Source organism: Collinsella aerofaciens, from assembly GCF_018785245.1.
GTDB classification, from domain to species: domain Bacteria; phylum Actinomycetota; class Coriobacteriia; order Coriobacteriales; family Coriobacteriaceae; genus Collinsella; species Collinsella aerofaciens_AD.
In genome coordinates, this window is record NZ_WQPL01000022.1 from 1 (window position 1) to 115,343 (window position 115,343).

General features: G+C 60.7%; 94 protein-coding genes, 2 tRNA genes and 1 pseudogene (1 of these 97 running past the window's edge). 28 read left to right on the forward strand and 69 right to left on the reverse strand.

From position 1 onward, the window contains the following. Positions 1-198, forward strand: a pseudogene (locus GPK39_RS05300) (hypothetical protein); the annotation flags it as partial. Positions 199-587: 389 nt separating this feature from the next. Here the strand turns inward: GPK39_RS05300 and GPK39_RS05305 are convergent. Then, positions 588-1,007, reverse strand: coding sequence for a PTS sugar transporter subunit IIA (locus GPK39_RS05305; RefSeq protein WP_215674197.1), 420 nt, complete (start codon positions 1,005-1,007; stop codon positions 588-590). Between the two features lie 135 nt (positions 1,008-1,142). Then, positions 1,143-1,847, reverse strand: coding sequence for a GntR family transcriptional regulator (locus GPK39_RS05310; RefSeq protein WP_215674199.1), 705 nt, complete (start codon positions 1,845-1,847; stop codon positions 1,143-1,145). Positions 1,848-2,127: 280 nt separating this feature from the next. Here GPK39_RS05310 and GPK39_RS05315 point away from each other — a divergent pair, with 280 nt between their 5' ends. The 4 genes from GPK39_RS05315 to GPK39_RS05330 all read left to right on the forward strand — a co-directional run bounded on the left by GPK39_RS05315 (position 2,128) and on the right by GPK39_RS05330 (position 6,650). Then, positions 2,128-5,166: an insulinase family protein gene (locus GPK39_RS05315; RefSeq protein WP_215674201.1), complete on the forward strand. Its 3,039-nt coding sequence runs from the start codon at positions 2,128-2,130 to the stop codon at positions 5,164-5,166. A 155-nt stretch (positions 5,167-5,321) separates the two neighbouring features. Next, complete coding sequence (locus tag GPK39_RS09810) at positions 5,322-5,585, forward strand: type II toxin-antitoxin system HicA family toxin (protein ID WP_215674203.1); 264 nt, start codon at positions 5,322-5,324, stop codon at positions 5,583-5,585. After that, the gene (locus GPK39_RS05325; protein WP_022094981.1) at positions 5,578-5,907 is read left to right on the forward strand and encodes a type II toxin-antitoxin system HicB family antitoxin; all 330 of its coding nucleotides are present in this window, start codon (positions 5,578-5,580) and stop codon (positions 5,905-5,907) included. The genes GPK39_RS09810 and GPK39_RS05325 overlap by 8 nt, the downstream gene beginning before the upstream one ends. A 146-nt stretch (positions 5,908-6,053) precedes the next feature. Further along, a complete protein-coding gene (locus GPK39_RS05330; protein ID WP_215674204.1) occupies positions 6,054-6,650 on the forward strand; it encodes a 5-formyltetrahydrofolate cyclo-ligase in 597 nt (198 codons plus the stop codon). Between the two features lie 23 nt (positions 6,651-6,673). Here the strand turns inward: GPK39_RS05330 and metA are convergent, their stop codons facing one another. Continuing rightward, positions 6,674-7,600 (reverse strand): homoserine O-acetyltransferase MetA, encoded by a 927-nt coding sequence (metA, locus tag GPK39_RS05335; RefSeq protein ID WP_006235124.1) that lies wholly within the window; start codon positions 7,598-7,600, stop codon positions 6,674-6,676. 211 nt (positions 7,601-7,811) lie between these two features. Between metA and GPK39_RS05340 the strand changes: the two genes are divergently transcribed. Then, positions 7,812-8,789: an L-lactate dehydrogenase gene (locus GPK39_RS05340; RefSeq protein ID WP_215674206.1), complete on the forward strand. Its 978-nt coding sequence runs from the start codon at positions 7,812-7,814 to the stop codon at positions 8,787-8,789. 131 nt (positions 8,790-8,920) lie between these two features. Here GPK39_RS05340 and GPK39_RS05345 read toward each other — a convergent pair whose 3' ends face one another. The 3 genes from GPK39_RS05345 to GPK39_RS05355 form a co-directional block, all read right to left on the reverse strand. Beyond that, on the reverse strand, positions 8,921-9,889 hold the full coding sequence (locus GPK39_RS05345; RefSeq protein WP_215674208.1) for an SIS domain-containing protein: 969 nt from the start codon (positions 9,887-9,889) through the stop codon (positions 8,921-8,923). Positions 9,890-10,033: 144 nt separating this feature from the next. Then, positions 10,034-10,789 (reverse strand): GntR family transcriptional regulator, encoded by a 756-nt coding sequence (locus GPK39_RS05350; protein WP_215674210.1) that lies wholly within the window; start codon positions 10,787-10,789, stop codon positions 10,034-10,036. 2 nt (positions 10,790-10,791) lie between these two features. Next, positions 10,792-12,768, reverse strand: a complete 1,977-nt coding sequence (locus tag GPK39_RS05355) for a RecQ family ATP-dependent DNA helicase (protein ID WP_215674212.1) — start codon at positions 12,766-12,768, stop codon at positions 10,792-10,794. Between the two features lie 120 nt (positions 12,769-12,888). Between GPK39_RS05355 and GPK39_RS05360 the strand changes: the two genes are divergently transcribed. After that, on the forward strand, positions 12,889-13,092 hold the full coding sequence (locus tag GPK39_RS05360) for a hypothetical protein (protein ID WP_215674214.1): 204 nt from the start codon (positions 12,889-12,891) through the stop codon (positions 13,090-13,092). Between the two features lie 16 nt (positions 13,093-13,108). Here GPK39_RS05360 and GPK39_RS05365 read toward each other — a convergent pair whose 3' ends face one another. The 9 genes from GPK39_RS05365 to GPK39_RS05405 all read right to left on the reverse strand — a co-directional run bounded on the left by GPK39_RS05365 (position 13,109) and on the right by GPK39_RS05405 (position 22,629). Further along, positions 13,109-13,828, reverse strand: a complete 720-nt coding sequence (locus GPK39_RS05365; protein WP_215674215.1) for a GntR family transcriptional regulator — start codon at positions 13,826-13,828, stop codon at positions 13,109-13,111. A 218-nt stretch (positions 13,829-14,046) separates the two neighbouring features. Next, on the reverse strand, positions 14,047-15,054 hold the full coding sequence (locus GPK39_RS05370; RefSeq protein ID WP_215674217.1) for a YitT family protein: 1,008 nt from the start codon (positions 15,052-15,054) through the stop codon (positions 14,047-14,049). A 354-nt stretch (positions 15,055-15,408) separates the two neighbouring features. Next, positions 15,409-16,038: an HAD family hydrolase gene (locus GPK39_RS05375; protein ID WP_215674219.1), complete on the reverse strand. Its 630-nt coding sequence runs from the start codon at positions 16,036-16,038 to the stop codon at positions 15,409-15,411. A 159-nt stretch (positions 16,039-16,197) separates the two neighbouring features. Then, on the reverse strand, positions 16,198-17,181 hold the full coding sequence (locus GPK39_RS05380) for an SIS domain-containing protein (protein WP_226812387.1): 984 nt from the start codon (positions 17,179-17,181) through the stop codon (positions 16,198-16,200). Between the two features lie 199 nt (positions 17,182-17,380). Further along, positions 17,381-18,214, reverse strand: a complete 834-nt coding sequence (locus GPK39_RS05385; RefSeq protein ID WP_161115155.1) for a PTS system mannose/fructose/sorbose family transporter subunit IID — start codon at positions 18,212-18,214, stop codon at positions 17,381-17,383. 13 nt (positions 18,215-18,227) lie between these two features. Continuing rightward, entirely contained in the window at positions 18,228-19,022 is a 795-nt protein-coding gene (locus tag GPK39_RS05390; protein WP_215674221.1) for a PTS mannose/fructose/sorbose/N-acetylgalactosamine transporter subunit IIC, read from the reverse strand. 36 nt (positions 19,023-19,058) lie between these two features. Further along, a complete protein-coding gene (locus GPK39_RS05395; RefSeq protein WP_215674223.1) occupies positions 19,059-19,982 on the reverse strand; it encodes a PTS sugar transporter subunit IIAB in 924 nt (307 codons plus the stop codon). Between the two features lie 183 nt (positions 19,983-20,165). Then, positions 20,166-21,248 (reverse strand): DMT family transporter, encoded by a 1,083-nt coding sequence (locus GPK39_RS05400; protein WP_215674224.1) that lies wholly within the window; start codon positions 21,246-21,248, stop codon positions 20,166-20,168. Positions 21,249-21,636: 388 nt separating this feature from the next. Continuing rightward, positions 21,637-22,629 (reverse strand): SIS domain-containing protein, encoded by a 993-nt coding sequence (locus tag GPK39_RS05405; RefSeq protein WP_215674226.1) that lies wholly within the window; start codon positions 22,627-22,629, stop codon positions 21,637-21,639. Between the two features lie 206 nt (positions 22,630-22,835). Between GPK39_RS05405 and GPK39_RS05410 the strand changes: the two genes are divergently transcribed. Further along, complete coding sequence (locus GPK39_RS05410) at positions 22,836-23,558, forward strand: GntR family transcriptional regulator (protein ID WP_215674229.1); 723 nt, start codon at positions 22,836-22,838, stop codon at positions 23,556-23,558. A gap of 21 nt (positions 23,559-23,579) precedes the next feature. Here the strand turns inward: GPK39_RS05410 and GPK39_RS05415 are convergent, their stop codons facing one another. The 22 genes from GPK39_RS05415 to GPK39_RS05520 all read right to left on the reverse strand — a co-directional run bounded on the left by GPK39_RS05415 (position 23,580) and on the right by GPK39_RS05520 (position 49,680). Beyond that, the gene (locus GPK39_RS05415) at positions 23,580-24,170 is read right to left on the reverse strand and encodes a GNAT family N-acetyltransferase (protein WP_215674231.1); all 591 of its coding nucleotides are present in this window, start codon (positions 24,168-24,170) and stop codon (positions 23,580-23,582) included. Between the two features lie 77 nt (positions 24,171-24,247). Continuing rightward, positions 24,248-25,273 carry a threonine aldolase family protein gene (locus tag GPK39_RS05420; RefSeq protein WP_215674233.1) on the reverse strand — a complete coding sequence of 342 codons (1,026 nt, stop codon included), beginning with the start codon at positions 25,271-25,273 and terminating at the stop codon, positions 24,248-24,250. Between the two features lie 45 nt (positions 25,274-25,318). Beyond that, entirely contained in the window at positions 25,319-26,182 is an 864-nt protein-coding gene (locus tag GPK39_RS05425) for a phosphatase PAP2 family protein (RefSeq protein WP_215674235.1), read from the reverse strand. Between the two features lie 211 nt (positions 26,183-26,393). Next, the gene (gene mfd / locus GPK39_RS05430) at positions 26,394-30,026 is read right to left on the reverse strand and encodes a transcription-repair coupling factor (RefSeq protein WP_215674237.1); all 3,633 of its coding nucleotides are present in this window, start codon (positions 30,024-30,026) and stop codon (positions 26,394-26,396) included. A gap of 157 nt (positions 30,027-30,183) precedes the next feature. Next, the gene (gene nth, locus GPK39_RS05435) at positions 30,184-30,849 is read right to left on the reverse strand and encodes an endonuclease III (protein ID WP_215674239.1); all 666 of its coding nucleotides are present in this window, start codon (positions 30,847-30,849) and stop codon (positions 30,184-30,186) included. A 62-nt stretch (positions 30,850-30,911) separates the two neighbouring features. Beyond that, positions 30,912-32,714 (reverse strand): ABC transporter ATP-binding protein, encoded by a 1,803-nt coding sequence (locus GPK39_RS05440; RefSeq protein WP_215674241.1) that lies wholly within the window; start codon positions 32,712-32,714, stop codon positions 30,912-30,914. A 127-nt stretch (positions 32,715-32,841) separates the two neighbouring features. Continuing rightward, positions 32,842-34,197 (reverse strand): DNA recombination protein RmuC, encoded by a 1,356-nt coding sequence (locus GPK39_RS05445; RefSeq protein WP_215674243.1) that lies wholly within the window; start codon positions 34,195-34,197, stop codon positions 32,842-32,844. A gap of 124 nt (positions 34,198-34,321) precedes the next feature. Then, positions 34,322-34,744 (reverse strand): hypothetical protein, encoded by a 423-nt coding sequence (locus GPK39_RS05450; protein WP_215674245.1) that lies wholly within the window; start codon positions 34,742-34,744, stop codon positions 34,322-34,324. 437 nt (positions 34,745-35,181) lie between these two features. Beyond that, positions 35,182-35,721 (reverse strand): rubrerythrin, encoded by a 540-nt coding sequence (gene rbr, locus GPK39_RS05455; protein WP_215674247.1) that lies wholly within the window; start codon positions 35,719-35,721, stop codon positions 35,182-35,184. 114 nt (positions 35,722-35,835) lie between these two features. Next, complete coding sequence (locus GPK39_RS05460) at positions 35,836-36,741, reverse strand: HhH-GPD family protein (protein ID WP_215674250.1); 906 nt, start codon at positions 36,739-36,741, stop codon at positions 35,836-35,838. 21 nt (positions 36,742-36,762) lie between these two features. Further along, on the reverse strand, positions 36,763-37,248 hold the full coding sequence (locus tag GPK39_RS05465) for an RrF2 family transcriptional regulator (protein ID WP_022094514.1): 486 nt from the start codon (positions 37,246-37,248) through the stop codon (positions 36,763-36,765). Between the two features lie 358 nt (positions 37,249-37,606). Further along, positions 37,607-37,684, reverse strand: a tRNA-Asp gene (locus tag GPK39_RS05470). A 408-nt stretch (positions 37,685-38,092) separates the two neighbouring features. Further along, positions 38,093-38,560: a YfcE family phosphodiesterase gene (locus GPK39_RS05475; RefSeq protein ID WP_215674252.1), complete on the reverse strand. Its 468-nt coding sequence runs from the start codon at positions 38,558-38,560 to the stop codon at positions 38,093-38,095. A gap of 96 nt (positions 38,561-38,656) precedes the next feature. Then, on the reverse strand, positions 38,657-39,373 hold the full coding sequence (locus GPK39_RS05480; protein ID WP_006235156.1) for a LytR/AlgR family response regulator transcription factor: 717 nt from the start codon (positions 39,371-39,373) through the stop codon (positions 38,657-38,659). Between the two features lie 72 nt (positions 39,374-39,445). Then, positions 39,446-40,789 carry a histidine kinase gene (locus GPK39_RS05485; RefSeq protein WP_055310084.1) on the reverse strand — a complete coding sequence of 448 codons (1,344 nt, stop codon included), beginning with the start codon at positions 40,787-40,789 and terminating at the stop codon, positions 39,446-39,448. Then, complete coding sequence (locus tag GPK39_RS05490) at positions 40,786-41,973, reverse strand: glycosyltransferase (protein WP_117803913.1); 1,188 nt, start codon at positions 41,971-41,973, stop codon at positions 40,786-40,788. Before GPK39_RS05490 ends, GPK39_RS05485 begins: the two co-directional genes overlap by 4 nt. Before the next feature lie 171 nt (positions 41,974-42,144). Further along, positions 42,145-43,404, reverse strand: a complete 1,260-nt coding sequence (locus tag GPK39_RS05495; protein ID WP_117646634.1) for an MFS transporter — start codon at positions 43,402-43,404, stop codon at positions 42,145-42,147. Between the two features lie 101 nt (positions 43,405-43,505). Further along, positions 43,506-44,450 carry a zinc dependent phospholipase C family protein gene (locus GPK39_RS05500; protein ID WP_006235160.1) on the reverse strand — a complete coding sequence of 315 codons (945 nt, stop codon included), beginning with the start codon at positions 44,448-44,450 and terminating at the stop codon, positions 43,506-43,508. Between the two features lie 92 nt (positions 44,451-44,542). Beyond that, positions 44,543-45,277, reverse strand: coding sequence for a LytR/AlgR family response regulator transcription factor (locus tag GPK39_RS05505; RefSeq protein ID WP_006235161.1), 735 nt, complete (start codon positions 45,275-45,277; stop codon positions 44,543-44,545). 38 nt (positions 45,278-45,315) lie between these two features. After that, positions 45,316-46,707 (reverse strand): sensor histidine kinase, encoded by a 1,392-nt coding sequence (locus tag GPK39_RS05510; RefSeq protein ID WP_252204702.1) that lies wholly within the window; start codon positions 46,705-46,707, stop codon positions 45,316-45,318. 112 nt (positions 46,708-46,819) lie between these two features. Then, the gene (locus tag GPK39_RS05515) at positions 46,820-48,097 is read right to left on the reverse strand and encodes a metal-dependent hydrolase family protein (protein ID WP_215674255.1); all 1,278 of its coding nucleotides are present in this window, start codon (positions 48,095-48,097) and stop codon (positions 46,820-46,822) included. A 131-nt stretch (positions 48,098-48,228) separates the two neighbouring features. After that, positions 48,229-49,680 carry an APC family permease gene (locus GPK39_RS05520; RefSeq protein ID WP_215674257.1) on the reverse strand — a complete coding sequence of 484 codons (1,452 nt, stop codon included), beginning with the start codon at positions 49,678-49,680 and terminating at the stop codon, positions 48,229-48,231. A 354-nt stretch (positions 49,681-50,034) separates the two neighbouring features. Here GPK39_RS05520 and GPK39_RS09515 point away from each other — a divergent pair, with 354 nt between their 5' ends. Beyond that, complete coding sequence (locus tag GPK39_RS09515) at positions 50,035-51,036, forward strand: C39 family peptidase (RefSeq protein ID WP_229028295.1); 1,002 nt, start codon at positions 50,035-50,037, stop codon at positions 51,034-51,036. Positions 51,037-51,224: 188 nt separating this feature from the next. On the opposite strand, the gene arcC is transcribed toward GPK39_RS09515, so the two are convergent. From arcC to GPK39_RS05560, 7 genes are all read right to left on the reverse strand, one after another. Next, entirely contained in the window at positions 51,225-52,187 is a 963-nt protein-coding gene (arcC, locus tag GPK39_RS05530; RefSeq protein ID WP_006235166.1) for a carbamate kinase, read from the reverse strand. A 684-nt stretch (positions 52,188-52,871) separates the two neighbouring features. Further along, positions 52,872-56,411 (reverse strand): pyruvate:ferredoxin (flavodoxin) oxidoreductase, encoded by a 3,540-nt coding sequence (gene nifJ, locus GPK39_RS05535; RefSeq protein WP_215674259.1) that lies wholly within the window; start codon positions 56,409-56,411, stop codon positions 52,872-52,874. Between the two features lie 479 nt (positions 56,412-56,890). Beyond that, on the reverse strand, positions 56,891-57,829 hold the full coding sequence (locus tag GPK39_RS05540) for an FHA domain-containing protein (protein ID WP_215674260.1): 939 nt from the start codon (positions 57,827-57,829) through the stop codon (positions 56,891-56,893). Between the two features lie 3 nt (positions 57,830-57,832). Continuing rightward, positions 57,833-59,674: a serine/threonine protein kinase gene (locus GPK39_RS05545; protein ID WP_215674262.1), complete on the reverse strand. Its 1,842-nt coding sequence runs from the start codon at positions 59,672-59,674 to the stop codon at positions 57,833-57,835. Next, entirely contained in the window at positions 59,671-60,576 is a 906-nt protein-coding gene (locus GPK39_RS05550; protein ID WP_215674264.1) for a hypothetical protein, read from the reverse strand. Before GPK39_RS05550 ends, GPK39_RS05545 begins: the two co-directional genes overlap by 4 nt. Positions 60,577-60,821: 245 nt before the next feature. After that, entirely contained in the window at positions 60,822-61,418 is a 597-nt protein-coding gene (gene recR / locus GPK39_RS05555; protein WP_118385154.1) for a recombination mediator RecR, read from the reverse strand. 13 nt (positions 61,419-61,431) lie between these two features. After that, the gene (locus GPK39_RS05560) at positions 61,432-61,752 is read right to left on the reverse strand and encodes a YbaB/EbfC family nucleoid-associated protein (RefSeq protein ID WP_006235174.1); all 321 of its coding nucleotides are present in this window, start codon (positions 61,750-61,752) and stop codon (positions 61,432-61,434) included. Positions 61,753-62,092: 340 nt separating this feature from the next. Here GPK39_RS05560 and GPK39_RS05565 point away from each other — a divergent pair, with 340 nt between their 5' ends. Next, a complete protein-coding gene (locus tag GPK39_RS05565; protein ID WP_006235175.1) occupies positions 62,093-62,566 on the forward strand; it encodes a hypothetical protein in 474 nt (157 codons plus the stop codon). A 21-nt stretch (positions 62,567-62,587) separates the two neighbouring features. On the opposite strand, the gene dnaX is transcribed toward GPK39_RS05565, so the two are convergent. Beyond that, positions 62,588-65,065 (reverse strand): DNA polymerase III subunit gamma/tau, encoded by a 2,478-nt coding sequence (gene dnaX, locus GPK39_RS05570; protein ID WP_215674266.1) that lies wholly within the window; start codon positions 65,063-65,065, stop codon positions 62,588-62,590. Positions 65,066-65,180: 115 nt separating this feature from the next. On the opposite strand from dnaX, the gene GPK39_RS05575 reads away from it, so the two are divergent. The 11 genes from GPK39_RS05575 (at position 65,181) to GPK39_RS05625 (ending at position 79,630) form a co-directional block, all read left to right on the forward strand. Continuing rightward, positions 65,181-65,897, forward strand: coding sequence for a hypothetical protein (locus tag GPK39_RS05575; protein WP_215674268.1), 717 nt, complete (start codon positions 65,181-65,183; stop codon positions 65,895-65,897). Positions 65,898-66,045: 148 nt separating this feature from the next. Next, entirely contained in the window at positions 66,046-67,899 is a 1,854-nt protein-coding gene (locus GPK39_RS05580; RefSeq protein ID WP_215674269.1) for a serine/threonine-protein kinase, read from the forward strand. Further along, the gene (locus GPK39_RS05585; RefSeq protein ID WP_195622457.1) at positions 67,896-68,906 is read left to right on the forward strand and encodes an FhaA domain-containing protein; all 1,011 of its coding nucleotides are present in this window, start codon (positions 67,896-67,898) and stop codon (positions 68,904-68,906) included. Before GPK39_RS05580 ends, GPK39_RS05585 begins: the two co-directional genes overlap by 4 nt. 6 nt (positions 68,907-68,912) lie before the next feature. Next, entirely contained in the window at positions 68,913-69,329 is a 417-nt protein-coding gene (locus tag GPK39_RS05590; RefSeq protein WP_006235180.1) for an FHA domain-containing protein, read from the forward strand. Then, a complete protein-coding gene (locus GPK39_RS05595) occupies positions 69,326-71,125 on the forward strand; it encodes a Stp1/IreP family PP2C-type Ser/Thr phosphatase (RefSeq protein WP_215674271.1) in 1,800 nt (599 codons plus the stop codon). The genes GPK39_RS05590 and GPK39_RS05595 overlap by 4 nt, the downstream gene beginning before the upstream one ends. A gap of 16 nt (positions 71,126-71,141) precedes the next feature. Further along, a complete protein-coding gene (locus GPK39_RS05600) occupies positions 71,142-74,012 on the forward strand; it encodes an FtsW/RodA/SpoVE family cell cycle protein (protein WP_215674273.1) in 2,871 nt (956 codons plus the stop codon). 132 nt (positions 74,013-74,144) lie between these two features. Beyond that, positions 74,145-76,106: a Stk1 family PASTA domain-containing Ser/Thr kinase gene (pknB, locus tag GPK39_RS05605; protein ID WP_215674275.1), complete on the forward strand. Its 1,962-nt coding sequence runs from the start codon at positions 74,145-74,147 to the stop codon at positions 76,104-76,106. A gap of 388 nt (positions 76,107-76,494) precedes the next feature. Next, positions 76,495-77,742, forward strand: a complete 1,248-nt coding sequence (locus GPK39_RS05610) for a site-specific integrase (protein ID WP_215674277.1) — start codon at positions 76,495-76,497, stop codon at positions 77,740-77,742. Positions 77,743-77,960: 218 nt separating this feature from the next. Continuing rightward, positions 77,961-78,206, forward strand: a complete 246-nt coding sequence (locus tag GPK39_RS05615; protein ID WP_117629696.1) for a hypothetical protein — start codon at positions 77,961-77,963, stop codon at positions 78,204-78,206. Between the two features lie 9 nt (positions 78,207-78,215). Continuing rightward, positions 78,216-78,602, forward strand: a complete 387-nt coding sequence (locus GPK39_RS05620) for a hypothetical protein (protein ID WP_215674279.1) — start codon at positions 78,216-78,218, stop codon at positions 78,600-78,602. 458 nt (positions 78,603-79,060) lie between these two features. Continuing rightward, on the forward strand, positions 79,061-79,630 hold the full coding sequence (locus GPK39_RS05625; RefSeq protein ID WP_215674281.1) for a hypothetical protein: 570 nt from the start codon (positions 79,061-79,063) through the stop codon (positions 79,628-79,630). Between the two features lie 46 nt (positions 79,631-79,676). On the opposite strand, the gene GPK39_RS05630 is transcribed toward GPK39_RS05625, so the two are convergent. From GPK39_RS05630 to GPK39_RS05650, 6 genes are all read right to left on the reverse strand, one after another. Then, the gene (locus tag GPK39_RS05630; RefSeq protein WP_215674283.1) at positions 79,677-80,414 is read right to left on the reverse strand and encodes a metallophosphoesterase family protein; all 738 of its coding nucleotides are present in this window, start codon (positions 80,412-80,414) and stop codon (positions 79,677-79,679) included. Continuing rightward, a complete protein-coding gene (locus GPK39_RS05635) occupies positions 80,414-81,211 on the reverse strand; it encodes a metallophosphoesterase (protein ID WP_338404396.1) in 798 nt (265 codons plus the stop codon). The genes GPK39_RS05630 and GPK39_RS05635 overlap by 1 nt, the downstream gene beginning before the upstream one ends. After that, entirely contained in the window at positions 81,136-81,774 is a 639-nt protein-coding gene (locus GPK39_RS05640; protein WP_215674284.1) for a hypothetical protein, read from the reverse strand. Before GPK39_RS05640 ends, GPK39_RS05635 begins: the two co-directional genes overlap by 76 nt. 265 nt (positions 81,775-82,039) lie before the next feature. Continuing rightward, entirely contained in the window at positions 82,040-82,165 is a 126-nt protein-coding gene (locus tag GPK39_RS09660; protein WP_255413117.1) for a hypothetical protein, read from the reverse strand. Positions 82,166-82,352: 187 nt separating this feature from the next. Continuing rightward, positions 82,353-83,552 (reverse strand): relaxase/mobilization nuclease domain-containing protein, encoded by a 1,200-nt coding sequence (locus tag GPK39_RS05645; RefSeq protein ID WP_215674286.1) that lies wholly within the window; start codon positions 83,550-83,552, stop codon positions 82,353-82,355. Next, positions 83,539-84,039 (reverse strand): plasmid mobilization protein, encoded by a 501-nt coding sequence (locus GPK39_RS05650; RefSeq protein ID WP_215674288.1) that lies wholly within the window; start codon positions 84,037-84,039, stop codon positions 83,539-83,541. The genes GPK39_RS05645 and GPK39_RS05650 overlap by 14 nt, the downstream gene beginning before the upstream one ends. Between GPK39_RS05650 and GPK39_RS05655 the strand changes: the two genes are divergently transcribed. After that, positions 84,020-84,268 (forward strand): hypothetical protein, encoded by a 249-nt coding sequence (locus tag GPK39_RS05655; protein ID WP_215674290.1) that lies wholly within the window; start codon positions 84,020-84,022, stop codon positions 84,266-84,268. The two genes, GPK39_RS05650 and GPK39_RS05655, sit on opposite strands and share 20 nt — an antisense overlap. Positions 84,269-84,810: 542 nt before the next feature. On the opposite strand, the gene GPK39_RS05660 is transcribed toward GPK39_RS05655, so the two are convergent. Together GPK39_RS05660 and GPK39_RS05665 are read right to left on the reverse strand one after the other, a co-directional pair. Next, positions 84,811-85,482 carry a hypothetical protein gene (locus tag GPK39_RS05660; protein WP_252204704.1) on the reverse strand — a complete coding sequence of 224 codons (672 nt, stop codon included), beginning with the start codon at positions 85,480-85,482 and terminating at the stop codon, positions 84,811-84,813. A gap of 47 nt (positions 85,483-85,529) precedes the next feature. After that, positions 85,530-88,904: a hypothetical protein gene (locus GPK39_RS05665; RefSeq protein WP_215674292.1), complete on the reverse strand. Its 3,375-nt coding sequence runs from the start codon at positions 88,902-88,904 to the stop codon at positions 85,530-85,532. Between the two features lie 139 nt (positions 88,905-89,043). Here GPK39_RS05665 and GPK39_RS05670 point away from each other — a divergent pair, with 139 nt between their 5' ends. Further along, complete coding sequence (locus tag GPK39_RS05670; protein WP_231500812.1) at positions 89,044-89,277, forward strand: helix-turn-helix domain-containing protein; 234 nt, start codon at positions 89,044-89,046, stop codon at positions 89,275-89,277. 453 nt (positions 89,278-89,730) lie between these two features. Here the strand turns inward: GPK39_RS05670 and GPK39_RS05675 are convergent. The 7 genes from GPK39_RS05675 to GPK39_RS05705 all read right to left on the reverse strand — a co-directional run bounded on the left by GPK39_RS05675 (position 89,731) and on the right by GPK39_RS05705 (position 97,129). Further along, positions 89,731-89,806: transfer RNA gene (locus tag GPK39_RS05675), tRNA-Arg, on the reverse strand. Between the two features lie 302 nt (positions 89,807-90,108). Continuing rightward, on the reverse strand, positions 90,109-90,507 hold the full coding sequence (locus tag GPK39_RS05680; RefSeq protein WP_006235193.1) for a DUF956 family protein: 399 nt from the start codon (positions 90,505-90,507) through the stop codon (positions 90,109-90,111). Between the two features lie 120 nt (positions 90,508-90,627). Then, a complete protein-coding gene (locus GPK39_RS05685) occupies positions 90,628-91,548 on the reverse strand; it encodes a PTS system mannose/fructose/sorbose family transporter subunit IID (RefSeq protein ID WP_022094170.1) in 921 nt (306 codons plus the stop codon). Positions 91,549-91,564: 16 nt separating this feature from the next. Beyond that, positions 91,565-92,383, reverse strand: a complete 819-nt coding sequence (locus GPK39_RS05690) for a PTS mannose/fructose/sorbose transporter subunit IIC (RefSeq protein ID WP_215674294.1) — start codon at positions 92,381-92,383, stop codon at positions 91,565-91,567. An 18-nt stretch (positions 92,384-92,401) separates the two neighbouring features. Further along, positions 92,402-93,391: a PTS sugar transporter subunit IIB gene (locus tag GPK39_RS05695; RefSeq protein WP_148332486.1), complete on the reverse strand. Its 990-nt coding sequence runs from the start codon at positions 93,389-93,391 to the stop codon at positions 92,402-92,404. A 337-nt stretch (positions 93,392-93,728) separates the two neighbouring features. After that, a complete protein-coding gene (locus tag GPK39_RS05700) occupies positions 93,729-94,157 on the reverse strand; it encodes a hydrogenase maturation nickel metallochaperone HypA/HybF (protein WP_215674295.1) in 429 nt (142 codons plus the stop codon). 194 nt (positions 94,158-94,351) lie between these two features. After that, positions 94,352-97,129 (reverse strand): FAD-dependent oxidoreductase, encoded by a 2,778-nt coding sequence (locus GPK39_RS05705; RefSeq protein WP_215674297.1) that lies wholly within the window; start codon positions 97,127-97,129, stop codon positions 94,352-94,354. Between the two features lie 190 nt (positions 97,130-97,319). Between GPK39_RS05705 and GPK39_RS05710 the strand changes: the two genes are divergently transcribed. From GPK39_RS05710 to GPK39_RS05720, 3 genes are all read left to right on the forward strand, one after another. Next, positions 97,320-97,982: a TetR/AcrR family transcriptional regulator gene (locus GPK39_RS05710; RefSeq protein WP_215674299.1), complete on the forward strand. Its 663-nt coding sequence runs from the start codon at positions 97,320-97,322 to the stop codon at positions 97,980-97,982. A 63-nt stretch (positions 97,983-98,045) separates the two neighbouring features. Then, entirely contained in the window at positions 98,046-99,053 is a 1,008-nt protein-coding gene (locus GPK39_RS05715; protein ID WP_118205874.1) for a DUF5692 family protein, read from the forward strand. Positions 99,054-99,286: 233 nt separating this feature from the next. Next, positions 99,287-100,789, forward strand: coding sequence for a hypothetical protein (locus GPK39_RS05720; protein WP_215674301.1), 1,503 nt, complete (start codon positions 99,287-99,289; stop codon positions 100,787-100,789). A gap of 73 nt (positions 100,790-100,862) precedes the next feature. Here the strand turns inward: GPK39_RS05720 and GPK39_RS05725 are convergent, their stop codons facing one another. The 4 genes from GPK39_RS05725 to GPK39_RS05740 form a co-directional block, all read right to left on the reverse strand. After that, positions 100,863-102,215 (reverse strand): ATP-binding protein, encoded by a 1,353-nt coding sequence (locus tag GPK39_RS05725; RefSeq protein WP_215674303.1) that lies wholly within the window; start codon positions 102,213-102,215, stop codon positions 100,863-100,865. Between the two features lie 322 nt (positions 102,216-102,537). Beyond that, positions 102,538-102,732, reverse strand: coding sequence for a hypothetical protein (locus GPK39_RS05730; RefSeq protein WP_252204707.1), 195 nt, complete (start codon positions 102,730-102,732; stop codon positions 102,538-102,540). A 134-nt stretch (positions 102,733-102,866) separates the two neighbouring features. Continuing rightward, entirely contained in the window at positions 102,867-105,494 is a 2,628-nt protein-coding gene (gene clpB / locus GPK39_RS05735) for an ATP-dependent chaperone ClpB (RefSeq protein ID WP_215674307.1), read from the reverse strand. A gap of 367 nt (positions 105,495-105,861) precedes the next feature. Continuing rightward, a complete protein-coding gene (locus tag GPK39_RS05740) occupies positions 105,862-106,533 on the reverse strand; it encodes a hypothetical protein (RefSeq protein WP_195919410.1) in 672 nt (223 codons plus the stop codon). A 234-nt stretch (positions 106,534-106,767) separates the two neighbouring features. On the opposite strand from GPK39_RS05740, the gene GPK39_RS05745 reads away from it, so the two are divergent. Then, a complete protein-coding gene (locus GPK39_RS05745; RefSeq protein WP_195232853.1) occupies positions 106,768-107,436 on the forward strand; it encodes a hypothetical protein in 669 nt (222 codons plus the stop codon). A gap of 466 nt (positions 107,437-107,902) precedes the next feature. On the opposite strand, the gene GPK39_RS05750 is transcribed toward GPK39_RS05745, so the two are convergent. From GPK39_RS05750 to dnaK, 5 genes are all read right to left on the reverse strand, one after another. Beyond that, positions 107,903-110,203 carry a hydratase gene (locus GPK39_RS05750; RefSeq protein WP_215674309.1) on the reverse strand — a complete coding sequence of 767 codons (2,301 nt, stop codon included), beginning with the start codon at positions 110,201-110,203 and terminating at the stop codon, positions 107,903-107,905. A 339-nt stretch (positions 110,204-110,542) separates the two neighbouring features. Beyond that, positions 110,543-110,959 (reverse strand): heat shock protein transcriptional repressor HspR, encoded by a 417-nt coding sequence (locus tag GPK39_RS05755; RefSeq protein ID WP_195246722.1) that lies wholly within the window; start codon positions 110,957-110,959, stop codon positions 110,543-110,545. Positions 110,960-111,031: 72 nt separating this feature from the next. After that, positions 111,032-111,997: a DnaJ C-terminal domain-containing protein gene (locus tag GPK39_RS05760; protein WP_215674311.1), complete on the reverse strand. Its 966-nt coding sequence runs from the start codon at positions 111,995-111,997 to the stop codon at positions 111,032-111,034. 108 nt (positions 111,998-112,105) lie between these two features. Further along, positions 112,106-112,948 carry a nucleotide exchange factor GrpE gene (locus tag GPK39_RS05765; RefSeq protein WP_215674313.1) on the reverse strand — a complete coding sequence of 281 codons (843 nt, stop codon included), beginning with the start codon at positions 112,946-112,948 and terminating at the stop codon, positions 112,106-112,108. A 2-nt stretch (positions 112,949-112,950) separates the two neighbouring features. Next, positions 112,951-114,843, reverse strand: coding sequence for a molecular chaperone DnaK (gene dnaK, locus GPK39_RS05770; RefSeq protein WP_117862657.1), 1,893 nt, complete (start codon positions 114,841-114,843; stop codon positions 112,951-112,953). A 477-nt stretch (positions 114,844-115,320) separates the two neighbouring features. On the opposite strand from dnaK, the gene GPK39_RS05775 reads away from it, so the two are divergent. Beyond that, positions 115,321-115,343, forward strand: the 5' end (the start) of a protein-coding gene (locus tag GPK39_RS05775) for a ferredoxin family protein (RefSeq protein WP_158564522.1). The gene runs 229 nt beyond the window's last position; 23 of the gene's 252 nt are visible here — the first part of the coding sequence; the start codon lies at positions 115,321-115,323; its stop codon lies off the right edge, out of view.

Below are 115,343 nucleotides of genomic sequence, written 5' to 3' on the forward strand. Positions count from 1 at the left end.
AAGGCCCCGGCGCCCGGCGCGGACGTCCCCGCGGCGATCCGGGCGCGCGCCGACGCCTGCACCGCCAGGCTCTGCCGCCGCCGCGAGGCGCTGGCGGCGGCGGGCAAGAGCTCGTGCAAGGCAAACGCCGCCGTCGCGCGCGAGCTCGCCTGCTGGGTCTGGGAGATCGGGCGCCGGGCGGAGGGGACCCTCGGCTGACCCCGTCGGACAACAAGCCTCCCGCCGGGAGGGCCCGCGCCTCGACGCATCGCCGGCGCGCGTTCACGAACCTTTTTTGGGCAGCCCAAGGGCCGCGCCCGTGAACAAGACTGGTTTCGGACGAGCGCGCCGGACGGAGAATCGAAATGCGGTGGGGTGCGCGGACATACCGGGCTGACCGCCGGCAGCGCGCCCGCAAGAGCCCGCGGATATTAGCTTGCCAGGCAAGCGTCGACTAAACGTGCAGCGTGCGCGGGCCCTCCCGACGGGAAACGAAAAAGCCCGGTTTAAAACCGGGCTCGAACAAACACGCCTATTGACAATGGCTTTCTCATATTATAAAGGTAATGACAGGCGTGGCCCTTAGCTAGGGCTCGAACCAGAACTAACTAGAACTCTTCTTCTTCGACATCGGCAAGCATGTCCGCCGCCTCACAAAGCATGATAAACGAACGTGATCCCTCGACCGCGGCTTTGGCCTTGTCCGCATCCAGGGAGTCCAGCTGTGTAGCCATTTCCACCAGCAGCGGCAAGTTCATTCCGGTGATCAACGTAAACGATCCGGCGGTCTGCCTCTGAATGAATTCGTTGTTTACGGAACCGCCAAAGATGTCAGTTACGACAAACCACGTGTCGGCCGGATCCTTTGACTCCATCCAAGCATCGATAAGCGCTGCGACATCCCTCGTGTCGTCATCGACATAGGCGCACAGACACTCGATTCGGTCGTTGGCGCCCATCAGAATCTCCAGAGAGCTTTTCATACCTTGGGCGAGATAACCATGACTCGCTAGCAATATCTTATTCATAGTTCTCCAATATCAATAAGACGTACTATATTGTCATAACAAAGTATATAAGCAATCTACCCTACGCGGTGTGTCTATTTTCCAAATCCGCGAACGGTAGCAATTGGTCGGTAAATCGACCAATCTATCTCTAATTTACAAGTAGAACTTCAGTCGCTCGGTGCAGTACACCTGACGGGAGATGAAAAGCGGCTCGCCGCTTGGAGCATAACGTCTATCGACAAACAGAAGCAGCGGAGAGTCCAGCTCCACGTTAAGGTATGCCGCCTCGAGCTCGCTCGCATAGCAGACCTCGAGCGTACGCGTGTTGGGACCCATCTTGATCCCCTGGCGATCGAGTACCGCCATCAGCGAATCCTCGAGGGATTCATGCTCCAAAAAAGAAAGCGCAGCGGAATAGCTATTGGTTTCCAGCATCGTGGGCTTGTCATCCACAAGGCGCAGACGACGACTACGCAATACCTTTTGGGTATCGTCTACGCCTAGGAACTTCGCGTCTCGCAGGCTTGGGAAGTCCCAGCCCATTGCGAGAACCCTGGTAGACGCCTGTTTTCCAGCAAGCTGGCACGAATGGGTAAAGCTCTCACGGTCGTCCGCGGCATACATCTGTGTGTCCGACGAAACGAACGTGCCCTTGCCGCGGGCCCTCTCAACAAGCCCAGCATCTTCCATTTCTTTAATTGCGGAGCGAACCGTTATTCGGCTCACGCCAAATTGCTCGATGAGCTCCGCCTCGGTCGGAAGCTTATCTCCCGGGCGGTACGTGCCGTTGGCGATCGAATCAGAAAGCGCACGAACAATCTGTTTGTACAGGGGGATAACGCTATTTGCTTCAACCATTTCAACCATACCTTTGCAAGGAATCAGCAGCTTATAGATAGATGACTTATATTGTATTAGAACTTTTTAGGAGTCCATATATTTCCTAAATGATTTGGTAAACGGGGTGTTATTTAACTTTAGCGGGATGCAGCGGCTACCCGCGGCATTCGTTATCAACCTAGCTAGGCTAGTCCAACCACATCGTCTCCAGTTCGCCGCAGAGCCGCGGCCCCATATGGGTATACTCTCGAGGATTCGACTCGATTCGCCCCCGCTGGGGCGTCAAAGGAGACTGCATATGCCCACCACCTCAACCGACCCGCGTGCCGCTGCCGCCGCGCTGCTAGTGCCCGGTACCACCTGCCACGGTTTTGCCGTCGAACGCTGCGAGACCGTGCCCGAGCTCGACTCGGACGCCTACGTGCTGCGCCACACTGCCTCGGGCGCTCGCCTGCTGTACCTGGCGTGCGACGACGAAAACAAGGCTTTTGCCATTGGCTTTAAGACGCCGCCGGCCGATTCCACCGGCGTGTTCCATATTCTTGAGCACTCGGTCCTGTGCGGATCGGCCAAGTTCCCCGTCAAGGAGCCGTTCGTCGACCTGATCAAGAGCTCCATGCAGACGTTCCTCAACGCCATGACCTACCCCGACAAAACCATCTACCCCGTTGCCACCACCAACGAGCAGGATCTATACAACCTGATGGACGTGTACCTGGACGCGGTGTTCAACCCGGCCATCTATACCAAGCCCACCATTTTTGAGCAGGAGGGCTGGCACTACGAGCTGGACCTGCTGGAGGGAGCCGAGGACGACGGCAGCGCCGCGAGCCTGCGCGAGGGCACGCTGCGCTATAACGGCGTGGTGTTCAACGAGATGAAGGGCGCGCTGTCCGACCCCATGAGCGTGCTGGACGACGCCGTCAACGCCGCGCTCTATCCCGACACCGCCTATGCGCACGAGAGTGGCGGCGACCCGCGCGCGATTCCCGCGCTCACCTACGAGCAGTTCCTGGACACGCACGCGCGCCACTACAATCCTTCCAACTCCTACATCACGCTCTATGGCGACCTAGACGCGGACCGCGCGCTGGCCTTTTTGGACGAGCGCTATCTGTCGCAGCCGAGCGCCGCGAGCCGGCGCATGGATGCAGCCGTTGCCGCCGACGAGGACCCGTCCACGCTGGCACCCAATCCGCTGGGCGTGCAGGCGCCCGTGACCTGCGAGTATAAGCGCGTCGAGATGGCCACCACGCCCAAGAACGCCCTGGTGGGCCTGGGCCTTGTACTGGGCAGCGCACTCGACCGCAAGCGCACAATCGCGGCGGATATCCTGTTCGAGGCGCTGCTGGGCTCCAACGAAGCACCGGTTAAGAAGGCCATTCTGGCGGCGGGTCTGGGCGGCAACGTGGTGAGCTACACCGCGGCCGAGAGCCTGCAGCCCTACGAGCTCATCATGCTGCAAAACGCGCAGCCCGGCGTGGCGCGCGAGCTGCGTCGCGTGTTCCAGGACGCCTGCCGCGACCTGTGCGAGCACAGCGTTCCGCGCGAGCGCCTGGAAGCCATCATCAGCAGCAACGAATACGACCTGCGCCAGCGCGACTACGGCATCGCTGACGGCGTGGCCATTGCGTGCGACGCGCTGAGCACCTGGCTCTACGATGACGACGCCGCGACGTTGGCGCTCAAGTACGGCCCGGTGTACGAGGAGCTGCGTGGCGAGCTGGACGGCAGCTATTTTGAGGACCTGCTGCGCGAGCTGGTGCTGGAAAACGACCACATGGCACTAGTCGAGCTGGTGCCGGTGGACGCCGCCGAGGGTTCGGAGGGTGCCGAGGCCGCCGAGCTGGCAGCCAAGCGCGATGCCATGACCGATGCCGAGCTGGCCGACGTGGTCGAGCGCACGGCCGCGCTGCGTGCCGCGCAGGAGGCGGAAGACACGCCCGAGGCCAAGGCCACGCTGCCGCGCCTGCGCGTGTCCGACATTGGCGAAGCGCGCCCCGAGCCGCCGCTGGTCGCGGACACGACCGCGCCCATCCCCTGCCTGCGCCACGGCATCCCCACCAACCGTCTGGCCTACGCCATGCAGTATTTCGACCTGAGCTGCGTCGCGTTTGAGGACTTGCCCTATGTGACACTGCTCTGCCGCCTTCTCAAACAGCTGCCCACGAGCGAGCACTCGGCCGAGGAACTCGACAACTTGCTCGCTGGCAAGCTCGGCTTTTTGAGCTTTACGACCGAAGTCATGACGCAGCCCGAAGTGGACGGCGTGCGCCCCTACCTGCTGGTGAGCGCCGGCGCCCTGTCCGAGAAGATCGATGCGCTGGCGAGCCTGCCGCGCGAGGTATGGTCGAGCACGCTTTTGGCAGACGCCGACGCCGACCGCATGCGCGACGTGCTCACGCAGATTCGCATTGGGCTTGAGCAGGGCTTTATCAACAACGGCCACTCGGCGGCGCTCGGTCGCGCGATGAGCTACAGCTCGCCTTCGGCCGTGGTTCGCGAGCAGCTTTCGGGCGTGGACTTCTACCTGTTCCTGCGCGACCTGCTCGACCACTTTGACGAGCGCGTGGACGACCTGCGCGCCAAGCTTGCCGAGCTGGCAGGCCGCATCTTTGTGGCCGATGGCTGCATGGCGAGCTTTACCGGCAGCGACGAGGACTTTAACGCATACTGGGCCGCCGCGGGCGACCTGGGGCTGGGCGCTGGCGACAGCACCGATGCCGGCCGCAACGCGCTCGTGGTGCCGACGCCGCGCGACCGCCACGAGGCCTTTGTCATCCCCAGCGACATCTGCTTTGCGGCAAGCGCGTGCGACCCGCGTCGCCTGGGCATCGACGTGACGGGCGCCTGGGCGGTTGCCGCCAACGCGCTCTCCTACGACTATCTGTGGAACGAGATCCGCGTGAAGGGCGGCGCGTACGGCTGCGGATTCCGCGCGGCAGGCGAGCGTCAGACGGCGTTCTACACCTACCGCGACCCGGCAATCGACCCCTCGATTGAGCGCGTTGCGCGCGCAGGCGAATGGCTCGGCAGCTTTGAGCCCGACGAGGCCGCCTTTGAGGGCTTTATCGTGAGCTGCGTGAGCGGCATGGACGCGCCAGTGAAGCCGTACGCGCTCACCAAACGCCGCAACACGACCTACCTGGCCGGGCTCGATCCGCATGCACGCGAGGAGCGCCGCGCCCAGATGCTCGCCGCCACGCCCGGTGAGCTTCGCTCGCTCGGCGCCGACGTGACGTGCATCGCAGCCGTCTCGCCCACCTGTGTCTTTGGCGGCCGAGACGTCATCGCCAAGAGCAACGCCGGCTTTAACGTAGTCGACCTGCTGGGCTAAGGCACGGCAAGCAAAACTACCACGAAGGGCGCAGTTCACAGGCGCCCTTCGTGGTAGTTCGAACACTTGTTCCATACGTACACATGTTCTATAGTAGGGATGCTTGCATCGGACTTAAATTGCAACTAGAATATAGTTGCAGAATGTGAGGCGGGATGACTCGGACCGATAAACTCATCGCCCAACTGCTTAGCTGCCCTTCGACGTATCGGTATACCGATTTTTTAAAAGTCATGGCTTCATATGGCTTTGAAATGGACAGCAAAGGCAAGACATCCGGATCGCGTGTTCGCTTCTACAGGCCATCAGATGGCAGGGTGTTCGTAATGCACGCACCACATCCATCTGACGAATTGACAGCGGGGACCATTCGAAACATCGTTCGATTTCTGCAAGATGTCGGAGGTAGTCATGAGTAACGTTTTGGCATACAAGGGTTATTTCGCCCCAGTCGAGTTCGATGCCGAACAGCATGTGCTAACAGGTATGGTCGCCGGCATTAGGGACGCAATCGTATTTGAAGGCTCCACAGCTGAAGAAGTGGAGCAATGCTTCCACGACGCCGTCGACGATTACCTTGAGTTTTGCGCCGAGAAGGGCAAGGAACCCGAGCGGGCTTTTAAAGGCTCGTTCAACGTAAGGACGGGCTCTGAACTCCACAAGCAAGCAGCGCTGGCAGCGGCAAAGAAGGGTGAGTCACTCAATAAGTTTGTGACTGAAGCAATCGCTGCGGCGTTATAGCATTAACGCATAGGCCCAAACAACCACAAAGGGCGCAGTTCGCAGGCTTATTTGCGGTGACTTTACTGCCCATATCGCGTTTGCCCGGATGAAACCTGCCAAAATAAACCTGTCCCTATTTGGCAGGTTTGCTAGAGGAGGCCGGAATGGACAAGGCTGAGTTGCGGCAGGTGATGATTGCTCGTCGCGATGCTCTTGATTTGGATGTGCGGGCGGCAAAGTCTGCCGCTATCTGTGCGCGGCTCGTTGAACTGCTGGATCGCTTGGGTGCCGCTGCTCCGCACACCGTTGCCGTCTATGCCGCCATGGGTTCCGAAGTCGACCCTGCCGCGTTTGCCGCTGCGGCCGCCAAACGCAGTTGGCGCGTGGCCTATCCGTGCATGCTCTCGGCAACAGACGCCATGGCTTGCGGCCAGCGCATGTGTATGCGGGCAGTCTCTGCCGGCGATGCGTCCGAGGCCCCGTTTATCGCCCACCCTACGCGGGCCTTCGCGGCCACGGACGTCGACAGCGACCACTTCCCTATCGTGCCTGCCGAAGCTCTCGACATGATTATCGTGCCGCTTGTAGCCTTCGACCGCGCCGGCGCGCGCCTGGGCTACGGCGGCGGCTGCTACGACCGCGACCTGCCCACGCTCTCGCCCGCATGTCAAATCATCGGCATCGCCTTTGACGAGCAGCGTGTCGACCATGTTCCCACCGATGCCCACGACCTGCCGCTACCCCACATCATCAGCGCCTAACGGCTGGCGCACCTCCCGACGGCCTAGTGTTCCTCGCCGGCGCGGGCCAGGTCGTAGGGCGTGGTCTGGTAGACGTAGTAGTTGAGCCAGTTGGTGTAGAACAGCTGAGCCTGGCTGCGCCAGACGTTGCGCGGCTCGGCGGTGGGGTCGTCGCCCGGGAAGTAATGTGCCGGCACCTGAGGGTTGAGCCCGCGCTTCACGTCGCGCTCGTACTCCAGGCGCAACGTGTCGGTATCGTACTCGGGGTGGCCAAATACAAAGAAGCGACGGCTGTCGGTCGACTTGACGATATACAGGCCAACCTCGTCAGACACGGCCACGACCTCAAGCTGCGGCTCGGCCTCCACGTCCTCGCGGCGCACATCGGTGTTGCGCGAATGCACGGCATAGAAGCGGTCGTCGAAGCCACGGACCAGCGGGCTTTGCGGCTTCACCAGATAATGCTCGAACACGCCGCTTGCCTTTGCCGGCAGGTCGTACTTCTGGATACCGTAATGATGGTACAGACCGGCCTGTGCGCCCCAACAAATGTGCAGCGTAGAGTGCACGTGCGTGGTGGACCAATCCATGATCTGGCAGAGCTCGGGCCAGTAGTCGACCTCCTCGAACGGCATCTGCTCCACCGGCGCGCCCGTGATGATCAGGCCGTCGTAGTGGATGTCGCGGATGTCGTCGAACGTGCGGTAAAACGTCTCCAGGTGGCCGGCGCTCACGTGCGTGGCTTCGTGCGTTTTGGTGCGCAGCAGGTCCACCTCCACCTGCAGCGGCGTGTTGGAGAGCTTGCGCATGATCTGCGTCTCGGTGGCGATCTTGGTGGGCATGAGGTTGAGGATGAGCACGCGCAGCGGACGGATGTCCTGGTGCAGCGCGCGGTACTCGGTCATGACAAAGATGTTCTCGCTCTCGAGCTGCGCGGCGGCAGGGAGGGCGTCGGGGATGCGAATGGGCATGGATGCTCCTTACGAGTCAGTTGCAGCTATGGTACAACGAGCGGCCCCGTCCGCGCGAGCACATCGCCCGGCGATGCCGTCAGCGGCCCAAATCACTCCAAAAGTAGAGATTAAGGCATGTCCCAAAAATCTACAGCGCTTTAGCCTAGCAAAGTGGCAGCAGGACGCTACAATGGTTCGACGCGAATAACTCGGCCGAAAGGATACATATATGTACCAGACGCGTAAGATCGGTGTGGTCGGCCAGGGCCACGTAGGAGCACATGTCGCCAACAGCCTGCTCATGCAGGGCATTGCCGATGAGCTGTACCTGTGCGATATCAACGAGGCCAAGGTGACGTCCGAGGTCCAGGACCTGCGCGACTCCCTTTCGTTTGTCCCGTACAACACCAAGATCGTCAACTGCTACGACCACTACGAGGAGCTTGCCTGCTGCGACGTCATCGTCAACGCCGCCGGCAAGGTCGCACTGGCCGCCGGCAACCGCGACGGCGAGCTGTTCTTTACCACCGACGCCGCCCGCACCTTTGCCAAACGCATCGTCGACGCCGGCTTTGACGGCATCTTCGTGAGCATCTCCAACCCCTGCGACGTCGTGTGCACCGAGCTGTGGCACCTGACCGGCTACGATCCCAAGAAGATCATCGGCTCGGGCTGCGGCCTGGACTCCGCCCGCCTGCGCACCGAGATCTCCAAGAAGGTCGGCGTGAGCCCCAAGTCCATCGACGCCTACATGATCGGCGAGCACGGCTTTAGCCAGCTCGCCGCCTTTAAGGCCGCAACCATCGCCGGCAAGAGCCTCAACGAACTTCAGGCCGAGAACCCCGACAAGTATGCCTTCGACCACATGGAGATCGAAGAACTCGCGCGCAAGGGCGGCTACGTAACCTACCAGGGCAAGCAGTGCACCGAGTACGCCGTCGCCAACTCCGCCGCTCGCGTCTGCGCCGCCGTGCTGCACGACGAGCACGCCGTGCTTTCGGCCTCTACGCTTATGACCGGCCAGTATGGCGAGGAGGGCATCTTCACCTCCCTGCCGTGCGTGATCGGTGCCGAGGGCGTCGAGGAGGTCTACACGCTCGACCTGTCCGAGTACGAGCTCGAGGGCTTCCATAAAAGCTGCCAGCACATTCGCGACAACATCGCCCAGCTCGACTGGTGGGACGCCGAGGCCTACGACGCGAAGTAGACCGTTGGCTGCCACAACCTCGCGAATCTAAGCGCGATACCAAGCGGGCCGCGCCGGAAATCCCCGGCGCGGCCCGCTTTTTGACTCACACGACACGCTTGCGAATCGAAGGTGAATGCTTTCCCCGTTACCTAGTACTGCTCGATGCCCATGTAGCGACGAACCTCGGGGCTGTGGTCGAAGACCTTGCCGCGCGCGGCGCGCAGCTCGCAGCTCATCGCGTAGAAGAAGATCGGCTCCAGGAACGAACGCACGCTGGCAGGCACCTCGCCCACGCCGTACTCGAGCGCGTCGAGCACCATGACCGTATCGGTGTGCGTGTTGAGGAACGCCAGCGCGCGCTCCTCCATGGGGCGGCACTCGCCCGATCCGAGCTGCACAAAGTAAAACACGCCGGGCTCGGTGGCCTCGAACGGGCCGTGGAAGTACTCGCCGGAGTGAATATAGCAGCAGTGCTGCCACTGCATCTCCATGAGCGAGCAGATGGCCATTGCGTAGGTCTGGCTAAAGTTGGGGCCGGATCCCAGGATATAGAAGAACTTGTGCTGCTGACAGAGCTCGGCAAAGCGGGCGCCCAGCTCGGCGTTGACCTTCTCGCGGGCGGCGGGCAGCAGCGCATCCATCTGCTTTAGGCCCTCGTACATGTCGGCGAGTGCCTCGTAGCCTTCCTGCTGGTCGAGCATCTCGGCGGCAATCAGAGCGCCGATGCCCTGAGGCACCTCGGCCTGCGGCACGCCCTCGCCCCAGGGGTAGACCCAGGTGGTCCACTTGCCGTTGTCGATCTTGGAGTCCTCGCAGTCGGTGAGGGCAACGACCTCGGCACCGGCCGCCAGCGCCATCTCGCAGCCGTCGACGACCTCTTGCGTGTTGCCGCTGTGGCTGCAGGCAATAACGAGCGACTTCGGCCCTAGGCTCTTGGGGGCCATCAGGCAAAACTCGCGTGCCGTGTAGACCGTCGAGGTAAACGTGGTGGCCTCGCGCTTGAGCAGCTCGTTGGCCGGCATCAGGTCGATCATCGAACCGCCGCAGGCGATCCAAAAGACGTTCTCAATTTTGCCCTTGCGCTCGATGATTTCCTGAATCAGATCGCGTGCGTTCATGGTGATGCCCCTTCTTGTGTGGCGGTTTTGAACGACTGCAGCTCGTACCTGCAGTCGTTCTATGTTGTCCTATTTATAGCACGCACGACGACGTCCGTGAAGCCATTCCACCAAACTTGTTCTATATTGTTCTATCTATGGACGTTAGATGTCGAAGACGTAGCGCGAGCCCACGATCTTTTGGCGGCCGAGCAGTAGAGGGCGCCCGCCAGCGTCGGTAAAGTAGGCCTCCATATAGAAGAGCGGCTCGCCGACCGGCACCTCCAACAGCGGGGCCGCCTGAGCATCGGCGAGCGCGATCTCCACGGTGCAAGGGTCGGACTTGAGCGGTGCACGGCCTGAATGCTCGGCAACGAGCGCAAAGATCGAGTTATCGGCGAGGTCCTTATCGGCAAGCGTCTGCAGATAGGGATGGTCGGCGAGCACAAAGGCGTTGTTCTCGAGCATGACGGGCACGCCGTCTGCCGTGCGCACGCGCTCGACAACGATGAGCTCGCAGCCGAGCTCTACGCCAAAGAACGCCGCGTCCTCGCGCGTCGCCGCAACCACCGTGCGCGATACCAGACGCGCTCCGGCCACCATGTCGTTGGCAGCGCAACCCTCGGAAAAGCTCTGAACGTCACCCTTCTGGACAATCTTGCGCTTGAGCTTGGGCGCGCACACGAACGTGCCCCTCCCCTGCTGGCGGTTGAGATACCCCGCGCGCGACAGCTCCTCGATGGCGCGGCGCACGGTGATGCGTCCCACGCCGTAGTACTTCGCGAGCTCCATCTCGGAAGGAATGCGCGAGCCGGATGCGTACACGCCACGCGCGATCTCGCCCTTTAGATCGTCCATAACCTGCTGGTACAGCGGCACAGCGGACACCTCAGTGCGCTCGGTTTTATCGTCGAATGCCATCGTTACGCTCCATCCCGTGCATGCTCGGACTCAAACTCTTCAATCGCCGCCATAAACTGCTCGCCAAAGGCGTCGGCCTTTTTCTCGCCGATGCCGTTGACCCGGATAAGCTCGTCGCGCGTCTGTGGACGCAGGCGGCACAGACCGCGCAGGGCCTTGTCGGAAAAGACCATATACGGCGCCATCTCCAGCTCCGTCGAGATCTCCTTGCGGAGGGCACGCAGGCGCTCGAACAGCTCGGCATCGTCGCCAACGCGCGGGCGCTGATCCGGCTCGGCCTCCTCGCGCAGCAGATCGACGGCACGGCGGGCGCGGGCCGAAGCTTTGCGCTTGGACGCGCGACGCTTAACGGTAAAGGCGAACGCCTCATCCTCGACCTCGACGGCACGCGGACCCAGCCCCACGACCGGGTACTGCCCTTGCGAGGTGGCCAAATAACCGCGACCGCACAGCTGGCCGATGATGTCCTTGATGCGCCCGACCGATTCGCTCGACAGCTCACCGTAGCCGCGCTCCTCGTCCAGATGCATCTGGCGAATGCGCTCGGTGTTGCCGCCGTGGAGCACGTCGGCGATCAGCGACTTGCCAAAGCGCATGGGACGCGTGGCCACATAGCGCACGGCGGCGCGGGCCATATCGGTGACGTCCTCGACCTCGAACTGCGTGAGACAGTTGCTGCAGTTGCCGCAGCCCTCGGCGTCGTCTGCCGTGCCGCCCGCGGCGGCTGCCGCATGCTCGGCCGCCGCCTCGTCGCCAAAATAGCGCAGCATGTATTCGCGCAGACAGCCAGTGGTATTGCAGTAGCCCTCCATCTGGCTGAGCAGGCGATAACGGTTCTGGAGCGCCCACGCGCGCTGCTCGTCGTCGAGCGCCTCGTCGGCCGCATCGCCGCGGTCGATCAAAAAGCGGCGCATGCGAAAATCGTTACCGTTCCACAGCAAGTGACAGCTGGCCGGATCGCCATCGCGACCAGCGCGGCCCGCCTCCTGGTAGTAGGCCTCGATGCTCTCGGGCACGTTGTTGTGGATCACGTAGCGCACGTTGGGCTTGTCGATGCCCATGCCAAAGGCGTTGGTGGCAACCATCACCTGGATGTCGTCGTCGATAAAGGCACGCTGGCTCTGGCGGCGGGCGTCGCTGCCCATGCCGGCATGGTAGCGCCCCACACGAATGCCGCTGGGGCCCAGTGCCTCGGCAAGCTCCGCGGCCAGCGCATCGACCGTCTTGCGAGTCGAGCAATACACGATGCCGCTCTCGCTCGAATGCGCGATCACATAGTCGCGCACCCACGCGGCCTTGGCCTTGTCGCCCATCTCCTCGCAGCCAAAGTAGAGGTTCTTGCGATCGAAGCCCGTCACCACGGTCGCGGGGTTTTGCAGTCCGAGCATCTGCTGAATGTCCGCGCGCACGCGCTCAGTCGCCGTGGCGGTAAAGGCCGCCACGATGGGGCGCTGCGGCAGGGAATCGATGAACTCGCGAATCTGCAGGTAGGCGGGGCGGAAATCCTGGCCCCATTGGCTCACGCAGTGGGCCTCGTCAATAGCCACGAGCGGCACGCCAATGCCGGCGGAACCCGCGGCCTCCTGGGCAAAGGCTAAAAAGCGCGGCTCGAGCAGGCGCTCGGGCGCCACGTACATAAGCTGGTAGCGGCCCTCGCGCGCCCGCTTGAGCACGGTGTTTTGCTGGGCCGGAGTAAGACTGGAGTTGAGATAGCTGGGTCGCGCACCCGCCGCGAGCAACGCGCGGGTCTGGTCCTCCATAAGCGACAGCAGCGGACTCACCACAAAGGTGATGCCGGGCAGCATGAGCGCGGGCACCTGGTAGCAAATGGACTTGCCGGCGCCCGTGGGCATAACACCCAGCGCATCGCGACCGGCAAGGATCGCATCGACCATGCGGTCCTGCCCCGGGCGAAACGAGGTGTAGCCAAAATAGGCGCCGAGCGTGTCGAGCGCCATCTGCTGCATGCTATCGGTCATGGTTTCCTAACGTCCAAGTCATCTGCCGCCGATTATACGCCGCCACGCGGACAGCAGCACACGGCCGCCGCCCAGACTAGTCGTTTAAGAACGCCCCCAACGGCTAAGGAGTGTCCCCAGGTGCCGGCAGAAAAGGAACGTCCCCAAGTGCCGCATCCGGGCCATGGCAACGCCGATGTTTTGGCAACGACAGCGAAAGCCCGCCAGAGCGAGCAAGGTGCCTTGAAACAAGGCGGCATTGATCTTCTGATCATGCCGCCGAAGTTGAAAGGCAGATTGCCGCTCTGGCGGGCTTGCAGCGTCGACCGATCCGCCGTTCGTTAGAACGGCGGAACCAACCCTACATCACCATAACGTAGCGCGATCCCACGTAGTACTGCTTACCCATCAGGACCGGCTCATCGTTGGGACCGGTAAAGCCGGCACGCAGATTGAGCAGCGGATCGTGCGGAGCAATGCCCAGCTCGGCCGCCTGCTCGGCGTTAGCTCGAACGGCCTCGACCGTACGGTAGCCAACCGAGACAATCGGGATTCCGCCAACACGCTCGACCTCGGCAAAAATCGACTTGTCCTCAAGATCGGCCGTCAACAGCTCACGGTAGGCGTCAAACGGCACAAAGATGTTCTCCTCAAAGATGGGCTCGCCGTCGGCCGTGCGCACGCGCTTGATATGCAGCAACAGCGCATCCTTCTGCAGGCCAAAGAACTCCATCTCGTTTTGGCGCGCCGGAACGATCTGGCGATCGATCACGTGCGCACCGGCCTTCATGCCGTTGCCGGCACACAGCGCGGTAAACGTCTGCAGCGTCGAGGCGTGAAACTGGCGGTTGATGTGCGGCGTGGAGACAAAGGTGCCGCGGCCCTGCTGCTTAACCAGGTAACCATCGGAGCACAGCTCCTCGACAGCGCGGCGCACCGTAATACGGCTCACCTCGTACTGCTCGGCTAGTTCAAGCTCGGACGGAATACGCTCCTTGGGTGCATAAACACCTTTTTCGATCGCATCCTTGATTTCGTCATAAATCTGCTGGTAAAGCGGTGCATTTTTGGGCGCAGGCATATCTGATCACTCTTATCAAAATAGCTAAATTTCTCATACGTATATAACGTCTAGTTTCATGTTACCTCATATTGATAAAACGATACACCCTCCCTACCAAAAAGCGACAGCTTCATTTTGGTAGGTTTTATCTGGGCAAACGAGAGCCCTCGAAAGCAACGGGGCTTTCGGGGGGCTCGTTCGGATGGGTTGCGCAGGACCGGCAAAATGCCAATACCCTACTTGCCGTCGTCCTGCTGCAGGCTGTCCTGTTCGCTGAGGCGCGCCTGCCTGCTGGCCATGCGTGCGGGCTTGTCGGGATCGGGAACGGCCGTGGGCATGGGCTCGTCGACATGACCACCCCACCAGCCGCCCACAAAGTTGAGCGTGTGGAACACGTTGATCACGGCGTCGGGATCAACGTCGCACACCAGCTTGATAATGTCCTGACTCTCGTAGGTCGAGACAACGGTGTTCAGCAGGTACATCTTTTCGCGGCTATATCCGCCGACGACCTCGGCGCAGCTAATGCCGTGCTGAAAATGGTTTACGTAGGCAGTCATGACCTCGTCTGCCTTACGCGTCGTGATCTGCAGCGTCACGCGATCGTAGCGACGATAGAAACTGTCGATAGTCTTGGTCGAAATAAACTGGAACACGATGGAATAAGCCGCCTTGTCCCAGCCAAACATAAAGCCAAAGATCGCCAGGATAAAGCAGTTGAAACCAAAGATGACGCCCCAGATGGTCTTGCCCGTGTGGTTGGAAACCCACAGCGCGATAAAGTCGGTGCCGCCGGTGGATGCGCCGGATTTAAGTGCGATGGCAGCGCCCAGGCCCGAGACCACGCCGCCAAAAATGATGAGCATGATCTTGTCGCCCAAAAATGGAGCGAAGTGAAAGACGTTGAGGAACAGCGACGAGAGCACGACCTGCATCATCGAGAAGATGACGAAGCGCTTGCTAATGCCGCTCCAGCATAGGAGCGCCACGGGGATGTTGAGCGCGAGCATACCGAGCGAAATGTCGATGCGAACGCCGCCCAGCGAGGTAACGCGATCGAGCAGGACCGCAACGCCGGTGAGGCCACTCGGAAGCAGGTCGGCGGGCTGAATGAACGCCTGGATCAGGAATGTCTGGAGAACGGCGGAAATAGTGACCGCCACGGCAGTAATGGCGCGGCGGACGATGGTGAGGCGGCCGAGCATGAGCACGCGGTCCGTGAGCTGATCGATGGCGTTCGCCACGTAGGCTCCTTTCGAAGGCAGATGTGGTTGTGGGGCATGCCCGCGATTGTAGCATGGAGCGTGCGGGGGCGCTTCAATTCAACCTCCCTCGACAACCAAAACGGGACCAGCAACACCACGACCAAAGGGCAAAATTCCAAGTGAGTAGACTTTTTACGATCTGCCGAGCACACCCAAAACCGCCATCCCTGTGACCTGCGGTTTTACAAAGGAAGATATGCATTGTGCTCGGCCTGCGCCAAAAAGTCTACTCACTTAGCCCGAATCGAAGCCAAGCGGATCAAAATCGAAACCAAATCGAGCCAGTCCACCGCAAAAAACGTTTGAACCAGTGCTTCTCGCGGCGGATTGACACTACAAAGCGGCCAAAATATCGGTCAGATTATCGATAACGGCATCGGCTCGCGATTGATCGAGGTTGACACCCTCGTGCGGACGCAGCGCCAGGACACGGGCGCCGGAGCGCTTGCCGGCCTCGATGCCCAAAGGCGAGTCCTCGATAACCAGGCACTCGGTAGGCTCCACCCCCAGCGCCTCCATGGCACGCAGGTAGATCTCGGGGTCGGGCTTAAACGCACTGCACTCGTGACCGCTGATGGTGTAATCCAGCACATCGGCAATGTCAGCGATCTCCACCAGTTCGTCAATCAACTCGCGATAGGACGAGCTCGCGATGGCACACTTCACGCCGTGCTCGCGCAGCTTGCGCATCACCGGCTCCGTCTGCTCGTTGAGCAGCTCGGCATACGGAACGGGGTGGTCCGGGCTGTAGACCTGCTTGTACTCCACGCGCAGGCGCTCGCGCAGCTCAACATCGTCGGGCACCAGCGCCTCCCAAATGGCCGGCTCGTTAGACCCCGAAAGATCGGGAATCTCGTCAAAGTGGAACCCCTTCTCTTCCATAAACGCCACGCGGCGACGGTTGTAGAACCACTCGGTATCGACCAGCACGCCGTCCATGTCAAACAGCACTGCCTTAATCATACGCATCTCCTCCCACCTGCCAAAAAGGGACAGGTTTATTTTGGTAGGTTTTATCTGGGATTTGCGACGCGACAGACACGCCCTCCCCAGAGCAAAAAAGGGGACGGGGCGCAAACCCCATCCCCTCTCAATCAACCCGTAAGGTCTACTTACTTGTGATTAGTAGGAAAGCTTCCACATGTAGCGACGCATGGTCAGCGGGTGCTGACGGGCCTCGGCGATCTGGTTGCCGTACTCGCGCATAACGGCGAGGTGCAGCAGCGGGTTGAAGTAGGTGACGACGCTCGCGGGCACGGCGTCGGCCAGGCCGTAGTCCTTGGAGTCGATCAGAGCGACCTTGGCGCCCATGCGCTCAAGGAAGGTGAGGGCGCGAGCGTCCATCGGACGGGTGGCGCCATCGGACATGAAGAAGACGTAGGGCTTACCCTCGGTGGAAACCTCGAACGGGCCGTGGAAGTACTCGCCGGTGTTGTAGGCGGCGGCGTCGATCCACTGCATCTCGGTGAACAGGAAGGCGGCGTGAGAATAAGCCATCTTCTCGGAGGCACCGGAGGCCATGAAGTAGATCATCTTGTCGTCCTTGAAGTCCTCGGCGAACTTCTTGGCGAGCTTCTTGCAGTGCTGAGCGGCGTTCTCGCAGAGATCGAAGACGTTGGTGAGGCCGGTGATCATGTCCTCGTAGTGGTCATAGCCCTCGGTCTGCTGAAGGATCTCGACAGCAAGAGCGATGGCATAGCCGGGCTTCTCGCACTTGGCAGCGTAGTTGGCGTGGAAGCCGTGAACGATGACATGGTCGGCGTCGACGGTCAGAGCGGAGCCAGCCTTGTTGGTGAGGGAGACGACCGGGCAGTTGTGCTTCTTGGCGGTCTTGTTGGCCTCGACGGTCTCGGGCGTGGAGCCACCGAGGGAGCAGGTGATCACGAAGGTGTGCTCGTTGACCCAGGAAGGCGTGTCGTAGTTGAACTCGTTAGCGGTGAAGATCTGAACGTTCAGCTTGTCCGTGTTGTTGGCCAGGAAGTACTTGGCGGGGTAAAGGTCGGACATGGAGGCACCGCAGCCGACGAAGGCGACGCTGTGGATCTCGTGGTTGGACAGGACGTCAGCGACGATCTGCTTAGGGAGGTTAAGGTCGATCTCGTACATCTGACACATTCCTTTCATTTTTTGCGGCGCCACATTGCCGGGCGCTCGCAGGGTTACCGTGGTTTGGACCGAGTCGCCGGCCCATTGAGGATGCGACAAAGGGACTGTCCCATTGTCGCATTTTGGGGATGGAAGCCTGCCTGGGGTATGGGATGCCAGGCAGGCCCCCGGGGGAAAGCGGTTAGGCGCTTAGTCGCGACTAGGCCAGGATGCCGACCGCGGAGAGGGCGATGCCGCCCACAATGGCGATCACGAGAAGCCAACCGGTGTTGACGTTCTTCTTGATGAGCCAGTACATAAGGCCGGTGAGGCCAAGTGAGATCATCTGGGGCATCATGCTGTCCAGGATGTCCTGGATAACGACGGTGCCGTCAGCGAACTGCAGCGGGGTGGTGGCGCCGATCAGCGTGGCGATCATGCCGCCCACGGACATAAGACCCACGATGCCGCAGACATACATGAGCTTCTCCATGAGGTCGCCGCCCTGAAGCTTGCTCAGGTACTCGTGGCCGCCCTGATAGCCCATCTTGGCTGCGAACCAAGTAATCAGCACGGAGGGGACGATGGAGATGAGAAGGGCCAGGATCGGGCCCATGATGGAGCCCTGCTGAGCCAGCTGAACGCCCAAGCCAAAGGCGATAACGCGGATGGTGCCCTGGAAGAAGGAGTCACCGATGCCGGAAAGCGGGCCCATAAGGGAGGTCTTGACCGCGTTAATCGAATCGGGGTTGAAGTTCTCGGGATCCTTGGCGTACTCCTCCTCCATGGAGGCGGCGAGGCCCAGGATGAAAGCGCTCGTCTGCGGGGTGCAGTTGTAGAACGCCATGTGGCGGTGGTAAGCCTCTTTCTTAGCAGCAAGCTGCTTGGGGTCGGACTCGTCCGGATAGAGGCGATCGAGCGTGGGAACCATACCGTAGAGGAAGCCCATGTTCATCTGACGCTCGTAGTTCCAAGAGGCCTGGATGGCCCAGGAGCGCCAGAAGAACTGGCTGACCTTCTTGTTCAGGGACACGTCCTTGGTTGCGGTTGCCATAGTGTGTTCCTCCTTAGTCTTCGTCGTCTTCGAGCGGATCGTAGTCGGAATCGACACCGGCGGCTGCATGGGAACCGTTGAACTTGAAGCCCATGAAGACGACAGCCAGGCACACACCGATCAGAGCGACCGCGATGACGGACAGGTTGAGGTAAGCGGCGAGCAGGAAACCGATGAACAGGAACGGAGTCATACCCTTCTTGATCATCATGGTGAGCAGCAGGGCCAAGCCGTAGGCGGTCATGATCTTGGTCGAAACGTTAAGACCAGTGGACAGCCACTCGGGAACCATGTTGACGATGGCCTGAACCAGGTCGGTGCCAACAAAGACGGCGAGGAAGATCGGCAGGAAGTACATGATGGCGTACAAACCGGAGCCGGCGCAGATGTGCATACGGTAGGCGGTCTTAAACTTTCCGTTATCAATCGCGTTATCTGCCACATGGGTGAGGGCGGCGATGATGGAACGGAACACGATGCCGAGGAGCTGACCCAGGACGGCGACCGGGATGGCGATCGTCATGGCGGTCTCGGCGGAAGCATCGGTCAGGCACGCAAAGGCAGCGGCCACGATGCCGCCCAGGACCATATCGGGCGGAACGGCGGCGCCGACCTGCACCAGGCCCATGGACACGAGCTCGACGGCGGCACCGACGGCAAGGCCGGTGGGCACATCGCCCAGCAGCAGACCGACGAGCGTAGCGCCAACGAGGGGCTGCTCGAAGTTAAGACGACCGAGCAGGCGGGAGTCCCACATGCAGAACACGCCGACGAGGCCGACGAGCACCGCACTGATGAACGTATTCATACCCTTCTCCTTTCAGTCAGGCAAAAGCCTGGTTGATTACAGCTTGGCGTCGATGTCGACGCTCTGATACGTAGGGGTCTGCTGGACGTAGAGCTTGATGCCCATGTCGAGCAGCTGGTTGACGTCGGCCTTCTGGGTGGCGTCGAAGAAGACGGAGCTATCCTTGCCGCCAATCTGATCGGCACCGTCGTGGTTGGCGGTGGCGCCCAGGTTGATGGCGTCGAGCTTGTAGCCCTGGCAGAACTGCAGCATCTCGGCAGTGTTGCCAAAAACGAACATGACGCGCTCGCCGAGGGTGTTGAGCTTGTCCATCTTGGCGAGGGCACGCTCGACGGTGAAGACGTTCAGGCGCACGCCCTGGGGCTTGGCCAGCTTAAGAGCGCCCTTCTTGATGTCATCGTTGGCGGCGGCGTTGTCGACGACGATGATGCGCTCGGCCTGAACCTTGGTGGTCCAGGTAAAGACGACCTGGCCGTGCAGCAGACGGTAGTCAAGACGTGCGAGGACGATCTTGGCGGGACCGGAGCTGTGACGGGACGCCTTGGCCTTCTTGGCGGGAGCCGCGGCAGCCTCGACCGGTGCGTTGGGGTTGGTCAGACCGGTGCGGGCCTCGTTGATGAGGGCCGCGAGCTCGGCACCCTTGATGGGGGCGGGGCTCATAGCGAGCGTGAGCGCCAGCGGGATGTTGAAACCGCTGACAACCGTGAACTTCGTGCCGTTCTTGGAAAGCTCGACCATGTTGTTGTTGACCGAGCTGCCGAGCATATCGGTCAGCACATAGACGGTGTCGTCCGCGTTGAACGTGGCGATCATGGCGTCCACCTTATTGGTGATGGGCTCCTTGTCGTCACGAGCAAGCGACACGACGTGGACGTTCGACACGTCGCCGAGAACCATCTCGAGCGTGTCTTTGGCGCCTGCGGCCAGGCCGCCATGAGATGCGAGAATGATCTGATTCATCTTGCCTCCTCCTTTTCGTTATGGTCATTATAACGTCTTATACGTTGCTTATATTGCTAATTAGTTTAAAGACCGTTCGCGGGTGAAAATCGACCGTTGACGGGTTTAACGTACTTGAAACGTTGGGGCCGAGTAGGCCGGCGCTGGCTGGATAACCCGAGGTCAGATCCTGCGCGCAATCCTCTATCGCACAAAGTACCAGGGGCTTTCCTGCACGGTGGGCTCCAGCGCGATGCCGGTGCGCTCCTTAAGCAGATCCATGTCCTGCGATTTCTCCGTCCACCACGCGTTGGGCTTAAAGGTCATGCTCTCAACAACATGACCGACAAACACACTGTTGCGCAGCTTGGAGAAGTCGGTGTTCATGATCAGGATGGACGCGAGCACCAGCACGATGCCCAGGACCTTGATCGCGCCGGCGGGCTCGGCATAGATACCAATACCCACCAGTACGGTGACGACCGTCTCGAAAGACATTACGACGGGAACTTTCGATGTCTCGAGCCCCATGGACAGACCCTGCATATACAAGATGTAAGCCACGGCTGTGGGGATGAGTCCAAAGCCAAGGAACAACAGCAGCAGCTGTGGCGACATTGCCGCGGCGACATCCGGCCACGGAGCCGCGATAGCCGCCATAACCGCACCGCCAAAAACAAGACCCCAAAACGTGACAGCCAGCGGGTGGACCGTCTTGGTTGCTATCCGGCTAAACACCGCGAGCGACGCGCCGCAAAGGCCTGCAATCACGCCCGACGTGACGCCCCAAACCGAAAAATGGAAACCGGAAAGGTCGCCATTGGTCACTGCAAGTACACAGCCACCTATGTTAAAAGCGATGGCAACGAGCTTGTTGGGGGTCACGTCCTCGCGATAAAGCACGCGGCCGAGCACGACGCCAAACACCGGCGAGGTATAGAGCAGCACCGAGGCCGTGGACATGCCGACCTCGCCCATGCACTCGTAATAGCAGGTGTTGGCGGCGGCCAGGCCGACGATACCGACAAGCGCGCAGGGAACAAGCTCTTTAGGGCTTGCCTTGAACAGTGCCAGCGGACCCTGAGCAACGGTAGACCCCTCACCCGGACGGCAGCCCATAAACATCAGGACCGGCGCCAAGATAAACGCTCCGACCAACAAGCGAAAGGCAGCCATGCTCTGGGACGAAACGCCCATGGCCGAGATGCCGTTTACAAAGATTCCGATGCTGCCCCACATAAGCGCGGCGATCAGCACCAGCACATAGCCCAGATTGCTTTTCTTCAACGCAGCCTCCTCGGTATTGTTTCCAATATGTTTCACACTACGTTATAGTCGTTATATACATTTTTCAAGACACAAATCGGCGAGCGGAAAAATCTACTCCCCACATACTCATTGGGTAGTCATTGGGGACGCACTTAAATGACTGGTCATTCAAGAACGCCCCCCAACGACTAGGACTGTCCCCAACTGCCGGCAGAAAAGGAACATTCCCAACGTCTAAGGCGCCGCTGGTTGAGCATAAGTCAGCGAGCGGGCCGCATTTGAGGCAAGGTGACGTGAAACGAAAGGGCGCTGACCTTCTGGTCGCGCCCTTGAAGTTGAACGTCAGATTGCCCAAATGCGGCCCGCGCAGCGTCGAGCCGTTACGCGGTTTGGTAAAACCGCGTAACTAATACTCAAGCTTCCACATATAGCGGCGCGTCATGTAGTCCTTGTGGGTGACGGCAGAGAGCGCGCGCATATACACGTTGTTGAGGATCGGGGCGAAGATCAGGTGGTTGAAGTACTCGCTCACGCTGTCCTTGATGTCGTTGAGGCCGAGCTCCTTGGCATCGAGCTGATAGACGCGCTCGCCACCGTACTGGTTGACGAAGCGGATGCCGCGCTCGTCGTTGCAGCGGCTGCGGCCGACGCTGATGAGCTGGAACAGCGAGGTGCGCTTGTCCATGATCTCGAAGGGGCCGTGGAAGAAGTCGCAGGTGTTGATGGTGCAGGAGTCGATCTGCAGCATCTCCTGCACGTTGCAGATGCTAAAGACGTAGGCGGCACCAAAGAGCGGACCCTGAGCCATCACGTTGATGCAGGGCTTGTCGGCGTTCTGCTCGGCCCACTTGGCAGCGAGCGGACGGGTGTACTCGACGGCCTTGCGATAGATGGGGTCGACCAAGTCGAAGGCGGCCATAGCGGTCTCGTACTCGGCATAGCCCTCGGTCTGCTGCGTGAGCTCCATGGCGATCATGGTCACGACGGCGGAGTTGGTGCGACCCATGCAGGACTCGTCGACGGCCAGGCTGTCGTACTGGATCTTGTAGTCGCAGACCTCGGTGAGGGCGGACTCGTCAACATAGATGGCGATGGTGCTGGCGCCGTGGTCCTTGGCGACCTGGGCGGCGACGATGGTCTCCTTGGTGCCGCGCATGGACACGACGACGGCCAGGGTGTTCTCGTTAACGTAGGCGGGGGTTGCGTGCACGAACTCGTTGCTGGTGTAGCTGGAGCTCACGACCTGCGTGGCCTCGTGCTCCATAAAGTACTGGGCGGGATAGTTGCCGCCGTTGGATCCGCCGGCGCCAATCCACACGACGCGCTTGATGCCGCCCTTGTCTGCCTTGTCAGCCAAAACCTGGGAGACGACATCCTTAACCTGTTCCTGAGTAGTCATCGTGCATCAGCCTTTCTTCTCGTTTGATGCTCATCACAGGCATACAAGTTACATACATGTTTTGGCTATGTCGACTAGTTGTATGCTATATTTGTCTTAGAAATTTTGCTGATGCGGTTTTTGATAACTAGCTACCAGCGGTTTTGTTGTTGTATTGAATACATGCTTGATTAGACTCGCATACAGGTTAGATATAGGTTGATCGCATGAACGCTTCGTCTAAAAAGAAACTGGCCCAATACGAGCGCTTGGCAGGCATGCTGCGTGACCGCATCGCCGCCGGCGTCTACGCGCGCGAAGACAAGCTGCCGTCCGAGATGGAACTCATGGACGAATCGGGGCTGTCGCGCAGCACCGTGCGCCACGCCCTTAAGGTGCTCGTTGATGAGGGTCTGGTTCGAACCGAGCGCGGGCGCGGCGCCTTTGTGGCCGACACGCCCGCGCTCCTCGAGAACAACCTGGTGTTTTCGAGCTATACCAAGCAGGTCGAAGGCCAGGGCATGAAGCCCACCACGCGCACCGTGGACTCGGGCTTTGCCAAGGCGGCCGGCAGCATAGCCAAATTCTTTGACGCCGCCGTGGGCAGCAAGCTCGTCAAACTTGTCCGCCTGCGCTACCTGGACGACGCGCCGCTGTGCCTGGAGACCACCTACCTGCCGCCAAGCTTCGAGACGCTCATCGACTGCGATATCAACGGTTCGCTCTACGCCACGCTGCGCCAGGAATTCCATCGCGCGCCGGCACAGGGGCATAAGACCTTTGAGGTGTGCTATGCCTCGCAAAACGAGGCGTTTTTGCTCAACGTCAAGCGCGGGCAGGCACTGATCCTAATCACCGACTACGTCTACGACACCGACGGCCGCCCGCTCCATGTCTCCAAGCGCATCCAGCGCACCGACCGCGCCAAATACACCGAGCCCATCGGCTAACCTGCCAAAATAGACCTGTCCCTAAATGGTAGGTTTGGGGAGGTCGGGGAACCAGGTTGGCTTAGGTTGGTTGGGTGTGCGCTCGGCTAGGACCAACTCCATCCAGCACATGTCGTACCAGCGGCCGAACTTTTGGGCGCAGCGATCAAAAGCGCCGACCAGGCGATACCCCATATGGGCATGGAAATCCTGACTGTTGTGCGTCAGATACTCGTCGTCCTTGTCGTGCGGCACGGCAATGAGCGCGCACATGTTGGTAATGCCCATCGCGATCAGGCATTGCTTGAGCGTATCGTGCAGCTTGCGGCCCAGCCCGCCGTGGCGCACGTCGCGCGCCAGGTAGATCGACGTCTCGACCGACCAGTCGTATGCCTCGCGGCTGTTGAGCGGACTCACATAGGCATAGCCTACCGGACGCCCGTCCAGCTCCATCACCAGATACGGATAGCGCCTGAGCGTACGCTCGATGCGCCCGGCGAACTCCTCAACGCTTGGCACCTCGTATTCGCAGGTAATCGCCGTCTGGCGCACATACGGCTCATAGATGGCAAGCAACGCCGGCGCATCATCGGGCGTCGCCAGGCGAATCGTCGGCTCGGACATCTCGGTCATACAACCCTTCCCCCTCAAAAACAGAGGCCGCCTTGCGCCAAACCCAGCGCAAGGCGGCCCCCCGTCATTACATCAGGCTACAGGACAGCCGCCAACGCGTCGATATCCCCCTGCGTCGTGGCCCAGCTGGTGCAAAAGCGCACCACCGTGTGGGTCTCGTCGTACTTTTCCCAGTACTCGATCGCCGCATGCTCGCGAATGCGCGCCATGTCCTCGTTGGGCAGAATCACAAACTGCTGGTTTGTGGGCGTCTCCAAAAAGAACTGGTAGCCGCGCTCGTGCAGCACGCGACGAAGCGTCTGAGCCGTCTCGATCGCCTGGCGACCAATCTCAAAATACAGGCCATCGGTAAAGAGCGCCTCAAACTGCACGCCCGTCAGGCGGCCCTTGGCCAACAGCGCGCCGTGCTGCTTAATACGCGGAATGGGATGCGCCGGGGCGCGCATGCCGCAGAACACCACAGCCTCGCCGCAGAGCGCGCCGCACTTGGTGCCGCCGATGTAGAACACGTCACACAGCTGCGCCAGCTCGGGCAGGGTAATGTCGCACTCATCGGCCGCCAGCGCATAGGCCAGACGAGCACCGTCCACAAACAGCGGAATCTGGCGCTTCTGGCACACCGCGTGAATCGCCGCGAGCTCGGCCTTGGAGTACAGCGTGCCGTACTCGGTCGATAGACTCACGTACACGGCACCCGGGAACACTGTGTGCTCGTAGCTCTCGTTTTCGTAGAACACCTGGATATAGTTCTCGAGGTCCTCGGCGTGCATCTTGCCCTCGTAGCCGGGGATGGTGAGCACCTTGTGGCCGCCAAACTCGATGGCGCCCGCCTCGTGACAGGCGACGTGACCAGTCTCGGCAGCAACGACGCCCTCGTAGGGCGCAAGCAGCATGTCGATCACCGTCGCGTTGGCCTGCGTGCCGCCCACCAGAAAAAACACGTCGGCATCGGGGGCCTGGCAGGCCTCGCGAATAAGTTGCTTGGCGCGCTCGGTATGCGCATCGGTACCGTAGCCGGGCTGCGGCTCCATATTGGTGTCGACGAGCGCCTGCAGCACCGCCGGATGTGCGCCGTGGGAATAATCGTTGTTGAACGCGAGCATGGCAATCCTCTCTTACCGGGTATCGGCCAGATGATTCAAACGGAGCTATTGTACGCCGTTGGGATAGGCAATACGCGCGGCAAGGCACTCAAGCGCCAGCACCAGGGCAAAGCCGCAGCTCACGTCACTCAAAAAGTGCGCTCCGATCACGATGCGGCCAAAGGCGACGAGCGCCGCGACCACAGCCGCCGTCCAAAAGACCACCCGGCGGCGCGACGGCTTTTCCTTAAAGGCCGCTGCGGGAAGCCCGGCGAGCATCAGGCCAATCGCCGCATGCGCGGTGTGTCCACTCGCGAACGACTTAAAGCCGTCCTTGATTACGCCGGCGGCGATATAGCTCCACTTGTCGGGGTTGCCAATCACCCACCACGGCTGAAAATTGAGCCCCGGCGTGACCTCGATCACGCGCATGCGCGGACGCGACCACAACGGCTTAACAATGACGTTGAGGATAATGGCCTGAGCGACCCACACGGCAAGCACCATCAACGCCCAGTGCGTGAGCCCGTCGGGCTCGGTCGTGCGCGTGAGGCGATAGACGATAAGGTTGGCGGCGATCACCAGCACAAACGTCAGCACCAACTGAACAGCGATGAGCTTGCCGCCAACTTTCAGGGACGAGACGATCTCGTAGCCGGCCAGGCCAACGTTGACGAGGATGCCGAGCACGGCGAGCCATTTGCTCCCTCTGGAATCGGGACGTACCGCGCGCACGAGCATAACGCCCGCGACGCTTGCCGTCAGCTCGAACGGCAGCTCGCCGGCGGCCTCGATAAGGCGACCGTACATACTGCCGATATTGAACAGCGCGCTCGAGATCTGATAATCAAAGAAACTGCCCACGCCCAGGCAAAGGGCAAGGATGACCGCGATAGCAGCGGCGTCTTTCTTGTAGATGTATCCAAACATGCTTTCCTTTCGGTCGGGCGAAGGGTCGACCCGCAACGTGGTGGGGCAAAGATAGCTTTGTCCCATAAATACCCTTACAGGTTGAGCATAAGTGAGCGAAAACGTTCCATTTGTGGCAAGGTGGCCCGAAGGAGGAGGGAAGCGTACTTGCGTACGCGACCGACGAGTGAGGGTCAGATTGCCCAAATGGAGCGTTTGCAGCGTCGACCTGCTAGTCGTCGTCGCTAGCACCCAACTGCTGCAGCAGCATGAGCGCCGCCGCCACCGGGCCGGTGCCGTCGTTGGCGTCGAGGCCGCGACCCAGGCCGCTGCCCGCACCGGCACCCGCCTTATAGGGCACCGACAGCTTGCGGCTCTTGGGGAAGTTCACCGCGCCATAGCGGGTCTTAAGATCAAAGGCCACCTTCTTGGGCACGTCGACGCCCAAAAACGTGATGCGGCCGCCGCTGAGCGTGACACTCTCGAGCCCCAAGCGCTCGCCGCGGATACGAATACGCGCGCGGTTGAACAGATTGAGCCCCGCCAACGGCAGCTCACCGTGCGTGGCCTCGGTCTCTTCCTGCACCTCGTCGATACTCTCCAGGTCCTCGGCCGCCGCGAGCTTGCGGTACACGAGCACGCGCTGGTCCACCGCCGGCAGGTACTCCTCGGACAAGAAATAATCGGCCGGCAGGTTAATACCCACGCTCGCCGCCTCCACGCCGGCATCGTCGTCGCCGCGCGCCTCGGCCACGGCCTGGCCCAGCATCTGCGTAAACAGGTCAAAGCCCACGCTCGACAGGTTGCCGTGCTGCTCGGCTCCCATAAGCGAGCCGGCGCCGCGAATCTCCAGGTCGCGCATGGCGATGCGCATGCCGCTGCCCAGGTCCTGGAACTCGGAAAGTGCGGTCAGGCGCGCCGTCGCCTCCTCGGTGAGCGGCAGCTCGCCCGGGAACATAAAGTACGCGTAGGCCTGCGTGGCAGAGCGGCCCACACGGCCCTTGAGCTGGTAAAGCTGTGCCAGACCCAGGCGCTGCGAGTCCTCGATGATCAGCGTGTTGGCCGTTGCGTTGTCGATGCCGCTCTCCACGATGGTCGTGGCGATGAGCACGTCGATCTTCTTGGTCGCGAACTCGATCATCACGTCCTCGACCTCGCGCGGGCTCATCTTGCCGTGCGCCACGCCCACGCGCGCCTCGGGCGCGGCCTCGTGCACGCGCGCCACGGCACCATCGATGGTCTTGACGCGGTTGGACACGTAATACACCTGACCGCCGCGGCCCACCTCCAGGCGAATCGCCGCACTCACCACGTCGGGGTCGTACTCCCCCACGTGCACGATCACGGGACGACGCCCGGTCGGCGGTGTGGTGATCAGGCTCATGTCGCGCACGCCGCTCGTGGCCATCTGCATGGTTCGCGGAATAGGCGTTGCCGAAAGCGTGAGCACGTCGATTTGCTCGCGCAGGTTCTTGAGCTGCTCCTTGTGCTGCACACCAAAGCGCTGCTCCTCGTCGATGATCACCATGCCCAGGTTCTTGGGGTTCACATCGGCCGAAAGCAGGCGGTGCGTGCCGATGAGCACATCGATCGTGCCCTCGGCAAACGCCTTGAGCGCGCGCTTCTGCTGCGCCGGCGTGCGGAAGCGGCTGAGCACCTCGACCTCGAGGCCAAACGGGGCAAAGCGCTCAAAGAAGGTCTCGTAGTGCTGCTGGGCCAGAATGGTTGTGGGGCAGAGCACCATGACCTGACGGCCGGAGTCCACACACTTGAACGCCGCACGCAGGGCGACCTCGGTCTTGCCAAAGCCCACGTCGCCGCACAGCAGTCGGTCCATGGGCTTGGGCGCCTCCATGTCGGCCTTAATATCGGCGATGGCCTCCAACTGGTCGCGTGTCTCGTCGTAGGGAAAGCTCTCCTCCATCTCGATCTGCTCGGGCGTGTCGGGCGGGCAGGCGATACCGGTAATCGACGAGCGGCGCGTATACAGGTCGACCAGGTCAAACGCCAGCTTTTTGGCGTTCTTGCGCGCCTTGTTGGTGGCACGCGTCCAGTCGGCGGTGTTGAGCCTGGTCAGGCGCGGCTTGTCGCCGTCGGGGCCAACGTATCGCGTGATGCGGTCGACCTGCTCGAGCGGCACGTAGAGTTTGTCGCCATCGGCATATTCCAGCAAAAAGTAGTCGCGCTCCTTGCCGCCCACTTCCTGGCGCGCGATCTCGCTAAAGAGCGCGATGCCGTGGGTAGCGTGCACCACGTAGTCGCCCGGCTTAAACGGGAAGGTGATCTGCGTAATGTCCACCTTGCGGCGGCTGCGCGCGCGGTTGGCGTCCATGCGGGCGTTGAGGTCGGCGATCGAGAACACGGCCAGGTTGGCATCGGGCACCACCACGCCCTGCGGCAGGGCAGCGTCCACAAAGGTCACGCGCCCGCGCGAGATGGTGGGCACGGCGGCGCCGGCGGCAGCCTGCACGGCGCCCGCCTCGAGCGAGCGGGCGTTGAGCGCGTCGGCGCGGCGCTCGCGAATTGCAGCATGAGCATCCTGACGGGCAGCACGATCGGCAGAATCCGCCGCTGCCACGCGTACGCGCTCGCCGATGACGCCGACGTTTTCGGGCGCTGCCGTCAGCGACTCCTCAAAAGTAATGCCCTCATCGCCAAAGGCGAGCTCCATCGACTCGCGCGCGCCGCGATCGGGAATGGCGAACACGCAGGCGTAGCGCTTACCCACGACTTCCTGAACGCGCGTCATAAAACGGTTGTCCGAGCCTGCGATAGCAGGCTGCTCAATCTTGAGCTCGGCCGTCACCGCACCGCCGGCACGGATGAGACTTACGTAGTTCAAGCGCTGCTGGGCACCAAAATCGAGCTGTTGAGCGCGCACGTACAAGCCGTCTAGACGGTCAATCCCCGCCTCGCCGGCACGGGCCTCGATATCCTCGTAGGCGCGCAGGCAATCGTCGAACAGCGAGCGCGGCTCGGACAAAACCACGAGCGCCTTGCCGCTCACGTGCGCCAGCGGGCTTACGGTCTGGCCGTACATCACCGGCAAAAAGCGGTCGAGCTCGGGTGTAACAATGCGTGCATCCACCATCTCGAGCAGCGCCGCCAGCTTGCTGTCGTCCTGGCTTGCGCGGTAGAGCGCCACGTGCATGTTGTGAACGGCATCGTCGGTAAGCGCCAGCTCACGGCAGGGGAAGATCTCGATACTGTCCTCGTTGCCGATGGTTTGGCCCGTGGAGCTCACCATGCGGCGGATGCGGTCAATCTCGTCGCCGAAGAACTCGATGCGCACGGGTGCCTTTTCCTGTGCGGGGAACACCTCGACGGTGTCGCCGTGAACGCGAAACAAGCCGGGCGCATCGGCGGCGCCGGCATTGGTGTAGCCCATGCCCACCAAGCGCTGCGGCACCTCGTCAAAAGGAATCTCCTCGCCCACCGCAAAAGTAGTGGACTCCCAGTAGCGGCTCTCGACCGGCGGCACGCAACGCAGCAGCGCGCGGGCCGAGGCAACCATGATGCAGTTGTCCCCGCGCACGATGCGCCCCAGAGCCTCGCAGCGCTGCGCCACCACGGCGTCGTCGGGCGCCTGTTCGCGCCACGGATAGTCCTTGCGCTCGGGAAAACGGCACACGTGCGCTAGGCCCACGTAGGCGGCAAGGCTACGCGCGGCGCGATCGGCCGCATCCTCGCCGCTCACAATGTAGACCGTGGGGCGCGGGCGGCGCGCAAACTGGGCGGCCGCCATAAGCGTGCGGCCCGACTGCGACACAGCCAGCGTCACGTCCTCGCCGGCATCGAGTCCCGCCTCGACGGTCTGCAAGGCCTCGGCAGTGTAGAGCTGCGCGGCTATACGGTGAATGAGCATGCTGTTCCTCCGGCATTGCAACGCCAAAAGCCCGCCGGGGCAAGCTCGGCGGGTATGCGGCGGATTTCATTGCCTGTCATGGTAACGCATGGAGAGGACTCCGGCTCAAGGGCAAACCCAGCCCCTCAAAAAACGCCAGACGAAGATGCGTTCCGCCCTACCCCGCTACGCGCACGCTGGGGCACAAATCTGCCAGCGGACACTCGTCACACTTGGGTTTGCGGGCGTCGCAGATTTCACGGCCAAAGGTAATCCACTGGTGGTTGACCGACTCCCAATACTCGTGCGGCAAAATCTTGAGCAGATCTTGCTCGGTCTTGAGCGGCTCTTTGGCATGCGTTTTAGGACTCAGCATCAGGCGATGCGCGATGCGGTTGACGTGTGTATCGACCGCGATGCCCTCGACAATGCCGTACCCCACGTTGAGCACGATGTTCGCCGTTTTGCGTCCCACGCCCGGCAGCTTTACAAGCTCCTTCATGTCGGCCGGTACCTCACCGCCGTAGTCGGCGACGATCATCTGCGCGGCCTCCACGGCATGCTTGGCCTTACTCTTATAAAAGCCGAGCGACTTGATGGTCTCGGCCACATCGGCCACGCTCGCGCCGGCCATGGCCTCGGGCGTGGGCCACTGGGCAAACAGTTGGGGCGTCACCTTGTTGACCTGTGCATCGGTCGTTTGAGCCGAAAGCAGTACCGCGATGAGCAGCCTAAAGGGATTCTCGTGGTCCAAAAAGCACTCAACCGGGCCATAGCGACGGTTGAGGCGCTCGCACACCTCAACGGCGCGTTCGCGTTTGGCGGCATTGGTCTCGCGTGGCATAACGACTCCTCAGCTCAGCGGCACAACAAACTACAGGCACGATTGTCCCACGCCCGGGGCGCTTACGCCTCCAAAAATGCGCCGGTCTGGCGGCCCCACAGGCTTGCGTACTCGCCACCCGCCTCGACGAGCTGCGCATGCGTGCCGTCCTCGACGATCTCGCCATCGGCCAGCACCACAATGCGGTCGAGCGCCGCCACGGTGGACAGGCGGTGCGCCACCACAATGGCGGTACGTCCACGCATCAGGTTCTCGAGCGCCTCCTGCACCAACGCCTCGGACTCGCTGTCCAGGGCAGAGGTCGCCTCGTCGAGCACCAGAATCGGCGCGTCGGTCAGGATAGCGCGGGCGATGGCCACGCGCTGGCGTTGTCCACCCGAAAGCTTAACGCCGCGCTCGCCTACCATGGTGTCAAAGCCACGGGGCAGGCGATCGATAAACTCCAGGGCATTGGCCAGGCGCGCTGCCTCGCGAATCTGTTCGTCGGTGGCGTCGGGACGCCCGTAGGCGATATTCTCGCGAATGGAGCGGTGGAACAGCAGCGCCTCCTGAGGCACGTAGGCAACCTGGCGGCGCAGGCTCTGCTGCGTGCAGCGCGAGACATCCTGACCGTCCACGAGCACGCGGCCGCCCTGAACGTCGTCCAGGCGCAGCAACAGCTTGGTGAGCGTCGTCTTGCCCGAGCCCGATTTGCCCACCAGGCCCACGCGCTGACCCGCCGCCACATGAAGCGTCAGGTCGTCGAACACGTTCTCACCCGCCGCGGCGTCACGGTATGCAAAGCTCAGGTGCTCAAAATCAATCGCGCCCTCGCCCACCTTGAGCTCGGGAGCATTCTCGTCGTCCGCCACCAGACGCGGCTCGTCCAGCACGCGTGTCATCTCGGCCGCATCGCCCAGCGCGCGGTTGATGCGTTGCATCATGGAGCTCACGTAGTTCAGGCGCATGGTGAGGTTGTACGTATAGGTAAAAATCATGACGAGCGCGCCGGCAGAGATGCCAAACCACGCGTTACCGCCCGCCACGAACACGCTCACCACGGCCATGGTGATGACGATAAGGCCCGAGGTCGTAAAGTTGCGCTGCATCATGGCGTGCATCGAAACCGTCTCGGCGTCGCGCGCGGCGCGGTCGGCGGTATCGAACAGGTCGCGCTCAAAGTCTTCGCACCCACAGGTTTTGACGGCCAGAATGTTCGTGACCGCGTCGGACAGCACGCCCGAGAGCTTGTTCTGAGCGGCAGACGTCGCGGCCGAAAGCGGCATGATGCGCTTGTACATAAGCCAAACGAACGCGATGTAGACGACCATGATACCCACCAGGATCACGGTAAATGTGGGCACCACCGGGGCGAGCGCCGCCACCGTGCAGATGACCGAGGTAATGGTGGGGATGAGCGAATATACCGTCACATCGACCAAGCCCGTGTAGCCGCTCATGAAACGGCTCGTCTGGCTCACGAGCGATCCGCCAAAACGGCTGGTATGGAACGTCATGGATTGATTGGAAAGCGTGTCAAAGCACAGACGCGCCAAGTGATAGTTGCCCGCAATCTCGAGCTTGTAGACGGTGTAGTCCTGCAGCTTGGAGAGGATTTGACCCACTAGGTTAACGAGCACGAGCGCCAGAATGTAGGGACCAAAGACCTCAAACACCCGATTGCCCGCCACGGGGCCGGCCTGGACGCGGTCGACGATAAGGGCCATCACATAGGTATTGGCAAACGTCAGCAAAAAGATGTAGCCCGCCGACGAGAACACCGAGAGAAAGACAATCAGCGGCTGCGTGCGCGTGACACCCCAAAACCGCTGCAGCGTGCGGCGCACGGTGGAGCGGCTGAGCGGGCTGGTGCTTCTCTGAGACATGGGCTTCCTTTCGCGTCTGATAGGGCGAAACGCCATTGTTGCACATTGGAGCACGCTTCAGACGAGTGCGATACGAAAAGCGGTGGGGCGCCCGCGTTTGCGCCGGTGCCCCACCGTCTTGTTGCAATTAGTCCTCGTCTTCTTGGTCCGCGAGAAGGCTCGCGGACGTGAGTCCCAAGATCTCATCGGCTTGGTCGGCGTCTTCCAGCGCGTCGATATCCTTGAGCTTGCGCTCCATGACGTTGGTGCGCGTGGTGATGATGCCCTCGACCGTTTTGCCCGCGGTCTCGATCTGCTGCTGGGCGCGGCGCAGCGCCTTTTGATAGCGCGGCAGCTCGGCCTTGACAGCGGAGAGCACGCGCAGCACATCGTCGGTGCGTTTTTGCAGCTTAAACGTTTGGTAACTCATCTGCAGGCTGTTGAGAATGGCCGCCATGGTGCTAGGTCCGGCAACGTTGACGTGATAGTCGCGGCCCAGGGTCTCGATAAGCCCGGGGCGGCTGACGACCTCGGCGTACAGTCCCTCAAACGGAACGAACATAATGCCAAAGTTGGTCGTTGCCGGCACACTCAGGTACTTTTCGCAGATGTCCTTGGCCTCGCGCTTGACCATGGTGTCGAGCGTCTTGCGCGCAGCCGCCACGGTCTCCGCATCGCCCGACTCCCGCGCGTCGAGCAAGTGCTCGTACGCGTCGCCCGGAAACTTGGAGTCGATCGGCAGCAGCACGGGATCGCCCTCGTCTACCGGCAGCTTGACGGCAAACTCAACGCGCTCCGAGGCGCCGGGCTTGGTGGCGACGTTTTCCAGATACTGGTCGGGCGTAAGGATGTCCGCCAGAATTGCACCCAGCTGCACCTCGCCCAAAATGCCACGCGCCTTCACGTTGCCCAGCACGCGCTTAAGGTCGCCCACGCCGGTGGCGATGGATTGCATGTCGCCCAACCCCTTGTACACGGCCTCGAGCTGGTCGCTCACCTGCTTAAACGATGCCGACAGGCGATCGTTGAGCGTGCGGGAAAGCTTCTCGTCCACCGTTGCGCGCATCTGATCGAGTTGCACGTTGTTGTCTTTGCGGATAGCACCCAGCTGAGCATCGACAGTCTCGCGCACCTTGTCCAGGCGATGTTCGATGCCTTCGCGATTGGCACCGAGCTGTTGAGCCGTCTCGCGGCGCAGGTCATCCATCCGGTCACCAGCTTGCGAAAACTCACGTGCGATGGTCAGGTAACGTTGCTGTTCCACGGCCGCATCTGTCGTCTGCTGCTGCGCGATGGCGTTGGCCGTGCGGCGAGTTTCGGCCAGCGCGACGTTCAGGGCATCGAGCGCGTTGTTGGCCTGCTCGAGTGCTGCCAGCGTTTCCGCGCTACTGTCGCCACGCTCCCGCAACTCGGCACGCAGGCTCTTGAGCTGGAGGGCGCAAGCCACAGCAACCCCCACCGCCACCAAGGCGATCTCAACAAGCACAATATCAATAGCAGACATAAACTCCGCCCAACAAACCCAATCGAGCACCAATCAAAACCGCGATCAATCTTACCCCGCCACACGCACGGATCACCCACTGCCTTGCAGACAAATTTCTCTTAGAGCCGCGGACGCTAAAACGCTAACTCTCCCAGCCGGCGCGAATGGTTGTTACGACATCGCCTAGGCGCTGGCCGAGAGCCGCTAGATGTTGGAGCACCTCGTTGGGCGATGCGCCGTTGAGGATGCACGTGAGGGCATACGACGCCAGAAAGATGGCCACAAGCCCTAACGGGATGAGCACGATCATCACCAAGGTGCGCAGGCGCTGGCCCACGCGGCGACGACGCGCACGACGTTTGTCGAACGCGAGCTCCTGCGCATATGAATCTTGCTGTACGGAATAGGCCTCTGGTGCCGATTCGCTCGCAGGCGAAACCGCAGGCGTGGCATTTTGCGCAGGGGGCTGGGCTGCCGCCCCTTGCATCTGCATCTCCATGAGTCGTTGCTGCTGACGCAGCATGCGCTCAGCTTGTTGCTGCGGAGTCTCAAGAAACAGGTCCATGTTGGCCTCCAAAGTCGGAGCATTCGACGCTTACGACCAGCATCCCGCACCGCCATGACCGCGACAACGCAATCGCCGGCAATAGCCACAAAGTTTCTTCTGCTCAAAAGCTGTCGAAAACCTCAACAACTCCTCTACCAGCACTTTCTCTGAGCTTTTTTTCGCCAGCAATCTTTTGGCCTTCCACCCTTACGCCAACTGACCAAAATCTAACCAAAAGCTTGACGGAAATTGTGGAGACCGGGACCCCCACAAAAAGTGCCGCCCCAAAGGGGCGGCACACAAACTTATTATCAGCTTTTCTGTAACGAGCATGCGACGACTCAACGCCGGAGCGCAGGGCGGGGAAACCTTTGCCTCGCGCGACCCTGCGAAGCCGTGAGCGAGGAGGGAAGGTAGTCCGGCCCTCCCGGCCCAGCTCACGCCAGCGCCAAGCGCTAGTAGTTCACCACCTGCTCTTCAAAGTACGCCTTGGGGTGATTACACACCGGGCACACCTCAGGCGCCTCGGCACCAACGTGCAGGTGCCCGCAGTTCAGGCACTTCCACACCTTTACGCCCTCGCGCTCAAACACCTCGCCCGATTCAATGCGCTCAACGAGCTTGTTATAGCACTCCTCGTGAGCCTTCTCCACGGCGCCGACACCACGGAACTTCTCGGCGATCTCGGCAAAGCCCTCCTCCTCGGCGGTTTTGGCGAACTCGTCGTACATCGTGGTCCACTCGTAGTTCTCGCCCGCAGCGGCATCACGCAGATTGTCCAGGGTATCGGGGACGGCGCCGTCGTGCAGATACTTAAACCACAGTTTGGCGTGCTCGGACTCGTTGCCTGCGGTCTCGGCAAAGATATTCGAAATCTGAACGTAGCCGTCCTTCTTGGCCTTGGAGGCATAGTAGCGATACTTGGTGTGTGCCTGGGACTCACCGGCAAAAGCAGTCTCGAGGTTCTTCTTGGTCTGAGAGTTCTCAAAATCCATAGGTGTACTTCCCTTCAACACGTGCCGCCCATAGGCTTTGAGCGACCTTGTCTTTAGGATGCCCTCAAGCCGCGAATTTAAACCTTACAATCCCGTTCTTCAGATTTGAGCGGGCTACACACTCAACCAACGATCGTCCTCGGCTCGGCAAAAGCCCTCGCGCTCCAGGTCAGCTAGAATGCCCGCAATCAAGTCGCACTCGACCGGCCCGCGACCGGCTGCCGCTTCCATCTCGTTAACGCCCACCACGGCATCAGCAAGCGTAATCCCCGCCGGCTGGCCATCGCGCGCTGCCAACAACATACGCACGATATGCGCGCGCTTTTGGCGACGCGAGCCCTCAAACTTGGACTGACGACTATAGCCCGCCGAGCGCCTGGACGGATTGGGCAACGTCTTTTTTAGATATGCACCGTAATCTAGCAACGCGTAATACCACGCGCGCGGCGTGTCGGCATCATCGAGCGGCACGGCAAAGGGAGCGATCTCGTCCGCCGCCGCACCGGGGGCCGCCGGACAGGCGGCTTGGATCAGCGGCACCAGTTCGCGATCGGGAACGGCCGGCACATCGGGAAAGAAGTGATGCAGAAAGACCGTGCGCACGTTGGTCTCCAGATACACGCCCGGAAGATCAAACGCAAACGACCGGATGCCCTGCGCCGTTGCCGGGCCAATACCAGGTAGAGCGACCAAGTCACGCGTCTCACGCGGAAACTCCCCGCCCCAGTCTTCCACAACGCATTGAGCGGCCCTGTGGAGCGCCAAAGCGCGTCGGTTGTAGCCCATGCCCTGCCAAGCGTCCAAAACATCGGAAGCCGCGGCTTGTGCAAGCGCCTGCACGGTCGGAAAGCGATCGAGCCATGCGGGCATGCGCGTCTCCACGCGCGGCACCTGCGTTTGCTGCAACATGACCTCAGAAAGCCAAATGATGTACGGGTCGCGTGTACGGCGCCACGGAAGGTCGCGATAACGCAGGACCCCTTCCGAACGAATCATCGAACGAAAGGGGTCCTGAATCATGGCTATGCTCCTTATGCGGCGTTATTCCTCCCGGTAAGCGCACGCGCAGGTGGCGTACTCGGGAAACGCTTCGCGGTCGGCGAACTTGGGATCGACGGCTGGGAACTGGCGGTGAGCGACGATATCGCCGAGCGAAACGGAATCGAGGTAGTCGCGCATCAACGCCTGGGCTCCGGCCCACAGGGGATGATAGCAGCACGCGCCCATGCGCGCACAGTCACCATCGGGCGCGGTGCAATCGTTCATAACCATAGGACCCTGAACGGCCTCGACGACCTGGCGGATAGTGACGTCGTCCGGACTGACCTTGAGACGCATGCCACCGTGGACGCCACGCAGGCTCTCCACAATACCGGCCTGGACCAAACCGTGCTGAATCGAGCGGGCAAACGAATACGGAACATTGACCTCTTCGGCAGCGGTGCGAACAGAAAGCAAGCACTCCGGATCCTCGGCAAGCATCGCCAGCATACGAAGGGCGTAATCAGTCTTCCTCGATATGTCCATTTTTCCCTTTCAAGGAATACAAACAGCTCGAACGAGCTCCGGGGCCGAGCTTGTGTCGAGACGCTAAATGACCGCCAGGACATCCAAATGGTAAATCGTATATCCACTGAGTGCCGCGCTTGGAGCGAAATGCATCAGATGCGGCGCACAGTGCAATTTAGTATAACCTAATCCCCTGTCTCGTAGAACAGGTGTTGCGCAACAAAGCTGTTGTTCAGACAGATATACTCATTAGATTTTACTTGCGTTCCCGAAGGCGCGGGGGTTCTGGGCGAAGATGCACCAGGGCGATCGTTCTATCAAAACAAAGTGCATCAAACGCAAAAAGCCACGTCCGAAGACGTGGCTTTAATTGCGTTGGCGGGAAGTACGGGGCTCGAACCCGCGACCTCCGACGTGACAGGCCGGCGCTCTAACCAAACTGAGCTAACTCCCCAGGCAGACGTTCGCGTTTGTTTCCGCTCGCGTGCGCTGCGGGGATTAGTATACACAGAAGTCTGTCTGGCGCGCAACAACTTTTTTGAAAAAATTTTTGGGGCCATCCGGGAGGGCTTCCGGGGCTGAGGGCGGGGGTTAAGTTTGCTGCTCTACAGTCCTGCGCAAGACGGAAAGCACATTAAGTGCTTTCCTTTGCGTGCGGAACTCGCGACAAACTTAACCCCCGCCCTCAGCCCCGGAAGCCCTCCCTGCCGTCACTTTGTTCAACCAGTTTTGCGGGCGTGCGCCGCTGCGCGGCTAGCCCGCGTGCTCCTCGGCGGGGTTGGTCTGATGGATCTTGTTGAACTTTGGCCTTTGGCTTAAAGAAAAACGGGGGACGCATCTGCATCCCCCGTTTTTGTTGTGATTACTCTAGGTCAATAAACTTAGTGCTTAGGATCTTGCCGTCTTTTACTAGCATTCTAGCCATGGTGGGGCCTCGGGTGCCTCTGGGGTAGCTGGCGCTGCCCGGGTTGAGGACTAAGCAACGGCCCACTTGGGCTTCTTTGGTTACGTGGGTGTGGCCGTTGATGGCTACGTCTACGGATCCCACCGGAAGGTCTTCGCGGTAGTGGGCTACGGCGAATTTAAGGCCTTCGTAGGTAAAGAGCGCAAGACGGTCTACATCGGGGCCGTAGTCGCGGTAGTAATCGTTGTTGCCCAGTACGGCCCGAACGGGGGCGATGGTGCATAGGTGCTCGTAGTCCATCTCTGACGTGAGGTCGCCGGCGTGGATAATCAGGTCTGCGCCCTCAAGCTCATCCAGGAGCGCAGGCGAAAGACAGCCGTGGGTGTCCGAGATGATGTCGATGCGCTTGGCACTTGCACTGTTCATGGGATCCCTTCCGCAAAAAACGATTCGGCAGATACATACAAAAAAGGCCCCACGGCTCCGCAGACGATGGGTCTACAGGGCTGCGGGGCCAGTGTGCTAGAGACTCAGAGCCTTCTTGAGCGGCACGACGCGGCGACGCGAAACCGGAACGCGTTCGTCGACGCCCGTAATGCCCAGCTGGATGGCACCCGAGGGCACCGTCTCCACATCCGTGACGCACGCCAAGTTGACGATATAGCGGCGGTGAACACGGAAGAAGCCAAAGTCGCAGAGCTTGGCCTCAAACTGCGCCAGCGAGGTCGTCGACAAAAAGCGATCATCGACGGTATAGATGCAGGAGTAATCGTCCTTGGCCATGATAAAGCGAATATCGTCCACGGGAATGAGCACCTTGCGGCCGCCCTTTTCCACCGGGATACGCTCGATGGTCACCTTGCTGTCCGTAACCGGCTTGGCGCGTTGCATGACCTTCTCGATCGCGCGATCCAAGCGAGCTTCCTCGACCGGCTTCATCAGATAATCGACGGCATCCACGTCGAATGCCTCGACCGCATGGTCACTATACGCAGTCACAAACACGATCGCCGGCGGATTTTTGAGCTTATGCAGCGCCTCAGCAAGTTGCAGGCCCGAGGCACCGGGCATCGAGATATCGAGAAACACGACATCCACGCGACTTTCCATAAGCATCTCGATGGCGGAGCGGACGCTCGACGCCTCCGTGATCGTGCCGATCTTGCCCGTTTGCTCGAGCAGGAAGCGAAGCTCCGAGCGAGCCGGCGCCTCATCATCCACAATCATCGCACGCAGCATAGGGATAAAACCTTTCGTCAACTAACTACGCCGGGCATCCGTCGCATGACGTTGAGCCCGTAGCCCTTTATTTTACTCTTGAATGTCAAAGATGCTCTCTGACAAATCAAGATGAAGGAGCACTTTGGTGCCCTTGCCCGGCGCCGATTCGACACGCGTATAGGAGTGCGGCCCATAAAAGCGATGGATGCGCTCCGAAATATTGTGCATGGCCACACCGGCGCCGCCACCCTGGGGAGAGCTGGCGTCGGGACGGGCAGAGCGCTCGTCAAACAGTCTGGCGGCGGTACCCTCATCCATGCCCACGCCATTATCGGCCACGGCAATCAAGATTGCATCCTCGCCGTCTTGGTGAACGGTCACGTCGATCCTCAGGGCGTCGTCATCGCCCATACCATGACGTACGGCGTTCTCGACAATCGGCTGGATCACGAACGCCGGCACCAGCGTATCTTCCACGTCCTCGGACACATCGAACGTCGCAAGCACGCGGTCCTCGCCAAAGCGGGCCTTCTCAAAGGTAAGGTAGCGCTTGGTCTGTGCAACCTCGCGCGAGACCGGAATAAGCGATCCCGAGTTGTCGAGCGTGGCACGATAGAACGATGAGAACTCACGAAGCAGTTCGCGGGCCCGCAGCGGGTCGGTGCGCGTAAACGATGCAATGGTGTTCAGCGTGTTGAACAGGAAGTGCGGGTTAATCTGCGCTTGCAGCGCACGCACCTCGGCGCGCGCCGTGAGTTCCTTTTGCACCTCGAGCTCGTGGATGGCGAGCTGCGTGGACAAGATCTCGGCAAAGCCCGAGGCAAGCGCGTACTGGGTACGGTCGACGGCGCGCGGGGTCTTGTAGTAGAACTTGAGCGTGCCGACGGTACGATCGCCTACCTTGATGGGGGCGATAATGCCGGCGGGGACTTGGTTGTGCGAGCCGTCCGAGCCCACGACATCCACCATACGGTTGAACGACTGCACGATGCCATGTTCGATAACGTAGCGTGTGGCAAGCGTGTGGATGGGAGAATCTGGCAGTAGTTTTTCCTCAAACTCTCCCGCGCAGGCAAGCACGTTGCCCTCGTCGGTGATGGCCACCGTCATGGCGCGCGTCTCGGGCAAAATGCGCCGGCACACCAAACGCGCCGACTCCTGCGTCAGACCGCCCTTAATGTCCTCGAGCATGGCCGAGGCCACCGAGAGCGTCTCCTCGGTGTACTGGGAGCGCACCGAATCGGGATTGAGCGTCAAAAAGATAAAGATGCACAGAAAGATGCACAACAGCGCGCAGGCAATCACCGTGGCAATCGGCTCGATACCGGTCACCAAGGCAAAAATAAAGTACACCAGCACGCAGATGGCGCAGGCAACGGCAATGATGCGAAAGATTGATATTGAACTATCGCGCTGGGCGCGGCGGTCGATCATTCGGCCCCCTCCAGGATACTGATCAGTTGTGCGTCACGCCAAAGCCCGTCCATGATCTTGGGCCAAAAGCTCTGGAAACGCAGATAGCTTGCAGCGTTTTGGCGCGCATAGGCCTTTGCCTCGCCGATACCATGGCGCCAAATGCGCAGGTAGCCCTCATGCTCGCGGGTAAACACGCTGCGGACCATAGCGGTCTTGCGCACGCGGTCGTCGAGCTCGCGCGAAATCCAAGGGCCCGGGTAGGGCATGAGCGATGCCGCCGTAACGGGAATGAGCTCCTTTTGATGCGCGGCGAATGTCAACTTGGCCCGTTCGTAGTACCAACGGTATACATCCTGCATAAAGCGCGGTGAGCGCTTTTCGGACTCCGGAGGCAGATGGCGCACGGTCCACTCGTTATCGAACCACACGTCGTAGCCAAACATGCGCATGTTAAAGAGGTAATCCAAGTCCTCGCCGCGGGTGATAAACGGGTCAAAGGCCACACGCGTAAAGGCGCGGGCGTGCAGGGCCATCAGGCCGCCGCACACGTAGTTGGAGCGCGAGATGCGGGTGCCCGAGAGCGCCTTTTTCATCCAACGGTTGAACTCGATGCGCTTGGTCCACCAACGATGGCAGATGCCCGCCTTGTCCGTGGGAGCCAGCGGCGAGCCGTCGCGATCGTAGAAATAGCCGCTCTTGACCAAGATCGGCAAGCCCTGACGCGTCTGCTGCCCCAACGCATAGGTCGCGCGCTTCATAAAGTCGGCGTCGATGACAGTCTCATCGTCATCCAAAAAGATAACCGCGTCATGCCCCAGCACAGCGGCACAGGCTAGCCCCATGTTGCGGATGGCGCCGTAGCCTCGCAGGCTCACGCACTCGCCCGAACCCTTGGGCGCGATCTGAGCAACCCGGTCTGCGATGCGCGAGGCCTGGGTGTTGGTGACAACGGTGACCTTGAGCGTGGGATGCGCGTCGACAATCTCGTGCACGCGCAGCGACACATCGGCTGTGGCAGAAACGGGACAGACCACCAAAAGGATGATGCGCGGGATGTCACGTACCTGCTCAAGCGAGGCCAGGCAGCGGTCGAGTTCGGGATTGTCGGCGTTGAGTCGCGTCGAATGGTCATAGGTGCCAGGAGCGTTTGCGCAAGCGTCATCGCCCGCCCAATACGTTGGAATCACGACCGTGGCGTTCATGCCTTACCCTCCCTGCAACACAAAAACGGGACGCCGCCAAACACAGGCGACGCCCCGCGACCTAGCTGATTCCATCATACCCACTTGGGCAAATCATTGCTCGCAAGTCGCAATGTTTATTGCGGATAACCCCAAAAGAGTACCGTGGACAGGCACAATAGCCGCTCGCTCCTATGCGGCATGCTCTGCCGCCCGAGTCATGCGGGACAGGCGAACCAGCAGCATAAAGCCAACGACCAGCAGCACACCAATGGAAAGGACGCCCAGCGACGGGTTGCCGGTCAGCGAGGTGACGACCGACACCAGGAAGGTGCCCATAACGCTTGCATAACGACCAAAGATGTCAAAGAAGCCGTAGTACTCGTTGGACTTTTCCTTGGGGATAATGCGGCCAAAGTAGCTACGGCTGAGCGCCTGCACGCCGCCCTGGAACAGGCCGACCATAATGGCAAGCACCCAGAATTCAAAGGCGGTCTTTAGGAAGAACGCGGCGAACAGCACAATGCCCATGTAGGCGGCGACCGCCACCAGGATCATGTTGAGCGTGCCCACGCGTCCGGCGAGCTTGCCGTAGATGATGGCGGACGGAAAGGCCACGAACTGCGTAACGAGCAGCGCCAGCACCAGCTGCGTCGAATCGATGCCCAAGGCCGATCCGTAACTGGTGGCCATGGAAATGACCGTGTGCACACCGTCGATATAGAAGAAGAACGCGATCATGTAGACCAGCACGGTCTTGTTGTGGGCGATCTCGCGCATGGTGTGTCCGACCTCGGAGAACACACCGCCCACGATGTGGCCGATAGTGTCCTCGGGACCGCGCTCGCGACCGTACTTTTGCTTATAGGTGCGAATGAGCGGCAGGGTAAAGATGAGCCACCAGGCACCAGTGATGATAAACGACAGACGCGTTGCCAGCATGGTGGGGACGCCAAGAGCGGGGCCACCCATGATGAGCGCCAGGCAGATGACGAACGGCACGGTGGAACCGATATAGCCCCAGGCATAGCCCGAGCTGGACACGGCGTCCATGCGCTCGTCGGTCGTAATGTCGGGCAGCATGGCGTCGTAGAACGTCATAGAAGAGTTAAGGCCGATGGTGCACAGCACGTACACGGTCAAAAATGCCATGGCGGACATTGGGATAGCCTGCGCCAGGCAAAGCACCAGGCCCGTGAGGAAGAAGCCCAAGAAGAACTTGATCTTGTTGCCTGCGTAGTCAGCAAGCGCGCCCAGAATGGGCATGAGCATGGCAATGACCAGCGAGGCGATCGTCTGCGCATTGCCCCAGGCGACCACCAGGTCGGCCGAGGAAGCGCCGGTATTGATGGCGTTAAAGTAAATGGGCACCACCGAGGTATTGAGCAGCACAAGGGCCGAATTGCCCACATCATACATAACCCAGTTACGCTCGAGCTTGGTGTATTTCATGGACAGGGACCCTTCGTATTCGCCCGATATGCAGTTAGTTCATCGTACCCCAATTGTCCAGAACCGCCGGTAAGGATTCGGCAAAGGGGCACGCACGGGCCCTATTCCTCGCGGTCGAACTCCTCATCGGCATTGAGCACGCGACCGCTGTAGTTGACGTGACTGGTCACGGCATCCATGTCACCGGTCTCGATAAAACGTGCGACCGTGCACTCGTAATCGACCAGCGCGCGATCAAAGACCTCGGGGAAACTCTCGTTCGAGACCTCGTCGGTAAAGGGATTCTTCCATGTCAGATGGCCCAGGTTACCGGTGCGCTCGGGCAGCTCCGTCGTCACGCGATGGGCAAGGCCGTCGAGCAGCGAGTAGTCGTGCACCAAGCCCTCAACCAGCGAGATCGCGCGCGTCTTTGCGGAGCCGGCCGGCTCAATCGCGCGGTAAAGTCGCTGCATATTGGCAACGGCAGCACCGTACTCCCCCGCCGGAATGTCAATGCCGTACACGCGTCCGGCAACATAGCTCATCAGCACGCCGGCCACGCGATTGATGCGATCGGTGGTGACGATCTCGCCCGCCGGCGGGTAATCGTCGACCGTAGCGCCATCGCGTTTAAGCTGCAGCATCAGTACATCCAGGTCGCTCTCGATCACGGCATGGACCTGACTGCTCGAATCCTCAAGCTCTGAATCGGACTCCACGATGCCAAACTGCTGCTCATAGACAAAGGGATGGGCGTTGCGGTCGAGCACGTAATGAGACAGTAGGCCCAGCGCAAAGGCGCGACCCAAGCTGGCGTCGCGCGGCAGCAGATGCGACACGCCGTCGCGCAGGCACGCGAACTGGCGAGACATGCGCGAGCGATGCATGACCTGCGCCAGCAGCGTGCAGTCGGAAACACGCGGTGTCAGAATGTGAAAGAAGAACGGGTCGGGGCCTTGGTTGCCCAAGATAAAGGCAATGCGCTCTTCATCGGACGTGATGACGCCCTGTGGAAGACGGTCGATGCTTTCCTCGCCAAACAGATGATGGGTGATAAGCGCGGGCATAATGATCCTTTCGATTTCATTCGATGCCACCCATTATGCCCACCGCGCGCCCATGCCAAACCTGCGATGGTAAACGACGGCACGCAGACCGTCTACGCAAGCCCCAAGTGTGCTTTAACCTCGGCAGCGCGACGGCGGGACACGGGCACCGTCGAGGTTACGCGATCGAGTCTGAGCTCCATAAGACCCGTAGAACCGATCTCGACATTGTGCACGTCTTCCAAATTGACCAGATAGCTGCGATGAACGCGAATAAAGCCCTCGGAGACCAAGCGACGCTCGAGCGAAGAGATCGACTCATTGATCAGGTACGTTCCCTCGGCGCAGATGGCGTTGCAAAAATCGGCGCGCGCCTCAAAGTAGCAGACGTCTGCGGCGGGAATGAACACCTTTTTGCCCCCGCGGTCCACCGTCAGACGCAAAGGCTGGCGCGGAGCGTGGATAACACGACGGGCACCCAAGGCTGCCTCGATCTTGTCGAGTGCCTTTGACAGGCGTGCGTCCTCGACCGGCTTGACGACATAGTCGACCGCATCGAGGTTATACGCATCGGCGGCAAACTCGGCAAACGCCGTCACAAACACAACCACCGGCGGCGTCTTTAGGTTCTGCAGCGTCTCGGCAAGCTCAATTCCCGAGCGGCCGGGCATCGTGATGTCCAAAAACAACACGTTGGGCTTGTTCGAGAGAATCGACTCCACGGCCTCGGTGACATTGCCCGCCTCGGCAATCTGGCCCACACGCGTATCCTTTTCCAACAGATAGCGTAGCTCAGCCCTAATGGGAGGTTCGTCATCAACCACCAAGATGTTCCAGCCTTCGGACATATGTGCTTCCCCTCTTTTTCTCTCAATCCAACCGCGTGCTACGCCGTCAACGGCGCCGGCTCATGCGGCTCGCCGTTCAGCTCGACGATGACCTGCGTTCCCACGCCCTCCTGGGACTTCACGCGCATGCCGGAATCTTCTCCGTAAAAGAAATGGATGCGCTGAAGCACGTTGAAGAGCGCCAGGCCGCAACCTCGCTTGACGGAGCCGTCGGCGGTAATGCTCTCGGGCTCCTCCAGGCGATGTTGCTCAAACAGATGCGCGCAGACTTCTTCGCTCATACCGATGCCGTCGTCCTCGACGATGATCTCCAAACCGTCATCGGTCTCGAAAGCCCTAACATGAATAGAAAGCGGCTCGGTCTCGCGCTGCGCGTGCTTGATGCAGTTTTCGAGCAACGGCTGCAAGATAAACGGCGGCACCATGCAATCGCGCACCTCAAAGTCGATATCGACCGAGACGCGCAGACGGCCGTCGCCATAACGAGCCTGCATAAGATTGATATAGCGAGTGCCCTGTTCCACCTCGTGCTCGAGCGTTGTGAGGCTATCGGAATCAGAAAGCGTCTGACGGTAGTAGTTGGAGAAGTCGATCAGCAGCGATCGCGCCTTGTCGGGCTCGGTTCGAACGAGCGACACGATGGTGCTGATGGTGTTAAACAGAAAATGAGGATCGACCTGCGATTGCAAGGCGCGCAGCTCCACGCGGGCCGTAAGCTCGTCCTGGCGCTCGAGCTCAAAGCTCGCAAGCTGCGTGGAAATGAGGTCGGCAAAGCCCGAGGCAAGCGCCGTCTGGCGCATATCGATGCTGCTCAGACGGGGATAATACAGCTCGAGCGTGCCCACGCAATGCCCGCGCACGGTAAGCGGTGCGACAATACCGGCGCGCAGGCGCGGAAAGTAGCCACCTGTCTCGGTCGAGGCATCGCGCGAGAACACGCTTTGCTCACCGCTGTTGATCACGTTGAGCGTAGTCCGCAGCACCACCGGGGTGCCCGCGGGGCATTTTGCCGAGTCCTCGCCCCAGCTTGCCAACACCTGCTTGCCGTCGGTAAAGCAGATGGCAGAGGCGATAGTTTCGGACAGGATGATCTTAGAGGCGCCCAGGGCAGCTTCGGGCGTAAGGCCGCGCGACGTGTAGGCGAATATTTTTGAAGCGATGGCGAGCGTGCGGTCGGTTGCGCTCGATGTGAGGTCGTCGGGAACGACAAAGACGTACGAGAAGAAGAAGCACAGCATGACCAAGCCGGCAATGACGACAACGGCCGGAACGGGATTGGGATTATCGGTTAGATCCCAGATGAGCAGCAGGATAAGCAGCGGAACGACAATACCGAGCAAGATGGCTTGAACCACATGCTGAGCGGTACGAAAGACCTTGGTAGAGTTGTAGCTCTTGCCCAGAATCAGCCTATTGAGATCCACCGTCATCTCCTTCTTACTGACGCACCCCATAGCGATAAAGAGGGCCGCAAGCGACCCTCTCCATTGCATTATGCAATCAAATACTGTGTTTTACATCAAGCCATCGATGAACGGTAGCTTAGGCGCTGTACTTGTTTGCCTCGCCGAAGGTGCCGCCCTCGACAATCCAGCCGTCCTTCATGATGACGTCCATGTTGTCGGTGTTGAGCACGTGGATGTCGGCGGCGACGTCACCGTTGACGACCAGCAGGTCGGCGCACTTGCCGGCCTCGATGGAACCGGTCTCGTCCTCGATGTGGCACATCTTGGCACCGTTGAGGGTGGCACAGGTGATGGTCTCGACCGGGGTGAAGCCGATCTTGTCGACGAACTCGTACATCTCCTCGATGGAGCAGGTGCCGTACGGGGTGACGAAGGAGAAGGAGTCGGAGCCGATCGTCATGACGACGCCGCGCTTCTTGGCCTCGCGCAGGCAGTCGTAGTTGCGCTGCAGCTCCTTCTCGACCAAGGTGCCCTCGTACTTGTCGTGCAGCTCGGGGACGTAGACGGGCGGATAGGTGGCGTACCAGGTGGGCAGGAAGGCGATCGTCGGGGTGAAGAAGGTGCCCTGCTCGGCCATGAGGTCCATGGTGCGCTCATCGATATCGAAGCCGTGAATCAGCTGCTCGCAGCCAAAGCGAACGGAATCGTAGGCAGCGGCGTGGTTGTTGTAGCAGTGGCTCCACACGGGGATGCCGACCATCTTGGCCTCTTCGACCACGGCCTGAATCTCCTCGGAGCAGTAGTGCTGGTCGCGGCCGGAGTCCCAGCGCCAGATGCCGCCACCGGTAGCCCAGATCTTGATGGCATCGGGGTTCTCGCGCAGGCGACGACGGACGGCCTTGCGCAGATCCCAAGGACCGTCGACCTGATCGCCCCAGGGGTGCGATTCCTTGTTGAGCTCCTGGCTGCAGTGGTGGGAGTCGCCGTGGCCGGCAACGCGGCAGAAGCCAAGGCCGGTGGCCAGAACGCGCGGGCCCTTGAAGACGCCCTTGTCGATGCAGTCACGGATCTGGATACCAAAGCGGCCGATCTCGCAGACGGTGGTGAGGCCGTGGGTGAGGCAGTCATAGGCCTGCTTGACAGCGATGGCCTGCTTCTCGAGGAGCGGCTGCATGACCCAGTCGGTGTCATCGTCAGTCAAGTTGCCCGAGAAGTGCAGGTGGGTGTCGATCAGGCCGGGAAGGACAGTCTTGCCGACGGCGTCGATAACCTCAACGCCCTCGGGAAGGTCCTGCATAGCACCGGCGTACTCGATCTTGCCGTTGTCGTCGACGAGAACGAGGGAGTTCTCGACCGGCTCGGCACCGGTACCGTCGATGAGCTTGCCGCCAACGATTGCATACTTAGTGGACATGGTTCCTCCTTATGGATCCATATAGTGGGCGAGGCCGTGTTGGGTTAAGGCCTCACAAAGCTACCCAAGTGGCGCCGGGTTCGGTGCGCGGAAGAGAGGGGCCCGCGCACCTGATCCGCCCCGGCTCGGCGTTACTTTTTGCGGGAATTGGTGAAGGCCATGAGAGCCAGGCCGACGACCAGCCAGCCGATTACGATGCTCCACTCCACCATGTTGAGGGAGGCGGGAGAGAACGGAATCACAAGCAGGCCGATGATGATGGCACAGGCACCGATGGCGAGGCCGATGCCAAACTTGCCGCCGGGCACCTCGTAGGGACGAGGCAGGTCGGGCTCGGTGAAGCGCATACGCAGGCATGCGAGGGCGACCATGCCGCAGGAGAAGATGAAGGCGAGAGCCGACACGTTGGTCAGAGGGATGAGCATGTTCTTGCCCAAAAACGGTCCGACGACGGTGATGACGCCCAAGACGACGCAGGCAAGCTTGGGAGCGCCGGACTTGGGGTCGACCTCGGCGAACTGCTCGGGCAGCTGGCCCTTGCGGCCCATGGCGAGCATGATGCGGCTCGTGGCGCCGTAGAAGGAGTTCATCGGGCCCATGGGTCCAAGCGTGGCGATGACGAGCATGGCCAGGTACAGAAGCATGTTGATGCCCTTGAGGCAGGCGAGCGCGGGAACCGGGCTCTTAACGAACTCATGCCAGTCGAGGATGGTGCCGAACGAGTAGATACAGACCATGTAGAAGCCGCCGGCGGCCAGCAGAGCCAGGGAGATGATCTTGCCGAACTTGTTCCAGTTGAGGCCCTCGGCCGCTTCCTCAGCCTGCTGGGGAATGGTGTCAAAACCGGCGTAGAAGAACGGGGTCAGAACCAGGACCGACACGATGCCGGCGAACAGGCTGGTGCCCTCGGTGGCGGCCTTGCCGCCGCCAGCGCCGGCGACCTGGGAGAACACAGGCATGGCGTTGTCCGGCGAGCCGGTGAACAGCGAGACGCCCATGGCGAGCAGCATGCCGCAGAGCAGGGCCTTGGTCAGGAAGGCCTGGAGCTTGGCGGCCGAGCTGGCACCGCGGAAATTGAGGAAGATGACGTAGACTGCAAAGCCGAGCGCGATCAGCGTCGGGAACAGGTAAACGTCGGCGCCCAGGATGGTGTAGAGCTTGACGGCGCGCAGCCACTCAAGACCGGGCAGGCTACCGAACATCTCGGACACGAGGGTCGAAATGGCGATGGCCTCCCACGGGCACAGGATGCCGTTGCCCAGGGCCAAAAGCCATCCGGTGATGTAGCTCAGCGTACGGCCAAAGCTACGATCGACATACTCGACGATGCCGCCCGAGATGGGGATAGCAGCCGTGAGCTCACCGAAAACAGCTCCGACGGGCACGAGGAAGATTGCACCCAAGAGGAATGCGATCATAGCGGGAACGGGACCGCCGCCCACGACCATCCAGTCGCCGACCTGCAGAACCCAACCGGTACCGATGATGGCACCGAAACCGATGGTGAAGAAGTTCCAGAGCGAAAGCGTTTTCTTCATGCCGCCGTTATCCCCGACTGCAACTTCTGCGTTCTTGTCCGCCATTGTTCCCCTCCTTTCCTTTTTGACGCCCTTGGCGTCACCCCTTGCGCGGTCCGTTTTGCCGCGCGCTTTTATTCCATGGCTTTAAGATACGGCCTTGGCGCAGCAGCGCCGCTCGCAGCTCGACCGAAGGCAGAACTGCAAAACGAGCGGCACCGTTTTTGGGACGAACGGCGGGAGACGTCATTCGTCTTGGACGCTTTCATCTTGTCTGCTTTTGAATACCTGTTGCCGTGGCGCTTGGCGCGCGGCGCGGCAACGTTCATACCATTTGTCAGGCTTTTGGCGCACATGCCCATGTGTCGTGCATCTTTTTATGTAGGATAGACAAGTTACACATGAGGCAAGGTGATTCGAATGGCATACGGATACAATGACGGCGACCAACGGCCACAAAGCGTGCGCCTTGCCGGCCGCACCACGCCAACGCCCAGAAGCACCTCCGACAACGACAACCCGCAGCGCCCCCAAGAGCAGCCCGGGGCTTCTTCGCGGCAGCAAAGCCGTACCGTGCAGCAGTCAGACCGCGTCAGTACGAGCACACGCCAACGTCAGACCGACACATCGCAGCCACGCCGCTACGATCGCCGTAAGACCGACTACTACGTCAAGCGCTCCTTTTCGCGACCTCAACGCGATCGCGGCAATTCCGCCCCTCACCCCGCGTCGCACACCACAAGCCACGCGCTTCCGGCCCGCCGCCTACGCCTTGCGCTTTGCTCCATCGCCGCCTGCCTCGTCTTTGTGTTTTTGGGATCCTGTATCTCCCACGGATCAGCCGGTCTTGAGCCCACTGCCGAGGACAAGCTGCTTAAAGCTCCCGTCGCACCCGGTTACTCCTTTGCGTTCTCGACCCCACGCTCGCAATGGCAGGCCGGCACCATGCCCCACATCTACCAAATTGACCCCGCATGGTCGGAGCTGCCCTATGCCGGTGGCACTATTCGCGAAAACGCTTGCGGTCCTACCTGCCTCACCATGGTCTATATCTTTAAGACCGGCCATACCGATAAGACGCCGGTCGATATATGCGCGCTGGCCGAAGCCGGCAACTACGCCCCCACTGGTGCCACCGAGTGGTCGTTTATGACAGGCGGTGCGTGGCAGCTGGGGCTCAACGGAACACAGCTCTATAACGATCGCGAATCGATTACCCAAGCACTTCGCTCGGGTGCGCCCGTCATCGCCGCAGTGCGCCCCGGTACATTTACCAACGTAGGCCACTACATCGTGCTCTACGGCATCGACGACGCCAACCAGATTGGCGTCTACGACCCCAACTCGGCCAGCCGCAGCGCCCGCCGCTGGGGCGTCGTAGAGGTCCTCAACGAAGTCGAAGCCATGTGGGCCTACTACTAGTCATTGGGGACAGACTTAAATGAGTGGTCATTGGGGACGCTCTTGTTTGACTAGTCATTTAAGAACGTCCCCAATGACTAGGTGAATAGCAAAAGCCCCGCAGTCGGAGCGGACTGCGGGGCTCATGAAGAGAGGCTAGTTTGTGGGCGCTTTGCCTAGCGCCCACGAGAGAGGCAACAGAGTAGAGACTACTCGTGAATGCGGGTACCGGAGAGGCCGGCCATGGTCTCGGCGGCCTTGTCCAGAGCGCCGATGATGCAGGTGCGGCCCTTGCGGGAACGGGCGAACTTGATGGCAGCGCGGACCTTGGGCTCCATGGAGCCCTTGCCGAACTGGCCCTCGTCGGCCAGGCGCTCGGCCTCGTCGGCGGTGAGGTCCTCGAGCTCCTCCTGGTTGGGCTTGCCAAAGTTGATGGCGACATGCTCAACGGCGGTCAGCAGGAACAGAACGTCGGCGTCGCAGTCCTCGGCCAGCAGCTCGCCGCCCAGGTCCTTGTCGATGACGGCGGGAACGCCCTTGTAGCAGCCCTTGTTCTCGTAGTCGCGGACGACGGGGATGCCGCCGCCACCGCAGGCGATGACGATGAACTCGTTGTCGAGCAGGTTGAGGATGGAGTCAGCCTCGACGATCTTCTTGGGATCGGGGGAAGCGACGACGCGACGCCAGCCGCGGCCGGAATCCTCGACGAAGACCTTGGAGGGATCCTCGGCCATGAACTCCTTGGCCTGCTCCTCGGTGTAGAAGGGGCCGATCGGCTTGGTCGGGTTCTTGAACGCGGGATCATCCGGATCGCACTCGATCTGGGTGACGACGGTGGCGGCGTGCCAACGCTTATAGCGCTTGTGCATCTCGCGGCCGATGCCCTGCTGCAGGTGATAACCAATGTAGCCCTGGGACATGGCGCCGCACTCGGGCAGCGGCATCTCGGGGGTACCGATGGCGTCGTGGGCAGCGGCGAAGGCGTTCTGGATCATGCCGACCTGCGGGCCGTTGCCGTGGGTGATGATGATCTCGTTGCCCTGCTCGATGAGACCGAGGAGAGCGTGGGCGGTGTTGCTCACGGCCTCGATCTGCTCGACGGGGTTGTTGCCGAGGGCGTTGCCGCCAAGGGCGACGACAATACGATCGGGCTTGCCAAGAGGCTTAGACATTGCTGGAATCCTTTCTGTAAAAGGCCTACAACCCATTAATAACCCGCGTCCGTGCGATACGCGAGTTTATTAAGGTTTATATTCTCTTTATCGCTCATTTTATTCATTTTGAAAACAGTTGAACGGTGAACGGTCATTTTTACCCGCTCAGCGTAAAGAAGCCCAGCTTAGGTATATCTACTCCATTTACGTGCGACTTTATTTTAATAGAGCAGGGATTAGACTAGATTATGCAAACTATATCTCTGCTAAACACAAAACAGGCAGCGTAATATCTTACTCACACTATACGAGATTCTATGCATTAATAAGACGAGTATGCACCCCTGCAAAAACATGGGGCTTTTCATTCAGCATAAGGAATAAAGATGAGCTCCAAAAGGCAACCAGCCCCAAAGCACGAGGATAGAAGGCGGCAACAGCCAAAACCTCCATCCATCCCCGAAGTGGCGCGAGGTTTCGCGGCAAAGCCGCGAAACAGCGAAGGGGACAAAAGGCCCCCACAACCACGTCCTTCATTCAGCCACACAATCCGAGGACGTATTCGTAGCAGGATCTGAGGGCTGACCTTCGCGGACATTCCGCAGGACGAAAGAACCCCCGCCGCACGTAGTGCGCAGCGGGGGTTCTTTCATGTCCGAGGACGTCCGCGAAGGTCAGCCCTCAGATCCTGCGGTGGGAGACCTAGGCCTCGTTGTACACCGTCTTGAGCTTCAGCAGGTGAGCGTAGCGGTCCATAGCGGCCTGCTCGTTCTCCTTGAAGAGCTCCTCGGCGCGCTCGGGGAAGGAACGCGTCAGCGAAGCGTAACGGGCCTCGTTCATCAGGAACTCCTGATAGCCGCCCGCGGGCTCCTTGGAATCGAGCGAGAACTTCTTACCGGCAGCAGCCTCGGGGTTGAAGCGGAAGAGGTTCCAGTAACCGCACTCGACAGCCTTCTTCATCTCGGCCTGGCAGTTCTGCATGCCGCCCTTCTTGATGGAGTGCATCTCGCAGGGGCTGTAACCGATGATGAGGGACGGGCCGTCGTAGGCCTCGGCCTCATGGATGGCCTTGAGGGTCTGAGCCGGGTTGGCGCCCATGGCGACCTGCGCCACGTAGACGTAGCCATAGCTCATAGCGATCTCGGCCAGGGACTTCTTCTTGGTCACCTTACCGGCAGCGGCGAACTGAGCGACCTGGCCCAGGTTCGAGGCCTTGGAGGCCTGACCGCCGGTGTTGGAGTAGACCTCGGTGTCGAAGACGAAGACGTTGACGTTGTGGCCGGAAGCCAGGACGTGGTCCAGGCCACCGAAGCCGATGTCGTAGGCCCAACCGTCGCCGCCGAAGATCCAGAAGGACTTCTTGGTGAGGTAAGCCTTGTCGGCGAGGATCGCCTTGGAGGCGTCGCAGCCGCACTTCTCGAGCTCGGCAACGTAGGCGGCGGCAGCGGTCTTAGAGGCCTCGGCGTCGTTGACGGAGTCGATCCAAGCCTGACCGGCGGCCTTGAGCTCGTCGGACGGACCGTCAGCGGCGATGATCTCCTGCGTAGCAGCGATCAGCTTCTTCTGAACGGCCTCGTAGCCAACGGCCATGCCCAGACCGTGCTCGGCATTGTCCTCGAACAGGGAGTTGTTCCACGCCGGGCCGTGACCGTCCTTGTCCTTGCAGTAAGGAGCGGTGGCAGCGGGGTTGCCCCAAATGGAGGAGCAGCCGGTGGCGTTGGAAATGAACATGCGGTCGCCGGCGACCTGGGTCACCAGACGTGCATAGGCGGTCTCGGCGCAGCCGGCGCAGGAGCCGGAGAACTCCAGGTAGGGCTGCTTAAACTGGCTGCCCTTGACGTTGGCCGCGATGAGCTCCTTCTTCTCGGAGACGTTCTCGACCATGTAGTCCCAAACGGGCTGCTGGTCCATCTCCTGCTCGGTGGGAACCATCTCGAGGGCGCCCTTGGGGCAAACCTTGACGCAGTTGGTGCAACCCATGCAGTCGAGCGGGGACACGGCCATGGTGAACTTCATGCCCTTGGCCTTGGGGCCCATGGCGTCGAGCGTGCGGGTAGCCTCGGGCGCGGCGGCAGCCTCGTCCTCGGTCATCGCGAACGGACGGATGGTGGCATGCGGGCACACATAGGCGCACTGGTTGCACTGGATGCACTTGGTCTCGTCCCAGTGAGGAACGACCACGGCGACGCCGCGCTTCTCGTATGCGGAGGCGCCCAGCTCAAACTGGCCGTCGGCACAATCGACGAAGGCGGAAACGGGCAGGCTGTCGCCATCCATGCGATCGATGGGCTCGAGCAGGTTCTTGACCTGTTGGGCGATGGCGGACTTGGTCTCCTCGGAGAGCTCGACGGGAGCGGCATCCTCGGCGGTTGCCCAGTCGGCCGGAACCTCGAACTTACGGAAGGCGGTAGCGCCGGCATCGATGGCCTTATGGTTGGCGTCGACGATGGCCTGGCCCTTCTTCATGTAGGACTTGGTAGCCGCGTCCTTCATGTACTGCAGGGCGTCCTCGGCGGGCAGGACCTTGGCCAGCGCGAAGAAGGCGGACTGGAGCACCGTGTTGGTGCGCTTGCCCATGCCGACCTTGGCGGCCAGGTCGATAGCGTCGATCAGGTAGACGTTGACGTTGTTGTTCGCGATATAGCGCTTGGCCACGGCGGGCATGTGCTCGGCGAACTCCTCGTCGCTCCACTGGCAGTTGACCAGGAAGGTGCCGCCCGGCTTGACGTCGCGGACCATCTTGAAGCCCTTGACGATGTAGCTGGGGTTGTGGCAGGCGACAAAGTCGGCCTTGGTCACGTAGTACGGCGAGCGGATCGGGGAATCACCAAAGCGCAGGTGCGAGACGGTGACTCCGCCGGTCTTCTTGGAGTCGTACTGGAAGTAGGCCTGGACGTACTTGTCGGTGTGGTCGCCGATAATCTTGATCGAGTTCTTGTTGGCGCCGACGGTACCGTCGCCACCCAGACCCCAGAACTTGCACTCGATAGTGCCGGGGGCTGCGGTGTTGGGCGCATCCTCGGCCTCGGGCAGGCTCAGGTTGGTCACGTCATCGACGATGCCGATGGTGAACTCGCGCTTGGGCTCGTCCTTCTTGAGCTCCTCGAAGACAGCGAACGCGGACGCGGGAGGCGTGTCCTTGCTGCCCAGGCCGTAACGGCCGCCGACGACCTTGATGCCCGTCTTGCCGGCCTCGTAGAGAGCGGAGACAACGTCCTGGTAGAGCGGCTCGCCGATGGAACCCGGCTCCTTGGTGCGGTCCATAACTGCAATCTTCTTGACGGTCTCGGGGAGAACGTCGACAAAGTGCTTGATGGAGAACGGACGGAACAGGCGGACCTTGACCAGGCCGACCTTCTCGCCGTGAGCGTTGAGGTAGTCGATGACTTCCTCGAGCACGTCGCAGAAGGAGCCCATGCACACGACGACACGATCGGCATCGGGAGCGCCGTAGTAGTTGAATAGGCCGTAATCGGTGCCGAGCTTCTCGTTGATCTTCTTCATGTAGCCCTCGACGACGGCGGGAAGCTCGTCGTAGACCTTGTTGCAGGCCTCGCGGTTCTGGAAGAAGATGTCACCGTTCTCGTGGCTGCCGCGGGTGTGCGGGTGCTCAGGGTTGAGCGCGTGGTCGCGGAAAGCCTGGACGGCGTCCATGTCGCACATCTCGGCAAGATCCTTGTAGTCCCACATGGCGACCTTCTGGATCTCGTGGCTAGTGCGGAAGCCGTCGAAGAAGTTAAGGAACGGGGTCTTGCCCTCGATGGCGGCAAGGTGAGCCACCGGCGAGAGATCCATGACCTCCTGGACGTTGCCCTCGGCGAGCATGGCGAAACCGGTCTGGCGACAGGCCATGACGTCGGAGTGATCACCGAAGATGTTCAGGGCGTGCGAAGCGACGCAACGCGCGGAGACGTGGAAAACGCCCGGGAGCTGCTCTCCTGCGATCTTGTACATGTTCGGGATCATCAGGAGCAGACCCTGAGAAGCCGTGTAGGTGGTGGTCAGAGCACCGGCGCCCAGCGAACCGTGAACGGTACCGGCTGCACCTGCCTCGGACTCCATCTCGACGACCTTGACCGGGGTGCCGAAGATGTTCTTGCGACCCTGGGCCGCCCACTGGTCGACATGGTCGGCCATCGGGCTGGACGGCGTAATGGGATAAATTCCCGCTACCTCGGTGTACGCATACGAAACATATGCGGCCGCCTCGTTGCCGTCCATAGACTTAAACTTACGCGCCATATACCCCTCTCCTCTCATATAGGTATACAGGCCCCGGCGATCGCCGGGATATTGGCGTGATGGGATTTTCGTTGTTGCTTCCAATCATCTGGCAGGCGGACTCAGCAGCAGGTACATGGCGTGGAGAGAAGGCATGCCAAGGCGAGGAGGGCTGCACGCGCTCCACAGGCCCAGCTACCCGTCTTGCACATGACCGAGCGCCGCAAAGGCCGCATGCCGGATGCTCCCGGGCACGCCCCGGCGATGGGAAGCGCCCGCAACGGAAATCCGCATGCGGGTTTATTGTACCCCGCCGTCAAGCCATATTTCGGCAAATATAGGTGGCCGGTAAAGGTTTACCTCGGGTGACTATTGTGCGCCCGGCACCGACGGACACAGTCCCCTGGAACCCTACAGCAGTTGCGGTGAAATAGGGACTGTTTTTGCTGTTAACGGCCTTAATCAGTCCCTATTTCACCGCAACTCATTGAGGGGATGAGTTAGAGGGCGCCGAGGAGGATGGCGTAGGTGGTGGATTCGCCGAGTTTGAGCTCGTCGCCGGGGTTGAGCTGGGCGGAGCGGCCGGGCTCTACTTGAATACACACACTCGTGGCCCCGTTTACCACCACGGTGCCGTTCGTGGACGACAGGTCCTCGACAAACCATGCGCCAGAATCGTCGCACCAGATATGGGCATGGCGGGCCGAGACGTCGTCACCGACGTCGGTGATGTCGCCCTCCCCCGTTGCCAGCGCGCCGATCTCGACACCTTCCTCACTCGGCTGAATCCAGCGCGGGGCGCTCACCACGTAGCCGTTTTGCACGCGCAGCAGTCCCAGCGGATGCGCCGGCGCGACCTCGTGCTCGCCCGCGACCGAAGATGTGCTCAGCGAGCGCGGCGTCGACGTGGCGCCGCCACAGGTCGCATGAGCGTAGTCGATGGCATAGGTCACCGACGAACGGACATCTGCCGAGCAACCCACGGCGACAAACAGCACCAGGATGGCCTCGGCGCGCTCGGCGGGCATGAGTTCAGCCACCTGCGACAGGCGCTCGAGCGCATTGCGATAGAGATTCGTGTCCTGGTGGCATTCCTCGAGTGCCCGCACCATGGGCTCGCCAGCGGGGCCGCACACCATATTGGTCACGGCCGCGGCGTCCATGGGGTTGCGACGGCGCAGGGCCAGCTGCGACATAATGCGCGCGGCCGAGGTGCCGCAATCGGCAAAATAACGTTCCTGAAGCGTGCCGACCGGCGCGCGCACGATAAAGCGCGAAACCCAGGAGCGATCGGCGGCACGGCTCTGCGGACTACGGCCGTCGGCGAGTGGGCGGCTCGAGAGCACCAGGCCGCAAAGTTCGATATGGCTCAGGTGCGCTGCGCGCTTAAAGATGTCAAACATTGCCCCGCACGGGGTGAGCTCAGCTTGAGAAGCCATGGCTTAGCCCTCCTTGGTCGCAGAGATCGTGTCGGATACTTCGGCCGGCCCGCCAAAGGCGCGGGCAGCCGCGGCTCCGCCGGCAAGCGGCGTCGCCATGGGAATTTTCGCACGTCGTGCTGACACGACGGGAAGCTCAAAGGCAAACCCCATCGCCAGCAAAAACCACGTGAGCGCATAGGTTGCAATTATGGCGGCCACCAGGCCACCCGCCACGGCATGCTGGGAAAACACGGCACATGCGAGTGCGGCCAGAGCCGGAACCTCGCAGGCGGAAAGGGCCAACACGCCCTGCAGGAATCCCGCACGGCGGTCGCGCGCCAAGGCCCCGGCAGCGATGCCCACCATGCCCGGCAGCGCCAACGCCAGCGCGGCGATAATGGCCGGGAGCTTCCCGGACCACATAAGCGGTCCCACGACGAGCGTCACATGGGCGCCCGACGCCAACAGCGCCGCTGATACCACGACCACAGCCCAAAGCACGCCGCATACCGCCGTCGCACCAACCATCGCCGCACGCCGGGCTGTGTGCCCCGATACCTCCATCGGGCACGGCATGAGCGGCTCGGCTCGAAGCGAGCGGGCGACATTTTGCGCATAGTGGTCGCAAAATGCCGAGAGCGCCGCTTCCACCGCAGCCGGCTCGGGACGATCTTCCTGATGGCAGGACAGGCAGGCCATCACCACGTCGAACAGCTGAGCGTCGACAAACGCCAGCGCATCGCGCAGGTCCTCGGAATTTGGATCGAGCCCCAGCTGCTGAGCCTGTTCGGCCGCGGCAAGTGCCACATCGGGCTCGCGTCGCAGAAGCTGCGTCAAGTCGCAGCCGGGCGCGTGGGCGCCGACGGGATAATCGGGCAGCGTATCCATCTTGAGGCGATAAGGGCTGGCGATATCGCGCGTCCTTTTGCGCGAGCCCGAAGTACCCGACGCACCCGGCGCCACTTCGTACGGCGCGACACCGGCGATGAGCTCGTAAACCGTGCTCGCCGCTGCATAGACATCAATCGCCGGCGACATGCGAAGTATGCGCAGGTCGGGGATATCGTCGGTGAGCATCTCGGGCGGGGCGTAGGCCACCGTCGCACGGCGCAACGTGGCATAGCGTTCGGTAAACGACGCCTTGCCGCCGGTGCCGGCCACCGCAGAGGCGGGCTCGAGCGCCAGCGACGAGCCAAAATCGATCAAGCACAGGTCAAAGGTGCCCTCGGCAAGCTGCCGGTCAAGCGGTAGACGCGCCGTGCGCACCATAATATTAGCGGGCGAGATATCGCGATGGACAAAGCCCTCGCCCACCAGGCTCATACGGCAGAGCAGATCGAACAGGTCGCGACCCAGACGCGCCGCCACAAGTGGCGACAGGCGTCCGGCATCGTCCACGGCAAGTCGCGAACGCAAGCGGGCAAGCGTCTCGCCCTCGACCCATTCCATGACAATTGCAGGCACACCGTCGACCTCGCCCCAGCCATAGAGGCGGGGAAAGCCCTTAAGGCCCGAAAGGGCGCGATGGCATTCGTATTCCTCGCGAAACGCCGCCTTGAACTTGGCGACCAGCGCCTCGTGAGCGGCATCGTCATCAAACTCATCGCGCGTCGGCAAGATGAGCTGCTTGAGTGCCACTGCCTCGCCTTGGGCGTTGACGGCACGCGTCACGCGGCCGATACCGCCACGGCGCATGGTGGCATCGTCGGCAAACAGCATCGTAAAACGACGCAGATAGGTAGGCAGTTCGTCCTGACCGAGCGCAATGGCCGGCTCAAACCCGTCGACACGCGCCAGGCGCAGGCCGACCATGGGATCGCGACCGAGCGATTGTGGTGTGGTAGATGCAAGATCGGTCATCATAGGGCAAGCGCCGCCACGTTATTGTTGAAGTTACCGAGCGCGACATCATCATCGCCGTAATGGCCGACCCATTGACATAGGTTGGTGTAACAGCCCCACAGATTGGCATACTGCTGATACCACTTTGACCGGGGCGAGAATGTCTGACGACCGAACTCGGCTCGAATGACAAACATCTCCCCGACCAGGCTGTCGCACGGCCTGGGATCTCCCGTAGAGTTATAGGTCGAGACCACGTCATTGGCACGAGAAACATAGCCGTCGAGCATGTTGTACTTGGTCACAAGCCAACTGTGAATGCTCTCTTCCTCAGCAGCGGAAAGGCCGCCGGAGTTTGCATCGTTGTCAGTGTTGCCGCCCGTCGAGCCGCCGTTTCCAGGCCCTCCGGTAGAGGAACCCGACCCAGAGCCACCGCCCGAACTCGATGAATCCGAGCCAGAGCCAGAAGTATCCGAGCTACCGGGCTTTCCGAACTGCTGGGCGTCCTGCTCCTTCTGCTGCTCGACCTTATTCACCGTTGCCGCCACGCTATTGTTGGACAACCGATCGATGATCTTGGTGTTGGTGAGCACGATGGTTTTGCCATTGGCAAGCGTGACTTCGTTGTCCGGGGCCTCGGCGCCGTCCGCATCGTCGGTGCCAAACACAATATGCCCGACCACACTTGCCCAAGCATATCCAGTCGTGGTGCCCAGATCGCTTTTGACCTCATGCCCCACGCGCGGTTCGCGTGCGGCATGCGCCTGCATCATGGACGGCACGGTCATGCCATAGGCAGAAACGCCAGCTATGACCAGCACCAGCGAGCACGATAGCAGTGCGTACGCCCGCGGCGCCAAGCCCAGTCGGCGTCGTATGCGCACCGCGGCGCCGCGCTTTGTCTGAGTGCCACCGGGCCGCATGCGTTCTCCTCCAACAAAAACACGCCGCTCGGGAGCGGCGCATTCATTCGAATCCATATTTGAGTGTATCAGCGAACCAAAAAGGTTGCGCAACGAATGGACAAATTAAGGATGCGAGCGGAAGCATCCATGCGATAAGCGGATACGAAGCATCTTTGTTGCACAACAAACTCACAGTCGCACGGGGAAATTATGACTACCCCGTGCGTCGCGAGGAAAACATACGGCAGGAGCAGGCTCGCCACCTAAATCGTGCGACGGGCCTCGATAGCGCGGCCAAGCGTAAGCTCGTCGGCATACTCCAAGTCGCCGCCCACGGGAAGGCCGCTTGCCAGACGCGACACCTCGACGCCCAACGGCTTGATGGTACGGGCCAGATAGCTCGCCGTGGTCTCGCCCTCAATATTGGGGTTGGTGGCGATGATGACCTCGTGGATGTCCTCGTGGCCCAAGCGTGCCAGCAGCTCTCGAATGTGCAGCTGCTCGGGGCCAATCTTGTCCATGGGACTGATCACGCCGCCCAATACGTGGTAGAGGCCGTGGTAGCTGCCCGTGCGCTCGATCGCCTGGACATCGCGCGGCTCGCCCACCACGCAAATGCGAGTGGTATCGCGCATCGGGTCCTGGCAGATGGAGCACTCGTCGGCCGTGGCGTAGTTAAAGCAACGGCTGCAAAAGTGGACCTCCTGCTTGACCTCCAGGATGGCCTCGGCCAGGCGGCGGGCCTCCTCGGCATCGGCCTCGAGCAGGTAATAGGCGATGCGCTGGGCCGACTTGGGACCAATGCCCGGCAGACGGCCCAGCTCATCGAGCAGTTTTTGCAGACTGTGATTCGCACTCATATATATGCGTGTCTTAGAACGGCATGCCCGGGATGTTGAGGCCGCCGGTGATGGCGCCCATCTGCTTGTTGGCGAGCTCGTTGACGCCGCGGACGGCCTCGTTGACGGCAGCCATGATCATATCCTGCAGCATATCGACGTCCTCGGGATCGAGGGCATCGGGATCGATGGTGAGGTTGACGAGCTCCATCTCGCCGTTAACGGTCACCTTGACCATGCCGCCGCCGGCAGAGGCGTCGACGGTCTGGGACTTGAGGTTCTCCTGCGCGGCGGCAAGCTGCTCCTGCATCTTGCGAGCCTGCTTCATCATCTGCTGCATGTTCATACCGGCCATGATGGCTCCTTTACGTGCGGCCGCACGCCGAGCTGCAAGGGCAGCCGGAGCACGGCGGGACTTTCAAACTCAAAAATCGTACCACGGCGCGAGGCCAGCGAGCGGGGCGGACGTGTTACCTCAGTCGATATACATGTCCTGGAGCGCAAGCCGCACCCATAGATTATGCAAAGTTGAATAATTCGCATCTGCATAATATTTAAAGCTAAATCTTGTAGAGCCGGAATCCGACATTTAATGCGTACCACTAAATGGCTAAATGCCGAGCCACTACTCGAGGCGGCGCACATGGCGGCAGGGTATAATTTGATTGCCATAGATAGTAATTTGGAGGTGCCCCATGAATGCCCCCAACGCGCTCCAAAATATCCGCTCAAAACACCCCGTTGCATATGTGGTTCTCTATCTCTTTGTCGGCTGGGCATTGCTGGTTGTCATCACCCATGCCATAGCTTTTGGAGCAGAACTGCTGATAGCCAGCTCGGACCAGCCCGTCGTCAAATGGGAGACGACCGATGAGTGCACCGACGGAACCCGAACCGTCTACTACAACAGCCCGTCCCTCTATCAAGAGTTCAAGGTCAAGATAAAGGACTTCAAGATTGTCGATGCCGAGCTAGGCGTTTATTTGGCAATCGGAGCAACCATTAACGCCGAGCAAGTCGAGTACACGGACAGCCATGCGACGTATCGTATCGACCTCAGCATCCTAGGCCGACCGTCACGCACCTGTCTGCTCAAATGCGACATACGCGGCACCACACTACACATGTCCGAAATACAGATGCGCCCGGACAAGGGGTCCTCTTCTTGAGCAGTATACCCGCCTGCGCAGCTACTCCACCGGCTTGAAGATGGTGGCCTGGCCAAAGACGCTGCGGATGAGGGCCTTGGCCTCGTCCTCGGTCTGCGGGATGCTCGGGGCTGCGCCCTGATGGCCGAAGGGGCTGCCAGCACCGGGATTGGATTCCCAGGGAGCGGCGGGGACGTCGTCGTTTGCAGAGGCTGCGGGTGCCACAGCAGCGGCCTTGGTCGCGGACGCCGCACCCGGCACGTCGAACGGGGGCAGATCGTCCCCGCCGGCATCGGCAGCAAAACCACCGACCATAGCATCGTCGTAGGGCACCTGCTCGGATTCCCATGGCGCAGCCTGCGCAGGCGGCTGAGTCATGGGGACGGACGCGCGCTCGGGCGCTCGGGGCGCGGGCTCGGTCGGGAGCTTGCCCGTGGCAGGAGCACCGGCAGGGTTGTCGGAGCGCAGCCAAGGGGCCTTGGCCAGGTCGGATGACTTGGGCGCAGGCGCGGCAGCGGACTTGGGCGCGGGGATCGGAGCAGCCGGTTTGGGCGCAGCGGGTTCAGGCGCCGACGGGGTCGGTGCCGCTACCGGCGCCGCTTTTGGCTGCGTCGCGCTGGCGCTCGAGGATGCAGGGGGCACCGAGGACACGGGTTGCGGGTCCGCAGATACCGCAGCCCGTGCAGATGGAGAATGCTCCTCATGTTGAGGAGCCGGCGTGCCACCCCCATCCAGGACATAGTCGACGGTACGACGACCGAAGACCGCGCAGACCGTCGGCAGGACCACCGACTGCGTATCGGCGCGACCGAGCATCTTGATGGCAAAAGTCGAACCCGCGGGGAACGAGACCGTGAGCTTGGAGCCGTCGTCGACCGTGGCGCGGGCGTTGAGCAAAAGCCCTGCGTAGGAGGCCTGACGAGCCTTGACGCGCTCGACGACCTCGGCCCATTTGCGCTGGAGCTCGCCGGCGTCCTCAACCGCGGGGGTCTCGGCAGCACCGGCGGCGGCAACCTGGGCGGCGTTGTTGGGCTTGGACACCGACACGGTCGATGCAGCAGGCGCGGAAGCCGGAGCCGCAACGGGCTGAGGTGCAGGCGTTACAGGTCTGGGCGCCGGCGCAGGAGCCGCGGACTTGGGCGCAGGCTGGGCAGCCGGAACAGCAGCGCCGCGGTCCCAAGGCATACCGCCCTGGCGCGCGGACGTAGCAGCGGGGGCAGCGGATGCCGCCGGAGCGGCAGCACGGGCGCCCGAAATGAGCGTCGGCTGTTGGGCAGCAGCGGGTACGGATGCTGCAGGCGCGGCGGCCTGAGCAGCAGCCACGCTCGCCGGCACGGCGCCGTTGGCAACCATGGCCTCCAGACGTGCCACGCGCTCGGCCAATGCCTCAATCGTTAAATCAGCCTCGGGACGCGCCAGACGCGTGCAGGCAATCTCGAGCACCAGGCGCACGTCGCTCGCGCCCCTCATCTCCAGTGCGGCATCGTCGAGCACCGTCAGCACGCGGGCCAGGCGGTCGGCAGGATGCTCGCCAAAGGCAGCGGCCTCGGCAGCAAGCGCCTCGGCCTGCTCGGAGCCGCCCTCAAACAGCTCGGCACGGGCACCGGCAACGCAGGCAACGTACACGTCACGCACATGCGCCACCAGGTCGCGCGTCAGCTCCAGCAGGTCATTGCCCTCCTCGACCTGCGCACGGATCAGTCCATAGAGCTCGGCAACATCGCGATCGGCAATGGCGCGGGAAAACTCGCCCAGAATCTGGTCCGAAACCTCGCCCAAAAGCGAGCGGGCGTCGTCCGCATGCACAGAACCGTTGCCAAAGACGCTCAGCTGCTCCAGCGTGGAAAGCGCGTCGCGCATACCGCCCTTGGCATGGCGCGCCACAATGGCGAGTGCCTCGTCGTCGTAATCGAAGCCCTCCTGCTCGCACACGTAAGACAGGCGATGCTCGATATCCTCGTTGCCGATGCGGTGGAAATCGAAGCGCTGGCAGCGTGAGAGAATGGTCTCCAGAATCTTTTGCGGGTCGGTGGTGCACAGCACAAAGATCACGTGTGCCGGCGGCTCCTCGAGCGTCTTGAGCAGCGCGTTAAACGCCGCCGTTGTGAGCATGTGGACCTCGTCGATGATATAAATCTTGTACTTGCCGCGCACCGGGGCAAAGTTGACGGAGTTGATGATTTCCTCGCGCACATTGTCCACGCCCGTGCGGGAGGCGGCATCGAGCTCGTAGACATCGGGGTGGTTACCCTCGGCAATGAGCTCGCACTCCTCGCAAGTACCGTCGGGCATGCAGCCGCTTGCACCCTCGGCGCGCGCCGCCTCCGCATTGCGGCACAGCAGCGCCTTGGCCAGGATGCGCGCCATGGTGGTCTTGCCCGTGCCGCGCGGTCCGCAGAACAGGTAGGCGTGGGACAGGCGCCCCTCGGTGATGGCGTGCTCGAGCGTCGAGACGATATGCTGCTGGCCCACCACGGAGTCGAAGGTGAGCGGGCGATACTTTCGGTACAACGATTCCATGGGTGCTCCCCCGGGTATACTGAGTCTTGTTGCCGCGGCGGCCATGCGGTCGCACGGCATACTGCATTCCATAATACCCGTACGGCGAGCCCGCCGCGATAGGAGTCCGAAGAGCATGGCAGACGCAGAGAGCAACCTCGTCCCCTCCGAAGCAGCCGACCAGGTCGAGGTCGCGCTCGAGGAGCAGGCCGCAGCCGACGACGGCATCCTGTACCTCAACGAGTACCAGTACGAAAACGACCTGGTCACCGACTTCGCCCGCCTGGTCGCCTCGCCCAGGCGTCGCGGCTCGCTGTATGTCGCCGCGGCAATTGCCGCGCTCATCGGCATCGGCATGCTGGTGGCCGGCGGCAACCGGATCAAGTTTGGCGTCGTCCTGATCGTGTTCGGCGCCTTTTTGGCCTGGTGGAGCAAAAACCTGCACCACACCCTCGCCCGCGACTTTATCGACGCCGTCGAGGCCGACGAGTCCATGGGTGGCCGCTATCGCCGCGTCGCCGCCAACGAGGACGGCCTGATGGTATGGGGCAAGAGCGGCAAGTCGCAGTTCTTCCCGTTTGAAAAGCTCGACCACGTGCTCGACGGCGAGCGCATCTTTGTGGCCATGTTCGCCGACCAGGGCGTGACGATCCCTAAGGACACCTTTGTCCGCGGCGATGCCGAGCAGTTCGGTCCCTTCCTTAAGGCGCGCATCAACAAAAAACTCCGCATCGAGACCAAGAAGAAGAAAATGAAGGCCGAGAAGGCCGCCGCCGAGGCCAAGCAGGGCGACAAGCCCCAGGAGGCCAAGGGCAAGCAGCGCAAGCAGAAGAAGAACAAGAAGAATCGCTAGGCCGGACGCAGGGTCCAGACCCCAGACGGAGCTTAAATTGAATGTCGCCCATCTGCGCGTGCTACACTAGCAGCATCTATGCCACCGCGAACGGCTCGGCCCCGCGCCCGCCGCTCGCAAACGAACTTTAAACGCACGAGGGTTGGCCATGCCGCTTTTCTCGCAACATACCGCCCGGTTCTCGCCGGACGTTCCTTTGGAGGGCACCAGCTCTCGCGAGCTGCTCAAGCGGTACCAGCCGCTCGAGACACTTGCGACCGGCGGTTTTGGCTCCATCGAGATCTGCCGCGACACGCACCTGCGCCGCCGCGTCGCCATTAAGCGCATCCCCCTTATTAACGGTGTCGGCATGCCCGCCAGCGACATCATGGATGTCCTGCGCGAGGCGCACACTGCCGCCATGCTTCAACATCCCAACATCGTGCAGGTCATCGACTTTACGCACGACACAGCCTATGCCTACCTGGTTATGGAATATGTCGATGGCATGTCGCTGGCCGAGTTTTTGCACCGCGTGGACGGTCACTCACTTACCTTTGACGAGGCCGCGGCCATTGCCGATGCCCTAGGCCAGGCGCTCACCTTCGCCCATAGTAATGGCGTACTCCACCTGGACATTAAGCCCGCCAACGTGCTCATCGACCACTCGGGCAATGTAAAGCTCACCGACTTTGGCATGGCGCGACTGTCGTCTGCCGGTGGCTTTGGCGGCTCGCGCGGCGGCACCATCGGCTACATGCCACCCGAGCAGCTCGATATCGAGACCGGCACGGTCGATGAGCGCGCCGATGTCTTTGCCCTCGCCTGTGTAATCTATGAGGGCCTGTGCGGCAGCGCTCCCTTTATGGCGGCCACGCCCGCCGACTCGCTCGACCGCATCATCGGCGGCGCCACCTATCCCAGCGAGCTGATACCGCACTTTCCCCCGGGAGCCGAGGCCGCGCTCATGAGCGCGCTCTCCCCCATGCCGCAGGACCGCCCCAGCAGCATCGAGGCATTTTGCGACCAGCTCCTTGCCGGTCTGGGCAGCGTACGCGAGGGCCGTCGCAGCCTGGAACAAATGGTTGGCGAGCTTTCGGATGACGAGCAGGAGCTCGACGATATCGAGCCGTCGCACTACGAGGACGAAGCCATCGAGGTCGACCCCGCACTTGGCTGGGCGGGCACGCGCTGGAGCCATGCGCGCGACTACACCATGCGCGCTATCTCGGCGCTGGCGTGCGGCACCTTTAGCTTTTTGCTGATGCAAACGGCCGGAGTCGCGACGCTTCCCGGCCTGGTCATTGCGGCTATCGCGATCGGAGCGGCGGCTGGCCTGGCCCCCCAGATCGGCTCGGCCATCTCGGCTGTGGGCTTTTTGGTGCTCATGGCCAACGCCACCATGCAGGCGCAGGGCATCCTGTCGATGCTGCCGGTCGCGGTGATCTTTGCCGCTGCCATGTCCGGTTGGTGGATCGCCTGGGGTCGCACCGAGGCTGCCGCGAGCGCCGCGCTCACCTGTGCACTCGCGCTTGGCTGTCTGACCGGCAATACCTTCCTGGCAGCTGGGGTCGCCGGCGGCGTCGCGTCATTTTGGCTCGGCCCGGCAAGCGCCGCCGCGGCAACGGGCATGGGCGCGCTTTTTGCCCGTCTGGCCACGGTCGCGCTTTCAGCCGGAGGCGTGCTGGGGCTCGGTAACGTTGCCGCAGCGCTGGGAGACCCGCTCCTTTGGGCTGCCTTTGGGCTGGTCGCGGCAACTGCCGCAGCGTCATCCGCGCTGCTCAATGCCCATGCCAAGCGTGCCGATCAGGGCTCAAACCTTGCCGCAATCGCCGCCATCGCTGTCACCGGCATCGGCTGCGCAGCGGCGTCCTGTCTTGCACACCATATGGAAATTGCCAGCCTTGCAGTCGCGGTCATCGCCAAGGCGGCGGTTGCGGGAATCCTATCCTCTATAATCGTTGGGATATGCCTATATTTGCTCGGATACCAAAGAACCTATACGGAGAGTGATCTTTCGTGAACTTCCTGAACATCTTCGAGGACCACGTGGCCGGCATCTTCGGTGCCACCCGTGCCCCGTTCTCCTTTAAGAAGCTTGCCAAGCAGGCCGCTCGCGACATGGAGGATCAGACTCTGGTGATCAACGGCGTCAACACGGCGCCGGCACTCTATACCATCCTTATCGCCGCCGACGACGATCCCATGCTCGCCCCGTTCTACCCCGAGCTTTCGCGCGAGGTCCGCGAGTTTGTGAAGGCGCAGGCCGAAAAGCGCCGCTATGTCTTTGTCGGCGAGCCCCTCGTGCGCTTTATGATCGATCCGCAGCTGCGCGCCGGCAAGTTCTCGGTCTTTGCCGAGAACGTCGATGCGCCCACGCTCGGCCGCCTGTACGAGGAAGAGCGCGCCTACCAAAACGGCCTGGGACAGAACAACTCGGCCGCAAGCCGTGCCGCCAGCGCCCCGCGCGCCGGCCAGCAGCAGTTTGCTGCCCCGCAGCAGCAGCGCCCCGCCGCCATGCCCCAGCAGCAGCCGACGCCTCGCGCCGCCGCTCCCGACCCGCTTGCCGTGGCAGACCCCTTCGCGCCTAGCATCCCCGACCCCGCCGCTCCCATCCCGGTGCCGCAGACCGTCTCGCGTGACGCGCTTGCCGGCATGGGCGGAGCCGCCGCGACCGGTGCCGCCGTGGGCCTAGGCGCCGCAGCCGGCATCGCCTCCAACATGGCGAGCACTCGCGCCCCGCAGCGTCCGCTCGCCCAGCTCGTCGACGTCGTGAGCGGCGAGAGCCATAGCATCACCTCCGCACAGGTGACCATCGGTCGCGAGCGCTCAGTTTCCGACATTGCCCTGCGCGACCCCAACGTGTCGCGCCGCCACGCCCAGCTCACCTTTACGGGCTCGGATTGGTCGATCGAGGATCTCAATTCCACCAACGGCACGCTCGTCAACAACCGCCGCATTACGCGCTGCCCGCTGCGCAACGGCGATCTGCTGACGTTTGGCCTGAGTACCTTTGAATTTAGGGGATAGTCGCTTATGAACATCGATATCGTCCTTTTTGCAGGCCGCATCGTCCTGGTCGCCCTGCTCTATATCTTTCTGTTCGCCGTCATGAAGACCGGCGTGGGACTTGTGCGTGGACAGCGCCGCGACTCGGCTATCTGGACGATCGATGTGGACAAGGGTCCGCGCGGTATCCGCGGCATCCACGTAGACATGCTCGGCCCCGTCATCGTCGGTCGCTCGCCATCTTCGGACATCTGCATCAACGAACCGTTCGTTTCAGCCTCGCACGCGCGCTTTTCGCTGCAGGGCCCGGCGCTCATCATCGAGGACCTCAACTCACTTAACGGCACGCTCGTCAACGGCCGCCAACTCGTGGAGCCCGCGACGCTGCGTGAGGGCGACGAAGTCCAGATTGGCGACGTGGTCATGAAGGTGAACCGTCGATGATCGACGAGGAGAACAAGTCCGCAACTATGACCGAGGCACCGGCCGCCGCCACAGCTGCGCCGGCCCACGCCGCTCCGGCGGGCTCCGCACCCGTGGAGCCCGAGGACACCGTGTTCTCCCTGCCTCTTTCGCATGTAACGCATGATATTTCGGATCTCGCCGATAACGAGGACGAAGAGGATGCCGTAGCGGCGCCCATCGGCGCACATGCTGCGGAACAGCCCACAGCGCCCGAAGCAACCCCGGCGCCGGCTCACTTTGCAGAGCCCGTCGCCGCGGCAATCAACGAGAGCGCTGCGGTGTTTGCGGCACCCGAGCCCGCCGCGCCGGCGTTTCCCATGGCCCCGGCGTCCGAGGTTGCGCCCGCGTCTACGCCGGCGCCCGAGCCTATAGACGTCAGCCCGCAAGACGACGAGTCGACCGCCCGCGTGTCCGAGGAGCCCGACTCCCCGGACACCGGTGATTCCGAATCAAACGCCGTGACCGACACCGTCTCTCCCGGTGACACCGCCGAAATCGACGTTGCCGCCGTTGAGGCCAAGCTCAAAGACCCCGGCTCGACCATGAGCTTTGAGCCCCTGACCGAGGAGCGCATCGAGACCGACTCGACCTATGATGCCGGCACCACCACGCAACTTATGTGGGGCGCCCGCTCCGACGTTGGCTGCGTGCGCCCGCACAATGAGGATTCCTACCTGGTGCAGTCGCCGCTCTTTTGCGTATGCGACGGCATGGGTGGTCACGCTGCCGGCGAGGTAGCCTCTTCCATCGCCGTCGAGACTATTGCCAAGACGGCCCCACAGTCCGCCGACGCAGCACGCCTGGCCGCAGCCGTCGAGGCAGCCAACGCCGCCGTAATCGAGGCGGCCCTGAACGGCCTGGGCAAGCCCGGCATGGGCTGCACAGCCACCTGCGCCTACATCGAAAACGACACGCTCGCCATCGCCCACGTGGGCGACTCTCGCGCCTATCTGCTCCACGAGGGCACGCTCATCCGCGTGACCCGCGACCACTCCTACGTGGAGGAGCTCGTGGACGCCGGCGAGATCACGGCAGACGAGGCTCGCGTCCACCCCAACCGTTCGGTCATCACCCGCGCACTGGGCTCGGACCCCGCCATGTATGCCGACCACTTCACTCTGCATATCGAGGAAGGCGACCGTCTGATCCTGTGCTCCGACGGCCTTTCGAGCATGATTCCCGATAGCGATATCGAGAACATCGCCACGCAGTCCTCAACCGCGCAAATCTGCGTCGACAACCTAGTGGACGCGGCGCTTGCCGCCGGCGGCCACGACAACGTGACCGTAGTAGTCGTTGACCTGGTTGACGATGGCGTTATGCGCGAGGCGCAGCGCGTGCGTCGCCGCAACATTACTATCGCCGCCATCCTGGCCCTCGTCTTTGTGCTGGCAGCCGGCATCTGGGCCTACACGGGTGTCACCGGCTCGTACTACCTGGGTACCTACCAGGGCAATGTCGCCGTCTGGCGCGGCCTGCCCGGCAAGCCGCTCGGACTCAAGCTCCACTGGCTCGAAAGCGAAACCAGCATTAAGCTGTCCGACCTGCCCGAAGACACGCAAAACCGCCTCAAGGCGGGCATTCCGCAAACAAGTGTCGACGATGCGCAGGACACGATATCCAAGTACCGCCACCAGATCGACGAGGAGCAGACCCGCCAGGTGATCGACGCGCAAACGATTCGCAACAACACCAATCAGGGATCGACCTCCGAATCAGATTCCGAGAAAACCGCCGAACAGTCCGCCGAGGCCGAAGCCTCCGATAAGAATTAGAAAGGGAGTGCCGCTTATGAGTCGCCGCAACACCGAGCTGCTCTTGCTCATCGCCTCGGCGTTCCCCGTCATCCTGCTGTATGCGATGTACGTCCTCACCGCGGGCGCTGCCATCTCCTTTGAGACGCTCGCCGTACCGATCGGCCTCTTTGCCGCCTTTGCCGCGGCCCACATTGCCGTGCGCATCTTGGCGCCCGGTGCCGACCCCGCCATCCTGCCCATCGTATTTATACTTTCGGGCATCGGCATCACGTTCGTGACGCGTCTCGCCCCCGCTCTCGCCATCTCACAGCTCATCATCCTGTTTGTCTCGGTGGCGCTCATGGTGGGAACGCTTGCATTAGTCAAAAACCTCGACGTGGTCATGCGCTACAAGTACACCTTTGGCATTATCGGCATCATCCTGCTGATGCTGCCTATCTTTATCGGCACCACGATCTCGGGCTCCAAGCTGTGGATTCGCATCGCGGGCTTTACCATCCAGCCCGGCGAGTTCGCCAAGGTCTTTATCGTGCTGTTCCTAGCTGGGTACCTGGCCGAGAACCGCGAGCTGCTCTCCATCTCCAACCGCAAGATCCTGGGCTTTAAGATCCCTCGCCTGCGACTACTGCTGCCGCTGTTTGCCGTGTGGGGTGTGTGCCTGCTCGTCGTCGTCTTCGAACGCGACCTGGGTTCGGCCGTGCTGTTCTACACCATCTTCTTGCTGATGCTCTACGTTGCCACGGGGCGCTTTTCGTATGTCGTTATCGGCCTTGCGCTCTTAGCCGTTGGAGCCGTGGGCGCCTACAAGTTCCTGTCTCACGTTCAGGTGCGTTTCCAGGTTTGGCTCGATCCGTTTAAGGACGCCCAGGGCCAGGGCTACCAGATCGTCCAGTCGCTCTTCTCGCTTGCCGATGGCGGTCTGGTCGGTGTTGGCATCGGCAACGGCATGGCCAACAACATCCCTGTCGTCGAGTCCGACTTTATCTTCTCGGCTATCGGCGAGGAGATGGGCCTTTTGGGCGGCGGCGCCGTGCTCATCCTGTTTATGCTCTTTGCCGTGCGTGGCCTCACCACGGCTGCCCGCGCTAAATCCGACCTCGCCGCCTTTAGTGCCACAGGCCTTACGGCCGCCATCAGCTTCCAGGCCTTCTTGATCGTTGGCGGCGTAACCCGCCTGATCCCGCTGACCGGCGTCACCCTGCCCTTTATGAGCCAGGGCGGCTCCTCTCTGCTGGCGAGCTTTATCATCGTCGCGCTCCTGCTGCGCGCCGGTGACGAGGCGACCGGACGCGAGGCCGAGCTTACCGGCACCGGCACCATGGCCGCCATCACCGATGATCAGGTCGCATCTGCCGCCGCCCCGACGGGCACGCGCTTTGCCACCTCGTCTTCCTACGGCAGCGGCAGCCATTCCATCGGCTCGCGTATGCGCCGTCGCCTGCTCGACACGCCTGAATCCGGTGTGCTCGGCCGCGTTGCTCTTGCCAACCGTCTAACCCGCGCGGTGCTCGCCTTTACGGCGCTGTTCGCCATCCTTATCGGCAACCTCACCTATGTCCAGGTCATCAAGGCCAAGGACTATCAGGACATGCCGACCAACAACCACACCATCGCCCGCTCCAAGTACATCCAGCGCGGTTCCATCATCACGTCCGACGGCGTGACGCTGGCCGAGTCGCTGCAGCAGGAGGACGGCACCTACGTACGCTCCTACCCCAACGGTAACCTGGCAGCGCACGTGGTTGGCTATGTGAGCCAGCAGTATGGCACCACCGCCATCGAGAGCGTCATGAACGACACGCTCACCGGCTCTAAGGATTACTCCAGCTGGAACAACGCCATCGCGTCGCTCGCGGGCCAGACCCAGCCGGGCAACACCGCCAAGCTCACCATCGACTCGCGCATCCAGACGGCTGCTGAGCAGGCGCTGAAGGGCTTTAAGGGCGCTGTAGTGGTCATCGACCCGCGTACCGGCGCGGTGCTTGCATGTGCCAGCTCGCCCACCTACGACAACACCAACATCGATGCCCTGCTGCAGACGGGCGGCGGCGAGGACGGCTCCATGTACAATCGCGCCATGGACGCGCTGTACACGCCGGGCTCAACGTTTAAGGTCGTTACGCTTTCCGCGGCACTCGAGACCGGTACCGCCAGCCTTACCAGCACCTACCAGGCGCCCGGCTCCATGGACATCGGCAACGCACCGGTCACCAACTATGCCAACGAGAGCTACGGCACCATCAGCCTGCAGCAGGCCTTTGCCGTGTCCTCCAACGTCGTCTTTGGCCAGGTGGCAAACGAAGTTGGCGCAAACACGCTCGTACAGTTTGCCAACGCCTTTGGCTACGGCCAAAAGCTCGGCCAAGACCTGACCTCCGCGGCCTCCATCATGGCCGACCCGTCGCTCATGACCGAGTGGGAGACCGCCTGGGCCGGCGCCGGCCAGCCTGTCGGCATGGACCATACGCCCGGCCCGCAGACCACCGTCATGCAAAACGCCGTGATTGCCGCCGCCATCGCTAACAGCGGCGTGGTCATGGACCCGTACTTTGTAGCCCAGGTACTCGCCCCGGACGGAACCGTGGTCAAGACCACGCAGTCCCGCTCGCTGGGTCAGGCCGTCAGCTCCGCCACGGCCGACCAGGTCAAGCAGGCCATGCTTGCCGTCGTCCAGTCCGGTACCGGCACCGATGCCCAGATCCCCGGCGTCAAGGTCGCCGGCAAGACCGGCTCGGCCGAGACTGGCGGCACCAACGTCAACTCTATGTTCGTTGGCTTTGCACCTTACGATTCACCCACGGTCGCCATCTCGGTGGCCTTGGAGGATTTCGACAAGCATGACGTCAAGGCCGCCAAGATCGCCGGTATCGTCCTGACCGCGGCGCTTGCCGCACAGGGAGCGTGATGCCCATGATCGAATCGGACACCCGAGGCGCGCCGCGGCCGAAGAGCTGGCGGCAACGCGCCACACGGCCCCAGCGGCCACATCGTAGGTACTACACACATCGTTGAGCGAATAGTTATGTTAGGAGCAAGAATGGAACAGAGGGTCCTCGGGGGAAGATACCTCCTCAAGGATAAGGTGGGGACAGGCGGCATGGCGACCGTCTACCGTGCACAGGACCAGGTCCTCGACCGCACGGTTGCCGTCAAGATCATGCTGCCGCAGTATGCCGGCGACGCAACCTTCGCCGCACGCTTTAAACAGGAGGCCCAGGCAGCAGCCGGTCTCTCCTCCCCCTATATCGTGGGCGTCTACGATTGGGGCAAGGACGGCGACACCTATTACATCGTCATGGAGTACCTGCGCGGAACCGACCTTAAGAGCGGCATCAAGAGCCACGGCGCCCTCGACCCCAAGAAGGTCGCCCAGATCGGCTCGCAGATCAGCTCCGCGCTTTCGGTCGCCCACAAGCACGAAATCATCCACCGCGACATTAAGCCGCAGAACATCATGGTGCTGCCCGACGGCAATATCAAGGTGATGGACTTTGGCATTGCGCGCGCCAAGAACAGCCACCTCACGCAAGACAACAACGTGCTGGGAACCGCCCACTACGTCAGCCCCGAGCAGACCCGCGGTCAGGACCTCGGCCCCACCTCGGATATCTACTCGCTGGGCGTCGTGATGTACGAGTGCGCCACCGGTCGCGTTCCCTTTGACGGTGACGACGCTATCTCGGTCGCACTCAAGCAGGTCAACGAGCTGCCTATTCCGCCGAGCCAGATCAACTCCGGTGTCGACGCCGACCTTGAGCGCATCATCCTCAAGTGCATGGAGAAGGACCCCGCAAACCGCTTCCAGACCGCCGACGAGCTGCGTCAGGTGCTCAACAGCTACCTGTCGGGCCGTGCCGTCAACGTCTCGGAGCCCACGCGCATCATCGGTGCCCCCGGTGAGTTGGGCGCCACCAAGACTCGCGAGCTTTCCGATCAGACGCGCGCCATGGTGCGTCCCGTCTCGGGCGTAAGCGGCCAGAATACCGCCCGTAGCTCGGTTTCGGGCTCCACCGGCTCCTACGAGATCGAAGAGCCCAAATCCAACAAGAACAAGATCATCGCCGCCGTGGTGGCAGCCGTTGCCGCCATCGGCATCGTGGTGGCCTTTGCCACAGGACTCTTTGGCGGCGAGCAGGTCACCGTGCCCGATGTGCTGGGTAAGGACCAGCAGACTGCCGTCGAGCTGATCAAGGAAGCCGGCCTCGAGGTCGGCACCATCGACCAAAGCTACAACGACGATGTCGACGAGGGCAAGGTCGCCGAGCAGACGCCCAACGGCAACACCAAGAAGGCCAAGGGCACCAAGGTGAACCTGGTAATCTCCAAGGGCCCCAAGCCCTCCGAAAAGGTTGAGGTTCCCAAACTTGTCGGCCTGACCAAGGACCAAGCAGAAGCCGCACTGGCAAGCGTTGGCCTGAAGGGCAACGCCTCCGAGGAGGCCAACGAGGCTGATGAGGGCCAGGTCTTTGAGCAGGGCACCGAAGCCGGTAAGGAAGTCGCGAAGGGCACGACCATCTCGTACAAGGTCTCGAGCGGCCCGGATACCACGTCCGTCCCCGACCTGACCGACATGACCGAGGCCCAGGCGCGCAACGCCCTCGATATGGCAGGCTTTGGCGTCGACGTGAGCTACCAGGAGAACGACTCGGTTACCGAGGGCACCGTGATCAGCTGGAACCCCAGCGGCAAGCAGAAGCCCGGCGCCACGATTACCGTCGTCATTGCCAAGAAGTCCGGCAAGGCCACCGTCCCGGGCAACCTGTACGGCAAGAGCATCTCCGCCGCCGTTACCGCGCTCAACAACGCCGGTTTCTATAACATTGGCTTCTGTGACCAGAACGGCAATCCCGTAAGCGGTAACGAGGATGCCACCGTTACGGGCGTCTCCCCCACTGGCAAGCAGTCCACCGACAGCACGATTACGCTGACGGTCGCACTTTCTGGTTCGGGCTCGGGCTCGGGCACGAGCACGGGCGACGATTCCGGTACGACCAACTAGTCGCCACCCCACCGCTCATCGCGGCTTTCGCCGCAAACATATTCGCTCACAGGCGCCCGCTTGCTCCCCCAGCAAGCGGGCGCTTCGTTTTTGACATGGCATTGAACCAGAAGAGCCCGGCACCGTAGCGGTACCGGGCTCGATATTCCTCTGGTGCCCCCGGGCGGATTCGAACCGTCGACACCCGCTTTAGGAGATATGATTTAATGCTACCCCCTACCATTCATCAAGCATCATTGAACATCATATAACCGCAGATAAACATAGCAGTTTGTGTCTTTTGCCTCCGGTAGCTGCGCCTATGCTTTTACAAACATATTACTAACGGCTTTAGCTAAACTGCACTCAATGAATTGTTGAAAACTATTCAAAGAAACGGAGTGCAAAGATGTCAGAACAGCCACTAATTAGCGGAAGAGGCACGTGTTGGAAAGACAAGAGATCACCTAACACCTATCGCTATTATTTTTCCCTTGGAGTCAAGGACCCGAAGACAGGGCGCTACAAACGATCCCCAACTTATACGGTTCGTTGCAAGACTAAAACAGAAGCTAAGGCTGCAATGCAGGCCAAGCTGGCTGAAATCAACTCCTCTGGCACGATCACTAAAACTAAAAAGCCCACTTTGCTTGCGTCCTACTGCTGGGCCTTTCATGAAAATAGGGACACCGAGCTTGCGCCAACGAGCTATGAAAGAGAAGCGTACGATTGCAGGCATATCGAAGACCTATTCGGTGCGTTTCAGACAATAGAGGGGCTAACTCCCGATCTAATCGAAGAAGCATATGCCGAAGCTCGTCGTACGGGAAAATACAAACCATCAGAGCTTGTACGAATCAATTCGAAACTGCGTCAGATTCTGTCAAATGCAGTCGCAAAGAGAATAATTGACCGAAACCCCTGCGCTACCGTTCATGTTCGCAGACCACGCAACAAAAGAGAATCACTGACAATCGACCAAGTAGCTACCCTATGCACACATCTTCAACACATTGAGCTCACCGCCGAAGCTGTTGGTACGCTAGTACTAGTGTATACGGGTATGCGGAAAGGCGAGATGCTGGGCCTCGAATGGCGCGATTGGGACCCTGCCAATAAAACCTTGAAAATTGACAGGCAGTACACCAACGACCATGAACTGAGGGCACCCAAGTCACAAGAAAGCCAACGCAAAATCCCCGTTGGAGAAACCTTGGCCGAACGTCTTCAATCATGGTCAGCCATACAAAAAGAGCTCCTGGCCTCTCTGGGGCTGTCCCAGACTGGCAGCACTCCCATCATTAGCGATATTGCTGTCAAGCAGGGGGTCCCTACTGTCTGTCACATGAAAAACTACATCTTCAACCATTGGTTTCGCGATTTCGCAGTTAGCTGCAATCTTGGAATCTATGAGCCGAACAATTCGACTGGCGGAAAACTATATAAGGGCATCTGCCCGCATCAGCTCAGGCATTGTGTAAGCACTTTTATGCTGGCGAACGGATCGGACGTTAGAAGCGTGCAAGGTGTTCTTGGCCACGCGGACCCCAATATCACGCTCAAAACGTATACAAGCCTCGTTCAACAATCAGAAATAAAAGCAGTTAAAGGCTACGAAGACTTCATCAACGCCTATATACAGAAAAGCGAGAAATAGCATGTTATTCATTCATCGTTTCATCAATAATATTACGGTACTATACTACTATTTCCGCAGGTAGACGCTTTATTTGATTGACATCTAATGAGTTTTAATAGATTCTAAAGCTGTCAGATGGCTACGCATGTAGTCATAAAAACCGGCCCCCCAAGTGCTTATGAACCTGGTAAGTCTTACAAGCACAGGGAGGGCCCTCATTGAAAGGATAGCTCATCATGGCTACTCCACAGATTAGCACTCAGGCGTCCACACCGACTTTCCCCACTGGTGCCGCTCAGTGCGATCGGTTGCTCCGCGTTAACGATATCCGCGAACTCACTGGCTGGAGCGAAAATACCGCGCGCAAGTTTATGCGCGAGTCCGGCAAGCTCATCCAAATCCATCGCTCGAATTACATGTTTGAAAGCTCGTTCTACGAACTTTTCAAGCAGCTCGAAGGTCGTACCGCCCACCTTGACTAGGCGGTAAACATGAGCGAGCTACCGTCGATTTCCGACAAATATTCCGATGATGTTACTGAGCAACGAGAGATTAGAAGGAAAATGGATAACGCGAGTTTTATTTCGGTGCCCGACTGGGCGTGTTGTGCCACCACTGTCGCTGCCGAGCGCCTCATCCTCGGCCTAGTATGGAAGCTTGGAAATCCTTCCAAAAACAAACGAGCCATGGGCTTTTACGCAAAAAGCAAATGGATTGAGGAGCGCTACCACCTGAGTAAGAACACGATCTCCCGGGCCTATACCTCTTTGAAGGATAAAGGGTTTATTCAAAAAGCGGGCGATGGCAGCTGGATGCTTAATTACGCCGCAGTCTACCCCGCCGCAATCGAAAACGGCTGGGAGCCCAAGAAATCTTAAGTCCATAGCCCGACTATCGAGGTCGTGAAGGTCGGTAATCGCCGGGCGTCTATAAGAGCATGCCGCGGATGTAAAATGAAACAGGGTCGAACCGAAACAGTTCCCGGACAATTGGCGTCCGGCCAGACACTTCGATTCGACCCTTTTTCATGCCCGCATCTAAAACAATCCCATAATCATTCTCGACATCTTTAACGCCATCACTCTCCCGCCACCAACACGTCGTAGGAGCCATTTACAACGAATCGATATGGCCGTCCATTCATGGTCTTTAAGGCGCGTGATACCATGAAAACGTGCGGTATTTCTCCAACCGAAAACCTGCATGAACGTATGACTTGAGACGCTTTTAGAACTCACCAAGCGCAGGACAAACACAACTCAACAGCGGCAGCGTATTTGTTCCCAGCCGTACGGCATGGCGGAGCCATGCCCATTGTTGATTGGAGTGCCGCACGATGACAGACAACCCAAACGAGAGAAAAATCAGCGAGACGCCCGGCGTGAAGTCCGTCCTCGATGAGGCCGCCGAGCGGATCGAGGCGACATGGCGGGAGAAGCTGCTGCGCGAGACGGGCAACCTCATGACCGAGAACGCACTGCTCATGGCCCAGGTGGATGAATTCAGCCGCAAGCTCGCCGAGGCGACGGATCGGAATGAAAAGATTGAGGCCGACTGCAATGAGCGGATTGCCTTTATAGAGGAGAAGTTCGAACTCGATACCGCGAGCCTCGAGATCGAGAACAACGAGCTCCATGCCGCGAGCGTCAGATATCTCGCCGATGCTCGGGAACTCGACAGGCAGGTCGTCCAGCTCCATGCCGAGGCCGTGGGCATGGTCGATGAGATCGAGCGACTGCGCGGCGAGCGTGATGCCGCGCTGAAAGCCCAAGCCGAGTTGAACGACGCACTCCTGGCCCAGCGCGACCTGATGGCCGAGGTCGCCGCCCTCAAGGACTGCCTTGCCGCCTCCGAGCAGCGTGCGGCCGTGGCCGAGGCCAAGATCGAGGTCATGAATGAAAGGTGAGTAGCCCCGCACCTCTCCTGTCAGGCGGCTGATTTCTAGGAACCTTCTAGAGCACTTCTAGAAGGTTCCTAGAGCCGGGTGCAGCATCTTCGATCGGCACGATGTCTCGGTAGATAAGGCGATGCCTGGCGTCGCACCATTTGTCGCCGTGGTAGTGGCCGAAGAACCAGACGCGGTAGCCGAGCCGTTCGTCGAGTTCGCCCAGGAATCGTTGCAGCAGGTCGTCTCGATACTCGCGTCCGCGGTCGCGGCACAGCTTCTCTGCCAGGGCAGCAGGGGCCTCATGCGTCATCACGTAATCGGCCCTCCAGCCTACGCGGTCGAGCGAGGCGCGGCAGTGGTCCATCTCCTCCTCGCTCGGCATCTCCTCGGGCCACCAGCTCCTCCCCTCCCTGCGATACTGCCTGTCGTTGCTCGCGGCACCGCCCATGGCAAGGACCGTGAGCCCGTCGATGTCGAACACCTCTCCACGCATCAGGTGCAGCACGTGCGGTCGCGCCTCATGGACGAGCCCGCCGTTCCACTCCCGCACCGGCAGTTCTGCCAGGGCGTGGTGGTTCTCATGGTTGCCGTCTACGAAACACGTGGTCCACGGCTTCGATTCGAACCAGTCGAGCCAGTATTTCTCGGCGTTGGATCCATCCCAGACAAAGCCGAAATCGCCGGCCACGATCACCGCGTCATCGCGCGTCAGGGTCCGGCCCAGCGGCCAAGACCTGAAGGCGAACCTGCTGGCCCCGTACTCGGCCCTGCCGTGCACGTCGCCTGTCACATAGATAGCCATCAGAACGAACCCCACGGCAGGAGTTTGTCCCCGAGCCTCACGATCCGGTCGTACAGCACGGTATGACGTTCGTCCGGGTTGCCGTCTTGGTGAAAATGGCCGTAATACCAGCGCTTGTAGTCCAGGCGGTCCTCGAGCTCGTCGAGGAATTCGGTCAGCCGGTCCACATCAGGGCGCTCCCAGCCTGGGTCCGGGTAGAGCGTCGGCGAGAGCATGCGCGTCGAGCAGGTATGGGTGATGACGCAGTCGACCTTCCAGCCGACCTCGTCGAGCTTTGTCCGCGCGGTATCGAAATCGCGCTCGTCCGGGAGCTCCTGAGGCCACCAGCTGGAATACGGCACGCGGTATTCCCTGTCCACGCTCGTGGCACCGCCCATGGTGAAGACCGTCGATCCGTCGAGCTCGAAGACCTCCCCGCGCATGAGGCGGCGGATGGGCGAAGTATCCGATAAACGTTGCGTCAGCCCGCCGCGCCACGGCTCCATGGGGCGCTCCCCCCAGTGGTCGAAGCGCTCGTGGTTGCCGTCGACGAACAGTACCGTGTAGGGGCGCGACTCCAGCCAGGCGATGTCGGCGCATTCCTCGGCAGAGAAATCCCACGGAAAGCCAAAGTCGCCGGCGATGATCAGATAGTCGTCGCTGCCAAGACTATCCCCAAGCTCCCAGTCGCGGAGCTTTTGCATGTCGAGCCCACCGTGGATGTCGCCCGTCACATAGACCGTCATCGAATCACCTCTTCCCTCTTGTACGCCGCCAGCTCGCGCTCGACCTGCCTGTCGCCGGTCTCGTTGACCCACCAGGGCCATTTCACCCGGCCGCACGGCTCGTCGACTCCGGAGAACCATTCCCTCAGCTCATCGAGGCTCACCGGGGAGTGCCCGTTGGCATCGCAACCGACGTCGTAGCGCAGAAGGCCCTGCTTGCGGTTGAACTCGTTGTACGCGCCGCCGCTGCTGTGGATGTGCCCGTGGAGGTGCCACGATCCATGGTTCATGCCCTGCCAGTCGGCCATGGGGTAATGGCTCAGGACGATCTTCTGCCCGTCGATCTTGAGCACGCAAATCGGCGGCTCCACGGTGAAGGCGCCCGCGACCGCCGGCTGGGTCCAGTCCTTGTCGTGGTTTCCCGGGACGAGGTGGATGCGCCTGCAGGCGATCCGCTTGCGCAGCCCGTAGGCGTCCTGGGCGGTCATCTTGAATGAGAAATCCCCCAGGATGTAGAGCTCGTCGTCCACGGCAACCTTGCCATTGATGTTGTCGACGATGGCGTCGTTCATCTGCCAAATCGTCTCCCACGGGCGGTCGGTGAACTTCAGCACGTTCTCATGCCCGAAGTGGGTGTCGCTGGTAAACCAGATCATTTTTATGTCTCCTTTTATCGCTAAAAAACGTTCTCCTTCGAGGTCAGGAGACGTTTTATGAGCGACATGAGGTGCATATCCCTCATGTTTCAAGCTCCAATCTGCCGGATTTGCCCAACTATATAAGTTTACGCCCACGCGCGAACAGGATTTGATTTTTGAAATATGGACGAATTCCTCGTCAGGAGGGTAAAATGGTGCCGACGGCAGCCCAAGTTGTAGAGAGCTGGGCAGAGCCGTTGCTTAATGAAGTTGGGTCATCGTCTTAGCGACGGTGGCCTTTCTTTTTGGGCTTCGAACCCTGCTTGAGTGCCTTGGAAAGGCCGACAAGGGCCGTGAGGAGCGAGACCATAGCGGTCAGGAGCTTCACGAGCTCGGTGAAATCGGTCATGGGCATCACCTCCCATCAAATGGAGGGCTCTGCCCGGCACGAGGGCTGCCGACAGCAAGGACGATTCTATCAGAGCGGCTGACCCCCGCCGATCAATTCATACTCCTCATCCTCGCCGAATTGCGAGTATGGCAGAATCGGCACTGGATGGCAGCGCGCTAGGGCACCGACGATAGGCTTTCCAAAACTAGCGAGGCGCGTCGCCGCGATCGTAATCGCCTCGGTCGACCGCACGATCGACCTGCGGCGAGATGTCGCCGTTGCCACCATGGGCTCGTCCTGCGGCGCGAACGCGGTCATCGCCAGCATCGGGAACGGCGCCGGCGTAACGGTTGCGAATCTCCCTTGCGTAACCGCGCCGGGCAAGAAGCTCATCACGAACCGCCGGATCCTCGAGCAGATCTTCATCGCACTTCGGTGCGATGAACTTAGGAAAGAGATTGTAGGCGACGCCCTTGCTCGCCTTTGCCTGCTCGACCCACGCCGAATACGCCTTCTTAAGCCGTTGAATGTAAATCTCGCAACGCCTCTCATAAGGAAGGGCTCGCTCGGCCTCCAGCACGTTATTTTTGAAGGCCGCCTCAAGTTGCTTGACCGCAAACCTCCCGTCAAGACGAGCCAGGTTGAAAGTGCACTTCGGGTTGCCGGCCTCCTTGATATCGAGATCTGTCGCATAGACTCGATTGTTCTTGATGAAAATGTCTACGCCCCATGAGGCAAGTAACTTTTTAAACTGCTCCATATTCTTCGGATGACCTTCGTTGATTGCAAGATGGATCAACTCGCGCAGATTGTTTTTATAACTGTACTCTCCCCGCTCAACGATTTTCTTTTCAGTGTCGCGCGGCTGTCGGTCTCGAATCTTCGAGTTCTTCTTTCCCTTTTCGAGCTGAGCGAGATTCCAGGCCTCGTCCATTTCACGAACCCACGCAGCGCGTTCGTACTTTCCGCGACGCCCACCCGTCTCGCAACGCTTACCCGTCAAAAGATCCGTGCGGTTAATCGCCATATGGACCGCGTAACGTTTTCCCGCCTTATCGCTTTCCTCATGCAAGGCGACAATCACTTGTTGATGCGGGTAGTGTTTCGCAAGCCATTGCTCCGCGTAGGCCATACATGCATCGGGGGTCATCTTGCCTCCGTTGCAGCTGCACTCCTCGGGAAGAAACGCAAGAACCTGATGAAGCATCGTTATGTTCTTCGCGCCGGCACGCGCGGGCCTGTCGTGATGAAACATCTTCCGCGTCATAGCCATCTCGGAAAACCAGTGCTTTCGGTTCGCGAGGTTCCAGCCGCCGCGGGCCAAAGCGTGCTTGCCGTTAATGTACTCGCGCACATTCTTCGCGTAGCGCTCGGACGAAACACCTTTCTGCTTAACGACGGTCATCGAGCTCACCGCCATCGGTGAAATAGCGCTGTTCGAGCTCTTCGATGAAGAGAGTGACTTTACGGGCATTTTGGTAAACCTTTTCGAGTGTGCGGAAAACAGCTTTCTCGTTGTAGGCCGGAAGACCCTGTGCGTTCATAAAGTACATCAGCTGATTGAGATTCGTTCCCTCGTGATACAGCTCGCGATAGATTTTCGCGACCTGGCTCATATCGAAATCGATTTTCTCGATTTTCCCGGCAAGCATCACGCGGCGGGCATACGCACTGACGGTCGCACCGAGTGCATCCGCCTGTTTGCAGATTGCCTCGTGTTCGTCATCGCTGACTTTAACGTAAATGACCTTCGAACGCTTTTTGTCCGAATCACCTGAAACGGGTTGCAGCTTTTTACTGCGGCCACCGTCATCATTTTTAGAAATGACTAGATCATCGAGTGAATCACTCCGATGAATCAAGGCATAGCGAATGAGTTCGGCCTTCGTCATGCCTGCCTTGTCCGCCAAAGCGGAAAACGTTTCGTATTCTTCAGAAGTGAGTGTCGCCTTAACGGTGTGTGGACGCTTGCAACTCATCATGCCCCCAGGAAAGCAGAGCGAATCGGTGAGGCCACCGATTCAAAACCAATATGAGATTGCTTTCCTTTTTTTGGGAGCGACTGACGTCGCGCCGATTTTTGAAGTGACGCCGTCGCTTCCCTTAGAAATGAAGGCGTAACTTCATTTCTAACTTTATCGCCGTGGGAGGCGATAAACAAGATGTTTTGGCAGATAAAGGGGCCGAGTATGGCCCCATTTATCTAGCCCAACACCAATCTTGCAATCACCGGAACGGCGATTGGGCGGAGCGGAGCGTAGACACGAAATGAGAGGCCTCGTTTCGAGCGAAAGGCTTCGCGGTGTCGTAGTGTCAGCGGAGACCGTGAGCGGAAGCGAATTTTTAACGCGAAGGATGCTGAGTGTTAGAGATTCGCTGTAGCGAGAGCGGAGCGGTAATACGAATGCGAGAGATGCCGAGAATTTGAAGTCCCGCGCAGCGGACTCCGGGCGAGGGCTAGAGCAAGTTGATGGAAGACCTTACCGATTTGCGGGAGGTTTTGCCCGAAGAATCCGGCACCGCCGGATTCTTTTGGAACGGCCTCTCGTTTGATTGCTTTCCTATCGTTTGCTCCCAGACTGGGCGTCTAAAAAGGCGGCCGAACCGGCCGCCCACAAATAAATAAACATTTACCGAATGTAAGAGGAGAGGAACGATGTACATTACTCCCAGTGACCGGCGACGTCGACAACCCAATGCTGTCCCGTAGCCTGCTGTTCATAATGTCCCTGGTCCTCAGATGTGGTATACGAATCATCTACAACGGATCCACCGATACCGCCGTTTTCGCCATCGTTAATAATCCAAGCGTAGGCGGCATCTTCGGAATCGAAGGGCCCTACCATAGTACCACCATGGTTGACCCAGAAACGAGGATGGCGCGTATACACTACATTCGGCACCCAGACCTGGCTGTAATCTGTCTCCCAGTGTCCCTGCTCGGCAACCCACTTCTTCTGGCTACCGCCGTTGGAAGAGGAATTGTTGCTGCCGGAACTCTGCGAATTGCTGGAATTCTGCTTGGAGTCGGAGGAGTTTCCCTTGCTGTCAGACTTCGACGAGTCGGAAGACTTGTTATCCTCTTTCTTGGAGTCATCGGACTTCTGGTCCTTGCCGTCGGATTCTTTCTTCTCCTCGTTCTTGGTTCCAGAGGTTTGCGCCGCCTTTTCTTCGCTTGGCTTCTTTTTGTCTTTATTCTTTACCGCTGTGGCGGCCCTTTCCGTAGAGCCGCTTCCTTGCTTTGCAACGCTGGCACATCCAAGTTGAGGTGCCGAAAGGCACACCAGAAGCGCAACGATAATAGCCTTTGTTCTCACACCGATCTCCCTGTCCATGAAACCGGGCGTTGGACACTAGCCGATATCCAACGCCCGACTCGCTTTTACATCTGCTCGCGGCGCTTCTTCCGGTCGAGGAAGACGCCGGCCGCCACGAGGACGGTACCGCCGATGGCGAACGTCTCGCCGATGAGTCCCGCGCGGTCACCGGTCTGGGCGAGGCTGCCGGGCTGGGCGAGGCTGCCGGGCTTAGCGGTATCCGTGCCGGCGAGGTGCTTCGGGGTGTATGCCGCCTGCTGCTTTGCGACCTCCTCTGCCTCCTGTCGTGCGATCTCATCGGAAAGCTTCTGCTCCGTTGCGATGCGGTCGGACTTCGCCAACTCGTAGGCGGTGAGTGTCGCATCGTAGACGGGCTGGAGCTCGTCCACCGCGGCCTGCTTCTCGTCCAGGATGGCCTTGGCGGGCGCGACCTTGGCACGTGCCTCGACTGCTGCGGCGAAAAGCGCGTTGAGGGCGTCATCCGCGTTCACATCATGGCCGGAAGCGATCGCCGCGCCGGCATCGATGGAGTTCAGCTTCGACAGCTTGGCGTCTGCCAGCGCCTTCGCCTGTTCGGCGGCGGAGACCAGGGACTCGGCGGCGGCGGTATCCGCCTTCGCGGCATCGAGGGCGGCCTTGGTGTCATTGACGGCCTTTACTGCATCCTGCTCGCGCTGCTGTGCCTCTGCGAGCTTCGCGGCAAGACCGGTGAGGATGTCGAGGTTCGACTGTGCGTCATCGAGATCGGTCTGGGAGCCGGTAAGCCTGTCGGCGGCAACGCCGGCGTCGGTCTTTGCGGCATCGACGGCACGCTGGGCATCCGCGAGGGCGCGTGCGGTGGCGTCCGCCTTTTGCTCGGCGGCGGCGAGGACGGTCGCTTTCTCGGTCTGATCGGCTACCGCCGAGTCATGGACGCTCTTTGCTGTATCGAGCGCCTTCTTGGCGTCGGCGACGTCCTGGAAGAACTTCGCGAGATCGGCGTTCGCATCGGCAACGCTCTGCTGCTTGGCAGAGGTGTCGGCCTTTGCGGCATCCAACTTAGATTGTACGGTCGTTACGGCTGCGTTGGCAGCATCAAAAACAACCTGCTTCTGCTGGACGGTCGACTTTGCCGTATCGACTGCCGCGTTGGCGGCATCGAGGTCCGATTTCGCCGCATCAAGCTCGGTCTGGGCATCGGTGACGCCCTGCTGCTTGGCGGCGACATCAGCCTTGGCGGCATCGACGGCACGCTGGGCATCGGTGACGTCCTGCTTCGCGGCATCGACGTCTGCCTGTGCGAAATCCGCTGCGTCCTGCTTCTGCTGGACGGTTGCGGCGGCGCCGGCGGCTGCCTGCTGCTTGGATGCGAGATCGGCCTTGGCTACGTCGAGTGCGCTCTTGGCGTTCTTGAGGCCGTTGATATAGGAGGTCAGCTTTTGCTCGTACTCGTCGACGGAGATGGGGTTCGTGTTCCAACCGGAGCCGGACCAGCCGGAGATCTCTGCGGTGTAGCACTGCGTCTGAAGCCCGGACATGGTGCCCTTGGTGCAGGTTGCCATTCCCATAACGGCGAGTTCGGGATTGATGATGTTCATGTAATGGCCGACGGTGCCGCTACTGCCGTTCTCCCAGTGGCAGTTGTCTGCAATCCAGTGGTTGATTGCGACACCGTTCTTTGCATAGAAATCATAGGCATCCTTGCCGACAAGACCGGTGACTCCATAAAGGGCCTCCGTTGCCTTGTCGAAAAAGCCCTTCTCCTGCTCGATCCACTGCCCACTCGGATCGATTCCGTAATTCCATGCCAGGTTTTCGGCAAAATCATATTGACGGGCATGATCGAGCACAGTGTCACTGTAGTTGGCATCCGCAATGGCTCCGGCGATGAGCTTGTAGGTGACCTGGAGCTCGGACAGGCCGACCGACTTGCGGTAGTCGTTGACGGACTTCATCCACCTGATCGCATTGAGCATGTTATCAAGGGACGTGGCGTCCTTGGAGTTGCCGACTTCGGTCTTTCCGACATATTTGGCGTTCAGGATGATGTTGACTGCGTCATCGGCACCCATGGCACGGAAGAAGCCGATGGCTCCCTGCTTGAGTTGCGCGTCGGCGGAATCGAGTTTCGCCTGTGCCTCGTCGACCTTCTGCTGGGCGGCGGTCACGGCGGCGTCTGCGGTATCCTTTGCGGCCTTGGCGTTCGCGAGCTCTACGTCGGCGGCTGCCTTGGCGGACTCGGCGTCCTTGACAGCCTGCTTCGCGGCATCCAGCTTGGCGACGGCGTCGGCATTCGCCTGCTTGGCCGCATCGAGGCCGGCGTTCGCGACATCGAGAGCGGACTGAGCGGCGTTCACACCGGTTTCGGCATCGGCCGCGGCCTGCTGCTTTACGGAGAGGGCCACCTGGGCATCATTCAGGTCGGCCTGTGCCGTTGCCGCAGCGGACTGTACCTGCTCGAGCTCGGACTCGCACTGGGACTGTGTCGCTTGTGCGGCAGCGAGGGCTGCCTCCGCGTCCGCGACCTTCTGTTTTGCCGCATCGTACTCCGGGCCGCTCGCGCCTGCCTCCGCTGCGGCGAGGTCTGCTTTCGCCTTCTCGTAGGCGGCGCTGGCGGCTGCGGCCTTCGCATCCGCCGCGTCCTTGTTCTGCCTGGCTGCAGTGAGGACAGAATCGGCGGAATCCTTTGCAGACTGGGCCGCAACCAGCTTGGACTGGGCATCGGCAAGCGTCGCGTTGGCGTTGGCGAGGCCGGCCTGTGCCCTTTCCACGGCAGCCTGGGCGTCGCGCACGGCCTGTTCGGCGGCACTGATTGCCTCCGGGGTGGCGCTTACGGCATCTGCCTTGGCCTTATCGAGGGCGTCCTTGGCATCCTGGGCCGCCTTGAGGGCGGACTGGTACGCTTCGTCCTTCTCGGACGCATCCGCCTTGGCGTCTGCGAGACCCGCCTTCGCCTGCTCGAGGTCCTTGCCGGCGGCATCGGCGGCGTCCTTGCCCTCTGCGACCTGACGGGCGTACTCGTCCATTGCCGCTCGGTCAGCTGCCGTACCGGCGTTGACTGCAGAATCGTAGGATGCCTTGGCCTGGTCGCGGGCGGAAGCCGCCTCGTTGTAGGGACCGGCGGCCTCATCGTAGGCTGCCTTGGCGGCGTCCTCCTTCGCCTTCGCCTCGTTGACTGCCTTCTGCAGGTCCGCGATGGTCTGTGCGGCGGATTTCGCGCCGGTACCGGATGCCGCGCCGGCGTGGGCGGCGATCGGCGACATCACGGCGGGGTGCTGTGTGCCCCCGTCACCGGTCTGGGCGAATGCCGTGAACGGTGAGATGAGGCTCGATCCGGTCATGGCGGCCATGGTCGCCGCGGTGACGGTCAGACGCGCGATCCCCTTCGGGGCGTGAATCTTTTTGCTTGGCAGTGCGGCGAAGTGATCGCCACCGGCAGCGAAATGCTTTCCCTGAGTCATTGTGCTGTTCCATTCCTTTTCCGTGCCCTATCCGACTGGGCATCAGAGTGCTTTCCAATAGAGATAATTATGCGCCTTAACTGGGATTGTTGTATATAGTCCGTTGGCTTTTATACAACAATCCATGACTCTTTTTGTCATGGATATCTCGCCGCTACAACGATCCTTTGGTCTACGCTGCAAAGAATTAAGATCAAAGTCTGGTTACTCTCAAGTACAATTTGCGAATCGCATCGGCATGGACAGGTCTTACTACGCCTCGATAGAGGTCGGACGAAGAAATGTCAGTCTTTCTAACCTCTGTAAAATTGCTAACGGATTCGACATGACAATCGCTGCACTCATGACTGGTGTGACTGAGAAAACGGATTAGTCCATCAATCAATCAATCAGCGAACGCAGTGAGCGAATCAATCGACGGCACAGCCGGCGGCAAGGACACGGTACGTGGCCGCGCAGCGAGCTTCGCGAGCGAAGAGGACGGCATCGCCGTCCCTATATCTTTATAGTATATTTCTCTATTAATTGGTTTCACCAAAATGGGTATAGCTCAAGCTTCTGAACAGGCATTTTTATCAAAAACTCAAAGCAGCCGAATCATCAAAATGGTGAAATTTTTTACCCAAATTGAGGAAGCGCTTCACCAAAATGGAACCGACTAACGGCTGTTGAAAACTTTTTATCCCCAAAATGGTGATTTCCTGTTTTCAGTGGAAAACTCGGTAAGTTAAATTATTTACTTACCAGATTTACAAACAAAAGCAGTTCTTAACCCTAAAACCAGAACAGGTCAGAAGCAAAATTAACTCCTGACCTGCGATTTTTCTGGTGCCCCCGGGCGGATTCGAACCGTCGACACCCGCTTTAGGAGAGCGGTGCTCTATCCCCTGAGCTACGGAGGCATGTTGTACTAGTGTAGCAGATTTACGCCGTTGTAATACAGCGTATAGCCACTCTTCGAAGTTGCAGTGGAACAGCCCTCCGGAAAGTGTGTCCCACTATCCAGGCAAATTCTGGGTCAAACTTTCCCAATGGGACCTCGCTGGAAACTGTGTCCCAGAATTTCGGCTCGAAACGGGACCCAGTTTCCCAAACGACCCCGTTCCGGAAACTACATCCCGGAATCGGCGCTCGAACTGGGATGCACTTTCCCGATCGAGCCCCATGGGAAACTGCGTCCCACTTGGGGGGCGCTCTTTAATGACTAGTTGCCTTTGTGGAAGAGGTTTTTGATAACGGAGGGGATGCTCTTGGCGCCCTTGGCCGTCACATCGATAAAGTCGGGCGAACGCACAAGCTTATCCTCGTCGACGTACTTGCGGACCGCGCGCAACGTCTCTTTGTCGTCGCGCGTCGAAAACGTAAAGTGACCGTTGTCCTTGGTGAAGATGGCAAAACGCGTGATCTTCTTGGTGCCGCGTAAAACCTCGGCGGCAATATAGTCGACCTCGTCCCACGGGATTTGAATATAATCCTCGGGATTGCGCTCGTTGTAATACTCGAACGCCTTATTGCCCACCATCACGTTACCGTGGCTGGTAAGCCCCATCAGGCAGGTTGCCGGCGTTGCCAGATCGACCGTGCTGTTCTGAGATTGCGCCATGCGCACCTCGCCCTCCAAATAAAACAATCGGACCGCATCCAGTGTACCCACCGGGTGCGGTCCGTTTCAATGGCTCAAAAGCCCTTGCCTAGCAATTCTCGGTCTTAAGCCGAAACGTGCTTACATGAAGCCGCAGACGCGACCGATGATGCCGATGGCGAAGAGAGCCAGGATGATGACGATCGGGCTGACCTTCTTCTTGAGGAGCTTGCAGACCAGCAGGGTCAGGCACACGGCGGCAAGGCCGGGGATGAGCTGATCGAGGTTGGCCTGAAGCGTGGTGACCTTCACCTGATCAAGGGCGTTAGCACCGATGGAGTTATACATCGTCAGTGCTTCCTTGACACCCTCAGAACCAGAGGGCAGGTTAGCCCAGTCGATAAAGGCGCCAGCAGACTGCGTGACCTTGGAGACGACCGGGGTGAAGGAGATGGACACCCAGCGCTCGACCAGGGCGCCGATGATGAACATACCCAGGATGGAAGCACCCTCGGTGACCTTGCCCATCAGACCGCCGGAGAGGTCCTTGGCGATGGAGGAGCCGACCTTGTAGCCAAACTCCTGCGTGTACCACAGGAAGGCGTAACGGATGATGTTCCACGCGAAGAAGAACAGCAGCGGACCGGCAATGCTGCCGGACAGGGCCAGGGAAGCGCCCAGAGCGCCCAGAATCGGGCGAAGGGTGAACCAGAAGGCGGGGTCGCCGACGCCGGCGAGCGGGCCCATCATACCGACCTTGACGCCCTGAATGGCGACGTCGTCAATCGGAGCACCGTTGGCGCGCTCCTCCTCGAGAGCGAGGGTAACGCCAATGACGGGGGCGGAAACATAGGGGTGGGTGTTATAGAACTCCAGGTGGCGCTTAAGAGCGGCAATCTGGTCATCCTTGCTGGTGTAGAGCTTCTTGATCGCAGGGATCATTGCGAAGCACCAGCCGCCGTTCTGCATACGCTCGTAGTTCCACGAGCCCTGAAGGAACTGATGACGGAAGCAAACCTTCTTACGGTCAGCCTTGGTGAGCTGAATCTTGTTCTCTGCCATATGTATCACTCCCCTCCTACTCGTAATCGTTCAGAATGTCGCCGAGTGGGTCGCCGGAGCCACCGCCCATGCCGCCACCCTGCTTGGCCAGATCCTTAAGGCCAAGGTAGATGAGGGCAAGGGAGATGCCGATGAGGCCAAGGGCGATAAGCGTGAGCTGAGGGATGGCAGCAAGGACAAAGCCGAGGATGAAGAACGGCCAGGTCTCCTTGGTGGCCATCATGTTGATGACCATGGCGTAACCGACGGAAGCGACCATGCCGCCGCCGACAGCCATGCCGCCGGACAGCCAGTCGGGCATAGCGTTAAGCGCGTTGGTAACGGCCTCGGCCGGGATGATGCACAGAAGCACTGCCGGAATGGCGATACGAAGGCCCTGCATAAGGATGGCAATGTACTGCCAGCGCTCGATGCCGGCGAAGTCGCCCTTCTCGGCGCAACCGTCCATGGCGTGAGCGATAGCGGTAGCCAGGGTACGGCAGATCATGGTCAGGAACAGACCAGCGACCGACAGCGGGACGGCGACGGCGATAGCGGCGGTAACGGCCTTGGCCGAATCGGTGGCGCCACCGTTGAGGGCGAGCACCATGATGATCGAAGAAGCGACCGAGGCCAGAGCGGCGTCAGGCGCGACAGCGGCGCCGACGTTAGCCCAGCCAAGGGCCATCATCTGGAGCGAGCCGCCCAGGAGGATGCCCTCCTGAAGGTGACCGGTTACGAGACCGATAAGCGTGCATGCCACGAGCGGCTGATGGAACTGGAACTCATCCAGAATGCCTTCCATACCGGCAAGCAACGCGACAATCGCAACAAGCAGAATAGTGATTGCAGACATGTATCGGACCCTCCTTTACTATGCTTGAGCGGCCAGTTCGGCCTTAGCTTTCTTCAACATGGCGTCGAGATCCTCGGAGGAATCCGAAGGAACCTTGCGGACCTCGAACTTGACGCCCTTGGCCTTGAGGGCCTCGAGAGTCTTAACGTCGTCATCGCCCATGGCGACGGCGTTGGTGACGACGACCTTGCCCTTGGAGTGAGCCATGGAACCGATGTTGACTTCCTTGATGTCGACGCCGGCCTCGATGGCCTTGAGCAGATCCTGCGGGTTCTCGAAGAGCAGCATGGCCTTGGTGTCACCAAAGCGCGTGTCCTTGACGACCTCGGCCATCTTCTTGATGGGCACGACGTTGGCATGGACTCCCGGAGGGGCAGCCTGCTCGATCATGGTCTTGCGGAGCTCGTCGTGAGCAACGCCGTCGGAAACCACGATGATGCGGTTGGGGTTGATCTGCTTGGTCCACGTGGTGGCCACCTGACCATGAAGCAGACGGGTGTCGATACGGACGTGGGCAATCTTGATGTGCCCGTCGCCGATGACCGTTCCCGGAGGGATGGCGCCTGCAGGAGCAGCGGCGGCCGCAGCCGGCTTCTTCTCCTCGGGCTCCAGAGACTCGGGCTTGACGCGCACGCCAGCCTTAGCCTCAGTCACGAGATGTTTTGCGATCGCATGTGCAGTGTTCTTTGCGTCAAAGCGCTGCGAATATGCCTCGATGAGCATAGGCAGGTTGACACCGGTGACGATAGCCCAGGAATCGTGGCCCTCGATGAGCCCGCTGATCTGGTTGAACGGCGTGCCGCCCCACAGATCAACGAGGAAGAGCACCTGCTCCTGGTCCTCGAAGGAAGCGACTGCTTCCTCGACCTTGGCACGGAAATCGTCGGGGCCCATGCTCGGCTCGAGCGAGACCACGGCAACAGACGGCTGATCGCCAAAGACCATCGAGCCCGTCTGCTTGATTCCAGCTGCCAAGTCCCCGTGGCTAGCAAGAACAATACTTACCATCACATAACCTCCTTTTTGTCTACGTATTTCCTACACGACATGAAAGGAGTATACCTGTTTGGATTGTGGAATTATAGCTAAAATCGCAAAAGGTTGGATTATTTGTTTAAACGTCTATGTTTGTTACAAATTGATTACGTTGCTGGCTTATAGCTCATTGCCTGTTAAAACGTGATTTGCTGATTGCTTTCAAAGACATATAAAGGTGCACCGTTCGTTAAGACCGCTTTTAGGTGAATCCCAATGCGTCTGCGTGCCACCATTTTGTTTAAACAGACATGACTTGACTAACCGAAGCAAGTATGTTTAGAACTCTAGCCCATGTAGACATTAGATGTTAGGCGATGTGGAGGGGGTTGGCGGCGTCGACGGCATCGGGGGCGTCGGAGAGGCCGTCAGGAGCAGCGTCTGCCGGGTCCTCGTCGGGGGTCTCGATCTGTTTGATCATTACCTCTTGGCCCTGCAGCAAATAGGTCTCGCCGCTACCGCAATGGGGACAGGTCTTGCCGTGCTCGACCGTCGCGTAGTCGCGGCCGCACGCCTCGCAATGTGTCACGGCCTCGACGGGCTCCACGATAAGCTCCGCGCCCTGCGCGATAGGCTTTTTATCTGCTGCCCAGCGCCAAGCGTCGAGCAGCAAGTCGGGAACGACGCCCGAGACCTCGCCCAACAGCAACGTCACGCTCGAAACGCGACGCACGCCATGAGCGCGCGCCACATTCTCAACATCGCGAATGATGTGATAGACGATTCCGAGCTCGTGCACTTTTAATTCCTTCCGCCGTTCTACCGAACGGCGGTCGGCTTGACGCTGCGCGAGCCCCAGACGGGCGATCTGCCTTTCAATCGTCGGGCATGGGCAAAAGCCCTATGCCCTCCTCTTTCAAGGCACCTCGCCACGCCTGGGACTCGCTCGCTGTCCAACCGCTCTCTGCGCCGTTCTCCTGCTTGTTGCGTTTCTTACTTCTTCCCGAATTTGATCTTGATGGCGCGCTTGAGCGCGTACTTGCCCAGGCTTGGAAGCTTTTGCTCGTATTTGACCATCGTGGAGCACTCGGGGCGGTCGCGATCCAGATGGATGGCGTCAAACGCGCACTTGGTGGTGCACAGGCCGCAGCCGATGCACTTGTTGGGGTCGACGATCGAGGCGCCGCAGCCCAAGCAGCGGGCGGTCTCGGCGCGCACCTGCTCCTCGGTAAAGGTCTCAACATACTCGCTAAACGGCGCAGCCTTCTCGCGTTCGCGGTCCACGTGGGCAACCTCGCGGCTCGCGTTGTCGTAGCTTCCGATCACGACATCGTCGCGGTCGAGCGCGGTGTAGCGGCGCTGGTTGCGGCCGATGGTGAGCGTGGAGCCCGGCTGCACAAAGCGATGGATGGACACCGCGGCCTCGTGACCGGCGGCGATAGCGTCGATGGCAAAGCTGGGACCAGTGTAGACGTCACCACCCACAAAGATGTCGGGTTCGGCGGTCTGGTAGGTCTGGGGATCGGCAAGGGCACCCTGACCGCGGCCAAGCTCCACCTGGGAACCAGCTAGCAGGTCACCCCACACAATGGACTGGCCAATCGACATGACGACACGGTCGGCATCGACACGGCGCAGATCGTTCTCGTCGTACTCGGGCGCAAACCGGCCCTCGTCGTCAAAGACACGCGTGCAGCGCTTGAAGGTGATACCGCACACGCGACCGACCTCGTCCAGGTGAACCTCCTTGGGGCCCCAGCCGCAGCTGATGTGAGCGCCGTCCTCAACGGCCTCGCGACGCTCCTCCTCGCTGGCGGGCATCTGGGCCTCGCCCTCCAGACAGAACATCTCAACATGCTCAGAGCCCAGACGGCAGGCGTTGCGGGCAACGTCGATGGCCACGTTGCCGCCGCCCACCACAATGGTGCGGCCGGACAGGGTATCGATCTTGCCGCTGTTAACCTCGCGAAGGAAGTCGACGGCCACGGTCACGTCCTCGGCATCCTCGCCCGGAATGCCGGCAAGGCGGCCGCCCTGGCAGCCAATGGCAACGTAGAAGGCCTTGAAGCCCTGCGCGCGCAGCTCGTCGAGCGTCACGTCTCGACCGACTTCCACGCCATAGCGGAACTCGGCACCCATCAGGCGAATGACCTCGACCTCGGTCTCAATGACGTCCTTCTGCAGCTTAAAGCTGGGAATGCCGTAGGTGAGCATGCCGCCCGGGCGCTCGTTTTTCTCGAACACGACGGGCTTGTAGCCCTTCTCGGCAAGATAGAAAGCACAGGACAGGCCAGCCGGGCCGGCACCGATGATGGCAATCTTCTGATCGAAGCCGCCAGCGCGCGTCGGGGTCACCACAGGTGGGACATAGCGGGTCGCGGCGTCCAGATCGCGCTGGGCGATAAACTTCTTGACCTCGTCGATAGCCACGGCGGCGTCCACACGGCCGCGGGTGCAGGCATCCTCGCAGCGGCGGTTGCACACACGGCCGCAGATAGCGGGCAGCGGGTTCTCGCGCTTAATGAGTGCTAGGGCCTCGTCATAGCGACCCTGAGCCGCAAGCTTCAGATAGCCCTGAACGGCAACGTGCGCGGGGCAGGCCGTCTTGCAGGGAGCGGTGCCGGACTCATGCGTCTCGATGCGGTTGTCGTTGCGGTAGTTGGGCGACCACTTGGTGTGGTCCCACTTGGTGGCGTCGGGCAGCTCCTGGCGCGGATACTCGGGCACCTGTCCGCCGGCCTTTTTGCTGCAGAGCTTCTGGCCGAGCTTGGCGGCGCCGGCCGGGCACACCTCAACGCAGCGACCGCAGGCCACGCACTTGTCCTTCTCGACCTTGGCGACATAGGCCGAGCGCGACAGGTTGGGCGTGTTGAACAGCTGCGAGGTGCGCAGGGCGTAGCACACGTTGACGTTGCAGTTGCAGATGGCGAAGATCTTGTTCTCGCCGTCGATATTGGTGATCTGGTGCACAAAGCCGTTGTCCTCGGCCTGGCGCAGGATGTCGTAAACCTCGTCGCGCGTCACGTAATGGCCGCGGTCGGTCTCAACCACATAGTCGGCCATATCGCCCACGGCAATGCACCAGTCGGCGGGGTCGTCGGCGCAGCCCTCGCCCATCACGCGACGGCTCGCGCGGCAGCTGCAGGTGCTGGCGGCATATTTGCCATCGTATTTGTCGAGCCAATGCTCGATATGCTCGATCGGCACCGACGTGCTCGCGGCATCGATAGCCTTCTCGACCGGAATGACATGCATGCCGATGCCGGCGCCACCGGGCGGCACCATCGGCGTGGCCTTGGACAGCGGTCCCTTGGACGCCTGCTCAAAGAACTTGGCATAGACCGGATGCTCCTCGAGCTGGCTCACGCGCATGTTGAGAAACTCAGCGGAACCCGGCACCAGCATGGGCAGCACCCACTGCTTGGCGCGCTCGGGGTTTTCCCAGTTGTACTCGAGCAGACCCGTGTAGCTCATGTCGTCGAGCATCTTCTCGATATCGGCTTCGGGCATGCCGGTGAGCTTGACCATCTCGGGCAGCGTATAGGGACGGCGCATCTTCATCTTGCAGAGCACTTCGGCCTGCTCGTCAGTCGCGGCCTCGGCAAACGACCAGTACTCGTAGCCCAGCAGCTCATCGCGATGCAGCAGACGGTTGGTGCAGTGCTCGCACAGCTTGACGATGGCCTCGCGCGGATGCTCCGGCAGCGGCGGCACGAACTCCGAACCGATGTCGGGCTCGGTGTAGCTAATCCCCGGTCCGTTGAGAATCATGGTTGTCCCTTCTCTTGCCACAGCCCGGCGAGACCGCGGCACCCCTCTTTTTTGCAGGCCGGGCATGCCCCCATGCCGTTCACCCGCCATTAGTTGACATTGTGTCAAAAACAGTATTGACGAACCGTCAACAATATTCAAGACTGTTAGGCGAACGGTCAGGCTCAAACGGATGAAAGGCGGCAAACGCATGGGCAACAACACAGCAGATACCTCTGCGGTCAATGCCGTCCCCGCATCCGATAGCGCGGCAAAGCGCCTGACGGGCGACGAACGCCGTCGCGAGATCCTCGATGCCGTGCGCACCGTAAGCTCCGAGCTGGGCGTGTCCCACCTATCGGTATCGGCCGTGACCAAGCGAGCCGGCTGCACGCGTTCATTGTTCTACCATTACTTCGCCGACATGGACGCCGCCGTCACCGCCGTCATGGACGAGGCAATTGACGGTTTTATCTCCGAGCTCGAGCAGTGGAATGCCAACCGCATCGTCGGTGATATTGAGGGCGCGCTCGACACCGTCGCCCCGCTCTTTAAGCGCCTGGTCGCCAGCGGCCACGAGCTGCCGAGTACCCTGACCTCGAGCAGCGGCGCGCTCTACGGCGGCTTTCTGCACAACGTGGTTCAGCGCGTGGCTCAGTACATCTGCGACACCACCGTGGTTGATTTTGTCACCCATCACGAGCTGCGCATCGACCATGTCTACGAAACGTTCTACACCCTCATCATGGGTCTTTTGATGTATATCCGCACGCACCCCGATGTGCCCGACGAGACGGTCAAGGAAATCATCGCCTCGACGCTCCACATCGAGGGCTATACCGCCAAGTATCCGGAGCGCAAGCCCCAGAACTGACGACATTTGGCCAAACTGTCCGCGATCAGAAGAGGGGCCGCGGGCGTGTGAAAGGAGAGCAGCATGCTGTTCGATGTTTGGGGTAGCGATACCCTTATCCACTGGGCCGGCTGGGCCATGGTCTTTATTGGCCTGATCGTGCTCAACGAGGTCGGCCGCCGCACCAAGCTCGGCGCGGCCATCATCTTTGGCGTGGCTCCGCTGGCCATGACCATCTACTGCGTCGCCATCGCCGTGGGCGTTTCGCAGGGTGCCGAGTGGGCGCTCACCAACCCCACCCATGTGTACCAGAACAGCTGGTTCCACTACGCCAAGGTATACGCGGCGCTCGCCGGTTGCTGGGGCTTCATTGCCATTAAGTACCAGTGGGGAAAGATCGGCAAGGCGCATTGGTTCCGCGCATGGCCGTTTGTGATCGTCGCCATCAACATCATGATCGCCGTCGTGTCCGACTTCGAGAGCGCCTATCACTTCTTTGTCCTGGGCGAGTCCACCTGGGTCACCTCCGAAGGTGCCACGCAGCTGGCCGGCTGGAACAACGTGTTCAACGGCATCGCCGGTATCATCAACATCTTCTGCATGACCGGTTGGTGGAGCGTCTACGCCTCCGAGGATCAGACCGACATGCTGTGGCCCGATATGACCTGGGTCTACATCATCGCCTACGATATCTGGAACTTCTGCTACACCTACAACTGCCTGCCCACCCACTCCTGGTTCTGCGGCTTTGCGCTGCTGCTGGCGCCCACCGTCGCCGCCTTTATCTGGAACAAGGGCGGCTGGATCCAGAACCGCGCCTTTACGCTGGCCATTTGGTGCATGTTTGCCCAGGTGTTCCCCTACTTCCAGGAGGAGTCCATCTTTGTGACCCACTCCACGCTCGACCCCGGCGCCGCCACCGCGGTCTCGATTGCCGCGCTGGTCGCCAACGTCGCCGCGATCATCTACATCGCCTACCGCGCCAAGAAGCTCGGCCGCAATCCCTACAAGCAGGATGTCTTTGAGGGCACCAGCGATTGGGAGAAGGCCACCGCTCGTCGCGCCAAGGTCGATTACGCGCACGCCGAGTAACGTGCCTGGCGCAGACATCGCTTGAGCGCGAAGCAGCATAGCCGGCTCCGCGCAACTCAACGCATTGCAGAGCCCCCGGAATGTGATTCGTTCGCGTTCCGGGGGCCTTTTGCTGCCGCGAGGATGCGGCCGAACGATGCGCTCAGGTTAAATCAAATCTTATATTTCATACGCGCTTTATATGGCTCCATTTTTGGGTACAGTGTTGAGCCGATATTGAGCTTGGGGGATATATGAAAGATGAGACGATGGGCCAAGAGGATGCGGCCCAAGATGCAGAAGCGTGTGCCGAGGCCCTGGAGAGCCTAGACCAGATCGCACTGGCCGAGATTGCGTTTGACGATTCGAGCGTTGATGTGCGGGATGAGCCGAAAATCGAGGCGGAGCCCGATGATCAGGATGCAAAAGACGATGGCGCCGCGCCCACCGAGGACGAGGCGGGGCACGAGGAATCCGAATGCGAGGCCGACGACCAGCCCGAATCCGACACGAGCGAGGAAACCATCTTGCTCGACAGCTTGCCGGCCGAAGATTCGCTGACCCGCGAGCTTCCCGGCCTGGGCTCCGCGCCTGCCGTGGACGAGACCATCGCCATGGGCGATATTCCCCTACCGTCTGTTCCTTCGGCACGCGAAGCCGAGGTTCGTCATCGTAAGATGCCGCCCAAGCGCCGCAACCTGATGGTTGCCGGCGTTGTGGCCGTCGCGCTCGTCGCCGGCGGCGCAGGCTATGCTGCCTGGAACGGATATCAGCAAGAGCAGGCTGCCGCTGTCGCCGCCAGTGCACACACGATGATGTCGGTGCAGATTGGCGTGCATGCCGCAGGGCTCGACTGCTCAACCGGCTCCAAGATTCCCGTACAGGTGAGCGGGCAGGATTCCGACGGTTCTTCCGTGAGCGAAACGCTCTACGTTGACGAGCATGGTCGCGGCATTAAGCTGCTGCCCGGCGATTACACGCTCTCCATTGCTGGATCCCCCATCGCGGAAGACGGCACCATCTACACTGTCCCGACTACCAAGGCGCAGGTCACCATTAAGAGCGATGGGCAGGATTTGAGTGCCCAGGCCACCTTTAAGCTCAAGGTGCCTTCGGCCGACACGGTAACTGACGACCAGATCGATACCGCCGCCAAGTATGCCGAGGAAGGCGGGGTGAATTCCGCCGCGGTCGCAAAGGTGCTCCAGCAGGCGGCAACCGCGCGACGCGACGCCGCAACCAACGCCGTGAGCTCCCGCAAGGCGCAGGCGGCCCGCGACGCCGATGCTCGACATAAAGCAACGGACCTGTATCAGCTCGATATTCCCGTTGAGTGGTACGGCAAAGTCGCGACTTGGCAAAACGGCAGCACGCTGTGCATCTATCTTGCCGGCGACAGCGATACGCCGATTGTGACGCTCGTCGCGGTGCGCGACGGCGAGACCTTTACCCCCGACGACGGCGATACGGTTTTGGGCACGGTCAGCCTAGGCAACGGCTACACCGTCTATGCGAGCGGTCCTGTCTATCCGTATGTGATCCCGCAAACCATCAACGGGCGCACGCAGAGCCCCGTGTCGACCTACCCCATGGATACGGCGATTGAGCTTGTCGAGCTCACGACCGGCAACCGCTACACCTATAGCCAGATCAAGAACGTGCTGGTCGGCAAAGACGGCAAGGCCGACGCCGCCACCAAGCTCGAATGCGACTACCTCGCCCAGATTCTGATGCCGAGCATCAAAGCCCAAGACTAGCCGGGCGCATCATGGTGCTCCCCAACCGTGATAAAGGGGCCAGGAGGTCCTGGCCCCACAGATCCGTAGATGATTAGGCAAGGAGCCACTTCCATGCGGGAACAACGTGTACCACACCGTGCTCGCATGGAATATCGGCCTGCTCATCCATGGTAACGATTGCCGACTCGCCAAGATCGAACTGGGCCATCGAGGCATCAAGCGCGGCAATTTCGCGCTCGCGCGTTTTCTCACTTGCCATATCCACACTCACCTGAATCAGGCTATAAGCCCGCATGAGAAGTGCGTCCCCAGCCACAAAGTCCACCTCATGGTTTTTGCTCTTCTCTTTGATCAGCAAGCGGCAGACCGATCCGACCCTCACCGCGGGAGTCCTTCTTCTAAGCGCGTTGAACACTGCGGTCTCGAGCCTCTGGCCCTGGTCCAATGCCGATGCGGGAGAGAATGCTCCAAACATCGCAGGATCGACAGCGTAGACCTTAGACGCAGACCGCATGTTATTTGCCAGTGAACGCGTGAACTCCGGCACGGAGAACAGCAGGTAGGCATCCTCATAATACTCAAGTAAGTCGCTGAGCGAATTACGACTGACGGGTATCTGCCTGCTCTTGAACTCGTTGTACACTTTGTTCACCGACAGCTCTCGTCCCGAAGATGCCATACACCGCGTCAGGAACAGAGATGCCAGGCGAGGGTTCTTGACGTCGTAACGTTCAACGACGTCCATGGCGACCGTTCGCGAAGCATATTCCTGTAGCAGCTGAATCGCGTCTGCGGGCGTCTGCTCAAGTGTCGCGATGAATCCCCCTCGTTCAAGATATCCGATCAGATGATGTCGAAGCAGCGCCGCATCGCTTGGGGAAAAGGTCGCATCTGGCTCGAAAACGCTCCCCGTCTTATATCGAACGTATTCCGAAAAACTCAACGGAAAAAGCTCTCGTATAAGAGAACGACCCCTGAACTCGCTCTTAAGTTCTGAGGACAGCATCTTAGAAGAGGATCCCGTCACATAGACGGTCGCTTTCTCCGTATCGACTACACGCCGCAGAAACGCACCCCATTCGGGAATTTCCTGGATCTCGTCAAAGAAAATGTAAGCGCCCTCGGTTCGAGCAGCAGGATGCAGCGCATAGAACGTGTCAAGCACGTCCGCCAGCAGCGATGGCTCATACGGGCGCAAGCGCTCGTCCTCAATATTAAAGTAAAGCATCCGGTCAAGCTCGACGCCCCGGCCCTGAAGCCGCCGCATCTCCTGATACAGGCGATACGTCTTTCCACAACGGCGGGCCCCCACAACCACATTTACGATGTTGTCGCGCTTTGGCTCCTGTGGGTTTCCCAGATCAAGGTCTCGCTCAAAGACCTGCGGAACCCCCTGCTGTTCAAAGTCCTTTATTTTCTGGGCGATCAAGTCGTTGAATGCCATGATTCTCCAATCTTGCTCTCTAGCTAATCAAAATTATACTGATTCTTGATTAATTAGAGAGCAAGATTGTGTGTAGCTTGATTAACACTTAAGCAAGTTTTTCACTATTATTGCTCCGAAGGATATCGAGTGGCTAAGAGGACAACCGAGCTCGAATGCGACTCCCCGAGCAGTCAATTTGGGACGGGGCTTTTATGACTACCCTCCCCCTGTAGAAAAATCCCCAACGCAGTTGCGGTGAAATAGGGACTGTTTTTGCTGGTCAAACCACAAAACAGTCCCTATTTCACCGCAACTTATTGGAAACTTTTTGGGATGGCACTCAGCGCCACGGGTCGGCTTCGAACATCGGCTCGCGCTCGGGGCGGCGATCGCTGTAGGGATCGTAGCCGTCGTCGTCCTCGTTCTCGGCACGGATGTAGGGGTCGCGCGGCTTGGGCGCCGGCTTAGGCGCAGGCTTGGGTGCGGCGGGTGCGGCATCGGTCGCCGGCGCGCTTGTCTTGTTCTTGTCTATCATCTGCATATCTCCTTGCCATGCAATCGTGCTCGACATCATCGATTGTCGCACGAAAAAGGGCGGCGGACCCAATTGGATCCGCCGCCCTTGGCGTTTAGAAACGGCTGGCAGATTTTAAGGCATGTCCCAAAAATCTACTCGGCATCGGGGACCTCGTAGGTGGCCGCCGGCGTGTTATCGCACACGACGGTAAAGCCGCCGTCCTTATCGACATCGACCGTCACCTGATCGCCCTCGCGCACCGTGCCGTCGATGATGGCGGCGGCGATAGCGTCCACGACCTCGCGCTGGACCAGACGCTTGAGCGGACGGGCGCCAAAGACCGGGTCCAGGCCGCCCACGGCGAGCATCTGCTTGGCCGCCGGGGTGATGGCAAGCGTCATGCGCTCCTTGGCCAGACGCGCGCGGACGTCGGCAAGCTGGATGTCGACGATCTTCTCGATCTGCGCCATGCCGAGCGGATGGAACACCACGATGTCGTCGATACGGTTGAGGAACTCGGGGCGGAAGGTCTGAGCCATGGCAGCGTCGACCTGATGGCGCATCTCCTCCTCGTCCTTACCGGACAGATCGGCGATGGCTTTGGAGCCCACGTTGGACGTCATGATGATAATCGTGTTCTTGAAGGACACCTGGCGACCCTGGCCATCGGTCAGACGGCCGTCGTCGAGCACCTGCAACAGCACGTTAAAGACATCCGGATGGGCCTTCTCCATCTCGTCGAGCAAGATCACGGAGTAGGGACGACGGCGCACGGCCTCGGTGAGCTGGCCGCCCTCGTCGTAACCCACGTATCCCGGGGGCGCACCGATCAGACGCTGGACGCTGAACTTCTCCATGTACTCGGACATATCGATACGCACGAGCGCGCGCTCGTCGTCGAACAGGCACTCGGCAAGCGCCTTGGCGAGCTCGGTCTTGCCCACGCCAGTGGGGCCCAGGAAGAAGAAGCTGCCGATGGGCTTGTCCGGATCGGAGAGGCCCGCACGGCTGCGACGCACAGCCGCGGCGACGGCGGAGACGGCCTCGTCCTGACCGATGACGCGCTTATGCAGCTCGCCCTCCAGGCCCTTCAGCTTGTCGAGCTCGCCCTGCATCATCTTGGACACGGGCACGCCGGTCCAGGCACTCACGACCTCGGCGATCTCGTCGGAGGTCACCTGCTCGTTGAGGCCCTCGCCGTCCTGCTGCTTTTGTGCCTCGAGCGCAGCCTCGGAATCCTGAATCTGCTGCTGCAGGCCCGGAATCACGGAGAAGCGCAGCTCGGACGCACGGCCCAGGTCGCCGTTGCGCGTTGCACGCTCCTCTTCGCTCTTGGCCTCGTCAAGCTGGCCCTTAAGCTCCTGCACGTGGTCGATGGCGTTCTTTTGGTTGAGCCAGCCGGCCTTTTGCACGTTGAGCTTTTCCTGGACCTCGGCGATCTCCTGACGTAGGGCCTCCAGACGCTCCTTGGAGGCGTCATCGGTCTCCTTCATGAGTGCCTGCTCCTCGATCTGCAGCTGGGTGAGCTGACGCGTGGTGGCGTCGATCTCGACCGGCATGCTGTCGAGCTCCATGCGCAGGCGGCTTGCGGCCTCATCGACCAGGTCGATGGCCTTGTCGGGCAGGAAACGGTCGGCGATGTAGCGATCGGAGAGGTCGGCAGCCGCCACGAGCGCGCTATCGGTGATATGCACGCCGTGGAAGATCTCGTACTTCTCCTTGAGGCCACGCAGGATCGAGATGGTGTCCTCGACGGTAGGCTCGCTCACCATAACGGTCTGGAAACGACGCGCGAGCGCCGCGTCCTTCTCGATGTACTTGCGGTACTCGTCAAGCGTGGTCGCGCCGATCGCGTGCAGGTCGCCACGGGCGAGTGCGGGCTTCAGGATGTTGCCGGCGTCCATGGAGCCCTCGGTGGCACCCGCGCCCACGATGGTGTGGAGCTCATCGATGAACAGGATGACCTTGCCCTCGGACTTCTGTACCTCCTTGAGCACGGCCTTCAAGCGGTCCTCGAACTCACCACGGTACTTGGCACCGGCGACCAGCGCGCTCATGTCGAGCTCGATGAGGTCGCGATCGCGCAGCGTGCTCGGCACGTCGCCGGCCACGATACGCTGGGCGATGCCCTCGACGATGGCCGTCTTGCCGACGCCCGGCTCACCGATGAGCACGGGGTTGTTCTTGGTGCGACGGGACAGGACCTGGATGGTACGACGAATCTCGTCGGTACGGCCGATGACCGGGTCGAGCTTGCCGGCGCGGGCAAGGTCGCAGATATTGCGGCCGTACTGTTCCAGTGCCTCAAACTGGGTCTTGTCCTCGGCAGACGTCACGCGGTCATCGCCACGCAGCTCCTCGTAGACCTGCTCGATGCGCTCCTTGGTCACGCCGGCATCGCGCAGCACACGGCCCGCCTCGCCCTTGTCCTCGGCAAGTGCCATCAGCAGATGCTCGGTCACCACAAAGCTGTCGCCCATCTTGGTGGCCTTCTTCTCGGCCTTTTCGATGACACGGACGAGCTCGTTAGACAGACCCATCTGCTGACCCTCGCCCGAAACCTTGGGCGCGTGGTCGATGGCATCCTGTGTGGAGCGTGCGAGCTGAGCCGGGTCGGCACCGATGCGCTCTATGATCACGGAGATATTGCGCTCGCCGGCACCGAGCAGGGCGGACAGCAGGTGAATCGGCTCTACCGCGCCGGCCTGCGCGTCGGCAGCCGTGCTCATGGCGGTCTGCAGCGCCTCGCGCGACGTCATTGCTAGCTTATCGATTCTCATGGAATCACCTCTCTTGGGGCGGCCGCCCTACGGGGCGGCTTCACGTTGTTCGAGAAGTATTGTTGCCAGCTTTGCGCGATCTTATACACAAATCTAAGTCTCTATATATAAGATTTTCTGAGTGATTGAAAGATAGGAAGCAGGTGCGCTCACCCGCTACGGCCTCGTCCCCTTACTATCTCAATCTGTAACATCTAGTCAGCAAATAGAGCTCTATCTGTTACAAATCGAGACGAACAGAAAACACCCGGATCAAAAATCTAAATCTGTAACACCAGGCCCACTTTTAGCGGCCAAGATGTTACAGATCGAGACAGACCGAAAACCACCACAAAGAGGGCAGGCACCTTTGTGGTGGTCGCGGTCTCTACTCCTTCGCCGAACCCGTACTTCCCGATTCGACGGTCCAGGGCATCTCATCCTCGAACAGCCATGTACGGGCAGACCCACTATCGCGTGCAGTCTGCGGGTCAGGCAAGCAGGTCTGTTTATAGGCATCTTGGATACACTGACCCATAAAATCGTTGAGCTCGGTCTGGTCGCCCTCCATGACATAGGCGACATCGCCGTCCATGATGTAGATGCCCGGACCCTCATTGCCCTCGTAGCCCGGATCGTACGAGACATCACATAACTTTGCGCCGTTTGCAGTGTCCAGCTCGATGGAAGAGTGGCATCCGCCAACCATGTCGTTCGCTTTTGCCCGATAGGACGCATATCCGTACCAACGCTTAAATGTTTTGCCCTTGAGTAGCTCAGACGCCCTATCGATCAGGCTTGTATCCGTGGTATAGCGCATGGCCCCAAGCTGAATACGCGGATAATTGCTAATACCCAGCACAGCCGGCTGCTCATCAAAATCAACGGTAATGGTCTCGGGCTTGTCGTCGCCGGTCAGAAGTTCGACAGATTGAGTCACAGGCTTGACCACCGGCTCCGTCACCGCAGCAGGTAGAAATGCCATACCGACAGCGCCCGCGCCAACCACAGCGATCGCAAACGCCAAGACAATCAATCCAATACGGGCAGAACGGCTCACGGCAAAACACCCCACAATGCAAACCTTCGCCACCTGCACTAATGATACTGCCAGCTAACACTATTACCAAAAGAAGCCGCGTGCTCCTCACCACCACAAGGGGGACAGGCACCTTTGTGGTGGTTTTCGACGCTAACGGTCGACCATCTCGCGCCATGAGATTAAACTTGAATTGTTCTCTGAACATATCCATTTCTGCCTATCCTCAACAGATCTTTGTCTCGAGGAGCGCATATGAAGCCGTCTCATTCCACCGGTCGCAACGTCATCGCCATTCTCGCCATACCCATCGTGATGCTCTTCCTTATCGTCATCACGCCCTTTTCTTTTGGTATCGCCTCGCCCTTCGATCTTTGCGGGATGATCGACGCCGGCTCGCGTGCCACCTCGCTCTCCTTTGTCTGCCGTGGCGTGTTCTACGAATATGCAATTCCCACCGGAAGTTGGCAGTCCAAGTTACCGTTGCTCGGCAAGGTCGACGGATGCTCCCCCTATTTCTGCCTTGAACCTCAGGCGCTAAACTATCTGATCGACGACCAGCCACTCGACTCCATCACCCTCGCCTACGACTACGCACCAAACACCGATGAGCGCCACATGAACCAAGTCCTCGACAAGCTGCTTGGACAGTGCGGGCTCACCGCGGAAGCCGGTCGAACCATCTATAGCAACCGGAAATTAAAGCGAACAGAACTCCGCCGTGTCGGAAAAATCAAAGGGCGAAACGGGGCCGCCTACTGGGATGCCTGGGCAACACGCGACAAGGGCGAATTCGGACACAGCACCTATATGGTCACCGTCTACACCAAAGACGGAATTAAGGACAATGTTGACGATTTCGCGTCATCCAAACTCGGCATCCCCAAAACAACCAAACCCGCCAGCCCGGATGAAATTCTGTAGAACCGACCATTAAATTGCCGCTTAACGAGCACGGCAGCATCGAGCTCGCCCCCACCACCACGAATGGGACAGGCCCCTTTGTGGTGGTTTTCGACCCTGGCGCTCAACTGTCTCGATCTGTAACAACTAGCTGCCGTTTTGGACCTCAGATGTTACAGATCGAGACGAAATGTTCAGCAGTTCCCGTTTATCTAAATCTGTAGCAACTACTCGGCAAATAAGGGTCTACCCGTTACAGAACGAGACAAACCGCGGACCACCACAAAGATGCCTGTCCCCTTTGTGGTGGTTTTCGACAAAAAGAAGCCGCCCCATTAACAGAGGCGGCGTCAAGCAAGTCTATTTATTAGCGTCCCTCAAGACCCAACGAGAACGTCGCGGTAGCCCCGGCCACACCTTTCCCTCGGGCGACCCTCGCGAAGCGCGTGAGCACGAGGGAAAGGTGTGGCCGGGGCGTACAGCAGAGTTACTCGGCAGCGGCCTTGAACTTGTTGTAGTTGATCAGGCAGCCGGCCTTGACGATGGCACGCTCCTCTGCCGTCATATCGGCAATGTAGAGCTCAATCTGCTCAACCGCACCGTCGGCACGCACCACGTAGGCAGCGATGTTCTTCAGGTCGCCATCGAGCGCGGCACGGATACCCGGCACAAAGACGTAGTCGCCCACCTCAAAGTTGGGCTCCGCCTCCATCTGGAAGGGCACCATGCCCCAGTTCATCACGTTGGAGCGATAGCGCTTGGTGGCGTACTCGTGGACGATGTTGGCCAGGCCGCCAATCACGCGCTGGCAGCTCGCGGCCTGCTCGCGGGCGGAACCGTCGCCGGGCTTCTTGGCATAGAGCATAGAGCCGTACTCGGTCGCCTTGGCATCGGCCGTGACACCCGCGCCGGCCAGTGCCTCAAACACGCTGGCAAGCTCAGCATCGAGTGCCGCCAGGTCGCCCGCGGCTTCACCGGCAACGCGGCGCTTCTCCACGACGTCGACCTCCTTGGAGCGACCCACGTAGGCAGGGTCGCGGCGGCTGAGCGTAAACTCGGCCAGGCCCAGCGGGTTGGAGCGGAAAGAGCTCGTCTCGCCCGAAGGAATAAGCTCGTCGGTCGTGGTGACCGGGTCCATGATCTTGGAGCACACCTTGAGCAGGATATCGTCGCTGAGAGGTTCCATCGCGGGCCACGGCTTGATGTTGGGGCCTTCGACCAGCTCGTCGGCAGGCTCGGCCTTGCCAAAGCCCCAGTACACGCGCTTTTTGTACGGCGCGTCGTCAAAGGTGTACTCGCAGGCCTCGTCCCAAGTCTCCTCGGGCAGGTCGGTCGCCGGCGTCAGGACGCCGCCGTTGGCAGCCGTCGCCGCAATGGAACGGGCGTCCATCAGGGCCACGGCGCTCAGCTGGCCATTACCCGGCTTGGAGCCCTCGCGGTTGGGGAAGTTGCGCGTAGTGTGGCGGATGGACAGGCCGTTGTTGGCAGGCGTGTCGCCGGCGCCAAAGCACGGGCCGCAGAATGCCGTGCGCACGATCGCGCCGGCCTCCATAAGGTCGTAGATGTAGCCGCGGCGTGTAAGCTCGAGCGCCACGGGTTGGCTTGTGGGATAGACCGACAGCGAGAACTCGCCGCAGCCGGTGTTGGCGCCCTTGAGCACGCGGGCAGCCTGGACCACGGAGTCGTAGTTGCCGCCCGAGCAGCCGGCGATAACGCCCTGCTGCACGTGCAGCTTTCCGTCGACGATCTTGTCGAGCAGGCTAAAGTGCGTCTTGCCCTCGCCGATCTTGGCGGCCTCGAGCTCCACCTCATGCAGGATGTCCTCGAGATTCTCGTTGAGTTCGTCGATCTCAAAGCCGTTGGAAGGATGGAACGGCAGCGCGATCATGGGCTTGATGCTCGACAGATCGACCTCGACGCAGCCGTCGTAGTAGGCAACATCGGCGGGCTTGAGTTCGCGGTAGTCGTCGCCGCGGCCGTGCATGGTCAAAAACGCGTGCGCGTCCTCGTCGGTGGCCCAGATGCTCGACAGGCAGGTGGTCTCGGTGGTCATGACGTCGATGCCGTTGCGGTAGTCGGTCGTCATGCTCGCGATGCCGGGGCCCACAAACTCCATGACCTTGTTCTTAACGTAGCCCTTGGCAAAGACGGCTCGGATGATGGCGAGCGCCACATCGTGCGGGCCGACGCCGGGACGCGGGGCGCCCGTGAGGTAGATGGCGACGACGCCGGGATAGGCGACGTCGTAGGTGTCACGCAGCAGCTGCTTTGCCAGCTCGCCGCCGCCCTCGCCCACGGCCATGGTGCCCAGGGCGCCGTAGCGGGTGTGCGAGTCGGAGCCCAAAATCATCTTGCCGCAGCCGGCGAAGTTCTCGCGCATAAAGGAATGGATGACCGCGATATGGGGCGGAACGAAGATGCCGCCGTACTTTTTGGCAGCCGAGAGACCGAAGACGTGGTCGTCCTCGTTGATAGTGCCGCCCACGGCGCACAGCGAGTTGTGGCAGTTGGTGAGCACGTAGGGCAGTGGGAACTGCTCCATGCCCGAGGCGCGCGCCGTCTGGATGATGCCGACAAAGGTGATGTCGTGGCTCGCCATGGCATCGAAACGAATCTTGAGCGCCTCGGGATCTCCAGACGTATTGTGTGCCTGGAAGATCGAATACGCGATGGTGCCGCGCTTGGCGTCCTCAGGCGTCTGCGTAATGCCGCGCTCGGCAGCCTCGGCCGCAGGCACGACCTCGCTGCCGCCGCGCAGGTAGATGCCGTCCTCGTACAGCTTAACCATACTGTCTCCCACTCTGCCCGAAAGGCTCGGGCGCATAGCATACATTCGTTCAATATCGTGCCATAGAACGGTTGCGAGTGGGTTACGAATCTGCACGTTCACTTTATCTCGGTAAAGCATAGAACGAGCCCGGTGTAGTGACATCAGACTTGGTGCAAGGAGTGTCCCAAAGTGCCGGCACAAAAGGAACGTCCCCAAGTGCCGGCACAAAAGGAACGTCCCCAAGCGCCAGCCAAAAATGGGAGTGGATAATCCCCCGTTTCTAGCCCTCAAGCGGACCAAAAGTGGGAGATTATCCACTCTCATATTGTTAGGATTTGCGTCGTAGAGCCGCCGTAACTAAAGATCGGTTCCCGCGCCTAGCAGCTTGCGCATGACTTGCTCGGGGTTGACTGAGCCGTCGCGCGGGGCCAGGGCGGTGATCTTCTTCTGCATCTTGTACTCGTGCAGCTCGTCCTCGAGCTGGCGCACGCGGGCGCGGAGCTTCTCGTTCTCGCGATCGCGCTCCTCGGCACGCTCCTTCATATCGAGGATGCGCACCACGCCGGCGAGGTTGATGCCCTCGTCGGTCAGTTGGTTGATGAGCTCCAGACGCTCAATATCGGCACGCGAATACAGACGCGTGTTACCGCCCGAGCGCTGAGGATTCACCAGACCCTTGGACTCGTAGACGCGCAGAGTCTGCGGATGCATGCCGGTCAGCTCGGCCGCCACGCTGATCATGTACAGCGGTTTGTTCCTATTGTCCTCGGCCATGCTACCTGACCCCTTTCCGTCTCGTTATCGTCCATCATAAGCCCGCGGGCGCGGGCGTGCGCCACGACCGCCCTAGAACGTCGCCTTGTAACGGTTGACCTTCTCGCGATAATCGCGCGTGTCGGCCTCGCGCAGCTTGGTCATGGCATCGCGCTCATCGTCGGACAGGTTCGAGGGAACCTGCACCTTGATCTCGACGAGCAGCGCACCCGTGCGGCCACGGTGCTTAACGTCGGGCGCCCCCATTTCCTTAAAGCGGAACTTCTTGCCCGTCTGGGTGCCAGCGGGCACCTTCAGACGAACCGTCGCGCCGCCGGGCGTGGGCACATCAACCGTGCAGCCGAGCGCCGCCTCGTAGACCGAGATCGGCACCTCCATGGTCACATCGGCACCCTTGCGCTTAAACAGCGGGTGCTCCTCCACATGCGTGGTCACGACCAGGTCGCCGCGCTCGCCTCCGGCAACGCCGTACTCGCCGCGACGTTTGTAACGCAGCTTGCCTCCGTCGACCGCGCCCGCAGGCACCGAGACCGTAATGGTCTGCTGCTCGCCCGTCGAGGGAATGCGGTAGGTAACCTTGTGCGTCACGCCGCGAAACGCGTCCTCGGCCGTCACATCGACGGTCAGCGACAGGTCGCCGCCCTTGCGTGCGCGGTTGCGGCCCGCGCCCGCACCGGCAGCACCCGCGGCACCGGCAAAGCCCGAGCCCCAGTCGCTGCCCCAGGCGCCGTTGCCGCTGAAGATGCTCTCGAAGATGTCGCCCCAGCCGCTCGCGCCCGCGCCGGCACCGTAGCCGCCGCCATACGCGCCGCCCGCGCCCGGCATGCCGCCAAACATGAGCATCTGGTCGTACTCTTTGCGCTTCTTCTCGTCCGAAAGCGTCTCGTAGGCCTCGCTGATCTCCTTAAACTTGGCCTCGTCGCCGCCGGCATCGGGGTGATATTTTTGCGCGAGCTTGCGAAACGCGCTCTTGATCTCTTTGTCGGAGGCGCTCTTGGATACGCCCAGGATGTCATAGAAGGTTTTGCCTGCAGCCATCGTAGCTCCTCTCCTGTTACGTCCGCCGTCCATGCGGGCGGCGGCCCATGCTTTCATATGGCACTAGGTCAGAAAGGGCCCCGGGTGTTGCCCCGGGGCCCTTCTCAATTACTCCTCGGTGCTCTCGGCCGTATCGGCCGTAGCATCCTCGGGCGCCGCTTCGGGCTCCGGTGCGGGGCGCTTCTCGCCACCGTAGGTCACCGTCACCATCGCGGAACGCAGGATGCGATCCGCCATGCGGTAGCCCTTCTGGTACACATCGTTGACGGTCTCGTCGTACTGCGATGCGTCCTCGACGCGACCCACAGCCTGGTGCTCGAGCGGATCGAACGCCTCGCCCTTGGGGTCGATGGGCTCAACGCCCTCGTGCGCAAACACATCGAGCAGCTTGGCATGCACCGCGTCGACACCGTCGACGAACTGCTTAAAGTCGTCGGCAAGCTCCTGGCTGCGGGCATGGTCGATCGCACGCTCGATATCGTCGACCACCGGCAGCAGCGCGGTGACGAGCTTCTCGGTCGCGCGCTCGCGCTCGGCGATACGCTCATTGGCGGTGCGGCGACGGAAGTTCTCCCAGTCGGCCTGCAGACGGGCGGTGCGCTCGGTGGCGTCCTTCGCCTTGTCCTCGGCGGCCTTCTGGGCCTCTGCCGCAGCATCGAGCTCGTTGCGCACGTCGGCAAGCTCTTTCTGAGCCTGCTCGAACTTGAGCTTAAAGTCGTTGTCGGCGGCTTCCTCACCGGCGCGGATAGCAGCTTCCACCATCTCGTCCTCGGTCATCGTCGCCTCCTTGTTGGAATCCTCTACCTGGTTCTCGACAGCCTCGGCGGCCGCGGCCTCGTTGGCCTCGGTATCGTCGACGGCCTCTACGGGAATCTTCACGTCCTTCTCCTCAGAGTCAACGGGGGCGGCGCCAGCGGCGGCCGCCTCCGTGCGAGCTTTACGGGCGGACATGATTATTTGTCCTCGTCGTCCACAACCTCGTAGTCGGCGTCGACAACGTCATCGTCGGCAGGCTGGGCACCAGCGGCACCGTCGGTCTGCTGCTGAGCGTCGGCGTAGACAACCTGGGCCAGCTCGTAGGCCACGGACTGCAGGGACTCGCCGGCGGCCTTGATAGCCTCGACGTCAGAGCCCTCGAGCGCCTTCTTGGCGTCGGCGATAGCGGTCTCGGCCTTGGACTTCACGTCGGCGGAAACCTTGTCGCCCAGCTCGTTGAGGGTCTGCTCGGTGGAGTAGCACAGGCTGTCGGTCTGGTTGCGGACCTCGACCTCTTCCTTCTGCTTCTTGTCCTCCTCGGCATGAGCCTCGGCGTCCTTGACCATACGATCGACTTCGTCGTCGGAAAGCGCGGTGGAGCCGGAGATAGTGATCTGCTGCTCCTTGCCGGTGCCCTTGTCCTTAGCGGAGACCTTGACGATGCCGTTGGCGTCGATGTCGAAGGTAACCTCGATCTGCGGCACGCCGCGGCGGGCAGCCGGGATGCCGGTCAGCTGGAACTTACCGAGCGACTTGTTGTCGCGAGCAAGCTCGCGCTCGCCCTGGAGCACGTTGATCTCGACGCTGGTCTGGTTGTCGGCAGCGGTGGAGTAGACCTCGGTCTTGGAGGTCGGGATCGTGGTGTTGCGGTCGATCATCTTGGTCATGATGCCGCCCATGGTCTCGACGCCCAGCGACAGCGGGGTAACGTCGAGCAGCAGGATGCCCTCGACGTCGCCGGTGAGCACGCCGCCCTGGACGGCAGCACCGTCGGCAACGACCTCGTCGGGGTTCACGGACATGTTGGGCTGCTTGCCGGTCATGGTCTTGACGAGCTCCTGGACGGCGGGCATACGGGTGGAGCCGCCGACGAGGATGACCTCGGTCAGATCGGAGAGCTTAAGCTTGGCGTCGCGCAGGGCGTTGGTGACAGGCTGCTTGCAGCGCTCGAGCAGGTCGCGGGTGATCTTCTCGAACTCGGCGCGGGTCAACGTGTAGTTGAGGTGCAGCGGGCCGGACTGGTTCATGGTGATGAACGGCAGGTTGATGGTGGTCTGCTGGGCGGCGGAGAGCTCCTTCTTGGCGTTCTCGGCGGCCTCCTTCAGACGCTGCAGGGCCATGGGGTCCTGACGCAGGTCGACACCGTTCTCCTGCTGGAACTTATCGGCCATCCAGTCGATGACGCGCTGATCCCAGTCGTCGCCGCCCAGGTGGTTATCGCCCGAGGTGGACAGAACCTCAAACACGCCGTCGGCGAGGTCGAGGATGGAGACGTCGAAGGTGCCGCCGCCCAGGTCGAAGACCAGGATGCGCTGGTCGGTGCCCTGCTTGTCCAGGCCATAGGCAAGAGCAGCAGCGGTCGGCTCGTTGACGATACGCTTGACGTTGAGGCCAGCGATCTTACCGGCGTCCTTGGTGGCCTGACGCTGGGCGTCGTTGAAGTAGGCCGGGACGGTGATGACGGCGTCGGTAACGGTCTCGCCCAGATACTTCTCGGCGTCAGCCTTCATCTTCGCGAGCGTCATGGCGCTCACCTGCTCGGCGGTGTAATCCTTGCCCTCGATGTCGACGACGGCACGGCCGCCCTGGCCCTCCTTGACCTCATACGGCACGGTCTTGATCTCGGAGGTGCACTCGGAGTACTTGCGGCCCATGAAGCGCTTGATGGAGAACACGGTGTTCTTGGGGTTGGTGACAGCCTGGTTCTTAGCGGCCTTACCCACGACGCGGTCGCCGTCGGCACGGAAGCCCACGACGGACGGGGTGGTGCGGTCGCCCTCGGCGTTCACGATAATGGTCGGAGAACCGCCCTCGAGAACGGCCATAGCGGAGTTAGTAGTACCAAGGTCGATACCAAGAATCTTGCCCATTAGAAATTCCCTCTCTCTTGTGCGTTTGCACCGACTCGGCGGTCTGCCGAGCAGTGTTTCGGCTTGTCTTTCAGGATGTAGTGTATCCCCTTATGGGCCGGAATATACAAAATCTAAGTCAATTCATATAAGATTTCTTATTGCCGAGAGTTTAGGTTCGCAAATACGCAGGTAGACGCACTGTTTGAGTTCTCGGCAAATCTATCGAGATCTATGTAGAGATGGCTGAGGTTTGGGCCGGAGCCACACGGAGTGGTCTTGGGGCTACCCCGAGGAAGGCGTGACCCGTTTTGAGCGTCGATTCCGGGACACGCTTTCCAAAAGCTCGCTCAATCGCTCAATATTACGAGTCACCTTTAGCTAACATTTGCGCAGCTCAACGGCTTCACCTGCATGTTTTTTAGTAAGCCGCGACATACTCGGCGAACGGTATGAAGATGCCGGTCAGAGGGTATTGCAAACGGTCGCTCCCGTGGTATGTTTTTGCCCGAATCAAACCG

Excerpts from the sequence above, each read along its gene's own strand:
- GPK39_RS05720 (WP_215674301.1), top strand. The coding sequence starts at position 99,287 with ATGAAAGATGAGACGATGGGCCAAGAGGATGCGGCCCAAGATGCAGAA.
- recR (WP_118385154.1), bottom strand. The coding sequence starts at position 61,418 with ATGAGTGCGAATCACAGTCTGCAAAAACTGCTCGATGAGCTGGGCCGT.
- GPK39_RS05420 (WP_215674233.1), bottom strand. The coding sequence starts at position 25,273 with ATGCTCGCGTTCAACAACGATTATTCCCACGGCGCACATCCGGCGGTG.
- GPK39_RS05415 (WP_215674231.1), bottom strand. The coding sequence starts at position 24,170 with ATGACCGAGATGTCCGAGCCGACGATTCGCCTGGCGACGCCCGATGAT.
- GPK39_RS05390 (WP_215674221.1), bottom strand. The coding sequence starts at position 19,022 with ATGAATACGTTCATCAGTGCGGTGCTCGTCGGCCTCGTCGGCGTGTTC.
- GPK39_RS05425 (WP_215674235.1), bottom strand. The coding sequence starts at position 26,182 with ATGTTTGGATACATCTACAAGAAAGACGCCGCTGCTATCGCGGTCATC.
- GPK39_RS05745 (WP_195232853.1), top strand. The coding sequence starts at position 106,768 with ATGAAGCCGTCTCATTCCACCGGTCGCAACGTCATCGCCATTCTCGCC.
- GPK39_RS05730 (WP_252204707.1), bottom strand. The coding sequence starts at position 102,732 with ATGATAGACAAGAACAAGACAAGCGCGCCGGCGACCGATGCCGCACCC.
- GPK39_RS05655 (WP_215674290.1), top strand. The coding sequence starts at position 84,020 with ATGAGTTCGGCCTTCGTCATGCCTGCCTTGTCCGCCAAAGCGGAAAAC.
- GPK39_RS05695 (WP_148332486.1), bottom strand. The coding sequence starts at position 93,391 with ATGGTAAGTATTGTTCTTGCTAGCCACGGGGACTTGGCAGCTGGAATC.
- GPK39_RS05755 (WP_195246722.1), bottom strand. The coding sequence starts at position 110,959 with ATGGCCGAGGACAATAGGAACAAACCGCTGTACATGATCAGCGTGGCG.
- GPK39_RS05355 (WP_215674212.1), bottom strand. The coding sequence starts at position 12,768 with ATGACCGATAGCATGCAGCAGATGGCGCTCGACACGCTCGGCGCCTAT.
- GPK39_RS05565 (WP_006235175.1), top strand. The coding sequence starts at position 62,093 with ATGAATGCCCCCAACGCGCTCCAAAATATCCGCTCAAAACACCCCGTT.
- GPK39_RS05440 (WP_215674241.1), bottom strand. The coding sequence starts at position 32,714 with ATGTCTCAGAGAAGCACCAGCCCGCTCAGCCGCTCCACCGTGCGCCGC.
- GPK39_RS09810 (WP_215674203.1), top strand. The coding sequence starts at position 5,322 with ATGACTCGGACCGATAAACTCATCGCCCAACTGCTTAGCTGCCCTTCG.
- GPK39_RS05325 (WP_022094981.1), top strand. The coding sequence starts at position 5,578 with ATGAGTAACGTTTTGGCATACAAGGGTTATTTCGCCCCAGTCGAGTTC.
- GPK39_RS05625 (WP_215674281.1), top strand. The coding sequence starts at position 79,061 with ATGACAGACAACCCAAACGAGAGAAAAATCAGCGAGACGCCCGGCGTG.
- GPK39_RS05650 (WP_215674288.1), bottom strand. The coding sequence starts at position 84,039 with ATGACGAAGGCCGAACTCATTCGCTATGCCTTGATTCATCGGAGTGAT.
- GPK39_RS05620 (WP_215674279.1), top strand. The coding sequence starts at position 78,216 with ATGAGCGAGCTACCGTCGATTTCCGACAAATATTCCGATGATGTTACT.
- GPK39_RS05575 (WP_215674268.1), top strand. The coding sequence starts at position 65,181 with ATGGCAGACGCAGAGAGCAACCTCGTCCCCTCCGAAGCAGCCGACCAG.
- GPK39_RS05510 (WP_252204702.1), bottom strand. The coding sequence starts at position 46,707 with ATGACGGTGGATCTCAATAGGCTGATTCTGGGCAAGAGCTACAACTCT.
- GPK39_RS05515 (WP_215674255.1), bottom strand. The coding sequence starts at position 48,097 with ATGTCCACTAAGTATGCAATCGTTGGCGGCAAGCTCATCGACGGTACC.
- GPK39_RS05595 (WP_215674271.1), top strand. The coding sequence starts at position 69,326 with ATGATCGACGAGGAGAACAAGTCCGCAACTATGACCGAGGCACCGGCC.
- GPK39_RS05630 (WP_215674283.1), bottom strand. The coding sequence starts at position 80,414 with ATGGCTATCTATGTGACAGGCGACGTGCACGGCAGGGCCGAGTACGGG.
- nth (WP_215674239.1), bottom strand. The coding sequence starts at position 30,849 with ATGCCACGCGAGACCAATGCCGCCAAACGCGAACGCGCCGTTGAGGTG.
- GPK39_RS05405 (WP_215674226.1), bottom strand. The coding sequence starts at position 22,629 with ATGACTACTCAGGAACAGGTTAAGGATGTCGTCTCCCAGGTTTTGGCT.
- dnaX (WP_215674266.1), bottom strand. The coding sequence starts at position 65,065 with ATGGAATCGTTGTACCGAAAGTATCGCCCGCTCACCTTCGACTCCGTG.
- GPK39_RS05725 (WP_215674303.1), bottom strand. The coding sequence starts at position 102,215 with ATGGCATTCAACGACTTGATCGCCCAGAAAATAAAGGACTTTGAACAG.
- GPK39_RS05500 (WP_006235160.1), bottom strand. The coding sequence starts at position 44,450 with ATGCCCGCGCTTATCACCCATCATCTGTTTGGCGAGGAAAGCATCGAC.
- GPK39_RS05330 (WP_215674204.1), top strand. The coding sequence starts at position 6,054 with ATGGACAAGGCTGAGTTGCGGCAGGTGATGATTGCTCGTCGCGATGCT.
- GPK39_RS05760 (WP_215674311.1), bottom strand. The coding sequence starts at position 111,997 with ATGGCTGCAGGCAAAACCTTCTATGACATCCTGGGCGTATCCAAGAGC.
- GPK39_RS05520 (WP_215674257.1), bottom strand. The coding sequence starts at position 49,680 with ATGGCGGACAAGAACGCAGAAGTTGCAGTCGGGGATAACGGCGGCATG.
- GPK39_RS05495 (WP_117646634.1), bottom strand. The coding sequence starts at position 43,404 with ATGAAATACACCAAGCTCGAGCGTAACTGGGTTATGTATGATGTGGGC.
- GPK39_RS05545 (WP_215674262.1), bottom strand. The coding sequence starts at position 59,674 with ATGATGACCGATCTTGCATCTACCACACCACAATCGCTCGGTCGCGAT.
- GPK39_RS05385 (WP_161115155.1), bottom strand. The coding sequence starts at position 18,214 with ATGGCAACCGCAACCAAGGACGTGTCCCTGAACAAGAAGGTCAGCCAG.
- GPK39_RS05350 (WP_215674210.1), bottom strand. The coding sequence starts at position 10,789 with ATGGCATTCGACGATAAAACCGAGCGCACTGAGGTGTCCGCTGTGCCG.
- metA (WP_006235124.1), bottom strand. The coding sequence starts at position 7,600 with ATGCCCATTCGCATCCCCGACGCCCTCCCTGCCGCCGCGCAGCTCGAG.
- GPK39_RS05345 (WP_215674208.1), bottom strand. The coding sequence starts at position 9,889 with ATGAACGCACGCGATCTGATTCAGGAAATCATCGAGCGCAAGGGCAAA.
- GPK39_RS05310 (WP_215674199.1), bottom strand. The coding sequence starts at position 1,847 with ATGGTTGAAGCAAATAGCGTTATCCCCCTGTACAAACAGATTGTTCGT.
- GPK39_RS05685 (WP_022094170.1), bottom strand. The coding sequence starts at position 91,548 with ATGGCAGAGAACAAGATTCAGCTCACCAAGGCTGACCGTAAGAAGGTT.
- GPK39_RS05410 (WP_215674229.1), top strand. The coding sequence starts at position 22,836 with ATGAACGCTTCGTCTAAAAAGAAACTGGCCCAATACGAGCGCTTGGCA.
- GPK39_RS05765 (WP_215674313.1), bottom strand. The coding sequence starts at position 112,948 with ATGTCCGCCCGTAAAGCTCGCACGGAGGCGGCCGCCGCTGGCGCCGCC.
- GPK39_RS05615 (WP_117629696.1), top strand. The coding sequence starts at position 77,961 with ATGGCTACTCCACAGATTAGCACTCAGGCGTCCACACCGACTTTCCCC.
- GPK39_RS05665 (WP_215674292.1), bottom strand. The coding sequence starts at position 88,904 with ATGACTCAGGGAAAGCATTTCGCTGCCGGTGGCGATCACTTCGCCGCA.
- GPK39_RS05690 (WP_215674294.1), bottom strand. The coding sequence starts at position 92,383 with ATGTCTGCAATCACTATTCTGCTTGTTGCGATTGTCGCGTTGCTTGCC.
- GPK39_RS05305 (WP_215674197.1), bottom strand. The coding sequence starts at position 1,007 with ATGAATAAGATATTGCTAGCGAGTCATGGTTATCTCGCCCAAGGTATG.
- GPK39_RS05550 (WP_215674264.1), bottom strand. The coding sequence starts at position 60,576 with ATGCGGCCCGGTGGCACTCAGACAAAGCGCGGCGCCGCGGTGCGCATA.
- GPK39_RS05600 (WP_215674273.1), top strand. The coding sequence starts at position 71,142 with ATGAGTCGCCGCAACACCGAGCTGCTCTTGCTCATCGCCTCGGCGTTC.
- nifJ (WP_215674259.1), bottom strand. The coding sequence starts at position 56,411 with ATGGCGCGTAAGTTTAAGTCTATGGACGGCAACGAGGCGGCCGCATAT.
- rbr (WP_215674247.1), bottom strand. The coding sequence starts at position 35,721 with ATGGATTTTGAGAACTCTCAGACCAAGAAGAACCTCGAGACTGCTTTT.
- GPK39_RS05750 (WP_215674309.1), bottom strand. The coding sequence starts at position 110,203 with ATGGTTAAGCTGTACGAGGACGGCATCTACCTGCGCGGCGGCAGCGAG.
- GPK39_RS05340 (WP_215674206.1), top strand. The coding sequence starts at position 7,812 with ATGTACCAGACGCGTAAGATCGGTGTGGTCGGCCAGGGCCACGTAGGA.
- GPK39_RS05590 (WP_006235180.1), top strand. The coding sequence starts at position 68,913 with ATGAACATCGATATCGTCCTTTTTGCAGGCCGCATCGTCCTGGTCGCC.
- GPK39_RS05670 (WP_231500812.1), top strand. The coding sequence starts at position 89,044 with ATGGATATCTCGCCGCTACAACGATCCTTTGGTCTACGCTGCAAAGAA.
- GPK39_RS05380 (WP_226812387.1), bottom strand. The coding sequence starts at position 17,181 with ATGTACGAGATCGACCTTAACCTCCCTAAGCAGATCGTCGCTGACGTC.
- GPK39_RS05560 (WP_006235174.1), bottom strand. The coding sequence starts at position 61,752 with ATGGCCGGTATGAACATGCAGCAGATGATGAAGCAGGCTCGCAAGATG.
- GPK39_RS05640 (WP_215674284.1), bottom strand. The coding sequence starts at position 81,774 with ATGATCTGGTTTACCAGCGACACCCACTTCGGGCATGAGAACGTGCTG.
- dnaK (WP_117862657.1), bottom strand. The coding sequence starts at position 114,843 with ATGGGCAAGATTCTTGGTATCGACCTTGGTACTACTAACTCCGCTATG.
- GPK39_RS09515 (WP_229028295.1), top strand. The coding sequence starts at position 50,035 with ATGGCATACGGATACAATGACGGCGACCAACGGCCACAAAGCGTGCGC.
- GPK39_RS05580 (WP_215674269.1), top strand. The coding sequence starts at position 66,046 with ATGCCGCTTTTCTCGCAACATACCGCCCGGTTCTCGCCGGACGTTCCT.
- GPK39_RS05445 (WP_215674243.1), bottom strand. The coding sequence starts at position 34,197 with ATGTCTGCTATTGATATTGTGCTTGTTGAGATCGCCTTGGTGGCGGTG.
- GPK39_RS05485 (WP_055310084.1), bottom strand. The coding sequence starts at position 40,789 with ATGATCGACCGCCGCGCCCAGCGCGATAGTTCAATATCAATCTTTCGC.
- GPK39_RS05715 (WP_118205874.1), top strand. The coding sequence starts at position 98,046 with ATGCTGTTCGATGTTTGGGGTAGCGATACCCTTATCCACTGGGCCGGC.
- GPK39_RS09660 (WP_255413117.1), bottom strand. The coding sequence starts at position 82,165 with ATGACCGATTTCACCGAGCTCGTGAAGCTCCTGACCGCTATGGTCTCG.
- GPK39_RS05660 (WP_252204704.1), bottom strand. The coding sequence starts at position 85,482 with ATGGACAGGGAGATCGGTGTGAGAACAAAGGCTATTATCGTTGCGCTT.
- GPK39_RS05480 (WP_006235156.1), bottom strand. The coding sequence starts at position 39,373 with ATGCTGCGTGCGATGATTGTGGATGATGAGGCGCCGGCTCGCTCGGAG.
- GPK39_RS05460 (WP_215674250.1), bottom strand. The coding sequence starts at position 36,741 with ATGATTCAGGACCCCTTTCGTTCGATGATTCGTTCGGAAGGGGTCCTG.
- GPK39_RS05710 (WP_215674299.1), top strand. The coding sequence starts at position 97,320 with ATGGGCAACAACACAGCAGATACCTCTGCGGTCAATGCCGTCCCCGCA.
- GPK39_RS05315 (WP_215674201.1), top strand. The coding sequence starts at position 2,128 with ATGCCCACCACCTCAACCGACCCGCGTGCCGCTGCCGCCGCGCTGCTA.
- clpB (WP_215674307.1), bottom strand. The coding sequence starts at position 105,494 with ATGAGAATCGATAAGCTAGCAATGACGTCGCGCGAGGCGCTGCAGACC.
- pknB (WP_215674275.1), top strand. The coding sequence starts at position 74,145 with ATGGAACAGAGGGTCCTCGGGGGAAGATACCTCCTCAAGGATAAGGTG.
- GPK39_RS05375 (WP_215674219.1), bottom strand. The coding sequence starts at position 16,038 with ATGATTAAGGCAGTGCTGTTTGACATGGACGGCGTGCTGGTCGATACC.
- GPK39_RS05465 (WP_022094514.1), bottom strand. The coding sequence starts at position 37,248 with ATGGACATATCGAGGAAGACTGATTACGCCCTTCGTATGCTGGCGATG.
- GPK39_RS05645 (WP_215674286.1), bottom strand. The coding sequence starts at position 83,552 with ATGACCGTCGTTAAGCAGAAAGGTGTTTCGTCCGAGCGCTACGCGAAG.
- GPK39_RS05365 (WP_215674215.1), bottom strand. The coding sequence starts at position 13,828 with ATGCCTGCGCCCAAAAATGCACCGCTTTACCAGCAGATTTATGACGAA.
- GPK39_RS05610 (WP_215674277.1), top strand. The coding sequence starts at position 76,495 with ATGTCAGAACAGCCACTAATTAGCGGAAGAGGCACGTGTTGGAAAGAC.
- GPK39_RS05450 (WP_215674245.1), bottom strand. The coding sequence starts at position 34,744 with ATGGACCTGTTTCTTGAGACTCCGCAGCAACAAGCTGAGCGCATGCTG.
- GPK39_RS05705 (WP_215674297.1), bottom strand. The coding sequence starts at position 97,129 with ATGATTCTCAACGGACCGGGGATTAGCTACACCGAGCCCGACATCGGT.
- GPK39_RS05490 (WP_117803913.1), bottom strand. The coding sequence starts at position 41,973 with ATGAACGCCACGGTCGTGATTCCAACGTATTGGGCGGGCGATGACGCT.
- arcC (WP_006235166.1), bottom strand. The coding sequence starts at position 52,187 with ATGTCTAAGCCTCTTGGCAAGCCCGATCGTATTGTCGTCGCCCTTGGC.
- GPK39_RS05505 (WP_006235161.1), bottom strand. The coding sequence starts at position 45,277 with ATGTCCGAAGGCTGGAACATCTTGGTGGTTGATGACGAACCTCCCATT.
- GPK39_RS05395 (WP_215674223.1), bottom strand. The coding sequence starts at position 19,982 with ATGAATCAGATCATTCTCGCATCTCATGGCGGCCTGGCCGCAGGCGCC.
- GPK39_RS05680 (WP_006235193.1), bottom strand. The coding sequence starts at position 90,507 with ATGGCGCAATCTCAGAACAGCACGGTCGATCTGGCAACGCCGGCAACC.
- GPK39_RS05475 (WP_215674252.1), bottom strand. The coding sequence starts at position 38,560 with ATGAACAGTGCAAGTGCCAAGCGCATCGACATCATCTCGGACACCCAC.
- mfd (WP_215674237.1), bottom strand. The coding sequence starts at position 30,026 with ATGCTCATTCACCGTATAGCCGCGCAGCTCTACACTGCCGAGGCCTTG.
- GPK39_RS05540 (WP_215674260.1), bottom strand. The coding sequence starts at position 57,829 with ATGGCTTCTCAAGCTGAGCTCACCCCGTGCGGGGCAATGTTTGACATC.